We start from the raw sequence: 115,343 nt of genomic DNA on the forward strand, positions 1-115,343 counted from the left end.
GTGAACACGAATGAGTCAACGTCACGAGGCATGAAAATCTCCGATTTTCAAACAAAGGATGTCATAAATATTACGGACGGCAAACGTCTTGGCCAGATCAGTGACTTGGAACTGGATCTTAAGCAGGGGCGAATTGAAGCCATCGTTGTTCCAGGATACAGCCGTTTTATGGGGTTGTTTGGAGGAGGGACAGATCTGATTATACCTTGGAGAAATATTGTGAAGATTGGCTCGGATGTCATTTTGGTTAAAATGGATGAGGTGAAAGAACAAGCTTATGATGAGCGTGAACGGGAAGCAAGGTTATATGATGAGCAGCAACAGGGCCGCGCGGAGCGTACCGAACGATTGGAACGGCTGGATCGGAGTCAACGAAGAACGATATAAAGGAGACAGAATGCATCCGCATTTGGTAAACTGGAAGTTGTGAGGTGATGAAGAATGGAACCCTTTGTATTGAACAGAGATGTCTTGAAGGATATAGAAGAGAAAACGTATCATGGTGATCAAGATCCGCTGTTCTTATATATTGAATCTTGGAAACACCTGTATGAAAAGTTAAAAGTTGGATTTACAACCAGACATGGCGGCGTTGGTCAAGAACCTTACGCTACGCTTAATTGTGCATATCACGTTGGGGATAATGCCGAGGCAGTGCTGCGTAATCGCCGTCTCGTGACGGAGAAGCTTGCTTTCCCGCCGGAAGCATGGACTTGTGGAGAACAGGTGCATGGTAAAGCGGTAGCTGTCATTACAGCTGACGACAAAGGCAGAGGACTGCTGGATCGTCAATCCGCATTGCAGGATACAGACGGGCTGGTGACCAACGTGCCTGGTGTACTACTGACTTCGTTTTATGCTGACTGCGTTCCCTTATATTTCTATGATCCGGTGAATCAGGCTGTAGGTCTTGCTCATGCAGGATGGAAAGGGACTGTGGCGGGAATCGCCGTCTCTATGGTGGAAACGATGGAAAGGGAGTATGGAAGCCGGAGAGAGGACATTCGGGCGGCTATTGGCCCCTCCATTGGCGATTGCTGTTATGAAGTGGATGAGGCTGTTATGAAGCATGTTCGGGTTTGGCTGGATGAACCCCGGGGTAATGATGAATACAATCCTTCTGCTTCCAAGCGCATATATACACCTGCTGCGAACGGAAAAACGATGTTAAACTTGAAAGAATGTAATCGACACATTATGATGAAAGCAGGAATATTGCCGGATCATATCGAATGTACAACATGGTGTACAAGTTGTCATCCCGAACTATTTTTCTCCTATCGTAAGGAAAATGGGGTAACGGGAAGAATGGCAAGTTGGATTGGGCTGGAAGAGAGGTGATCCTCTGTGTCATTGGAGGAACGTATACAACAAGTAAATCAGAAGATTGAAGATGCGTGTAAGCGCAGTAACCGCCCTGTTGAGGATGTGAATGTGATTGCGGTCACGAAATATGTCTCATTACAAACGACGGGTGCTGTGCTGGATCATGGTCTTGAGCATATTGGAGAAAATCGCTGGCAGGATGCACAGGCGAAATGGGAAGCCTTCGGACAGAAGGGCACGTGGCACTTTATTGGTCATTTGCAGACAAACAAGGTGAAAGACGTCATTGGCAAGTTTGCGTGCATCCATTCACTGGATCGTTTGTCACTTGCGAAAGAGCTGGATAAAAAAGCCGCTTCACTTGGAATTCAGGTGAACACGTTTATGCAGGTGAACATTTCAGGCGAAGAGAGCAAGTATGGTCTGCAGCCTGAACAGGCAAGTTCTTTTCTGAAGGATATTCAATCGTTCAACAACCTTAAGGTCATTGGTCTGATGACAATGGCGCCTCATGAGGAAGATCCAGAGTTGACGCGTCCTGTATTTCGAGGTTTGCGTGAGCTGAGAGATGATTTGAATGGACAAGCATTGACAGCAGAGCCTATTACCGAGTTGTCCATGGGCATGTCCAACGATTTCGAAGTGGCCATTGAAGAAGGAGCAACCTGGGTGCGGCTTGGATCAATTCTCGTAGGAAAAGAGGAGGGAACACGATGGGCGTAATGAATAAATTTATGAATTTCCTGGGACTTCAGGAAGAGGAAGAGATTGTAGAGCGGGAGCGCCTTGCTGCACAGGAAGAACACGAGCCCGAACAGCAGGAAAATGAAACCTCTGCACTTGATAAACGTAGAAACCAAAGGGGTAATAATGTGGTTAGCATTCATTCCCAGAAAAATGTAAAAGTTGTCCTTTATGAGCCTCGTTCTTATGACGAAGCACAGGAGATTGCCGACCATCTGCGGTCGCATCGTACCGTTGTTGTGAATCTGCAACGAATCCGTCAGGATCAGGCTTTACGTGTGATCGATTTTCTGAGCGGCACGGTATATGCATTAGGCGGCGGTATATCTAAAATTGGCGGCAACATTTTTCTCTGTACGCCAGATACGGTTGAAATTCAGGGAACCATTACGGAGATACTGGCTGACAGCGAGCAAGATTATAACAGAATGAGGTGAGCCTTTTTTGTATCAGATGATTGAAGGTATATTGGGTACGCTATACCAGATTTATTTTTACATGGTTATTGTCTACATATTGATGTCATGGCTTCCCAATGCACGGGAGAGCTTCATCGGTGAATTGTTAGGCAAATTTGTAGAGCCTTACTTAAGTCCTTTCCGCCGGTTTATTCCGCCTCTGTTCGGTGTGCTGGATATTTCCCCGATTGTCGCGTTGCTCGTTCTTCGACTGGCGCTTGTCGGGTTACTCTCTATCGTTCAGTATTTGACATTTTAGGTTAGGGTGACATAGATGAGTGGTAATATGTACGAACATTTTAGCCATGATGAGCGGGACTTTGTAGATAAAGCTACCGATTGGGTTGAACGGGCGAGCAAGGTTCATGATACGAAGCTCACCGACTTTCTTGATCCAAGACAGGTGTTTATTCTGCAATCGTTGGTCAATCGCAGCCAAGACGTTCAGGTTCGTTTTGATGGCGGATATGAAGCCGCTGAACGCAAGCGTGCATTGATTGCGCCTGATTATCGGTATCTGGATGAAGAAGATATGGGGATGCAGGTCCTTAGCATTACGTCTGACGATCAGAAAATCTCGGAACTGGAGCACGGGGACTATATGGGTTCCCTGCTCGGTCTCGGGATGAAACGAGGCAAGATTGGAGATATTCAAGTGCTGGAGCATGGCTGCCATACTGTAGTGGCAGCAGAGACCGGCGCTTTTTTATCGCTTCAATTGAATCAGGTGCACCGATTACACGTATTCACTGAACTACTGCCATTGAATCAGATGAAATGGTCTGCGACGAAATTGGACACTATAGATATTACCGTTGCTTCGATGCGACTGGATGGCATCTGTGCAGATGTGCACAGATTAAGCCGAAGTAAAGTACTGATTCCAATTAAAGCAGGACGCTGTAAAGTGAATTGGAAAGTGGTGGAAGACCCCTCCAAGCCGCTTAAGGCAGGAGATGTGGTATCCATTCAAGGATTTGGTCGTTTTAAGGTACTTGAACAGGATGGGATGACCAAAAAGGGACGTTGCCGGGTAAAGATCGGTAAATTTGCTTGATGTTATTGCAGGATAATCCGAATTCTTGTCGAAATGTTAAACGTAAAGGTAAAAAAATATCCGGTGTTTCCGATATACATTAAAGTACAAGATGCGGATCTCTGCAGATCGTGAGAGCAGGTTCTGCACTCCGTATAGAGTTGCCAATTCAGGTTTCTTTCGTACGGCCCCTTGGGTGGAACCCATATGCTGCAAACCTTCTCTAGTGTGAGAAGGAATTTTTACAGGAGGTGGACAGCATGCCATTAACGCCGCTGGACATACATAACAAGGAATTCTCTCGACGCTTGCGTGGGTATGACGAGGATGAAGTCAATGAATTCCTGGATCAAGTCATCAAAGATTACGAAGGCGTCATTCGCGAGAACAAGGAGCTGAGCAATCAGTTGCTGTCCGTTCAGGAGAAGCTGGATCATTTTGCTACCATTGAAGAGACACTGAGCAAAACGATCATTATTGCGCAGGAAGCTGCTGACGATGTGAAGAATAACGCGAAGAAGGAAGCGCAGTTAATCGTGAAGGAAGCAGAGAAAAACGCAGACCGCATCGTTAACGAAGCGCTTGGCAAGTCCCGTAAGATTGCTTTGGAAGTGGAAGAATTGAAGAAGCAGGCATCCATCTATCGCGCGCGTTTCCGCACGCTGGTTGAAGCTCAGCTTGAACTGTTGACACAGGATGGCTGGGAAGCGCTGGAGAGCCGTGAGCAGGAAGTGCGTGACCGTGAGCGGGAGATGAAAGAAATTTATTAGTCTGCCGCCTGGTTGACTTTTGCGGGCAAAGAAGCTATAACTATATTCATATTGAATAGTGATTCCATGACGGGCTCAGTACGTTATGATCTCATCCCTCAGAGAGTTGGTGTCTGGTGCAAACCAACGGATGAGTTATAGCCGAATATCTCCCCGGAGAAGTGACGCTGAAGCGGTGAATGCATTGCCGTGTGTAAGCTGAACCGTAAACCGTACGTTATAACGGTACCCTGCGTCAGTTTAGCGGGGCTTAAGCGCTGTTGATGACAGAGCATACTCAGGGTGACCTGAATGTGGTTTGTGATGAACAGAATTAGGGTGGTAACGCGAGCAGAACCTCGTCCCTTTCCAGGGACGAGGTTTTTTTTGTGTCCCAAAACGGTGAGCGGAATCTATGAGCTGCGATAGTGTATGTTTTACATTCGATTCATCTTAACAAAAGAAAGGAAGTTGAACAGCATGCAACGAGTGGATGTCAAAGAAAAAGCACGTGAAAGAGAACTACGTGTATTAAATAAATGGAAAACGGAGAATACGTTCAAACGCTCCATTGAGAACCGGGAAGGCAAGCCAAACTTCGTCTTTTATGAAGGCCCGCCTACAGCGAACGGTAAACCACATATCGGTCACGTGCTTGGCCGTGTAATTAAAGACTTTGTTGGACGCTACAACACGATGAAGGGTTACCGCGTTGTGCGTAAAGCGGGATGGGATACACACGGCTTACCGGTAGAGCTTGGAGTACAGAAGAAATTGGGTATCTCCCACAAGTGGGAGATCGAAGATTACGGCGTGGAGAAGTTTATTAACGAATGTAAGGCCAGTGTATTTGAATACGAGCAGCAATGGCGTGATTTGACCGAAGGCATCGGATACTGGACGGATATGGATAACCCATATATCACACTGGATAACAACTACATCGAAAGTGTATGGAATATCCTGGCGACGATTCATGAGAAAGGTCTCTTGTATCGTGGTCACCGCGTAAGCCCATACTGTCCTTCTTGTCAGACAACATTAAGTTCTCATGAAGTTGCACAAGGCTATAAGGACGTTAAAGATCTGAGTGCGACAGCAAAATTCAAGCTGGATGACAGCGGCGAATTCGTGCTGGCCTGGACGACGACCCCTTGGACATTGCCTTCTCACGTTGCACTTGCTGTAAACCCGGCAATGGACTACTCTCGTGTACGTCAAAATGATGAAGTGTACATCATGGCGACGAACTTGGTGGAGAAAGTTATGAAAGACGGCAAAGGCGAGTATGAGATCATCGGTTCACTGAAAGGTGCAGACCTCGTCGGTAAAACGTACAGCCCGCCATTTAACTACGTACAGGCTGAGAAAACAAACATCGTGCTTGGTGCAGGGTTTGTAACGGATGCAAGCGGTACGGGTATCGTTCATTTGGCTCCTGCACATGGTGAAGATGACTACCGTGTATGTCGCGAGAATGGCATCAGTTTTGTAAACATGGTTGATCTGGAAGGTAAGTTTGTGGCAGAAGTGACTGATTTTGCAGGCCGCTTTGTAAAAGATTGCGACATTGATATCGTAAGATATTTGTCCGAGAATGGCCGTTTGTTCAGCAAAGAGAAATACGAGCACAGTTATCCGTTCTGCTGGCGTTGTGATACTCCACTTCTGTATTACGCAATGGACAGCTGGTTTATCCAGACAACAGCGATCAAGGATCAGCTTATTGCCAACAACAGTGAAGTGGAATGGTATCCGGGTCATGTGCGTGAAGGTCGCTTCGGTAAATTCCTCGAAGATCTCGTGGACTGGAACATCAGCCGTGACCGTTACTGGGGAACACCGCTAAACATCTGGGTGTGTGAAGAGACAGGCGAACAGTTTGCTCCTCATAGCATCGCTGAGTTACGTGCGCGTGCCGTAGGCGATGTGCCTGAAAATCTGGAGTTGCATAAACCGTATGTGGATGAAGTAAAGGTGCTCAGCTCTTGTGGGAAATATGAAATGAAGCGGACGCCAGAAGTCATTGATGTATGGTTCGACAGCGGCTCCATGCCGTTTGCGCAACAGCATTATCCTTTCGAAAATAAAGAAGTATTTGAGCAGCAATATCCGGCGGATATGATCTGTGAAGGGATTGACCAAACGCGTGGCTGGTTCTACAGCCTGCTCGCCGTATCTACACTTTTGACAGGCAAAGCGCCTTATAAAGCTGTTATGGCAACAGGACACGTACTGGACGAAAATGGACAAAAGATGTCCAAATCTAAAGGCAATGTTATCGATCCATGGGAAGTCATTGAGGAGTACGGTACCGATGCATTCCGCTGGGCGTTGTTGTCTGACAGTGCACCGTGGAACAGCAAACGTTTTTCTAAAGGCATCGTAGGAGAAGCGAAATCCAAAATGGTGGATACGCTGGTGAATACTCATGCATTCCTGACGCTGTACGCAACCATCGATGGATTCGATCCACAGGAACATCCATTCCAGGTGTCTGCTCACAAACTGGATCGCTGGATTCTGTCCAGATTGAACAGCCTGATCCTTGTGGTAGAAAAAGCATTGTCTGTGAACGACTACCTGAATTCTTCCAAGGCGATCGAAGCCTTTGTAGATGAGCTCAGTAACTGGTATATCCGCCGTTCCCGAGATCGCTTCTGGGGAAGTGGTTTGACAGAGGATAAACTGGATGCGTATCGTACCCTTACCGAAGTGCTCGTGACTACAGCGAAGCTGGTTGCGCCATTCACTCCAATGCTGGCTGAGGATATTTACCTCAACCTGACAACTGGCGAAAGTGTGCATATGGATGACTATCCTGTAGCGAATGAAGCATTAATCGATGCGGCTCTGGAGCAAGATATGGAAACAGCTCGTCGTGTGGTTGAGCTTGCGCGTAACGTTCGTAACGAGACAGGTATCAAAACGCGTCAGCCATTGTCCGAGTTGATTGTCTCCCTTGACAAAGGCTTCGATCTGGCAAGTTATGAAGAGATCATCAAGGAAGAGATCAACGTCAAAGGAATCCGTACAGAGCACAACGATGCCGATTTTGTTGATTTTACACTCAAGCTGAACCTTAAGGTTGCAGGTAAAAAATACGGCAAAAACGTAGGTTTCCTGCAAAACCTGTTCAAAGGCATGACGGCGGATGAGACCCGTAAAGTGGTAGCAGAAGGTGCATTCAACGTCGTTTCTCCGGAAGGAGAGGAACTGCAGGTGACGGATGAGGAGTTGCTCGTTGAGAAACAAGCTAAATCGGGCTTTGCTTCCGCATCCGGTTATGGTTTGACGGTAGCCCTCAACACAGAAATCACAACGGCGCTGGAGCAAGAAGGCTGGGTTCGTGAAGTGGTCCGGGCGGTACAGGATACCCGCAAACGTCTGGATCTGCCAATTGAGAAAAGAGTGCGCCTGACGCTGGATGTGGATGCCGATCTTCAAGCAGCAATTGAAGCATTTGACGATGTTCTGCGTGAAAATGTACTGGTGACTGACGTGACATTTGGTAAAGCGGATGGCATGGAGCAAGTGGAAGCCGGAGGCAAAGGCATCGGAATCTATATTCAAGCGTAATGAACAAGAATAAATAAGGTTAAAATAAATGAGCCACAGCTAAGGAAGCAAATCCTGAAGCTGGGCTCATTTGTTTTTGTTTGTTTTTCCATAGATCAGGCAATGATTAAATTGTGCAGTTTTTTAGGGAAATTCATGCAAGGATTGGAGCGAAACATGAACAAACAGGATAAGTCAGCTGAGTCCAGTTCAACCGCAACAGCGGAAATGGCAAAGATGGATACACCGCATGATAAAATTGAAGAATTACATACGTTAACCAATCGGCTTGCCAATGAGCTGGAACGTTCACGTATTGCACAATATACTGAATTGCTGAATCGACCGTGGAAGCTAATTGGGCTAAATCTATTGTCCGGCGCAGCCAGAGGTGTAGGGATAGCCATCGGATTTACTTTTTTCGCGGCTACCATTATCTATGTGTTACAGGTTCTCGGTGCGTTAAATTTACCCATCGTCGGAGATTATATTGCTGATATTGTACGAATCGTACAAAGACAGCTTGATATGAATACGTACTGAAAAATAAAGGCCTTTAGATTACTCACCTGTACACTCAATACGTGTCATCATCCTCTGAGTCTGGTTCAAGTAATCCTAAGCCCTCACCATTCTCAAGATACTGTCGGTACTGACGATTACGTACAATAGAAACATCGTGGCCATAAATATCCGTTGCGACAAAGCTTTCGTAAGCCTCAACAAAGCCGTCCAGCTCTTCCGTAGCTTCAATAGCCATCACATCGTAGCTGTCGATATCACCGTTTTCCGCCATTGCCGGGGAATTCGAGCTGCCCCAACTCTCTACGATCTGCCAGGCGTCTTCGCCGTCAAAACCATTCTGATCATCCCGCTCGTCCAGACTGGTACGTCCAAATGATGGGGCGAGGAACTCTTCCTCCACAGGCCGATTTTCGGAAACAACGGTTTCCGGTTGATGCTTTTTGCAGTACTTTGTGTATGGGACGGCCTCCATACGCTCGTATGGGATCGGTTGCTGGCAGACAGCGCATGTACCGTAATGACCTTCTTCGATCAAATGCAGGGCGGAATCAATACGTTCGAGTTGAAATTCATCATGCTCCAGTAAGGAGATATCTTTTTCTCGTTCATATACCTCTGTGGCAAGATCACCAGGATGATTATCAATCGGTGACAGTTCACCAGTCTGCAGTTTTAAAGAATCACCCAAGCCATAATGCTGGTTCTCTGATAGCCGGTGTTCGATATCCTGTTTGTCAGACAAGAGCTGGGAACGCAAAGATTGCATTTGTTCGGCTGTGAAATGTGACATGGCTTTCCCCTTTCTATTCCACTTGGAATCCGGTTGTTTGTCTCCATTCTAGGATGTACCTTTTGAAGCAGGATTACAGTAGGCAAATGTTATCGTTTTTTCCAAGCCCCTCAAGGCCGATACTGCTTCGCACGTTTGCCACGTCATGGACGATCTCTGAATAGCTGTGCTACAATAAATAAGTCTGGCGAATGCTTGGTATCGCTGGAAAAGACAAGAACGGAGTGACAACAAACGTGGTGTATTATATCCTTGCTTTTATCGTATTTTTAGTGGATCAGGGAACAAAGTACCTGATTGCTACCCGGATGGAGCTTAGAGAAGAAATTCCGGTCATTGGCAATTTTTTTGTCATCACTTCCCATCGAAATTCAGGTGCGGCGTTTGGTATTCTACAGGATCAACGCTGGTTCTTTATTGTGGTGACCATCATTGTGGTTGTCGCCTTGATTTGGTATTTGCAAAAAGTAAAAGATACTCCGCACAAGTTGTTGCCCGTAGCGCTTAGCCTTGTGCTTGGAGGAGCAATTGGTAACTTCCTTGACCGTGCGTTGACGGGGGAAGTTGTAGACTTTGTGCAGCTTAATTTTGGGAGTTACACGTTCCCGATCTTTAACATTGCTGACTCGGCCATCTGTATCGGGGTAGCGTTGATTATTGTGGAGACATTATTGGAAGGACGTCGTGAAAAAGCGGCCGCGAAGATTGAAGGGAATGAGCATCATGAGTAATTCGAATGAGGAACAACGTAATAACGATGAGCAATTTAACGGTGAGGAACGTATGGAATGGATCGTTGCCGCTGAACATAAGAAGGAACGTGTGGATAAATACATTACAGATGCTTTAGATAATGTGTCTCGCTCGCAAGTTCAGCTATGGATTGCAGATGGGGCAGTTACGGTTAATGGTTCTCTAGTGAAGGCCAACGCGAAGCTGTCAGAAGGGGATCGGATCGTATTACAGATTCCAGAACCTGCTGCGGTGGAGATCATTGCAGAAGATATCCCGCTTGAAGTGGTTTATGAAGACAGTGATCTGATTGTCATTAACAAACAGCGAGGACTGGTCGTACACCCTGCACCGGGACATACATCAGGTACACTTGTGAACGCTCTAATGTATCATTGCAAGGATCTTTCTGGTATTAACGGAGAACTGCGTCCAGGGATTGTACATCGGATTGACAAGGATACGTCAGGCTTGATTATGGCGGCCAAAAACGATCGTGCGCATGCTTCACTAGCTGCCCAGTTGAAGGAACACAGTGTGAACAGACGTTATATCGCACTCGTTCATGGGCATCTCGGTCATGATCAAGGGACCATCGATGCACCGATCGGACGGGACACGAATGATCGTAAAATGTACACAGTCACCGAACGCAACAGCAAACATGCGGTGACTCATTTTACAGTGACGGAGCGCATCAACGATTACACCTTGCTCGAGTTGAAGCTCGAGACAGGACGTACTCATCAGATCCGGGTGCATATGAAATTTATTGGTCATCCCCTTGTCGGTGATCCAACATATGGGCGGAACAAGGGTATCAAAATGAATGGACAGGCTCTGCACGCGGCAACACTTGGTTTTGTGCATCCTTCTACAGGAGAATACATGGAATTTAGTGCACCGATTCCGCAGGATATGGAGGATGTACTCGCTTCGCTGAGAAGCCGCTGACCTTTGAAGAAAGTACAAATGTTCGGATATTTTGTCCATGGTGTTGAATGCTCAAATGCTTCATATTAAAACATGAGAAATTTGCGTCAAAATGAGGAGATGAACACATTATGAGTATCGATAAATATCAGGAAACGTATATCCAAACTAATTTTGCTGACCGTATCGGCGGCTCCAACTATGGTAAAGACACGAACATCTATAAATTCGAGAAAATCAAACGTGCGAAAGCTTCTGCCAAAAAAGACTTTCCCGATGTCGAACTGATTGACCTTGGGGTTGGTGAACCGGACGAAATGGCGGATGCGGGCATCGTTGCTGCACTTGCTGCAGAAGCGGCTAAACCAGAGAACCGCGGGTACGCCGATAATGGTATTCCTGAATTTAAGACAGCGGCAGCTGCCTACCTAAAAAACGTATTTAACGTTGATGGAATTGATGCGGATACAGAGATCGTACACTCCATCGGTTCGAAACCGGCTTTGGCGATGTTACCTTCTTGCTTCATTAATCCAGGTGATGTAACGATCATGACTGTGCCTGGTTATCCAGTAATGGGCACACACACGAAATATTTAGGTGGAGAAGTATTCAACGTTCAATTGACCAAAGAGAACAACTTCTTGCCTGACCTGACAGCGATTCCCGAAGATATTGCTAAACGTGCAAAATTGCTTTATCTGAACTATCCAAATAACCCGACTGGTGCAAGTGCAACAGTGGAGTTTTTCACAGAGGTAGTCGAATGGGCAAAAAAATACAATGTTGTTGTTGTGCATGATGCTCCATATGCAGCATTGACGTATGATGGCAAAAAGCCTTTCAGCTTCCTTTCTGTACCGGGTGCCAAGGATGTCGGTGTGGAACTGCACTCCCTCTCCAAATCGTACAACATGACAGGATGGAGAATTGGCTTCGTAGCCGGTAATCCTCTCGTTGTCAAAGCATTCAGTGATGTGAAGGACAACAACGATTCCGGTCAATTCATCGCGATTCAGAAAGCAGCAGCTTACGGATTGAATCATCCTGAAATTACGGAGAAAATTGCAGAGAAGTATTCCCGTCGTCACGATATGTTGGTTGCAGCACTCAACGAGCTGGGCTTCCAGGCGGAGAAACCAAAAGGTTCTTTCTTCCTTTATGTTGAAGCACCAAAAGGTGTTGTCGGTGGACGTCGCTTCGAGTCAGGAGAAGACTTCTCCCAATTCCTGATTCGTGAGAAGCTGATTTCATCCGTTCCTTGGGATGATGCCGGTAACTTTGTTCGTTTCTCCGTTACGTTTATTGCGAGTGGCGAAGAAGAAGAGAAACGTGTTATTGCTGAAATTAAACGTCGTCTGAGTGATGTAGAGTTTGAATTTTAAAATTAAACATGCGTTAATATGGACTATAATGGGTATAAAGAGACCGGTAACGGTCTCTTTTTTATGTCAAAATGTATCCTTTATCCTCTTTACAAAAATAACCAAGCAACTTATTATTAAGTCTTTACGTTATTTGTATAGACTAATTCGTTAGAATTGTTGAAGGGAGTTATTGCTATTGTTTTCATCACGGCAAGATACCGCGTCTTCTGCTGTAGGCAATGCTGGAACCATTTCTGGTTTGTTTAAATTACTAAGGCCTAAGCAGTGGACTAAAAATTTGCTGTTATTTGCAGCATTGTTATTTTCATTTGAGGAAATCCGAACGGAGACGATTGTTTCAACAGGGATTGGCTTTCTGTTGTTTAGCCTTGTTGCAGGTTGTGTGTATATACTGAACGACTATGTCGATCGGGAACGGGATAGGCAACATCCGACCAAGCAGTTCCGTCCAATCGCTTCCGGGCAGGTCAATCCTACACATGCAATATTATTCGGAATGGCTCTCCTTGTTTTTTCCCTGGGAGCAGCTTTCGTGATGAATCCGTTATTCGGTATTTTGTGCATTGTGTATTTCTTGCTGAACGTATCTTATTCTTTTGTGCTGAAACATCTTGTTATTCTGGATATGATGACCATTGCGGCGGGCTTTGTGCTTCGTGCAATTGCCGGTGGTGTATTGATCCATGTCCCGTTCACCCCTTGGTTTCTGATTTGTACGATGTTGTTATCGCTGTTCCTTGCGATTGGTAAACGAAGAAACGAGCTTACGTTGCTGGAAGGAAACACAGGATCACATCGGAAAGTGCTGGATAACTACTCCATTACGTTGCTGGATCAATTCAATACGATTGTGACGACTGCAACGATCATTAGTTATTCTCTCTTCACCTTTACGTCGGATCGAACCATTCATCTGATGTGGACGATTCCGTTGGTAATCTATGGCATGTTCCGCTATTTGTATCTGATCCATATGAAAAATCAAGGCGGCTCACCAGACCGTGTTTTATTTGAGGACAAGCCTATTTTGATCACAGTCATCTTGTACGTGGTTAGTGTCATTACGATCTTTGCCATTTTCGAATGATAATAGAGAGATTTAATACAGAGGGGGATCAGGGTGAAACGAACGAAGGTTGCGATCTTTGATATTGATAAAACGATTATACGCAGTGATTCCATGTTCCAATTTGTATTTTACGGTATGCGCCGTTATCCTTGGCAGGTATGGCGTTTGCCTGTCATCGCATTTCATACCCTCCTATTCAAAGCGGGCTTTATGACGGTTGAACGGGTTAAGCATTCCTATTTTCAAGAAATCAAACGTATGTCTGAAAAAGACCTGGAGCATTTTTTCGATACCCACCTGCGAACTTCGATATTTACGGAGGCTAGTGTCGAGATGCAACATCGGAAAGAAGCTGGATATCATGTCTTGCTCGTAACGGCTTCTCCGCATGCGTATATGAAGTATTTCAAAACCTTCCCTTGGGTCGATCATGTGATCGGAACCGAACTTGTTCGGCATGAGAATGGTTATACCTGCACCATTGAAGGTGCCAATTGTAAGGGAGAAGAAAAGGTACGCCGGATTCAAGCTTATTTGGCTGAGAAAAACATGGAAATTGATTATGAGCAATCCTGCTCGTATTCCGATTCTTTATCGGATCTTCCCGTCATGCAGCTTGTGCGTCAGCGATATTTTGTAAATAAACGTGTGCCTGAGATGGAGGCGTTAACGTGGGGGAAATAAGTTCACGTCACACCGGCAAATGGTTGATGCTGGTTTCTGCATTCCTGACGGCGACCGGGCAGCTGTTCTGGAAGTGGGGATTGACGGAGTGGATCTACATGGGTGTGGGTTTTCTATGTTACGGTATGGGAGCCATTTTGATGATTAAGGCATTCGCGCGCGAAAAGCTTTCGGTGGCCTATCCGCTCATGTGTGCCAGTTATGTTTTTGCCCTAATCTACGGATATTTCTTGCTTGGTGAAGAAATTACGGTACAAAAGCTCGCGGCTGTTGTGCTCCTGGGAATCGGGGTGACATTAACCAGTGTGGATCGATAGTTGGATGATTGCTGTGTTAATCGTGATGACCCTATGCGGCGCAATGGGCGGAGCCGGGTTGAAATATTACGCAACGAGTCGTAAACGACTGCATGTGCTGATCGGACTTGGTTTTTATGGAATGGGTGCACTGCTTAACATAGTGTTACTGAAGTTTCTCCCATTAACTGTGGTGTTGCCTGCGAACGCTTTAACCTATGTCTGGACGCTTATTATTGCAAGGTGGGCTTTTAAGGAGACGGTAGGGCCAATGCGGTGGATCGGCGTTGTCTGTATAATGGGCGGACTATGCCTGCTTGTACTCTAGACCGAATTTTATATTTCTAATCTTTATCATTAAATATTGGATGTGAACGCATGAAATTTTTAGATTACATATTTTATGACCGTAGAGTGACTTGGACTGCTTTTGTTTTGTTCGCTGGTTTTGCTCTTTTTTATGGTTTGATGAATGGTTCTTATATTATGTATATCAGTCAAAATGCAGAGATGCTGGGAAAATACTCACCGTTTAATACAACCGTATTTCCACTTAACCTGTTTAATTTTGACCCTTCGATGTACTACGGAGATAACAGTTCTTCCGTTATTCATCCGTTAATATCTTATTTGGCGGTTACGCTCGGAGCTATTTCCAAGCTGCTGGGGGGCAATTGGTTTTTTCTGATTTTACAATCCCTTGTGAATGCAGGTTCAGTTGTTCTGGTCTTTGTGTTTCTAAGCCAAAATGAAACGAAATCCTCACATACACCGTTGTTGTTCGCGTTGCTGTTTGGGTTCAGCTCGTATTTGATGTTTACAGCCTTTATCCCGGACTCGTATCCGTATGTGCAGTTTGTTATTCTTCTGTCCGTTCTATACTTGCAGTATTCGCGTGTACAGAAGGAAGTCCGTTATGTACCAAATGCGTTACTTGCAACGATTAACTTTGGATTAACTTCGACCAACATCGTGCCGTTTGCCGGGGCTGTTTTCTTTAATATGCAGGTATGGCGCAGCAAGGCGGGTTGGAAAAAATATATCGGCATCATGTCACTTGCCGTGCTGATGATTGTGGTGTTAACAGCGATTCAGTATGTTGCATTTGGCGGCCGAAGCTGGATAAGCAACTGGTTGTTAGGTATTCAAAATGGGGGCACGAGTTACGCGACACCTTTCCAGTGGGCTGCACATTATAAAGCGTTAGTATTACTGACAATCAATCCCATGTTATCTCCCCAAGTGCACTTGCTTGATCCGGGTATGGTTGCATTTGTCACAGACCTTTCCCGCTCTAATCCGCTTTATGTTCAGATGACAGGTATATTTCTTTTGCTCCTTGCGCTAGCGGGTTTCATTCGTGCTATACGCGAGCGCAGTGTGTGGACGTTAATGCCGTACATTATATTTGCTTTCCTGCTTCATCTCGTTGTTGGTTTTGGGTTAGCTGTATTTCAATATGACATGTACCTGTATGCCGGACATTATTTGTTTGCTTTTTATCTGCTTGGTGGTATGTTTATCAGCAGTCTGCGCTCCGGGTTTGGTAAAAAAGTACTGCTTGGACTTCTCGTAGCATCCCTGCTCGTCACGGCGGGCAACAACATCTATCGTCATTTCGAAACCCTGTCGACGATTAAACAATCTTATGAACAGCTGGAAAAGCCACGTTCTGCACAGCGATGAGTAGTAAATACGGAAGTAAAGTGGAAATGAAAAATTGACATCGAACTTGATAAATCAAGTTTAGTAACACAAAAAGGCTTCTTGAACTCACGTTCAAGAGGCCTTTTTTAGCGAAGCCCAGGTACTGTTTTATAAACGAATCAAGCAATGATTTTCGTCTTTTTCGCATTTTCAGCAGAGCGTTTCGTCAAGTTACTTAAAGGTCGTTTTAACAAGAGAGCAAGAATCAGACTAAGCGCAATGAACAGGCACAACCACAGGATGTCCTTTATGGCTGTTGACCATAAAATACCACCAACAGCTTCACGTAGCAGACTGATAGCATAGGTGAACGGCATGAATGGATTTAACGCCTGAAAAAAAGGCGAAGTCATGCTGATCGGGAAAGTACCACCCGAACTGGAGAACTGAAACACCATGAAGATGATGGCGATGCCTTTGCCAATATTGCCGAATACAGATAAAAGGGTATATGTGATCGTCACAAACACCGCACTCACCAGCATGGCGAATAAAATAAACAACCATTTATCTGCGACATACGTTCCTAGAATCCAAATGTCTCCTGCTGTAACACATATCGCCTGCAATAAACCAACGGTTAAGAAAGTCGCTAGACGACCGAGGTACAGTTGATATCCGCGGTATGTCCCCTCCGGGTTTTCTGCTTCCGCACGCAGTAGGGATATTAGCAATGTTGAACCTACCCATAGTGATAATACGGCATAGAACGGTGACATGGCTGAACCGTAATTCGGAATGGGGTATAGGTGTTGCTCCTTAATCTGTACTGGACTCGCAAGGAATGCACTTTCCTCTTCGATATCCCCCCGTAGCAATTTGGCAAGCTCGGCAAACTGATTATTGCCTTCGACTTCTCTTAATTTCTCGGCAGCTTTGCGGATGGCACTTTCCAGCTCTGGCAAGTCCTCGCGAACAAGAGTAGCTACGCGATGGACGCCTTGTTGCACATCGGGCAGTTGTTGCTGCACAAAGCTGGATGCTTTGCCAATTTGCTTCTCAGCCTGGGGCAGATCATTACGAATAAAATCTGCAGCTGTATTTAATTTATCCTCCAGCTTGGGCAGATCACGCTGAATAAGAGAGGATACCGTGCTCAAAGCACGAATAAAGGATTCACTCTTCGTGCCAAGGGTTTGTGAAATCTCGTGTACTTTGGCCTGAATATCGGGTAGATCACCCTGGATTGTTTCCAGCTCCGTTTGACCAAATCGAATGCCCTCCTTCGCTGCAGCGAGAATTGCTGCAATGTCGGGAAGACGCTCCTTTGCTGCTTGCAGCGTATTTGCTGACGTAGATAGAACTGACTTTAGCAGATCGGTTGCGTCCGTGAGTGCCGGAACAATCTGAGTGTCAAAGGTGCTTAGGAGGCGATCGATCCCCGTGCTAATGTTCCGATTCATTTCATTTAATCGGGCAACAACTTCTGCTGGCGGAATCGTGTTTTCCCGTAAGGCTGTACTAATGATTCCGGCCAGTTTTATTTGTTGCTGAAGTTGTTCGGATATCGTTTGCAATTGCTGTATCCTTGCTGCCAGTGGATGAGAGGGCAGTATAGCATCAATTTTGGCGAACAGGTCGGACATACTGTCCACGATTTTTACCGCAGTGCCTAGACGAGAAGTAAAACGGTCGATGTCATCAGCGCTCGGTAACTTACTCCAATCGGTTCCTTTCAATTGTTCGAACATATCGCCAGCTGCGTTTGTTATTTGCTGCACTAACAGCAGATTTTGGCGAATCGTTGGCGTGATCGACTGGAAGGCTTCCTGACTGGCACCTGCAAATTGATTCAATCCATTAGCAAACTGCACTGCGTTATCCGAAATTTCGGACACTTTATAAAGATCCTGTTCAGCAGCAGATACGATAGCAAGAGCTTGATTCGTCTTATTCAGGGCAGTTTGAATCACTCCAGAAACTTGTCCAAAGTTGGCATCAACCTCTTGAATGCGGGCGACGGCTTGCTCTATTTCTGGTATTCGATCTTGCAAGGCTACCACCTCTGAAGCAGCGGCTTTGATCTGAGGCCAATACTGCTGTACTTTCAGTACATAGCCAGCAGCTTCATTGATTTCAGGCAGTCGTTTCTCCAATTCCACAATTTTTTGTGCCTGCTTCACAATCTCCGGCATGGCCCGGTCAACTTCGAGCACTTTCTGACCTGCTGTCTGGATTTCAGGCAGATTTTTCTCCAGCATAAAGATGCCACTTTCCATTTTGCGTAGCGTGGGCAACTGTGCATTAATCTCTACGCCAGCCTCCTTCAGCTTGGTAAGCACGGCTTCACTGACGGCTTCGGTAAAATTCTCATTAATCTGCGTTGTAATGGCGGATACGCCCGAACCGGTTATTTTGGGAGCGATGGCATTGACCTTTTCATTGACTGTGTATATGACTTCAGGCCGATCCAGTTTTCCATCCACAATGCCTGTAATCCGTGATGAAAAATCAGCAGGAATGAGTAGGCTGGCATAATACTCACCGGTCTGGACACCGCGGCTAGCTTCGGCTTGATTCACAAATGTCCATCCCAGCTTGTGGTTATGGCTTAAACTATTCATTAACTCATCGCCAATATTAATGGTAGTACCCGTAACCGTGGCACCCTTGTCTTCACTAGTGACGGCGATTTTGATGCCTTGTGTATTACTGTACGGGTCCCAAACGGATTTGACATTCACCCAGTCGTATACACCTGGCAGTAATATGATTGCGATGATCAGAAATATACCTGTGGGTACTTTAAAAATATGTAGCCAGTCTGTCTTGTAAATATGCCATATGTGACGCATGGTGTCCTCCTTCAAAATAATGAAGAGAGCTATAACAGTGGAGGGAAAGGCTCACCTTCCTTACGTTGTTTACTCCCTAAGCTATATGTATATCGGAAAAAAGGCGGGTTTAATAAATGACCATGTGTATAAACTTTCCCCAATTGAAAGGAGACTGATTCACAGTCTTCATAGATTCAGGAGAAGAATTTGAAAATAGGGGACAGATGGTGTTATTTGGATCAGAAAGAGGTTGTAATTGTCTATGGATAAATATGCAGGTTTGTTGTATAATTATAAACGACGAATGACATGTGATGTGACATGGATGTTTTTTCGCCTAAATGCTGATTCTAATAAGACGAAGCAGAGGATTTGCACCTGCGATGGTGAGGTGTTGACAGAGGGTTGTCTTTCTGTCATAATTCATGAAGACAAACGGGCATATTGAGACAGAACTCTGTGAGGTTCCTCATATGCACGACATGAATAGCACCTTTAAATCAGTCCCGTGAGACTGGCAAGGTAACGTGAACGATTCATCTTTTATTTGCTGCGGCAGATATAATGATGCATCCCGAGAGTAAACTTTCTTCAGCGACGTCTGAAGTTCGGAGACTCCTTGCCAATAAACACGGCAAGGAGTCTTTTTTGTTCTCCTCGTCACGGGGCCATGGTTTCGAAGGAAAATCCTGAGGAGGCTGAACGCATGAGCACAGAGACACATGTCATTATGGATGAAACGGCGATTCGCCGCGCATTGACAAGGATTGCCCATGAAATACTGGAGAAGAACAAAGGCATCGACGATTGCGTGCTGGTTGGAATCCGCACCCGCGGAGTATATCTGGCAGAACGAATCGCCGCCAAGATTGAGGAGATTGAAGGCGCCAAAGTTCCCTGGGGAGAACTTGATGTAACCCTCTATCGTGATGACCGGCTGGATGATCACCAGACGAATCGCAAGGAACTGTTGATTATGACACCTGAATCACTTTCTATTCATAACAAAAAAGTGATTTTGTTCGATGATGTGCTGTACACCGGACGAACAATACGAGCTGCGATGGATGCGCTGATGGACTGCGGAAGACCGCAGAACATACAGCTGGCAGTACTTGCAGACCGTGGACACCGGGAACTACCGATCAGACCTGATTTTATTGGCAAAAACGTGCCGACATCCAAATCAGAAGAGATCGAGGTTGCACTCATGGAGACAGACGGACAGGATGAGGTCAAAATCATACAGAACCGAGGGGAGCAGGCATGATGATTACACAGACAGCGTTGAAAGACCGGAGCTTGCTTGGATTGAAAGACATTAGCCGTGACGAGATCGAGTCGATTCTGAACCGTGCAGCCCACTGGGAAGCACAGAAGGAAAAACTCGTTCCGATCCTGGAGTCTCGCTTTGTAGCGAACATGTTCTTCGAGAACAGTACCCGTACCCGATTTTCATTTGAAATGGCAGAGAAGCGGCTGGGAGCTCAAGTGTTGAACTTCTCAGCAGCTGCATCAAGTGTAGAAAAGGGAGAGTCGATCTACGACACGGTTCGAACACTTGAATCTATGGGGATCGATGCAGGGGTCATTCGCTTGAAACCGGCTGGTGTCTTGCAACAACTGGCTCAGAAGGTAAGTGTACCGCTAGTGAATGCGGGAGATGGCAATAATGAGCATCCGACCCAGGCGCTCCTTGATCTCTATACGATGCGGAAGGCATTTGGTGAGCTGAAAGGTTTACGTGTCTCGATCATCGGAGATATCATGCATAGCCGGGTAGCACGCTCTAACTTGTGGGCACTGCAAAAGTTTGGTGCAGATGTACGATTCTGCGCACCACAAACGATGCAGGCGCCGGAGCTTGCGGAACACGCACCTTATGTAGGTCTTGAAGAAGCGCTGGATGCTGATGTAGTCATGATGCTCAGGGTTCAACTGGAACGTCATCAACATGGCCTGATCACTTCAGCTGAGGATTATCGCGAACACTACGGATTGACGGAAGAACGGGCGTCACGCCTCAAGCCAAGTACGATTATTATGCACCCTGCTCCTGTGAACCGTAACGTTGAAGTCGATGATGCGGTTGTAGAGAGTGAAGCATCACGGATTTTCCCACAGATGGCAAACGGAGTTCCGATCCGCATGGCGGTTATGGAACGTGCGATGAAGCTGTAACAGGGCCTAGCATAGAGTCATAGGCTGGCGAGACGATGTTCTTGCACACCAACGAAGAGAGTAGACGATAAAACATTCATCTAGCGGATCTACCCTGCTGGACAGAACCGAAGCGGAGGGCAATTATGGTACAGGTGATAAAAAACGCAAACGTCTTGAATCAACAAGGGGAACTTGAACGGAAAACGATTCTTATAGAAGAAGGTAAAATTAAAGCGATCGCTGGCCCGGAAGATGAAATCGTACGGAACGCCGAGAAGTCAGCAGAGCAGGTAACGGACGCATCAGGCAAGCTGGTGATCCCTGGATTAATCGATATGCACGTGCATCTACGCGAGCCTGGATTCGAACATAAAGAGACGATCGAAACAGGAGCTCGCTCCGCTGCGCAAGGCGGTTTTACAACCATTGCCTGCATGCCGAATACAAGACCGGTAACCGATACACCTGAGGTTGTAGAACTGGTACTGAACAAAGCAAAGGAAGCAGATCTGGTTAAAGTGCTGCCCTATGCGGCGATTACCAAAAACGAACTAGGCCGCGAATTGACTGACTTTGCCGCATTAAAAGCGGCAGGTGCGATTGGCTTCACGGACGACGGCGTAGGTGTACAAAACGCGCAAATGATGAAGGATGCTATGAGCCTCGCAGCCAGCATGGATATGCCCGTGATTGCCCATTGCGAGGATGATTCGCTAGTGGTTGGCGGATATGTCACGGAAGGTGAGTTTTCCAAGCGTCATGGTATCAAAGGGATTCCGAATGAATCTGAAGCGATTCATGTAGGCCGCGACATTCTGCTTGCAGAAGCAACAGGGGTACATTACCATGTATGCCACGTTAGCACAGAACAATCGGTTCGTCTGATTCGTCTGGCGAAATCGATCGGTATCAAAGTGACTGCTGAGGTATGTCCGCACCACCTTGTTCTATCCGATGAAGATATCCCAGGCATGGACGCCAATTGGAAAATGAACCCGCCGCTGCGCTCACCACGTGATGTGCAGGCTTGTATCGAAGGATTGCTGGATGGAACGCTTGATATGATCGTGACTGACCATGCACCGCACAGTGAAGATGAGAAGGCAAAAGGCATGGAGCTCGCTCCATTCGGCATCGTTGGATTCGAAACAGCCTTTCCACTGCTCTATACCAAGTTTGTTGAAACGGGATTGTGGACCTTAGACTTCCTGGTCAAACGCATGACGGCTGATCCGGCTCGCGTATTCAGACTGGATACCGGCAAGCTGGAAACAGGAGCCCCTGCCGATCTGACGATGATCGATCTGAATCAGGAAAAGGCTGTTGACCCGGCAACATTTGCAACAAAAGGCAGAAACACACCGTTCACAGGCTGGAAGCTAAAAGGCTGGCCGGTACAAACATGGGTGAATGGCAAAAGCGTATGGAATAACACGTTAGAGCAATAAAACAGCAACATGCTGACGTAACACATCGTTAAAAGGATACAATGGCACTCATAACAAATTTTAATGAAACATCAGCTTAGGGTTTACCATCTTTTTTAGAACAAACTCAAGGCAAGTCATGCCGAGAGCCCAACATACAAAACAAACACAGTTAAATGTACTTTTTTGAACTTTGAGCACCACCTTAGCTGCGAAGTGGACAGAAAGGACCCGAAGAAGCGAAGCGCTCGCCTTTATCACCGGATTACACCATTTAAAAAATGGAACCAAAGTAATCCGGGGATAACAGCGATCGCAGGGTTTTCTGTCCACGAAGTCTCACGCTAAAGTAACTCCACGTTCAACCCAAGGCCATTTAACTTTGATAAACACAGAGGGAGTGAAATGGGATGCAGGGACAGGCAAGATTATTGTTGGAAGACGGCACGCTGTTCACCGGGAAAGCATTTGGTGCGGAAGGTGAAACGACAGGAGAGGTCGTTTTTAATACGGGAATTACAGGCTATCAAGAGGTACTTTCAGATCCTTCATACTGTGGCCAGATCGTAACGATGACGTATCCATTGATTGGTAACTACGGGATTACGCGGGATGACTTTGAGTCGATTCGTCCATACGTACACGGTTTCGTAGTACGACGCCATGAGCCGACGCCGAGCAACTGGCGTGCAGAATACAGCGTGGATAATCTGCTGAAAGAATACGGCATCGTAGGGATCAGCGAGATTGATACACGGATGTTGACTCGCCGGATTCGTCACCACGGTACAATGAAGGGAATTCTCACAACAGGATCGAAACCTGTCGAAGAACTGCTGGAGATGATGGGGGACACTACGATTGAGCAATTGCGTAATCAGGTGCCTATGACGTCCACAGAGCATGTGTACAACAGCCCGGGAACAGCAGAACGAATCGTCCTAGTTGACTACGGTGCAAAAACAGGGATTTTGCGTGAACTCAGCAAACGTAACTGTGACGTTGTTGTCGTACCTCATGACGTAACGGCTGATGAGATTCGCAGACTGAACCCGGATGGCATTCAGTTGTCCAACGGACCTGGGGACCCGAAAGACGTACCTCATGCCGTGAACATGATCAGCGAGTTGCTTGGTGAATATCCGATCTTCGGAATCTGCCTGGGTCACCAGTTGTTCGCCCTGGCAGCAGGCGCAGACACGGAAAAACTCAAGTTTGGACACCGCGGAGGCAATCACCCGGTCAAAGAACTGGAGAGCGGGCGTTGCTTCATCACATCCCAAAACCACGGTTACACGGTAAACGAAGAGTCTGTGAAAAGCACAGATCTTGAAGTTACACATATCAACAATAATGACAAGACCATCGAAGGTCTGAAACATAAAACATATCCTGCCTTCTCCGTACAATATCACCCGGAAGCAGCGCCAGGACCTTATGATAACAGCTACCTGTTTGACCGTTTCATCGAGATGATTCGTGAGTACAAGATCACTAACCCGCAAAAGCCGCGTCAAGCCGTATTGGCAGCCGCAGTGAAAGGAGCGCAATAACATGCCGATTAACAAAGATCTCAAGAAAATCCTGGTGATTGGTTCCGGTCCAATCGTCATCGGTCAAGCAGCCGAGTTCGACTATGCCGGTACGCAAGCTTGTCAGGCACTGAAAGAAGAAGGCGTGGAAGTTGTACTCATTAACAGCAACCCTGCGACAATCATGACGGACACCAATATGGCTGATAAAGTCTACATTGAGCCAATTACGCTTGATTTTGTAACACAAATCATTCGTCAGGAACGTCCAGACGGTTTGTTGCCAACACTGGGCGGCCAAACAGGTCTGAACATGGCTGTAGAACTCGCACGTGCGGGAGTGCTTGAGCGCGAAAATGTGAAATTGCTCGGAACACAACTGACTTCCATCGAAAAAGCGGAAGACCGCGATCTGTTCCGTGATCTGATGCGTGAGTTGGAACAGCCTGTACCGGAAAGTGTCATCGTTACAACACTGGAAGAATCCCTGCAATTCGCGGGCGAGATTGGTTATCCAATTATCGTGCGTCCTGCCTACACACTCGGCGGAACAGGCGGCGGAATCTGTGCAAACGAAGAAGAGTTGCGCGAAACCGTAGCTGCTGGAATTCGTTACAGCCCGATTGGTCAATGTCTGGTAGAGAAAAGCATCGCCGGCATGAAAGAAGTCGAGTACGAGGTTATGCGTGACAAAAACGATAACTGTATCGTAGTCTGCAACATGGAAAACTTTGACCCGGTGGGCGTTCATACAGGTGACAGTATCGTTGTGGCACCGAGCCAAACGCTCTCTGACCGGGAGTACCAAATGTTGCGTTCCGCTTCCCTGAAAATCATTCGTGCCCTGAACATCGAGGGAGGTTGTAACGTACAGTTCGCACTTGATCCACACAGCTTCCAATACTATGTTATCGAGGTTAACCCTCGTGTGAGCCGTTCATCGGCGCTGGCTTCCAAAGCAACAGGTTATCCAATTGCGAAAATGGCTGCCAAAATCGCGATGGGTTATACGCTGGATGAGATCGTTAACCCGGTCACAGGCCAAACCTATGCTTGTTTTGAGCCGACACTTGACTATATCGTAAGCAAAATTCCACGCTGGCCGTTCGACAAGTTTACATCTGCAAACCGCAAACTGGGTACACAGATGAAAGCAACAGGCGAAGTGATGGCGATTGGACGTACGTTTGAAGAGTCCATTCACAAAGCGGTTCGTTCTTTGGAGATCGGGGTACACCGCCTTTATCTGAAAGGCGCAGAAACACTGGATGAAGCGACCTTGGACGAACGTCTGATGAAAGCAGACGATGAGCGTATGTTCCTGATCGCGGAAGCATTCCGCAGAGGGTATACGCTGCAGCAACTGCAGGATTTGACCAAGATCGACTGGTGGTTCCTGGATAAAATCGAAGGGCTTATTAAGTTCGAAGACCGCGTTCGCGCAGAATCCGAATTGACTTCCGAGACGCTCTATCAAGCGAAACGCCTTGGCTTTACGGACCGGGCTATCGCTGAACTGCGTGCTGAAGGTCAACCTGGAGGTACATTGACGACCGAAGCAGAAGTCAGAGCACGTCGTGAAGAGGAGAACCTTCGTCCAGTTTACAAGATGGTAGATACCTGTGCGGCCGAGTTCGAAGCGACAACACCTTATTATTACTCGACGTATGAGACAGAAAATGAAGTACTGCCTTCGGATAAGAAAAAAGTGGTTGTACTTGGTTCGGGCCCAATTCGGATCGGTCAAGGCATTGAGTTCGACTACTCCACAGTACATGCGGTATGGGCGTTGCAGAAAGCCGGATATGAAGCGGTTATTATTAATAACAATCCCGAGACGGTTTCCACAGACTTCAACACATCTGACCGCTTGTATTTCGAGCCGCTGTTCTTCGAGGATGTCATGAACGTTATTGAACAAGAACAACCCGTAGGTGTTATCGTGCAGTTCGGTGGTCAAACGGCAATCAACTTGGCAGCACCGCTACGCAATGCAGGAGTAACGATCCTCGGAACGGATCTGGAAAGTATTGATGAAGCAGAGGATCGCAAGAAGTTCGAGCAGCTGCTCTCCCGTCTGGAGATTGCACAGCCAAAAGGTAAAACGGTCACTTCCGTAGATGATGCTGTGGAAACAGCTCAATCCCTGGGATATCCTGTACTCGTTCGTCCTTCGTATGTCCTGGGCGGTCGAGCGATGGAGATTGTATACTCCGATGCAGAACTCTTGACTTACATGGAGCAAGCGGTAAAAATCAATCCGGAGCATCCGGTTCTGATCGACCGTTATATGCTGGGTAAAGAGGTTGAAGTGGATGCCATCTGTGACGGTGAAACCGTACTGGTTCCAGGCATCATGGAGCATATCGAACGCGCAGGGGTACACTCCGGTGACTCGATCGCGGTATATCCACCACAGCACCTGTCGGCAGATCTGAAAGAAAAAATTGTCGAGATTACGATCAAAATCGCCAAGGAACTGAAAACGATCGGACTGGTGAACATCCAGTTTGTTATCCACGACGGTCAGGTATACGTTATTGAGGTCAACCCGCGTTCATCCCGTACCGTACCTTTCCTGAGCAAAGTAACCAACATTCCAATGGCGAACCTGGCAACACAAGCGATCTTGGGTGTGAAACTGAAAGACCTGGGTTATGTGGATGGTCTGTGGCCTGAAACGGATCACGTATCGGTAAAAGTACCGGTGTTCTCATTTGCGAAGCTACGCCGTGTTGAACCAACACTCGGACCTGAGATGAAATCAACAGGCGAGGTTATGGGACGTGACCCGAACTATGCGAAAGCCTTGTTCAAAGGTCTGATCGGTGCGGGAATGAAAATTCCAGCTACTGGGGCCATTGTGGTTACTGTCGCAGACAAAGACAAGGACGAAGCAGTACCTTTGCTCGAAGGTTTCTACAGACTGGGCTACAAAATCATGGCAACTGGCGGAACGGCAGCTGCGCTTCAAGCGGCTAACATTCCGGTAACCGTTGTGAACAAATTGAGCGAAGGCTCACCTAACATTCTTGATATGATCCGCAGCGGTGAAGCGAACTTTGTGTTCAATACCCTGACTAAGGGTAAGACGCCACAACGTGACGGATTCCGTATCCGCCGTGAAGCGGTTGAGAATGGTGTGGTATGTATGACTTCCCTGGATACCATTCGTGCGCTGCTGATCATGCTGCAAACGATCAACTTCTCCTCGGAGGCTATGCCAGCCTTTGTATAATGAATAGTCACTTGATGAAGGACATCAGTCAGCCCGCGGGCTGGCGGGATGTCCTTTATATCGGGCAAAAACGGAAAAAATGAGCACGCGGAAGGGGCGCTGGGATATGAATCACCCGAATTTCAATGAAATGGCTGGACGTCTGATGGTTGCACTCGATTATCCGGGGGCAGATGAGGCACAGAAACTGGTACAGGCACTTGAGGGCATTCCTTGTTATCTCAAGGTCGGCATGCAGCTTTTCTATGCAACGGGTCCGGACTTCATTCGGGAGTTAAAAGCGAGAGGGTACTCCGTGTTTCTTGACGTGAAAATGCATGATATTCCGAACACCGTGCGTGGTGGGGCTGAGAGCATCACACGTCTTGGGGTGGATATGTTTAATGTACATGCGGCGGGCGGCACCAGCATGATGCGTGCAGCACGTGAAGGCGCGGAAGCAGCGCTTGCTGCTGATCCTTCCCTGACAAGACCTGAGATTATCGCCGTGACACAATTGACCAGCACAAGTCTAGAGACGATGAATAACGAGATCGGCATCCCTGGGAGTGTAGAGCAAGCGGTAGTTCGTTATGCCGGATTGGCGCAGGAGGCCGGGCTGGATGGTGTGGTGGCTTCTCCGCTTGAAGTGCCAGCGATCCGGGCAGCATGCGGCAGTGATTTTCGTACGGTAACCCCCGGCATTCGTCCAGCAGGCAGTGGCCTCGGTGACCAGACACGTGTCCTGACACCAGGTGAGGCCATTAGCAGAGGCAGTCATTACATCGTTGTGGGTAGACCCATTACCGGTGCACCAAACCCGCGTGAAGCGGCAGAGATTATTTTGAAGGAGATGTTGAACGTATGATCGAACTTAGCCAAATTCCAAACCATATTGCTTCCCAGTTGCTAAAAATCAAAGCGGTGGCACTGCGTCCACAGCAGCCATTCACATGGACATCCGGCATCAAATCACCAATCTATTGTGATAATCGGCTGACGATGTCTTATCCTGAGATCCGTAACGATATTGCCGAAGCATTTGCCGCGATCATTCGTGACCAGTATCCAGATGCTGAAGTGATTGCAGGTACAGCAACCGCGGGTATTCCACACGCCGCATGGGTAGCTCAGAAGCTGAATCTGCCTATGGCCTATATTCGAGATAAAGCGAAAGGCCACGGCAAGGAAAATCTGATTGAAGGTTTAATCAGCGAAGGACAAAAAGTAGTTGTGATTGAGGATTTGATTTCAACCGGAGGAAGTTCGATTAAAGCGGCAGAAGCTGTACGTGCGGCAGGGGCGACACCACTCGCAGTTCTTGCCATTTTCAGCTATCAGCTGGATAAAGGTGTGAAAGCGTTCGAGGAAGCCGGCATACCGCTGCAAACGCTGTCCAATTATACAGCGCTGATGGATGTTGCGTTGGCTCAAGGAACCATTCAAGAGAGTGATTTTGCACTGCTTCAATCGTGGCGTGAAGATCCTTCTTCATTTGGTAAATAATATCATTCCATCAACAATAGACTGTTGCTCAGCAAACGGTATCAAAATTGTAATGATTCCCGTAATGACGGCAAAACAATCGAATAATCAAGAGGCATCCCGTAACTCGGGGTGCTTTTTTGTTATGTTCATCAAAATATTAACTTTTTCACACTGACGTTGTAAAAAGCTTGTAACTTTTAGTAGAGAGCAGTCGTTTATAATTCAGTGTAGCATGGAACAGATTTCTAGATTTAGGGCGCATGAAGGAAATGCGCGGCATAACAAGAGAGGATGAGCGTGATTGCTGGCATGAAAAAGTTATTTTCAAAGAAAAGAACTGCCAAGAGCCAATCGAGTGAAGAACGCGAACAGGAACAACCTGTGCTGGAGAAAAGGGCTGCATCGGAAGAATCTTCGTACATAACGGAGCCCGAGTCTCTAAGCACGGAAGCGCTCACGTCAGATGAGATTTCTGCTATGGAGGAGTCTGCAACGGCTATAGCCATAGAGGAGACACCGCAGAAGACCAAAGCGAGGCCGAGAAAGGAACTGTTGCCTCCGTATGATGGACCCGTGTTGGAGGTACGCAACGTTCATCGCAGCTTTCAGACAGGCAGTCGTATCATTCATGTGCTCAAAGGCATTGATATGGAAGTAAATCCGCAACAGCTTGTTATGCTGAAAGGACGGTCTGGCTCAGGTAAGACAACATTGCTGAACATGCTTGGCGGACTTGACCAGCCTTCGAGTGGAGAGATTCTATTCTCCGGACAACCTCTTCAGGATTGGGGAGATCAACGGCGAACCGCTTTGCGGCGCAGAGAGATTGGATTTATTTTTCAAGCGTATGCACTTATGCCTTTATTATCTGCTTGGGAAAATGTAGAGCTTTCGCTCCGGATGGCGGATGTGCCGCGGTCCGAATGGAAGGACAGAGTAGGTCACTGTCTGGACTTGGTTGGACTGAGCAAACGCGTGAAGCACCGGCCTTTTGAGATGTCCGGGGGGGAGCAGCAGCGGGTGGCCATCGCTAAAGCGATTGCACACAGGCCTCGGTTGCTGCTTGCGGATGAACCGACGGCGGAGCTGGATTCCAAAATGGGCGCACAGGTTATGGCTGTGTTCCGCAATATCATTGAAGTAGAACAAGTAACGATATGTATGACTACACACGATCCTACAATTTTGGAGGTTGCGGACCATGTTTATGAAATGGCGGACGGCAGATTTCTCACGTAAAGGTGCCGTTCCGAAGAGGGGGAAACGTACAGCGCTTATTGTACTTGGTGCAATACTCGCTGCAACGATGTCAGGCTGTTCATTGCTGCCATCTGAATCGGAGGAAGAGGTGCTTCCACCAATAACACCGCCAACGATCTCCAAAAAACCGGAATATGAAGTTCGTACGGAGACGCTGGAGAAAAAGGTGAGCGGCAGTGGCAAGTTGATGAGTCAGCGTGAAGAAAAAGTATATTTTACGCTGGATGGTATGCACATTCAGGAATTGAATGTAAAAACCGGAGATAAAGTGAAGAAAGGACAGGTTCTCGCTGTCCTCGACGTAACAAGTGTGGAGAAGGAGATTCGCGGCAAGCGGCTTCAGATTCGCAAATCGGAAGTACAGATGAAGGAAACGCTGCGCAAGAAGGATGAGATGGACCCGGTGGAGTTTGAAGAAGCGACTATTGCTTTTGAAGAACTTCGTCAGGAGCTTGCTGATCTGGAAGAAAAGCTGGGACAATCCACGTTGACAGCTCCATTTGGCGGCACCATTATTGCGGTTCAAGTGGAAAAGGGCGCAGCGGTGAAAGCGTATGATCCGATTGCGACTATTGCGGATACGTCCAACCTGGTTGTGGCGGCCACATTTGCCAAGGAGGATCTGGAGAAATTCACGTCTGGCATGAAGGCTGAGGTTGACATCAACGGTGCTGGCAAAGTAGCCGGTAAGATCAAAGCAATGCCTACGGCTAATGCTTCAAGTAACAATAGTGGCAATGGATCAGGTCAGGGTGAAGGCGGTTCACCTCCGGCGAAGGAAACGCTGGATCAATATGTCCTTGTTACCTTGGCGAAAATGCCAAAAAACGTAGAACGCGGTACACCTTTAACGGTTTCAATCGTAACTCAGCGCACCGAGAACGCAATTGTCATTCCTGTATCTGCTCTGCGCTCCATCGGTTCCAGAACCTATGTACAGGTGATCGAGAATGATGGAAGCAAGCGTGAAGTGGATGTTGAGGTTGGACAGCAGACATCAACTGATGTCGAGATTCTGAAAGGTCTGACGGTTGGTCAGAAAGTTGTGGGACGCTAATGGGGCTGCCATTGCTTCGGCTGCTGTTCCGCAAAATGTGGAACACACGCTGGATGACCTTCAGCACACTAATCGGTTTGATTGTGGCGGTAGCGTTCACCGTCAGTATTCCAATGTATGCCGATGGTGCGTTGAAACGGGTTGTCGCGCAGACGCTGCAGGATAACAGTGAAGGTTTACCAGCAGGATCGCTGTTGATGAGTTATCAGGCACCCGGTGGTGCAAAGACCGATACCAGAGGACTGGATGAGGTGGATCGCTACATTCGTGAGGACGTTCCTCGCGACATTGGATTTCCATTTCATACGTATGTGAATTCGAGATCCATTCGCAGTACAGAAGTCAATCCTGAAGATCCGACCAAAGTGGATGCAAGCCGCGTGCGGAGTATGACACTGGGTACGATGAGTGGGCTGGATGATCAGGTGAATTACTCGGCGGGTGTCAAACCCGGCAATCAGGTCAAAGACGACATTATCGAAGCTGTGATGCTGGAAGAAGGCATGTACCGGAATGATTTGCATGTGGGTGATATTTTGGAATACCCGATTTACAGTGGTCTGAATATCACGTTGCGTGTAAAAATTACAGGTTCCTTCAAGGCCGACAATCCGAACAGTCCGTATTGGGTTCAAGGCTTTGACGGTATGATGAATGGACTTTATGTGAATGAATCGGTTTTTAACGACGTATTACTCAAAGAAAAGGGTATTCCACTACAGAATTCACGCTGGTACTATGCATTCGATCTGAAAGAGGTTCAAACCAGCCAGTTATCTGGCCTCAGCTCTGTATTGGAACGGCTGGATATTGATCTCTATCAGCGGCTGAAAGATACCAAGGTTGATATTACCTTCGGTGATCTGCTCAAGCAATTCCGTAGCCAGAGTTTGCAACTGCAGACGATGTTGTTTACGCTCGCTGCGCCAATGATTGCGATGGTCTTTTATTTTATCGCGATGAATGCCAGACAATCCCTGCAAAAGCAGGAAAGCGACATTGCTGTGCTTCGCAGCCGTGGAGCCTCGGCTCGTCAGATCTTTTCGCTCTATCTTCTTGAAGGTATTTTCTTGGGCGCGATTGCACTTGTTGTTGGACCGTTTTTGGGATGGTTCATGGCGAAGAGTATCGGCTCGGCAAGTGGATTCTTATCCTTTGTAGATCGAAAATCCATTCCGATTGGAGTCTCCAAAGAAGCGATTCTGCTTGGCATGGCAGCGGTACTTGTTGCCATTATTGCATCTTTGATTCCAGCAATTACGTATGCACGGGCAACGATTGTATCGGCCAAAAGGCGTCAGGCACGTACCGATCGTGCCCCGCTGTGGCAACGCTGGTTCCTTGATGTGGGACTGCTCGGTCTAGCGGGATACGGATACTATCTGTTTTATGAACGTCAGATGCTGACGTTCCAGACGGGGATGACGACGGATCAGTTACAGGTGCAACCGTTTCTGTTTTTTGTGCCTGCACTGGCGATCTTTGCGCTAGGACTGTTTTTCCTGCGTTTGTTCCCATGGATTTTGAAACTGATACAGTTGATCGGACGCAAGCTGCTGCCAGTCCCGCTGTATCTGACGTTGACACAGTTATCCCGTTCGTCTTCATCCTATTATCCGCTTATGATTCTATTGGTGCTGACGCTCGGCCTTGGCGTATATAACTCGGCTGCAGCGCGAACCATTGATTTGAATTCAACCGAACGCACGTTATACCGTTATGGCTCAGATGTTATTATGCAAACGGTATGGGAAGGAACCCCCGAGGTGAAGCCAGGAGGTTCTGGACAGGGCGGCGGATCAGGCGGCGGTCAGCAAGGTGGAGGCGGCGGTGCCGGTGGTGGCGCTGGTGGAGGAAATGGCGGAGGCGGAGCTCCTGGCGGAGGAGGTGGCGGCGGGTCATCGCAGCCAACCAAAATCATATACTCCGAGCCACCATTTGAAGTGTTCCGCCAATTAAGCGGTGTGGAGCATGCAGCACGGGTACTGCAAACGAAGGGCAACATTATTGTCTCGGGTAAATCCGGGGGACAAGGGATGCTTGTGGGCATTGACAATGTGGACTTTGCCAAGGTGGCCTGGTTCCGTAACGATTTATTCCCAGCACATCCATACAAATATCTTGATTTGCTTGGCAAATATGAAGGGGCTGTGCTGATTTCTTCGAAATTTGCTGACAAGTTCAAGCTCAAAACGGGAGACATGGTCTCCATGGGGATACAGGGTCAAGCGATAGAATTTGTTGTTTTTGGCATTATTCCATACTGGCCTTCACAATACCCGGATCAGATGCCATTCTTCGTGGCCAATCTGGATTATATCTACGATCAGGTCCCACTAATCCCCTATGAGGTATGGTTAAAAATGAAACCGGATGCCAAGGTGGCTCCATTAATGGAGAAACTTGCGGCAGAAGGCATCGAGCTATCCTCTGTCCGTGATGTGCGAACCGAACTGGTCACTCAGGGAAAACATCCATCCAGAGGCGGGGTATTCGGCATTCTGAGTTTGGGATTCCTTGTATCGGTGATCATCTCGTTAATCGGTTACGTGCTGTACTGGTTCTTTAACCTTTCGGGACGTGTAGTACAGTTTGGTGTCCTGCGGGCTATGGGCCTATCCAGAGCACAGCTTAGCGGTATGTTATTGCTGGAGCAGGTATTTACGGCGGGGCTTTCGATCCTGCTGGGGATTAGTATTGGTCAGGTTTCAAGCAGGCTCTTCCTGCCGTTCTTGCAAACAACGGATAATGTGTCTGCGCAGGTTCCACCATTCCGCATCGTCTTTGAACAGCAGGATATGCTGCAACTGTACGGCGTAACCGTAGTGATGCTGATTATCGGAGCATCGATGTTACTCTGGCAGATTCGCAGGCTGAGAGTACACCAGGCGGTCAAAATGGGAGAGGAGAGGTAAACGTGATCCAATGCGAAGGACTTGTCAAAATTTTTAAATCCAGCGATGTGGAAGTCGTTGCCCTTCAAGGTCTCAATCTGACCGTCAATCAAGGTGAAATGATGGCGATCATCGGCAACAGTGGTAGTGGTAAATCAACATTGCTTAACATCCTTGGCGGTCTGGATCGCCCTACCGCTGGCACGGCGGTGGTTGGGGATTGGGACCTGCTTAAAATGACGGATGCTCAACTAGTGGAATACAAACGTCACACCGTCGGATTCATCTGGCAAAATAACGGTCGCAATTTGCTGCCTTATCTCACCGCGCTGGAAAATGTGGAAACACCGATGATTCTGGGTGGCAAACGTGATCGTAAATACGCCATGCAGCTACTCGAATGGGTCGGTCTGAAGGATCGGATGCATAACAAACTGCATCAGTTGTCAGGCGGGGAGCAGCAGCGTGTAGCGATTGCGATCTCCTTGTCCAATCGGCCGAAGATTTTGCTGGCAGATGAGCCTACAGGTTCCGTCGATTCCGAGACGTGTGATACGATCATGAACATTTTTCGCAAAATGAATAAGGAACTGGGTGTCACCATTGTCATTGTTACCCATGACTTGACGCTTGCTGGTAAAGTTGATCGGATCGTTGCGATTCGAGATGGTCTGACGAGCACTGAATTTGTGAAACGCAATCCAAATCTGGATGATGATCAGGGGCTGTCTGAAGCTGGTGCTCCCGACGTTCATGAAGCTTTTGTCATTATTGATCGTGCAGGGCGGCTTCAGGTACCGAAAGAGTATCTGGAAGCCTTATCCATTGATAGTCGCGCTACATTGGAATTCGACGGTGAACGTATTGTCATTACACCGCCAAGATAATTTAAGAGGGGGAAATGGGAGATGAAAAACAGGTTGTGGGGAAAACGTGTGCTGGCCATTGTGGCAACAGCGACACTGGCATTGCCACTTATCGCAGGATGTACAGCAAGTGAGAATACGGATAATGAACAGCGCGTGCTGCGCGTAGCGACACTCTGGGGAGGACAGGATGACAGCTACTTCCGTCAGCAATTTACGGATGCTTTTGAGCTTACACACAAAAATGTCACGGTCGAAATCGTGCCTGCGGTTGATCAGGGCAGCATGTATGGCTTTGGAAATTCGGAACAACCAAACGAAATGCCAGATACTATGGAGAGCTTGAAGAAAATTATGACTGGAGATAATCCGGTGGATGTCGTTGTAGCGGATACGACTACGATTAAGTCGCTAATCCAGGAGAACATGGTTAAGCAGCTTGATCCGTTAATGCAGGAAGACAAATTTGACACCAGCGATATCGTTCCTAGTGTACTTGAGGGAATTAAAGATCTGGGTGATCAGAACATTTACGCACTGACACCAACATTCTCTTCTTCTGCTTTGTTCTATAACAAAGGGATGTTTGAAAAAGCGGGTGTTGAACCGCCAACGGACAACATGACGTGGGACGATATCTTTAATCTGGCGACTCGCCTTACTAAAGGTGAAGGTAAAGACCATGTCTTCGGGATGGCGTTCACTACCTATAGCGGAGGCTCTCCGTATTACTCGATGCAGCAGTACTATAATTCGCTGCAGTTGAAAGTTTTTGACGATAAAGCAGAGAAAATGACCGTAGATTCTCCGCAATGGGAGAAAGTGTGGAGTACTGTTAGCAAGCTGGCGATTGACAAAGTCATCCCGAAAGGTGACGAACCACAGAATCAGCAAACAGAAGGACGTTACGATCCTGTTCAGGGTGATTTGTTCCTTAGCGGCAAAACAGCAATGGCGATCGGGGATTACAATTACATCAACCAATTAATTGATGCGAATAAAAATGCAGATAAAATGAAAGATTTTACAAAAATAGATTGGGACGTAGTAACCCCTCCCGTTCATCCAGAGGCTCCTGAGATCGGGGGGAACATCTATCTGAGCAGCTTGATGGCGATCAACAGCTCCGCTCAGAACCCGGATGATGCCTGGGAGCTGATCAAGTATATGAATAGCGAGGATTGGGCGAAGATCAAGGCACGCAGCAGCTATGAATTGGTATCCCGGAAAAGCTTTATTAAACCAAAAGACGGTCTTGATTACAATATCCAGGCTTTCTATACGTTGAAGCCGGTACCGCCAACCAATACGAATCTTGATAAACTGTATCAGAAGATGCCTGGATTGTGGCAGGTAAGCGACAAAGGTATGGAATATTTTAATCAAGTGTTAGAAAATAAAAAGACTCCGAAAGAAGCACTGGGTGAATGGGCAGCCAAAGGGAACGAGATGCTTGCGAAGTTGAAAAAAGACCCTAAAGCAACGTTCCAATAAGTTATGCTTTTCACGGTATCAAACATTTCGGCAGATCAGTTAGTCAGTTAACACCAGTAACATCCAATTAATCATGATCTTTACGATGAATATGGCCGCTGGAGATTTTATGATCTCTGGCGGCTATTTTTGCGAATTTGGGGTATTCTACAATTAACAGCAGTATATGACCCCTTTGGAAAGGAAGAACAGGATGAAATGGGTATATTTCAGCAAGCTGTATACAACGAAATTTCAAGCAGGCTGCCTGGCAAAAAGACTGGAGCAGGATGGCTGGATTTACGGACACAATGAGCCTGAAGAGGTTGAAGTATATCGTTCACGTAAAGGTCGGTATGGTGTACGATTTATTCCCTGAGATTACCCCTTGACTTGTAGTGGAGTAATAGTGTATATTAATTAAGCCGCTGTTTATTAATTTTAACGACGCGGGGTGGAGCAGCCCGGTAGCTCGTCGGGCTCATAACCCGAAGGCCGCAGGTTCAAATCCTGCCCCCGCAATATAGCTTTACTCGATGGTTTACAGCGACCATCTGCACTGTTATATATTATTTTGTCTAGGGCCCTTAGCTCAGTTGGTTAGAGCGGTCGGCTCATAACCGATTGGTCACAGGTTCGAGTCCTGTAGGGCCCATACTTCAAAACCCTTGCAAATGCAAGGGTTTTTTTCTGTTTTCATATGGAGATTCATAGTTTATAGCGGAACTTGGTATTGTATGGTTAGATGGACGGAGTCCACTAGTAGCAATTATCTTTCTAGTCATACAACTTTTTTTTGCCAAGGGTGTGTATGTCCATGCCACATAACGATTCTCACATATACTATCGTATTCCCACACCTAGGAGGTAGATTTCATGAGTCAATTTATTGATGCAAGAACGTCGCAGAATGCAAGTTTGGCGAACTCTATTGCGATACCAATCCTTGTAATTAACACGCCACAACTATTTGGTCAAATTGGTCTTGTTGCAGAAAATATTGGTGCTAACCCGCGTGTCCAGATGAAAGGAACCGTTACGGTACAACTTCCTCTTGCGCTTGTAGGGGTTACAATTACTATTGTCAGAGGCACGCTTTCAACAGACCCCGTTATATACTCTGCGACTTCGACATTTAGCTTGAGTGTGCTTGCACCGCAGGTGATCACCTTCTCTGCGGATGATTTTAACCCGCCAATCACCCCACAATTAACGTACACAGCATTTATTAGTTCTAACTTGCTTGGTACTATTCGTGTAGGCCCTGAGAATTTTGACGGTGCTCTGTACTCTGACTAATAGTTTGCTGGATGATAAAAATAAAGAAGCTAGTCAAGCTGTTTTTTTGATGTGAATTTTATGGATATTCATTGTATTGACGTTGTGCCTGTTTCTACGCGAAGCAGGCTTTTTTTATAGAAAGGGTAGAAATGAATGACGTTCTGTATTCGGGGGAAAATGAACAGAGTATAGAAAGTAGAATAAGAAGGATATGATATAATTGTTTTTTCATAGAATCAGATGACTTGGTCCTAATAAATAGATAGAAAGCGAGTTTGATACAAGTGATGATGAAGAAAGAAGGCCAGTATGTCCGGTTTAGTGAAGCGCCGGTTTGGGATTGGCAGAGAGCTTATTATGAACAGATGGGACTCGAAGCTTGGGAGAACCGCCAAGTGCCACAATATATTACGAGCAATCCCTTCATTGCAACCGCGTATGCGGAGATGATCTTTGGCTTTTTACAGGATCTGGCGATCAAAGGTGAACAGCATGAGATGGTAACCATTGTTGAACTTGGTGCAGGAGTAGGCAGATTGGCCCATCAGGTGTTGAACAAACTGTGTGCGTTGAATGAAATTGCGGGTACGGAGCTACCGCCTTTCCGTTATGTAATGACGGATCTGGCAATGGAGAATGTAATGGGGTGGAAAGAGCATCCGTCGATGCAAGCATACATAGAGCAGGGGATACTGGATTTTGCACGTTTCGATGCGATGCATGACACAGAGTTGAATCTAGTTATGTCCCAAAAAACGTTAAGGCAAGGGGATTTGAAGCAACCACTGCTTCTCATTGCCAATTATTTCTTTGATAGTATTCCGCAGGACTTGATTTACATTGGGGAAGGGAAAGTGTTTGAGTGTGATCTACTTGTTGAACTTCCACAGCATGTAGCGGAACAGAAACCTGCCGATATTTTGGAAAATATGACATTGCAATATAACTATCGTCCCGCACCCGAGTATATGGAAGAGACCTACCCATACTCCGAATTGATCTCGCTGTACCGAGCCGAGCTGGAAGATTCGCATATTCTGCTTCCCTCCACAGGACTAGGCTGTCTGGAGCGATTAAGCAAGCTTTCCCGGTCAGGTTATGTGTTAATTACGGCGGATAAAGGGGATCATCGGCTGGAGTATTGGAAATATGCGGAGCCGCCTGAATTTGCGTTTCATGGCAGTTTTTCGTTGTCGGCCAATTATCATGCGATAAAGGTTGTACTGGAACAGCAAGGTGCCTCCACGTATTTTACGGCACATCATTATAAGGATCTGAACGTTGGCATGATTTTAATGTTGGATGAGCCAATCCGTTATGTGAATACAAGGCTGGCCTATCATCGCTTTGTAGAGCGATTTGGTCCAGACGATTTCTTTAGTTTAAAAGAATGGGCAGACCTGAAGGTGGAGCAGATGGATCTGAGACAGCTTCTGGCTTTCTGGCGTTTGGGGAACTACGATGCCGAGTTTCTGCTGGTTGCATCCGCTCAATTCCATAATCTTTTGCCTGATGCAAGCGACGAGGAAATGCTCGATCTGCAAGCTGGAATCCGGATGATGTGGTCGTCATACTATGCCATGGAACATCAAGCTCAGGCGGCCTTTCTATCGGGCCAGCTATTATTAGAGATGTTCATGTACGAAGAGGCCAAAATGTTCCTGGAGAAATCACTGACTGCTGACCCGAATACGCAGCAAGCTGCAGTATTGTATGATCTCGCTGTGTGTTGTTATGAGTTAGAACTGGAACAGGAAGCCCGTATTTACGCTCTCCGTGTACTTGAAATAGATCCTGACCATGAAGAGGCTAAGGCACTTCTGGACGGTTTGGAGTGATTTCCGGTTCACAAACAACCTGCTATATTGGTGAAATCCGTTAAAATGAAACACTTTTCTATTTTTTGCGTATTACTAAAAGGAATTAATTTGAATTTTAAGTAATGATTAGAGGGAGGAGGGGGAGCGATGAAAAAAGGTCTAACTATTTTGTTATTTCCGTTTTTATGGCTTGTAGGGGCTCTTAGCATTCTCAGTGGAAATAGCAACAGCATGAGTGATCTGATCTCACTTAAAAAAGATATGGAGCGGGATTCCAGTTATGATGGGCAAGCCATGTTTAACCAGATTGAAGGCATTAAAAGCTAGTTACATAAGATGATAAGGACCATAGGGCAAGTCATACCTGAACCAATGGGGATTTGGCTTTTGTTCTAGAGTCAACGCACTGGCCCCGCAGGAAATCTCGTTATAATTGACAATAATGCACTCCCAAGGATTGGGCCATGAGACTTGGACATTCGCCCGGTCACTTGAGGGAAATATGCATATGTTATGGCATACCTTGAAATTCAAAGGAGGCCAATCAAATGAGTTATGTTGGATACGGTTGTGGCAATGTTGGTGGATTTGGCGGAGCGTGGACTTCGACTAGCGCAATCCTCGTTCTCTTCATTTTGCTTGTCATCATCACAAAATCGTTCTGGCTGTAAGATAACGGTCAGGCGCGCATGCACCAGCTCCACCAAGACTTTGGTGGGGCTTTGCTCTTGTTATACAGCCCAATATGACATGAATGACATTTGACAACTGAAAACAATGTGCTTAAAATCACATAAAGAGACTACTAACAGAGATTGAAGGGATTGCAATGCCGTTTATACGATTTAAAGGATTCACGGGTTCTAAATTAGAGGAAGTTGTGCCTCAAATTACCGAACAAATGGCCTTAATTACTCATATTCCGCAGGAACGAATGAAAGCAGAACGTCATGATGTACAAGCCTTAACACCATCCCCGGCGTCCATAGAGATTTTGATGTTTCAGCGTGATCAGGAGATACATGATCGAATTGCATCGTCCATGCAGTCTATTTTAGAGAAGGCTGAATTGCCGGATGTGCATATTTTTTTCAATATATTATCCCCCCATTTGTATTATAAGAAAGGCAAGCCGCTAACAGATTACCGATTGGATTAGACGGCGGTTAAGATGTGGGAAGTTCAGGATACAGTTCGGAAAAAGAAAAACGAAAAAGCTGCTTGGAGAGAAGCAGCCTAGTAGCCCCTAAGACGAGCAATTTTGACTATGCGCGTCTTTTTTTATTTATGCAAGGGTCGTCTGGTATTCAGACTTATTGAAGTACTAGAGAGTCTATGAGTTAATTGATGAACGGTCACGATCAGAGCGAGTGTAGCTAGTGAAAGGGCCGCAGCCCCCCAAAGTACCTGTGCTCGCCCTAAATATAGGATCGCGATTATCGTCATGACGAGTCCAATGCCAGCTACCGTATAATTTGAAAATGAGAGCAGGCTGCTCGCTTTAGCGATATCTTCGCCTTCCACCAGTCGTGGCTGCAGTTTCTCTAGAACCAGTGCTTCCCAGCGGATGACTACCGAAAGAATTACAGCACCGATAAACATAGGCGTACTATGTAATTTCAGGTGGGGCAAAGAGGATGCAATCCCGATGAGCAACAATGCTTTCGACAAAGGAATACCGATCAGGAGTTTCGTAAATGTACAGCGTTTCATCACCATAGGGAATGTGTATTTTGCTGCTACATGGGCTAGCAGGTAGACAAACAGGAGCAGCATTGCATATCCAATCCATTCCGTTTGTCTGTATATCAGGCAGGTCAAGGTTGTGATTGAGATCACTTGTATAAGTGAGAGCAGTGTTCTGGCAGCCCAGAATGGATAAAATGCGATGTTCATACCAATGTGTCCTTTCTGCAACGATACATCTATATCATATATCTTACGGCGCACGCTGCAGTAACACCACAAACAAAGTTATCATATTCCCGTCAGTGCGATACAAAAGACCAGCTACGCAGGGAGGCAACGGGTCTTTATACAAGTGTATTGTTGTATTATGCCATAGCAAGAGTAAAAGCAGTAAGCAGCATAAACAGACTAGACATTCGCACCATAGTCATGTAAGATTTGCTGGGTTCCGTCTCACCTTGTACAATCCAGCCATAACGAAGATACCAGCCAAACTTGGGGAAACATAGATTGATGATACACAACACCATAAATATAAAAAAGAGAGTTTTCATCGTCGATCTTCCTTCCTCGTCAACCATTAACGGCCCCGCCTTTAAGGTCTGCGCCTGGAAAAAATGTAGACAATCAGCATACGGACGATGATGAATAAACTTTATCTGTGTATTTCTGAGAATAGGCAGGTAATTGTGAATGGATAAAGATTGATATGATTAAGAACTATTACCCAAGAACTACATTGTTTGAATAACTGTGGTACAATAAAATAGATTGTTTAATATCAACACATACCATCTGGAGTTAAGGATGTGAGATGGAGGAGACACAGGCATGAGTTTATATAATCAACTTCCCATGCAATGGGAATTTATTATCTCGAAATTAAAATCCTCCGTTACGGTAGTTGACGCTACCTCGCCTGAGCTTCCGCTCATGTATGTTAACGACCATTTTACCTGATTAACCGGCTATGCGTACGAAGAGTCGATCGGACGGAATTGCCGATTTCTACAGGGGACAGATACAGATCCCGAAACCGTTTCACGTATTCGGGAGGCAATAAGTAAACAACAATCCATTAAGGTTGACATTTTAAACTATACCAAAAGTGGTCAGAAATTCTGGAATGAGCTGAATATCGATCCCATTTTCAATGAATCCGGTGAATGTATTTATTTTGTCGGTATTCAATATGACATCTCTGAACGGAAATATGCGGAGCAGCAGCTGAAGACGGCAGCGTCTATGACTGAGAAAACAAGCAGAGGGCAGCTGGAATTCATCGGCAAGTTGAATCATGAGCTTCGTACACCGTTAAACGGCATCATGGGCATGATCGAGCTTGCGGGAATGGGCACTGTTACCGAAGAGCAAAAAGAATATCTGGATCTGGCACGTCAATCCGGAGAGGCGCTTCTGAACATCGTAAACAACAGTCTGGATATGGCAAAAATTGGCAGAGGCAAAATGGGAGTGGAGCATATTGAATTCCAGCCATTGAAGCTGATTCAGCAAATTGTGAAGACGCATGAGCTGGCAGCCATGAATAAACAAATTCGATTCGTTTGCCATGCTGATTTGAACATTCCTGACGTGCTGTGGGGCGACCCATTGAGGCTACGGCAGGTGCTGGATAATTTGCTGAGCAATGCCATTAAGTTTACAGAACAAGGAGAAGTGCAGCTTCTCGTGGACGTAAGGGAACAATCACATGAGGAGACGATGTTGACTTTCTCTGTACGGGATACGGGCATCGGAATTCCGTCTCATCAGATCGGCCAATTGTTTGATGCTTTTACGCAATCCGATATCTCCCATGCAAGAAGGTTCGGCGGAAGTGGACTTGGATTAACCATCTGCAAAGATCTGTTGGAATTAATGAACGGCAGTATTAATGTAGATAGTGCTGAAGGAAAAGGAACAGAGTTTCAAGTGACCGTGCCTTTTGGAAGTGCGCAGAGTGTTTATAACACAGGATAAGATATGCAGGGAGCGGCCGGATGAATCCGGCTGTTTTTTTATGTTGAATATTGTTGTGGAATGGATTGTTTTACGAACTGGCGTTCTGTTATAATGCTAGGGATGTTAGTGTTATATGGGGGAGGCGCATCATGAGTAAGAGACGCAGCAGAAGAAGCAATAGAGGAAGCCGGGGGTTCAAAAGTAAAATACTGACGTTAGTGGGCATGGTCGTGATTGCTGTGTACGCCTTGGCAGGAGGAGAGTGGCCGCTGGACATCCCGTCTCCGTTCAAAACAACCGACAAGAGTGTAGATCATACGATCACTTTTCCGGCAGAGCGGTATCCCGAAACAGCAAACCATATCCGAAAGGCCATCCAAGCGGGACATTCCGATGTCTGTACGATCGACCGTAAAGGTGCTGAGGGGAACAGGGAACTGTCACTGAAAGGTGTACCGGTCAAAAAAGGCAAGGATCGGGATGAGTGGCCTATGGCAATGTGTGCAGAAGGCGGTAAGGGTGCGGATATCCAGTATATTACGCCAAAGGATAACCGCGGTGCAGGCTCATGGGTAGGCAATCAACTAAGTACATATCCGGATGGTACGCGTGTTAAATTTGTTGTGAAGTAGTCCAGTACACCAGTACATGTTGCAGCAATGGAAGGATTCAGAGTGTTTTTCGACTAGGAGAAATATAAAAAATGGCATCATAAGAAAAACCAGACGTTGGAGGCGTCTGGTCTTTAAATATAAGTTGGCTGTAGTAGAACATTTAAATTTCTCGTCTACAGTTTATCTTTATCTATTAGCTCGTGTTTAAGTTCTCTTGTAATGAGAGCAACTGAAATGAATATGCTTGCGGACAACTATCTAAACGAGTTGCATCGTGCCCAGATGGTGAGAGCGAAGGGTTAACAGGCGAGTGACATGTTCGACTTCATCAAACGGAATCCACACATTTCCCTGTACAGTTCGTAAGGAGAGAATAGAGCTGTCTGCTGAGCGCTCTGGGAAACCAGTTACGGTCTGCCCGCTTGTATTCCGAACCATAATCTGTTGATTGCGCCGAATGGCAATTTCTACCTCTTTTTTCATAAGTCATTGCTCCTGATTTATAAGATGTTCATCGTTATGTCGATAATTTCAATGGTTAATTTGTCTTCTTTATCTAGTCTATCAGAACTAGGCATAGATTTCCAGTAGAGAAATGATCAAACTGTTCTGGGTGAATTGACTTAGCGAGTGGAAATACGTTACTGAACATAAGCTACAGGGTTATATAAGGTATGAGGAAGAGGAGGGGAACTGATGACGAAACTGTTTGTAGGGCTTGCTCGTTCGGAGCACGAAGCGATTATTATGTTGAATGCCGTAAAGAAGGAAGGTATTGAGAATCAATATTTGGGGGCGGTAGCCAAAGAGCAGCTAAATTTGGAGATGATCAGCGAGAAGACAGGGTTGCCCAAACCGCTAAAGGGTGCTGGAACAGATGGCGCGTTTGGAGCGCTGAAAGGCATATTAGCCGGGCTGGGAAAACGAATGGATCAGACCGCCTCCATCGGGAAAGCGGTGCGAAGATTAGCTGGCAATGAGATCGGAAGTGAGACGGATGATCTGGTCTTAACGCTGACTGAAGCAGGCATTCCGGAAGAAGATGCATGTCATTATGAAGACTGGCTACTGCAAGGTCATATTTTAGTTTTTGTAGAGTGCAGTGAGGAGCAGGTTGGTCGTGTGAAGCCTATTTTGCTTTTTTAGTTTAATTTAAGGCTGATTTTAGGTTCCTTTAATGTTGGGGAGGTATTCTTATCTCACACCTCCCTTAATATAGATGGTTTATCGGAAGTCCGGGACCGCAACTCGGACTTTCTAGGCACTGTGAGCTGGCGCTTGCAGTGCCTGTTTCATTTTTTTTAGGAAAAAAGGTTGCATTATTAATTTATTCATGGTAAGATATTTCTTGTCGCCAAGAAAATATTACATACGCCGGGGTGGCGGAATTGGCAGACGCACAGGACTTAAAATCCTGCGGTAGGTGACTACCGTACCGGTTCGATCCCGGTCCTCGGCATCCTTAGAATAAGGGTTTCAGCTCGTTAGAGCTGGAACCCTTATTTTTTTGTGTGGGTTCGGTAGCATCGAATCCACTTTTTGTGTAAAGTGGATGTATACGTTGAACTCACTATAATGATTGAACTGTTTTTATTGTATAAGGTCAGATTGCCAAATATTACGTAATATTACTCACCTTGCTTATCGATGGAGAGACTCCACACGTAAAAAATAATCTTACAATGTTATTCACTATGGAAGTTGTTTCATGTTCTGGGTCTGTTTTTTAACATCGTTTATATACTTCTATTCCACAACTGAAATATTCATGCCCATATAAAGAAGACTTATTATTGCATTCAGCTTCATTTTTTTTGGATTCATAGAGATTCAAAGAATTACATAGAAAAAATAGTATAGACCACTAAGCTTGACCATGCAAAAAGATGATTGCAGCTTCAGTTACTATGCCCATTGAAAGAATATTGCACAATCGTAATAATAGAGGGGGAAATTAATATTGACTATTTTTTTGTACAAAATAGATCGTGTGAGAGGCTTTTTTAGAGCATATAGCACGATTCAAGAGTATTCAAAACGGCGATGGCCAGTAAATGTTGGTGATACTATACTGTTTGCTTATGGAAGTGGTGATGAACTTCAATTTCTCGGAACATCTAATATTATAGATTGCAAGGTGGAAGTGCAAGAACAACAAACGATAAACGAAGAAACTGAGCGTTTATATCTAACCAAATTACAGCTAGATAAATTTGACTCACTCCCAGAAGATAGAACATTAGGAGCTTTTATGTTTAGTCTTGTCCGCGTATCAAACTTTAGCAAGCCTTTCTTGAACTTTCGTCATTTAGGACGAATCGAAGAGGAAGATTTAAAGACTTTAATTACTGGTACAGTAAATGTCAGAAGATCGTTGTATTTTGGGTTGCTTCGGCATATACCTTCTAATTGGAGGGCTTATCTAGAATATAGCTCAATGGCTGAGAAATCAGCTAAAGAACAGGGCATAAAGAATGATATTTTTCCAACAGATGAACTACTAGGTTTTTTAAACAAACTAGTATTTCAGCCACTAGAGATTGGTTCGGAAACGGAGCCAGTATTTAGGGAATCTTTGGCACGTATGGGACTAGAGAATACTCGTGTGGAAGCGAGAATGCCAGATTATAATAATGAAATGGATTTGGAAAGAGAAAGTCGGGGGGATAAATGGAGTATATCCGAACTAATTAGTCAAGCGCCAGATTTACTTCAAGAAATTAAACCTAACTGGAATATGATAAATGAGATGTTACAAAACGATACCGAGGAAAATAGTAATAATCGAAGAGGTGAAAATAAAAAATGGCGTCCCCACAAATGGTGAAAAACATTCAAAAGCTCTCAAAAGATTTAAGCAGAGTAATTAATTTATTGCCTCGTGAAGATCTATACACATCAGTTGCTAATCCAAACTACGCAGCAGATTATTTGTTTGAAATGAAGGTACTGTTTAGTCTCCTCGACCATATGACAAAGGGGGGATGGTCCGGGTCTGTAGAAAATCGACAAGGTCAAGGGAACATTGTCTTACCAAGGAAGCCGGGACTAAAACGTAACTTTAGCTATTTTATTCTTGAGAATAAGGTGACTAAAGAAAAGTGGCAGGTTGTTCATGGGACAAAAATAAAGGATCCGTTTGGTGAATTACGAGCACCTGATATCAGTTTGCAAGTTGGCAATGCAGGTGTTAATCCGACATATAGGGATATCAAAGCCATTTGGGATGCAAAGCTACGTGGGAAGGAAGATTCATTAACCAACAAAAGGATTAGTGATTCTGAGTATCAGAGTTTCGCTTGGCTAAGAGAGAATCTGCGTGTTCCTCGTCCCAATAGCGCGGATGATCCTTTAGCGGGATGGCCTCAAGCATTTGAGGTATCCGCTCTTATTACGAATGGTGATGGCCCTACTGAAAACGATCAAGTTTTGCTTAACAATGGAGTTAGTATAACACGCCATTTTCAGAATGCTACTACCCCGACACATCCTCGGAGGCAGCTACATAAGCCCCTCAGACCTAAAAAGATAGTTAGACTGGGAGGCATTAGTAAAATCAAGGTTTAATGTAGTCTGCAGTAAAATAAAAATGAGTTCCTAGGCGTTTACATAAAAAGAGTAGCAGTAAAAAGCTTTAATCAAGTCTGTCTGCAATTCTTTTCTTAACTTGACTACGTATCCAAATTCCAAAACATTAAGTGTACAGTAGACAAAAAAATTGTTTTAGTCTTCGAGTTTAAAGGGCTTATACTGGATCATTCCTTGATTTTAATTAGGCACTGATGAGCTCTTTCAAGACTCAGAATCTTGCAGTTGGTGATCACGCCCACCTTAGGGTTCGATTTCGAACCTTGTCTTCTATAACAAGAGACTTCTTGGATAGCTCGAGAAGTCTCTTGTTGCTTTCATATAATTATATTGTTTAGGGCCTCTATTTTTGTCAGGATATCCTTAACAATTTGCCTTAGTGCTGTGAGTTAATCGAATTTAAATACATACTGCAATTATGTGAGGAGAAAGGACAATCTTCCTTTAGGGAGATTCCTAAGATGATATAACCATATGTGAAAATTGCGTTTCATCTACTTTAAGATTCCAATCTTGGTGAAATGAGTAATGATACCCCTTATCGCTTAGGTATAAACATTTCCCTATTAGAAAAATATAACTCTAAGGATTGGCGGGGGATATCCTCTATCTGAAAATATTATGGTTAAGTAATTATTTCCTTGGTTTATTTTGTATTTCTCCCCTTAAATAATATATAAAATTTTCTTGTGGAAAGATGGGAAATTATTTGTTGAGTATCTGATTTCTTTAATTTTTTTTCATTATACTTCTGATTCTTTCCCCCGCCTCGCAATTCATAAACATAACCCCCTTATAATACATATCAGAAAGTGGATTCGGCTGTCTTTTTATGAAGAGAGGTCACAATGGTGTATACTATCGATAGGCATATATTACCTTTCCCTTGCTGACGGATGAAGTTCCTATAAGATACATTACACGACCATCGGAGTGCCAGTGTAATTTTCACATTTGAACGAATGTCCAGTCATCAACCAACACAACAATCCAATGGACGGAGGACTCAAAGTTTATGTTGAAACAGCTTAAGCCATATAAGGTATTACAGGAGCGTAGAATTGAAGAACTGAAATCCGATGCGTACCTGCTGGAACATCAAAAATCGGGTGCTCATATCGTACTGTTGTCCAATAGTGATGATAACAAGGTGTTCAACATCGGTTTTCGCACACCTCCCGAAGATGATACAGGGGTAGCTCATATCCTGGAACACTCCGTGCTCTGCGGCTCGAAAAAGTTCCCGGCTAAAGATTCCTTTGTGGAGCTGCTCAAAGGTTCACTCAATACTTTCCTCAACGCGATGACGTATCCTGATAAAACCGTCTACCCCGTTGCGAGTCGCAACGATCATGACTTCCATAACTTGATGGATGTGTATCTGGATGCGGTATTAAATACGAATATTTATAAGAATGAAAAAATATTTTTGCAGGAAGGTTGGAATTACAACCTGACTTCTGCGGATGACGAACTGACATACAACGGCGTGGTGTATAACGAGATGAAGGGTGCCTTTTCTTCGCCCGAACGGTTGGTTCGACGTGAGGTGCTGAATTCTCTTTTCCCGGAGACGACGTATTCTTGTGAGTCTGGAGGCTTCCCGGAGGCGATTCTGGATCTGACTTATGAAGGACTGCTTGATTTCCACAAACGTTACTATCATCCGTCTAACAGTTACATCTATCTGTACGGGGATATGGATATGGAAGAGAAACTGCAATGGCTCGATGAACATTACCTGAGCAACTATGATCGGATCGTGATTGACTCCGAGATTAAATTGCAACCTGCTTTCCCGAAACGGGTAGATACGGTGAAATCGTACGCCGCGGGCAGCACAGAATCCGAAGTAGACAACAGCTTTCTGACCTATAACGCGGTGATTGGCACAAGTCTGGACAAGGAACTGAACATTGCTTTTCAAATTTTGTTATATGCACTGCTCAATGCGCCTGGAGCTGTTCTCAAGCAAGCCTTGCTGGATAAAGGCATCGCGAAGGATGTCTACGGCTCTTATGATGATAGCTTGTATCAGCCTGTGTTCACGGTGGGACTGAAGAAGAGCAACTTGTCCAGCAAGGACGATTTCCTCGGGACGATCAAGGAAGTGCTGGAGCGTGTTGTGAAAGAAGGCTTCGACCCGAAAGCATTGCTTGCCGGCATCAATTCTTATGAGTTTAACCACCGGGAAGCGGACTTTGGCCGCATGCCGAAAGGATTGATCTACGGACTCTCTTCCCTCCAAAGCTGGCTGTATGATAAGGAAGCGCCTTTCACGTATTTTGAGGCGAATGATGTATTTGCAGAACTTCGGTCCAAAATGAAAGATGGTTATTTCGAACAGCTGATTGAGAAGTATTTATTACAAAATACACACACATCATTTGTTGCGCTCACACCGGACAAAGGCTTGAACGCACGCAAGGAAGAGGCGCTGAAGGAGCGGCTGAAGTCGGTGCAGGCTGGACTTAGTCCAGAAGAGGTGCAGGATATGATTAAGCGCACCGAAGCGCTTGCCGAGTACCAGAATACCCCTTCCACCAAGGAACAGCAGCAAGTCATCCCGACGTTGTCCATTGAGGATATTGATACGAAGGCGTCTAAACTGTACCAAACGCTGAACAATGTGGATGGAACAACGATTTTGCATCACAACTTGTATACGAATGGCATCGGGTATCTGAGACTGTTGTTTGATATCAAGGAAGTACCGCGCCGTTTGTTGCCTTATGTGGGATTGCTCAAAAATGTACTTGGTTACGTGGACACACAAAATTATTTGTTTAACGAGTTATCGAATGAAATTCATATCCATTCTGGCGGAATCAACAGCGGGGTTGGTTCCTATGCGAATGCACACCAGCATGATGATTTCAAAGCAACATATGAGTTTAACGCAAAAGTGCTTTACGACAAACTGGGATTTGCTTTTGATATGATCAAGGAGATCGTGTTTACGTCCCGTTTTGACAACACAAAGCGACTTTTCGAGATTATTTCTCAGGTCAAAGGTAATTTGCAACGCAATCTGATCAACAGTGGTCATTCCGCAGGGATCGCTAGATCGTCCTCGAAACATTCGGCCGTTGCTGATTTCCGGGAGGCGGTTAGCGGGATAGCTTATTACCAGTGGCTTGAGGATTTACAGGCGAACTTTGATGCGAAAAAAGAAGAGCTGTCCTCCAGCCTGCAAGAGCTGATGGGTTACATTTTCAGACCGGAGAACTTGCTTGTCAGCTACACGGCAGACGATAAAGGATACGAAGGTCTGGAAGAGCAGGTGTCCGCTCTGAAAGCCAAGCTGTTCACACATGAAGTGGCGAAGGAAGCTTTTACGTTTACGCCTGCGACACATAACGAAGGTTTCCGTTCTCCATCCGAAGTTCAGTATGTGGTGCAAACCGGGAATTATATTGACAAAGGGTACACCTATACGGGCTCATTGCGTGTACTACAAGGTATCTTGTCACTGGATTATCTGTGGAACAATATCCGTGCCAAAGGTGGCGCTTACGGCTGTATGTCCGGGTTCAGACGGAATGGAGACAGTTATTTGGCTTCCTACCGTGACCCGAATCTGGATAAAACCTACAAAGTATACGAGGAGATTCCGCAGTATCTGAACGATTTCCGTGCCGACGAACGGGAGATGACTCGTTATATCATAGGTGCGATTCAGGATCTGGATGCGCCAAGAACGCCTTACAGTGAAGGTGCATTCTCGCTCGAATGTTATCTGTCTAATGTGACGGAAGCTGATCTGCAGCAGGAGCGCGATGAGGTGCTTGGTACGAAAGAGAGCGATATTATCGGGTTTGCCGGATTTGTCTCTGCCATTCTGGAGCAACAGCATCGATGCGTTATTGGAAATGAGCACAAGATTGAGGAACAGAAGCAACAGTTTGATGAAACGTTGGATCTGATTAAACATTAAGGAGCGGTAACCCAGGTTGCGGCTGTGAAAAGAAAGATTCAATAAACATCTGTAGAAAAAAAGAAGAGACACTTGCATGGGCTGGTAAGTAAAACAGCTTGGCAAGTGTCTTTTTTATCTTATTCGGGTCTCTGTTTAAGTTACCGCAAGCATGTTGTAAATTTTAAGCGTGCGCAAATCCTCTTTGGATATTTTCAACTCGTTGTAAAGCTCTGGCGTTTCCGGCAGTGGTGTGCGGGAGAAAAGCATTTTCAGCGCAATGGGCATAAACGGTCTGAATGAAACTCCCGCCATGAGTCCCCATTTTTTCTCCGATTCCTGGAATGATGCCAAAATATTAATATACAAATTCTCCAGTGGGGTAGCCTGATTTTTCAAAATGAGTGTAGTCAGCGTATCGTAATGCTCGGTGTGACCCCAGTACATATTTTCACATTCCTGATAATTGTCAAAATCCTTCACATTCATATACATCACCGTACGATAGCGGTTGGCGTCCGATTGAGCCATCATGTCAATCACGCAACGAATGAGACTATTGTTCCTGCCGTCGTAGAAGTACGAATAGAAGCGGGTGGAGTTTTTGAAAAAGCTGGACTGAACCGTGTTCATCAGCGGAGAAGCGTGCCTCGGTTCTTTGTAAAGCAACTGCTCCACCTGAATGTTCAGCGCATCTGCAATCTGGTGTAGTGTAACGAGATCCAGCGTAATATCACCGCTCTCATATTTGGAAAGAGTACCTTTACTCTTGAAAATCTGGTCTGCCAGTTGTTGTACGGTGAGCCCGCGCCATTTGCGGAAGTTTCTTATTTTTTTGCCCACTTCCTGGTTGATGTTGTTCATTGGGGTGCTCCTTATCCAGTTGAATGATTATAAGTGTTTCCTGAGAATAGACAAATAAGCTGAAAGTCTTTCTTAAAAGCCAAAGCCTATCAGAAATATATCACTTTTTCAGTAAAAAACCTATTCTAAGGAAACATGAACAGTGATTTGTTTCTTCTGAGTAGATTCTGTTGCATTTGATGCAACTCCGGCGGCATGGAACAATAGGGTCAGAGGCAATGTACCGATGATGCTAAAACGAGAAGACAGAGGAGCTAATCCCCATGACCAAGATGACCAAGATAAACACATCCTATAATTTTGATGAGATCATTGACCGTACCGGAACCAACGCCATGAATACAGATGGTTTCCGTCAATATATTTTTAACGCAACGAGTGAGATGGAATTTCCTTTCGAGGATGAAGAGTTCATCCGCATGTGGATTGCCGATATGGAGTTTGCCACACCTCCCGAGATTTTGGATGCCGTGAGAGAACGCCTGGATCGCCGCATTATGGGGTACTCTCAAGTTTTTGACCCGGCTTATTACGAGGCGGTTGCGAGCTGGATGGAACGATATTATGACTGGTCTTTCCCGAAGGAGCATCTGGAGACATCTGGTGGTATTATTCCTGCGCTGTATGAACTGGTGGAGTATATCTGCAAGCCGGACGAAAAGGTACTGATCCTGACGCCGTCCTATGGATTTTTCAAATCGGCAGCAGACCATAACCGGCTTGATCTGGTGTGTTCGGACATGTTAAATGAACAGGGGCACTATACGATTGATTTTGACGATTTTGAAGCAAAAGCCAGAGACGAGAAAGTTCGGGTATGCATTTTCTGTAATCCGCATAATCCATCTGGACGCATCTGGAGCGCGGAGGAACTGAAGCGAGTAGGCGAAATCTGTTTGAATAATGAGATATGGATCATATCAGATGAAATTCATTGTGACCTTCTTCGTACGGGAAAAACACATACTCCACTCGCCAAACTGTTTCCGGATACCGACCGAATTATAACTTGTATGTCTCCCAGCAAAACGTTTAATATGGCGGGTCTGATGTTCTCCAACGTCATCATTCCGAATAAGGCATTAAGGGAAATCTGGCAGGCACGTCATTACGGCTTCAAAAATCCGCTAAGTATTGCGGCAACCCAAGCAGCTTATGAACATGGCGATGAATGGCTGAAACAGTTAAAGCTTTACCTGGATGATAATTTTGCGTATGTTGATGATTTTTTAAACACACATCTGCCGCTTGCTGTTTTCCACGTTCCTGACGCCACATACCTTGCCTGGATTGATATTGCGCCATATGCACCGAAGAATGTCAGCCTGCCTCTGTTCTTTGCGGAGCAAGCAGGCGTATTGTTGGAGGATGGGGGAATGTTTGTGGCAAACGGCGAAGGCTGCATTCGGTTAAATCTGGCTTGTCCTCGTTCTGTCCTGAAGGAAGGCTTGAGTAGGATTAGTCGGGTGCTGGTGGACCAAAAGATGGAACAAAAACAGGCGAAAGAGTTGCCCGTACACGTATAGCTTCGCCAGGTTTTACGATGAATTGTCCGTATGAAGTGTAATCTTATGCATCTGACCATTGAATCTGCGTTGTATCAGAATCATACTGGAATGCATCAAAAACACATTCAAGCTGACTTATACGGAAACACGGGTATATACAGATGAATATGAAAGGGGCGGAGCAGGGCGTAATCTGTTTCGTCCCTTTTTGAGTGTTTCTTTTGTTTATCTGAACGGTTTCCTTTCTCTTCGTCGCACACTTCTGGTCTGTCGACTACGGTTATGTTAAAATGATGGATAGTCTATGAGTCGCTGGATATGTGACTCTTGCAGGGAAGAGCCCTTCCAAACGGGCTGTACGGATATGTATTCATCAGGGGAAAGGAGCCTAAATATTATGTTTGGAAATGATTGGGACGAGGTGTTACAGCAGGAGACGGAAGCGGAGTATTTCAACAACATTCGTTATGCGCTCGCTGCCGAATATAAAACACAGACCGTCTACCCGCCCAAGGAAGATTTGTTCTCTGCCTTGAAGCTGACCCCGTATCATCGGGTGAAAGCCGTTATAATTGGTCAAGATCCTTATCACGGGGCGGGCCAGGCGCATGGATTAAGTTTCTCGGTCAGACCCGGGGTGCGCGTACCGCCTTCACTGAAAAATATATATAAGGAACTTCAGGCCGATCTGGGTGTGCCTGTTCCAAAGCATGGTTCACTTATTCATTGGGCAGAGCAAGGTGTGCTGCTGCTAAATGCAGTTCTGACGGTTCGGGAGAGTCAGCCGAATTCTCATCAGGCCTTGGGCTGGCAGACGTTCACGGATGCCGTCATTCGTGAGCTGAATGAACGCGATGAGCCTATGGTGTTCATGCTATGGGGAAGTCACGCTCAGAAGAAGGGTGCTTTTATTAATAGAGACAAACATCTGGTGCTGGAATCAACACATCCGAGCCCTTTAGCTGCACATCGCGGATTTCTTGGCAGTCGGCCTTTTTCCAAAGCCAATGAATTTCTCGTCTCCAAAGGTATTAAACCGATCGATTGGACAATACCTGAAAACTAGATAGATTGGAGGCGAGCACATTGCGACATTGGATTGGACGAAAAGTAGCAGTATACCGGGCAACAGGAATTCGCGAGCCTCTGAAGGGAACGCTGGTAGAGTGGGATGAAGAAACGGAATGTGTTCGAATCGGACCGAAACGGATAAAAGTATCGTTTGACAATATAGCAATGATCAAACCTCTTCCGGACGAAAGCCTGCCTCTGAAGAAAGCACGTTCTGAAGTGCACAAGATCGGATATGTGATGAAAAAAGCAGTCCAGTTTGAAAACGCGATTTATTTCAAGTCAAAGATTATGATTTGGCGGCGTGCCAAAATTGTAGCGTTATCGACCACGATTGTAAGACATGACGAAGATCAGGTCGAGCTTGAAGACGGCCGTCTGCTTCGCAAGGACAAGCACATGTTTGTGGTACGTTCGCGGCGTGGCATACGATAGTCTGGTTCAAATTTAATATGGTTTTCATACTGCGATCATACAGCATTAATGTTTCGACCTTATAGTAGGTAGTAACAACCCCTTCTAAATTAATGTGTATGGATTTGGGAACCCGGCCGGCTGCAAACGGCCGGGTATTTTTTTCTCTTTTTTAGCGGGAGGCGTATGAAAGCAACATGAAGCAACAAAGGAATAAATGATTTTTAAACTTCGTATAACGTTGTGCATGTGTTCTGTTAACGTGCTGTAACATAGCAATGACATTTGTGCTGTATACTAAAGAGATAGATCTCAAAAAGGAGTGAAACCACTTGAAACGGATATGTGTTTTTGCAGGGTCTAACCCGGGAAGTCATCCCGATTATATTAAACACGCTACCCTTTTGGGGGAACAGATTGCAAGCAGCGGATATGCTCTGGTCTATGGCGGCTCTTGTATGGGTTTGATGGGGGCAGTCGCGGATGCGGCTCTGGCGGCAGGCGGAGAAGTGATCGGTGTTATGCCAACAGGTTTATTCCGGGGTGAGGTGGTTCACGGCGGGCTTACTCAACTGATTGAAGTGGGAACGATGCATGAACGGAAGGCAACGATGGCACAGTTATCCGATGGATTTATCGCACTTCCGGGCGGTATGGGCACGTTCGAAGAATTGTTCGAGGTACTGTGCTGGGCACAGATCGGCATTCATCGCAAACCTGTTGGCCTCTTGAATGTGAACGGTTATTATGAACCACTTATGAAAATGGTGGAGCACAGTGTGCATGAGGGCTTCTCCAATACATCACATCTCAGTTTGTGGAGTCTTGAGTCTGATCCGGCTGAACTGCTTGCTCAGATGGCCGCCTACATCCCCAAGGAATTAACACAGAAATGGTCTGAACTCAGCGGAAAGTAATGGCCAAAGAAATTGAAAGTCGTAACCTGCTGCTTCAAGAGAAAAACTTCCTCATCTGCCCAAGCAAATAATGCTTGCGGACATAGTCTATAGTGTACTTTGATGAAGAGGGGAGTGTCACTCATGAGCGATCTCAAAGGAGCAGGTTACGGCTACTGTGGAGGTTTCGGTGGTGGTGTATGGACATCAACAGGCGCAATCCTGGTGTTGTTTATCCTGCTGGTTATCATCTCCCGCACGTTCGTACTGTAATTCAGACCATTCTATAACAGATGCATGCTGACTCACGGCATCATTTGAAGAAAATGGCCTTTCCAAAGAGATGCCGGCGGCTGTCGGTGTCTCAGGGGAACGGTTTTTTTAATTTTACCTAAAAAAAGACCTCCATCCCATAACAATGAGATAGAGCTATCTATTGGAAACTATACGACGATTTCCGTAGTATCGCTGGGCAGAAGAAGTGTTTTCCAGGCAATGTATAGTCCAATAGCGGAAGCAATCAGTGCAAGGATAGCCGCAACAAAGGCCAGTTTATCCAGTCTATTTTGTTTGGGTTCGATAACACTGGACTGATTACTTGTTCTGTCAGGTAAAGAGAGTCCTCGAACAGAAGCCCGCGGAATCGTTTGTCGTGATCCGGGAGGTCTTTGCGTGCTGATTTTCGATCCGGGTTCTGATCTATTCTTCGCTGAATGATGCGATGAGCACTTTTGGGCAGAGCAAGATCTGGAAGAGATCGAGTGCTTCCTTGTTCGTGATTTCAACGGTTTCAAAGGGCAACCTCCTTACAGCGGAGTGCAGTTGTCTACGACTGATATTATATTATGTTGGTTTTTAGATTGAGTTCGCAAAAATGAGTGAATCCCCAGCCCTTTAAATGTTAGACCCGTGCTGAATGAACAAGCCAGCATACAATTAAACGCTCTCTTAATACGTGTCTGACAAATGGTGTATATAGTGAAAGTTCATAGAATCCACTTTGAATGCAGGAGGGTCTGGATGGAACAACACTTGAAATTATTGCCCACCGAGGTGCATCTGCGGTATGGCCGGTTGGTGTTAATTCATGATGAAACTTTACAACAGACGGCGGGAAGCGAGGGCTGGGTTAAGGATTGCACCTTTGATACATTGCGGACTCTTGATGCTGGCTCCTGGTTCCACTCGGATTTTGCCGGAGAGGCTATTCCTTCACTTGAAATGTTGTTTAACCTAGTACAGGGCAAGAGAATCCTGCTTAATGTAGAGTTGAAAAATGGCATCGTGCCATACAAGGGGATGGAAGAGAAGGTCATCCAGGTCATTCGGGAATGGAACATGGAGCAACAGGTTGTCCTGTCCAGCTTCAATCATGCCTCTCTTGTTAAGTGTAAGCGCATTGCACCGGACATTCGTACTGCGCTTTTATACATGGAGAAGTTGTAACGTCCTTATGATTATGCGGCTAAACTGGAGGCCACGGGTCTTCATCCCTACAAGCTGGCTGTGGCTAAAGAGGAAGTAGCGGATGCTCTTGCACAAGGTATAGTCACCTATCCCTTTACCGTGAATGATCCCGTCGATATGGAGTTGATGATTAATATGGGAGTACAAGGCATTATTACCGATCTTCCAGATGTACTCGCTTCATTGATGACCGTTCGGACTCGCTCAGCGAATACTGGAATTCATTAGGATATGTAAGGCTATCGTATGAAAAGTTATCGTATGAGTGCCACACAGGAGCGATAAAGCTCTGTGTGGCCTTTTTTATGCATATTCATGCGGGAATATTCATATCTGCAAGAAAGTTGTCCTTTTTGTCCATTGCCAGACTGGAAGGATTCCCTTACAATAATCTATGGGAATGAGAATCAATATCAATAGAAGCGGTATTTTTGGAGAGGTGATTGTTATGTACATAAGGTTAATAAGCTTCACTCATAACACAGGTGGACAAGTATGAACTTGAACAGTTCTTCCACGCATTCAAATGAGGATTCGCCTACAGCAAAAATCCATACACGCCCATGGGCAGCCACTCTCATTCTCACAGGCGGTATTTTGTTGCTTGCTCTCGGCATGGCATTATCCATTTCATTTGGCGCTGCGGATATTCAACTCGGCGTGGTCTGGCAGGCGGTCTTTAACTTTAACCCTGACTTGACGCCTCATCAGATCATATGGGAGATTCGGTTACCGCGTATTCTGGGCGGAGCAATGGTTGGTGCTTGCTTCGCTGTGGCCGGTGCGATTATGCAAGGTATGACCCGGAACCCGCTTGCTGATTCGGGATTGCTTGGCCTGAACGCTGGCGCCGGATTTGCACTGGCGATCTGTTTTGCCTTTTTCCCCGGTTTGCCGTACATGTACATTATTATGTATTCCTTCTTAGGAGCAGGACTTGGCGTGTTGCTTGTGTATGGTTTCGGTGCGGCATCCCGATCAGGTCTGACGCCGCTGCGTCTCGTGCTGGCCGGGGCCGCGGTATCGGCTATGCTGTCTGCACTGAGTGAGGGGATCGCGCTCTACTTCAGAATCGGACAAGACTTGGCGTTCTGGACTGCCGGAGGAGTGGCCGGAACGAAGTGGTCTCAGCTTGAAGTGATGTTTCCTTGGGTGCTCGCTGCACTGATCGTTGGCATGATCATCTCGCGTTCAATTACGCTTCTCAGTCTTGGCGAGGAGATCGCGGTTGGATTGGGACAGCGTACCGGTCTGATCAAGCTTGTCGGTCTGATTGTAGTACTTATTCTGGCGGGTACTGCTGTATCTGTCGTGGGTGCAGTCGGATTTGTCGGTCTGATCATCCCCCACCTTACGCGGAAGCTGGTTGGGGTCGATTATCGCTGGATTATTCCTTGTTCTGCCGTGATGGGCAGCCTGTTGCTCGTATTTTCGGATCTGGCAGCACGTATGATTAACCCGCCTTACGAAACGCCGATTGGCGCATTGGTAGCCCTCATCGGGGTACCGTTCTTCCTGTATCTGGCGCGAAAAGAAAGGAGGACGCTGTAAGATGGGTTCCTCAACTATAGTTGGCGCAGAGCGCAAAAAGAAAACGAAAGGTATCGTTGTTCTTGTTGTGCTTGGTCTTTTGATTATTGCAGCTTTTATTATCAGTATGAATACCGGGTTTACCAAGCTTTCGCCACTGGAGGTTTTACGGACGTTGTTTGGCAGCGGTACACCGAAACAGGAGCTGATCCTGTTTGAATTCCGGTTGCCGCGTATCGTCATTGCCGTACTGATCGGAGCGGGTCTGGCGTTGTCCGGCTGTATTCTGCAAGGGGTATCGCGCAATGCGCTTGCTGATCCGGGAATTCTAGGTATTAATGCTGGAGCGGGGCTTATGGTGATGCTGTTTGTTTCCTTTTTCCCAACGACGACAGCAGCTCCGATCTTTCTGCTTCCAATTCTTGCTCTGATTGGAGCGAGCTTTGCAGCATTTCTAATCTATATCCTTTCCTACAAAAAAGGGGAGGGCATCTTGCCAACCCGTATGTTGCTCACGGGAATCGGGATCGCAGCCGGTATCAGTTCAGCTATGATCGTGTTAACGCTGCGGCTTAGTCCCGAAAAATATCAATTTGTGGCCACTTGGCTCGCAGGCAGCATTTGGGGTTCCAATTGGAAGTTTGTTTGGGCACTATTGCCATTTATCTTGGTATTTGTACCGCTTGTACTGGCGAAGGCACGTGTGCTGAACGTATTGAATCTTGGTGATCAGACAGCAAGTGGTCTCGGTGCTCCTGTAGAGCGTGAACGGATGATTTTGCTTGCTGCTGCAGCTGTTTTGGCGGGAGCCTGTGTTTCTGTAAGTGGCGGTATCGGTTTTGTTGGTTTGATCGGGCCTCATCTGGCGCGCCGTCTGGTTGGGCCAAAACATCAGTTTTTGCTGCCTGCTTCTGCACTGGTTGGGTCATTGCTCGTTCTGGTGGCTGATACGCTGGGACGTGTCATTTTGCAACCTTCGGAGATCCCAGCCGGGATTCTAGTAGCTATTCTGGGTGCACCATACTTCCTGTATCTTTTAAGCAGGACAAAATAGAAGGTAATCATCATCATATTGACGGAGGATTGCCGTAAGGGGGACTAGGTTCATGCTTCGTCGTTTTTTTGCCTATTATAGGCCGTACAAAAAGCTGTTCATTCTGGACTTTAGCTGTGCAATTCTGGTCGCATTGCTGGAGCTGGCTTTTCCGCTAGCTGTGAACCGGGTTGTGGATGATCTGTTACCAGGTGGACGCTGGGACTGGATTTTATGGGCGTGCCTTGCATTGCTGGGTATTTACCTGCTGAATTCATTCTTGAATTACGTAGTTACTTATTGGGGACATAAGCTAGGGATTAATATCGAAACGGATATGCGTAAAAATCTGTTCAACCATGTGCAGAAGTTATCCTTCCGATATTTTGACAATACGAAGACCGGACATCTCGTATCCCGTATGACAAATGATCTGATGGATATCGGTGAGATTGCCCACCATGGTCCCGAGGACGTATTTATTGCCGTGATGACGCTTGTGGGTGCATTTAGCATCATGATGAGCATTAACGGGAATCTGGCGATTCTGACATTTATCATTGTGCCGCTTATTATCTATCTATCTTTGTATTTCGGGAACAAAATGTCCAAAGCCTTCAGCCGAATGTTCGGGGATATTGCCGATTTTAACGCGCGTGTAGAAAACAATATTACGGGTATTCGCGTGGTTCAGGCTTTTGCCAATGAAGAGTATGAAAAAGCGCAATTCGCGGTAAACAACGGTCGTTTCCGTCAAACCAAGCTGGTCGCGTACAAAATTATGGCTTGGAACTCTTCGATCAGTTACGTGCTGATGAAGCTGGTATCGTTGTTTGTACTCGTATGCGGAACGTGGTTTGTGATTAACGGCAGCATGACCTATGGTGAGTTTATTGCCTTTATTATGTTGTCCAATGTATTCCTGACACCCATTCAGAAGATCAATTCGGTTATTGAGACTTATCCTAAAGGCATTGCAGGTTTCAAACGTTATACGGACCTGCTTGATATGGAGCCGGATGTCCAGGACCGCCCTAATGCTGTTCCGGTATCCCATCTACGTGGAGACATTCGTTACGAGCGAGTGACTTTCGGTTATTCGGATCAGGAGCCAGTCATTCAGGGTATCGATCTCAGTGTTCGTGCCGGTGAAACCGTAGCTCTGGTCGGTCCGTCGGGGGCGGGGAAAACAACGCTCTGCAGTCTGCTGCCACGATTCTATGATGTGCTGGAAGGGCGCATCACGATTGATGGTCAGGATATTCAGCACATGACACTGGATTCCTTGCGCAGCCAGATCGGGATCGTGCAGCAGGATGTGTTCCTCTTCGATGGTACGATTCGGGAAAATATTGCGTACGGCAAGCTGGATGCATCGGAAGAAGAAATCTGGATGGCGGCTCGTCGGGCCCAGATGGAATCTTTGATTCTATCCATGCCGGAAGGGCTGGATACACTGATTGGCGAACGCGGCGTGAAGCTGTCTGGGGGACAGAAGCAACGGTTATCCATTGCTCGCATGTTCCTGAAAAATCCTCCGATTCTAATTCTGGATGAAGCGACGTCTGCACTCGACACCGAGACGGAAGCTGCAATCCAGCAATCCCTTGCGGAGCTGTCCGAAGGTCGCACCACACTGGTCATTGCCCACAGGCTGGCGACGATCAAAAACGCAGACCGCATCGTGGTCGTGGCCGAGCAAGGCATCACGGAGCAGGGACGTCATGAGGAACTGCTTGCTTCGGGCGGCATCTACAGCCGTCTGCATTACGCGCAGTTTGGTGCATAGGCAGAGTTGCAAAACGTTTGGGAATACGTAGTACACGGGAGTATATAAGTTAACCATCGCCATGACTTGGAAGGAGTCGGGGCGGTGGTTTTTTTTATTTTGGAGGGAGGGAAAAGTACGATCATATGGCACCAAAATGGGTAATGATGGGCAAAGCTATGGTTGGAGTGTATGATAGGTTCAACAGGTACATGATTAGGGACCTTCATGCATATCATCTGGAGAAAATGGAGCGTGGGGAGGCAATTGACATGTCAGATCTGACTAAAATACTACTTACCTGTCTCGGTTTTCTTTTAATTTTATCGTTGTTATTACTGGGGATTCGTAAACTGATGGGGAATGGCAAAGGTTACGTCCCTCGTATCTTGGTTGGCTGGTTTATTGGACTTTTTATCATCGGCGCCGTACCTCTTACGTTTGCATTGTATACCTACATCACCGATGAACGTTTGGATGCCAACATCGGGTTAGGGCTTGCTATGCTGTTTGCCTGGGCATACTGTGCGCTACTGTTTTGTGGTGTGTTAGGCGTGTGGGGAAGGTATTGGTGGCGTGGGAAAAGGAAGTGATGGATAGATTATTATTTTGGCTAGAATAGGTATTTTAAGATGAAATAGGATAGAAGAGACTATTCGGCGCAGGATACTGGGTGGTCTTGTTTGTGTACGAATTTTTTAAAAAAGTGCTTAGAGATGAAAGTTTAAGAACTCTATGTATCGAGAATGAGAGGAGGATAAAAAATAACTAGTTATAGTTTCTATTTTCATATAATATTTCTTGATTTAATATGGATGTATATATTAAAAAAAATACATATTACAATTCAGTAGTGAATCGCATAATATTTCTGATTTTATATCTGCATACTGGGAATTTATCGACAAAAAAAGACGAAATAAAACAAAAAAAGCCTATATCTAATTTGCATAGAATCGCTGATAATGAGATAGCTATTTGCATTAATCAATAAAAATAAAAAGAGAGGAGTTGAATAGTTTTATTGGTATTGAGATGAGACAGACTATAAAGAGAACGCTCAGATTCATCTGAAAAGGGAACAAGAGAATTTCAATGAAATTTTCAGTCCAACACATGAGCGGCAGGATAATGATACCGCTCTAATTATTAATAAATATGTAAGTTGGATAGATTGCCCATTACCTCTCAGGTCTGTTCACTTATTACTAGCAACATGTTATGAATCTGTTGTTTGATACCAATCTAGCACTAATCAATGTTACGAATTAAATGAATTATGTAGTCATCCTAAACATTATGAGGAGTTGGATTCAAGTGAAGAAACGAAGAAAACGATTAACAAAAATTTTATTGATTGCATTCATTTTTTGCTTGTTTGAACCTTTTCTTGCAATACCCATGATAAATAAGGTGAGTTATGCAGCTGTTTCTACATATGGTTCGATTGTGATTGAAGGCACGGATACAGTTGTAGAAAGCGATGGTACGACTATTCGTATGGTTAATGACTCGGGAGGTAAGGGGTATATTGATTACACGAAAAATTACCAACCGTACTTCTACATGTTAACGGACAACTCAACGTCAGGTACAAAGCCAATTCGATTAATATCAGTAGACAAAATTTCTGATAAACAATTTGTAATAAACTATACACGAAAAGATGGGGCTTCCGCGTCAAGAACAGTATCATTCGACTATGCGCACGGGTACAAAGGTAAGTTTTTTACATATTCAAGCACTTATGGCGAGATAATTGATACAGATGGGACGATCTATAAATGTGGAATATCTGCTCAATATAGCGATGTGTCTTTGTATAAAAACGGAGAAATAGTAAAAAAAATGAAAATCCTCACTGATAAAGAGTCGAATTGGTTATCCCAGCTTGAACAGCGAGATTTTTATATCAAAGGGAATCAGTTTATGTTGGATATATATTATGAAGGTGAAAATGAATCACATTATAACAGATCCGCGTCTATTGGTGCATACACAGCACCAGTGTATACGAATCCACTTGTTATTATGCTTTCGCAGACCCCCGATACAGCGACGAATGGAAAAGTAGTAGTTAATGTATCGACAAATGATAATAGTGGAACAGTCATCTCTGCCAAATTTGCCATTGGCAATCAAACTGTTAGTTATTTTGACAGTGCAGGTACTACTGTAACTGGAAATTCGTTTTTGGTTGAAACAAACAATACTTACACTGTCTATGCTGAAGACAACATTGGCAACAAAAATATTCAAACAATTACGATTAGCAATATTGACGTAACTCCCCCAGCGAATGCTACGTTTTCAACACTCCCTGATAAATCAATGAGTAGTAGTCTTCGCGTAATTATAAATTATCCTGACGACGCTAGGATACGTGAATATTCATTAGATTACGTGACGTGGAAGGAGTACAACTCCAACACATTTATTGTTATACCCGCTAACGGTAATGTATATGCTCGTTCCAAAGACGCGGCTGGTAATGCTTCTAATGTGACGAGTTATAAAGTGAATAATATTGTACTAATGCATTATGATTCTGCTGGAAGAATAGATTATGTCCAACTTCCATCAGGACAGATATATATATATACCTATGATCACAATGGAAATCTCTTAAAGATCCAACGTCAGTAATTAATAAAGTGTAGCATGTGTTTGAACCTAAAGATTGAATGAACATATTATAACAACGGTAATATAACAATACAGTCTAAGTTTATAAAAAGCATATTAGTTCTAAAATTTATAACAGATTAACACACACCATCTGAATGGGGAGAACATGTTGAAGCACTGTATATCGAAGAAATTCATCTCTATCCTGCTAATTTTGTCCGTGACATTAGGTCTTTTTGGCAACTGGATACCGGCGACTACATACGCGGAGGAAGAACAGAGTCAGACTACGGATCTGGTTCAAGTGATGATCAGCGAATTCGGTACGACGGAAGGTTTTATTCAAGGTTACCTGGATCAGGGATATAACTTGAATCAAATTCTCTCAGCCTTTTTCAAAATGAGAGATAGTCAAATGGGATTTGAAGAAGCATTGAATACCCTTTATCCGAAAGAAATTAATGAATCTCAAAGCGTAACCAGTGATGTCTATACGGAAGGTTCTCTTAACAACCAATTGTCGATTGTCAGTGTTGAGGCTGACCAGTCCAGTATCATGCAACGATATGATACGTTTGCTGTAACCGAAGAGGTTTATGGAGGCACCGATCCTGCTCAACCGAAGACGGAAGATGAGGAAGTCGACAAAGAGAAATCTGAAGCGGTCGATCAGCCTGTAACAGATCCAGAGAGTAGTGCTCCTGAAACAGGTCAGCCTGCTGGGGAGGAACCAGCCCAAGAGAAGGGCCAACAGCCAGAATCAACGACAGCCCCGGAATCCGTTACGGAAAATCAAGAGAATAACACTACACCAGCAGATGAAGCGACCCATAGGACAGCTTCAGATGTTATCCAGCCTTTGGCTGCGTCAACCAGTGTGCCTGATCCGGGTAAACATATTTCCGAGAAAGCACCGGTATTTAACAAGAATTCATTTAACGAGGCGCCTTATTCCGTAGGTGAAAATGGAGAAGCCATCTCCAATTTGAGTGGTTCCTTAATCCTGGAGCATGTGGATGCAACGCTGCCAGGACGTGGTGGTATGGGTTTCTCCTTACAGCGGCAGTATAACTCATCCGAAGCGCAGTTCTATGATAAGGAAGTAGGCTTTAACACATACGAGTATCCTGTCTACAAGTATTTTGTGACGTATAGTGCCATTCGCAAAAAGAAAATCCCGAAATACAATGTGAAATATAGCGAAAACATGTGGTATCAGATGGACAACGATGGCGATGGTGTGATCGATCTCGAAACCGAAATTCAGGAAAGAAAAACGAAACTTCTAGGTACGTATGCTACCGAGGCGGAGGCCAAACAAGCGGCCAAGCAGCCCATCGTATACCCCGTACCCGCGGAGTCACGTACAGAACAAACAACAAGATATTCAACAAATGTCGACAGTTTTGCTTCAAGTGTGAGTTACAACAATGGTGTTTTTAGCGGAACACTCAATAAACAGGGGAGCCCTTCTGTGGTTTCGGGAGAGTATAAACCTGCTCGAACGATTACGGCCCCTACTCAAACCTGCGTGAATTCCATTCCTGGTAAATATGATGCCAAAGGGAACTGGGTACAAACCGGGTCAGAGAGCCCATGTCCGCAAACCAAAACAGCTACGGTTCAAGGCCAGACCATTACGCTGACGCGGTCATCTGTAACCAATACGAAAGCTTGTCCATCACCGAATAAATCGGTGGCCAATTTTGTATGTACCAAGTCATGGGAAGCGAAATATGACGGTTCTGTATCCATACCATCGTCAGACACACGCAATTACTCCCAACTTTATTCAGGTACAGTTATCAAACCCGCGACCACGTCAGGCAGAAGGTTCGATTCTTGGGTGCTTCTGGGTGGCGGAGGCAAGCAACGTAAAGCCTACAATGTGAATGAGCTCCCGTGGGTAGAAACCGAGATTACGGAGGGAGCAGCAGAATCAACTACGCAGGCTACAGATGGTACAGACTACTGGTCAGATGCGAGCAGTATCAAGACAGAGATTAATAATCATGCCAATGTACAGTTCCAGAACGGAATCAATGATGGCTACAACTATTATATTGCTTCTCAGCCTAATGCCGAGATTCGGGCATATCAAGTGGGCAATAACACAGATGTCACCTACTATAACAAAACGATTCCCGCCGCTGCGGACAAACGAGCACCACTGGGTAAGGGGTGGTCTTGGAAACTGCCTTACACCGAAACGGAGAATAACAAAACGTTTATGGTGCTGGCCGATGGCGGTCGCTACGAAATTGCAGGGAATACGCTAAAAGGGTACGACTGGGAAGGCATCACAGTTAGTCCGGATACGACGGTTACTGTAAATGGAGAAACGTCTTCACTGGTGATGACTTCGGCGGATGGATTAATCAAGCAATATTTTTCTGCGAATGGACGTCTGCTTCAGATCTCTGACGGACAGAAAAATACGGTTCAATTTTTCTATGAAAACAATTCGGCGTATAACAGCAAACTGTTAACCCAAGTGAAGGATTCTATAGGCAATACCATTCGTATCAGTTATACATCTTCAGCTGTAACGATCGTGCAGGGGAACCGTACAGTCACATATAACAAACAGACAAAAAATGGTATGGAACTACTCGATTCGGTCATTGATCCGCTAGGAAGAAAAACGACGTATTCTTACAAACTGGCGGATGCCAAGTTTAACTTGCCTGGCTTTAGCCCGGAACGTGCAGCACTTAACCCCTATGCGCTACTGACATCAGTCCAGCATAATACGGGTGCCAAAACGTTCTATGATTATGAAAACGGGCCGGTTAAGCGTTATCTTGGTGAAGAGTCCTTCAATGATGCCTACCGTGTCTTGTCTCGTAAAGATCAGATTACGTATGAAAATGGAGCAACAGAAGACTTCAACCGTCAGACGTATAGCTATACGTCCGATCTGGGAGCTACATTCTCACAGGATACAACATTTGCTGTCTCGGTAAGTAATGGATTAACCAATACGCAATACAACTACCGCAAAGATTTTATTACCAATGACACACCAGCCCAGTTTTATCTGGATCGGACCCTGGTTAGTGCAGAGGGAAAAACCCAGACAACAACCAATACCTACGGTAAAACGGTCAAAGGACGTAGTTATGCTGCATCAACACCGACGGTAACGACGGTAACCGATAACCAGGCCAAGGATGTTTTAACGACCACCGTACAGGTGGATGATTACGGCAATATTACGTCGGTAACGGATGCAACGGGACGCACCACGACCAGTACGTATGATGACACTAGACACTGGTTAACAAGTGTCACCGACATGGTGGATGCGACAAACAAGAAATATACAGTTCTTTCACGGGATAACCTCGGTAACATTAAGCAAATTGTGAACCGGAAAGACAGTGCCGGCGGTGAATTGTTGACACAGGCAGATTACACCTATGATGCCTATGGTAACCTGTTAAACCAGCGGATTTCGGACAGCAAACAAGAACGAAATGCCACACTTGAATATGATGGTCGTTATCAAAATGCGTTTCCAACGCGTCTGAGCATGATGGTGACCGATGTGAATGGTCAAACAACACTGGTCAGCACATCGTCTGATTATGACATGACCACCGGTGACTTGATCTCTTCTACAGATGCAGAGCAGCGTACTACCAAGTATCGCATGGATGCGATAGGGCGTACCATTGAGGTAACGCAAACGGATGGAACAAAGCTCCGTGCGGATTACGATGATATCAACAATACGATCAAAGTGACGGACGAGTCGGGTCAGCAACGGATACAGAAATGGAGTTCACTGGGTCAGGCCATCGAGAATGGTTATTTCTCAGGAAACGGCTATGTAGTCTCTCAACGTACCGGATATGATCCGTATAGCCGGGCTGCCTGGACAGACGATGCCCTGGGCAACCGTACTCGTAATACGTACGATAACTGGAACCGTGTGGTGATGACCACCGGAGCTGATGGTACATCCATATCCATGAAATACGATGATGTAGCTCGTACAGCAACAAGTACGGATGCTGAAGGCTATATGCAGATTGCAACCTATGATAAGTGGGGCAAAGGCATCAAAACGGAAGAGAAAACGCAGCTGGATCAGGTCCTCCGAGTATTGGAGAAAAACAAATACGATAACATCAGCGGTCAAACGCTGGAGCAAACCGATGGTAATGGCAATGTGACTGCATTCAGTTATGATGTCGTGGGCCAGCTCCGCCAAGTGACCAGCGCCAATGGAGAACAGACACAATATAGCTACGACTTGGCAGCTAATCTAATTAAGACAATTGATCCAGCAGGTAACGTGAAAGAAAATACGTATGATCAGCTGAATCGCCGCCTTCAGACAAAAGACAAGTCAGGTAATATCACGAAAAGTTACTATACACCTGGTGGTAACTTGACAAAATATGTGGATCGTAATGGAAATACATTCACATATGACTATGATCTGCGTGGTAACTTGCTCCGTAAAGTGAGCTCGGACGAAACGATTAGTTTCGCTGTCGATGCCGTCGGTAAACGTATGAGCATGACAGACCGTACGGGTACGACAGGGTATCAATATGACCCAGCAACGGAACAATTGACACGACTAACCTATCCCGATGGGCTGACGACTGAGTTCACTTATGATCTCAATGGTAACCGTACGGAGATCAAAGGGCCATTTGGCAATACAGTTTACAACACGTATGACGCAATGAATCGAATGACCTCGGTGGGAACGGTGAAGAATGCACCGGATGCGCAATACACATATTATCTGAATGGACTATTTAAATCAACTCAATCACTGAATGGTGTAAATGAACGCAAAACGTATAACGGTCTGGATCTGGTGGGGCTTGAGCAAGTGCGAGACCAAGCTACACTAGGCCTGTACAACTACAGTTATGATAACAACAAAAACATAACAAAGCGTGTGCAGCAGGGGATTGAGGACGGCTTTACGTATGACCAACTGGACCGGATAGCAACGTCGAGTGGTAATAACGAAAAGTATACGTACGATAAACAAGGCAATCGCCTAACGATGCAGTCGGACAAAGAAGTTAACGTAGTTAACAGCGAATATCAATACGATAACCGTGATCGATTGACTCAAGTCACTACAGATACGGCAAAAGTGGGATACCAGTACAACGGTGATAACCTGCTTGTCGAGCGTACAGAGAATGGTGTCACTACGCGTTACTATTATGATGATGGCGCTCAGATTATTGCCGAAGCTGAAGTGCGCAACGGTACGCCAGAACTCAAAGCGAACTATATACGTGGTGCTAAGCTGGAAGCGATCGCCTATGCAGACGGTAGTAAAGCATATGTTCAGAGTAATGGACACGGAGATATTACCGAGCTGCGGGATGTCAATGGCGTATTACTGAACAAGTATCAGTATGACATGTGGGGCAATCTGGAGTCCAAGGAGGAGAAGGTCCATAATCCGTTCCTGTACTCTGGTGAGTTATGGGATGATGCAACACAATTGCAGTATTTACGGGCGAGATGGTATGATCCAAACACAGGAAGGTTTATTAACGAGGATACGTTTGAGGGTGAACTGGACGATCCACTGAGTTTGAATCTGTATGCGTATGTGAAGAATAATCCGCTGAAATATATCGATCCAAGCGGGCATTGGAACGAAAAATACGGTTGGAATTATACCATTAATGAAATGAAAAATAAATGGTCTGTTGCTAGTACAAAGTCGGAAAGGGACTACTGGTCAAATCAAGCAGAAGGTATTAGAAATCAAGCTAGAGCAGCTGGGTATTCCAATTCAGATATAATGCAATCAAGTGACAAAATGATTCCAATGGATCAAATTTTAAAACAAGCCCACATGAAGTTTCCAGTACTCAGTTTTATTCAAGGGTTTACTAAAGATTTGGCGAATTATGTAGAGAATCATCCAGGTGAAGGGGTAGCAGTATCATCTGGAATGGGGATATTTAAGGCTGGGAAATTTACCAAACTAGAGCAGGGACTGAATTTTACAGTTACTACAACTGCTCGAATGGAAACTGCCGCAAGATTTGTACCAGTCCAAACATTAGCGTCTGCTATAAAATATGGTAAAGAAATGAGTGATCCGAAAGGATCTACTGCTAAGATGTTTTACACTATAATGTATAAAAATAATCAAGCTTACAATCTGGAAGTTTTATATGATAAAGCATCAAATACAGTGTATCATTTTGTTTATACAAGAGATCCGATGCAAAGAGCCGGACTTCCAGGAATACCTAAAAAATGAGGTGAGCTTCTAATGCCAACAGAAAAAGGTCCAAAAGAAAGACTATACTGGTTAATGAGGTTATTGCTGGATAATGAAATTGAAGCTTCTAACTTTTGTGATGAATTCTATGCTACGTATGAACATGATCTAAATGAACCCTTAACATCTGAAGAAAAATCATATTTTATGTTGATTTCAAAAGAAGGATCTAGATTCTCTGAATTTACCGATGACTTGATAAATTATCCGAATGTGTACGTTACTGAACACGAAATAAGAAAATTAGTAATGGAGGCTTTAGAAGTATTACAAAATTGAATGTTCAGAAAATAACTACAAATTAAAGTTTTATTGAACTTAGCCCCAGAAAATAATCTGGGGCTATTTTTATGTGCAAAGGGTTTATTTCGCCCGTACTAGCTAACTTGTATCTCAATGAGTTAGACTGGGAAGTTGGAGGAACAAGGTAGTCGATTTGAGCCCTATGCCAATGATTTTCTGTTGCGCTCCTCAATCTCCGTGAGGACGGGAATCAGCTGGTTGGCATGGTGAATTCGGGCATTGTCCAAGATCATCACCATTTTGCCTGTGAGGAACTCGTCTACAACTTTTTTCAAGAAACGTAGAAATGTTTCTGCTGTTTACTGCTCATCTTCCCGCCACACAAACTTGCCTGCTTAGTAGTCCAAGGTTGCCAGTAGTTTGACTCCTCGATGCTTACCTGTGAATGGAATTATACGTTGCTTGCCGTGGAGAAACCACGTTTTCTGAATCACTATGTAGTCACAAATCATGGATTCATCTTCAAAAAGGACGTGCTGAATTTCATCCTTGAACACTCGTTTTTAAGTCGGGAAACGTTGACTCTGTATAAATTCGTTGTTTTTCTTCGCTCTCTGCTGCTAAGGTATACGTTGATTTGTGTAACTTAGTCCCTGGCAATGCATCATTTTGAAAATACCACGAAGCGTATATGTGACTCCAATAAATATCTTTTTTTCAGCAGGTTATCTATCATATCACGCGTGTTGAATAACCAATAAAAGGTAGAAAAAGAACCGCAACCTCGGTAAAAAGTTTGTCCCCCTACAAACTTTGAAACGGCAGGTTATTTACATTGACTTTTTGTCCTGACAATAATATATTATTGTCAGGACAAAAAGGAGGTGGAGCAATGTCCTCCAAAAAGATGGGGCGTCCTAAATCTGATAACCCGAAGAGCAAAACGATTGAGATCCGTGTCGATGAGGAAATTCTGAGCAAGCTTGATGTTGCGGCTGAGAAGCTGAATACGAACCGATCTGCTATCGTTCGCAAAGGGATTGAGAAGATTTACGACGAGCTCCAAAAATAAAAAAGAAGCAGCGCTTGTCCCACGAAGAACACGCTACTTCTATTCAGCAATCACTACGAATTAGCAACTGCATAAATATCCTACCATGTGCAGAACGCTCATTCAAGTGAGGTATGAGTTAATTTATAGGAGGGTACACATGAATTCGATATTGGAAGCACTTTATAACGGACGACTTCGCCCGGATGAGATGATGATGCCGATACATCCTGAATACCAAGCGTTAGGGCGGCAGATTGCAACTCTGACAGAGCAGTGGAAGAAGCGTTTAAGCGAGCATGAATTTCTTGAGCTTGAACAGTTATTTGACTTATGTGGTAGATGTGAGGGGATGCATACGGAAGCTGCTTTTGTACAAGGTTTTCGTCTAGGTGCAAACATGCTGATTGAAGTCATGAGTCATCGTGAGGAATCGGTGTTGGAGTTTAACTAGGCTTACCTATGTGAGCGGAGATCAGGTTTACTTTTACAGCTAAATTTTTGGGAAACCCGAGACACAACATACTCATTTTGAATCATAAATTGAACATAAAATTGTTTATAACAAAGCCCTCAAACCTTCTCTGTGTTCAAGCAGTTGGGGTGAGGGCTTTAATTATACTTAGAGCTAACAGCATTTAGAATTTACAATTTATCTAGGAAAACAACATTCTAAACACTCAGCCGAACACTTGCCTTCTTAATCCGCAATATTCCCCGCCATTTTGAGACGACGAGCAATCTCCTTGAAGTCCTCGTGTGAGATGCCTGGCGCGAACTCTTCTTCCACCGCCGGAGCTTCCGGAATAGGAAAGCCTTGAGGGATGCCCTGAATGACTTCCAGAGGTTGTCCATCTTCGGGATGCGTGCCTTTCCAGATCTGGTCGATGGCATTGAAGTCTTTATCGCTGTAAGTGTACAGCTTGGTGTGAACGCCTTTTTCTTCGTATTTGCGAGCCTCGTTGAAGGCTTTGTTATCCAGAGAAGGGATCGGGATCAATTTGGTCACATTGACACCTGTCGCAATTTCAATGGCTTTAGCATAAGCCACCACGTGCACACCGCCGCGCACGAGCAGGAAACCGACAACTTCGCGGGCGGCAGGATGATCGGTCATTTCGTATACTTTCATCTTGTGCGTACGTGCCCCACATTCGAGGAAGAAATTATGCAACAAATCCTCGACCAGATTGCCACTGTTGAAGACATTGGCGCCTGTCCACGGATTGCCCATCGAATCAAAAGGCATCGCGCCTTGTGCGCCTGCCAGGAAATGATACGACAGTCTTGCATCCTTGACGGAACCCAGCGGTGTCTGATCAGGTTCTTTATATTCGGTTGATCCTCGGAGACAATGGTTAATCCCATGGGATACCAGCTCAACGTGTCCTAATTCTTCGGCCGTAATACTCATGACGAGGTCGTAGAATGGTTTTAGTTTTTCTTTGGAGCGAAAATTAAAGGATTGGTAGAGGTAGTTGTTCAGGGTAGACATTTCTCCAAATTTACCACCAAGCAATTCCTGTATGGCTGCTGCTGCATTGGGATCAGGCTTTTCGACGTTGGGAATTTCAATCAAAATTTCATCCAGACGTTTGAACATGCAGATATAACCTCCTCGAATATGGTGTGAAAATGGACTTGGGCGGACGTTGGATTCAGCTTGGTCAGTCAAGGCCCATTACACGGTCTATGGATTTTTTAAACAGATAAACTATGAAATGGGTCTAAAGGGGCATGTACTATCTGCTACGAATGTTTGAAGAACGTGGGGAATGGTTCACCGTTTGGTATTTCCATTTTCACAAATATTATGTACAATCATACAAGTTGTTCTATGTGTTACGCTGATCTTTGGTCATGGATTCGAAGTAGAAAGGAAGGAATACAGACATATGAAATCTAGATCGTTCCATATCATATCTTTAATGATGAGTTTAATCATAATGTTAACTTACATAAACAGTGCACATGTGTCGGCAAGCGGTGTGGGTAATGATGTTCAGGTGGATGAACAGACAAGGCAAATACTTATGGAGAAGTATGGTTTAGAGCCTACAGAAGAGTCCCGGGCACAGCAGCATTTTCTTTCCGGGGATTGGGGGATGAGCTTTAGTAATACTTCCGGGGTTGATCCGTTGGTTAAACTGATGCCGGTTGTTCCATTTTGGCTGTTGCCAGCGGTCTGGATTTTTCGAATCTGGGTGTAAAATGTAATCCGAACGGGCACGATATCAGCAAACACATTCTCCCAAGGAGTGAAATGCATGAGAGTGCTTATGATATCGATATTAACACTTGTTCTAGGTTTTGCAGGCATCCCAACGACCGTTTCGGCAGCAAGCAGCAACATTCCGGATTATGCGAAGTGGGGCATCATCGCCGTGAAGGAAACCCAAACGAAGTACAATGTCGACATCCTGGATTACAAACATATCGGCCGCTCGTCACTTAGCGCGAATCAGTCCAGAGAGCAGTTCAAGCTGTGGGTTCGTGCCAAAGACGGCAAGCAATTTGCTGTCTATGTTAATGTGGATTTTAATCCGAATACGCAACAGTTAAAAACAGTTCAATTTTCTGAATCAGACCGACACTAGCCGATGGGGTACCAGATTCTTATTCTCATTGTGCTTAGAGTAAATGGCCAGTCACCTTCAATATTCGATCTTCACCTGAAGAACCAGACTTCCGTCTTGCCCGGAGTATGTCTGGTTTTTTATTTTTTTGAAATTCCTTTTATTGTTATTGAATAAAGAACTTATGTTCGCATATAATAATGAATACAAACAAATGTTCTTATTGGAGGGATGATCATGCTAGGGAAGTATGTTGGCCAGATGGTGGAGCTTGTGTACATGGATCGTGCGGGACAGATTACGCAGCGGCAGATTCGAATCAACAGCATGCGAGGCGGAGTAATCCGGGCATCTGATGGCATGGAAGGGGTACCCCGGACTTTTCTGGAGCAAAATATTCTGGCATGGCGCCCTGTAACGGATCGGAATCGGAAGGGAGAATTGAAGTATGCTGAACGACTTTGAACGTAAAATTCTGCGCATTATTGTCAACTATGCAGGTCAGCAACGTCGAATTCCACGTATGGATGAACTGGAAACCAAGACAGGGCGCAACCCGGCACACATTCGGGAGTCACTACAGGCGCTTGAACAGAAAGGATATATCTCCTGGCCCCAACCATCTACGCTGGAAAGTATACAGATTTTGCAGGCCTGGGAGCAGGAAGCTAAGCCTGTGCGAAAAGCACAGCCTGCTGGCAATGCAGTAAAATATTTTACGGATTACTGATCCGTTGAGGGGCGAATAGTACGCCTAGGTGTAACAGACTTCTGCAGAAGTTACAGCAAAAACGCCAATCCGTAAGGATTGGCGCTGTATGGTGAATACATTTATCAGAAATTCGGAAGCTGGTCAAGGTTGTTGGTCGGGTCGCCGTCGGCATCGCCGCGAATATACATTTCTCCATCCTTGCCTTTGAATACATTCACACCAGCGATTGTTCCAGCCTTCACTTCGTTCAGAGCTTGCTGATAATCCAGAATACGGCCTGTCGATGTCTGGAAGGCGGTCAAGTCACCGTCACCATTCTTTTGTACTGCTGTGAACGTTTCGCGTGTTGTCTGATCCATCATGTCACACTCTCCTTCTATGACCAAATGGGAATAGGTTTACCCTGTTAGCCTGTCCGAATTGGAGAGAAGTATGCATTCTTTACAACATTCCACATTTCGAGAATAGCTGTGTAATGTATGTAGTGCCTGTGTTGTTGAGTTGTTCTGCTGGCCTACAAGCTTTTTCTCATACGGACATGTAGGATATCGGCATCGTAAAAAGGTTCTTCCGAAATCACTTCATAACCGAGTTTATCGTAAAATTTCTGCGCCTGACACTGGGCATCCAGGAGTGAATAGGTTAATCCAAGCTCACGAGCAAGCTCCTCCATCGCTAACAGGAGCACACGTCCATACCCAAACGAACGGTAGGACTCCAGTACAGCAATTCGCTGCATTTTGGCCGTATCTTTGCTGTAATAGATGAGACGCCCTGTGGCAACAGCCTGACCATCGGTATGAAGCAATACATGATGCACATCAGGACTGATAACATCGTATTGATCTATTTCGAGTTCTTCGGGCACTTGTTGCTCAATGACAAAAACCTGACGGCGAATCCCTAGAGCCTGTTTCAATTCTTCTTCTGTCGTGACATAACTAATTTCTGCTGCCAAATTCGATTCCTTCTTTCTGCTCCATGCGCACAAGTTCAGACTGCATTATACAAAAAAATGCTTTTCCTGTATAGTTAAGTTTGGTACATATTGGGACTTTGGAGGAGGAGGAGAGTCATGGGAATGGCGGCTATTATGACCATTACATTGCTTATGTCGGCGGGCATGATCGCTTTGTTATATTATGTGACCAAGAAGGCATACTCACGCAAATGGGATGAAGAAGAGTGAGAATATACTTCTGATAGGTACGGTCAGGGACATGGTTGATCGGAGATTGAACTGACATTAAATATATGGATACCAGTGGATCAATGTTTCTGATAAAGGCTCTAGATCTGTCTCTGCCATTTAAGGCAATAACTCACTGTTTCCCTGAGGGGAGTATACCTCTTGATTTACGGATTTGGAGTAGACGTCCATCCAGACAGGCAGCGATTCATTTTGTTGATTCGGTTGGTGCAAGTGCTGAAATTGTACTGTATGCTCGTCCCGTTCCAGCCTGCAACCAGTCAAGGTACAGGCGAGAATGAGCAAAACAGCAACATGAGTAGCAGTGAGCTTCCAGTATTTATTAAGTTGTTTATTGTTATGGTGTGGATTAAGCAATTGGTCAGTATTTTTATTCATCATCACTATACATTCTCCTATTGCAGAATATTGTAAGCTTTCCATTATTGTGCTCCAATATGGATGATTTAAAACCAATTTAATGATTGACAATGAACACGTTTACTTGGTATGATACTGTTACTTCATTGGATTTTGATTTATATATGAGTCGGCAAATTGAATCAAAAATTGTAACTATATATAATCTAGTTAATGAAGGGCGATAGCTCAGCGGGAGAGCATTATCTTGACAGGGTAAGGGTCGTGGGTTCGATCCCCACTCGTCCTATACATAAAACAATATTTTACAGCCGAGACAGCCTTTAAACGGCTGTTTTTTGCTTTATCTTAATTGAAATGAAAAACTATTATCTAGAAAGATAACTGAATATGGTACGAACCAGAAGACTACCTACAAAAATATGGGGTGGTCTTTAATATATTTTATTGATTTAATGCTATAGTCGAAGTACTAGTTAATTATAAAGCAGTTATAGAGAGTTCTGAATATATAACAGAAAAAAGATATGGTGGTGAATTAATTGAAGCAAATTAAACGGGTTGCAACCCTATATCGTGTATCTACAAAAGGACAGTTGGATGGAAATGATATACCAATGCAGCAGCGAGCTTGTAGAAGAATGATTGAAAGGCAGGAGGGGTGGAAGTTAGTAAAAGAATATTCTGAAAGAGGAGTCTCAGGGTTCAAAGTATCTGCTTCCAACCGAGATGTAATTAAACAGGCTAAAGATGACGCTGAAAATGGATTATTCGATCTACTGCTAGTATTCATGTTTGATAGATTAGGTAGAAAAGATGATGAGACACCATTTGTACTTGAGTGGTTTGTAAACAGAGGAATTGAAATGTGGTCTGTAATAGAAGGGCAACAAAAAATTGAAGTAAATGCAGATAAGGTGATTAACTATCTTAGATTCTGGCAGTCGAGCGGAGAAAGTAGAAGAACTTCTAATCGCGTGAACGAAAAGCATATGCAAATGGTGGAAGATGGCATATTTAGAGGTGGCGGTATACCATATGGGTATAGAAGTGTTGATTCCGGCAAATTTAATAAAAAGGGCAAGGTCTTGCTTAAATTAGTAATACACGAAGAAGAGTCTTTGGTTGTGCAAAGGATGTTCCGACTAGTTCTAGACGAAGGATACGGACAACTAAGGATAGCTAAATTGTTGAACGAAGAGAATATTCCCACAAGAAAGGCTAAACAGTGGGGTGCGGCTACTGTGAATGTCATACTTAAAAACCCTATCTATAAAGGAATAATGAGATATAGGAAAGGATCGGGAGACGCCGTATTCTCTGAACCTATTCCTGAATTAATGATAATATCCGAAGAAGAGTGGAATTCAGCTCAAGATATTAGAGAAAAAAAGAATCCCAAAAGTAAGCAAAACAATGATAGTTCTGTGCCGATGAGCACAAAAGGAAGTTTACTTCTAACTGGAATAGCGAGATGCGGGTGTTGTAACTCAAGGCTAACTTCAACAACATTTGTGAATAAATATAAGGCTGCTAATGGAGAAATACTTAGATACAATCAAAATAAAAGCTATCGGTGCACCGGAAAATTACAAGGGAAAATCGATTGTAGTGGTCAAGCTACTTTCTCGTCTAAGATGGTTGAGAGACAAGTAATGAAGCAAGTAAATAGTCACTTAAATCAACTCGAAACAATAGATTTTAGCTCGGAAATGGATTTAATCAAAAACAAAATATCAAATGAGGAAGAGAAAAAAATTAAGAAGCTGCAGTGTATACTTGAAGAACATTATAATGAGCTATCCATTCTTAACGCTGAAGTCCCCAAATCAATTATGGGCAAAAGCGCCTTCAAACCAAAGATGCTTAATGATCTTATCGAGAAGAAGGAATTGGAGATTACTCAAACTACCAATGAAATGAATGAAACTGAAAGAATACTATCCTCTAAAAAGATTGAATTGTCTGAACTGGAAACATTAATGGAGTATATTCCGGTTTGGCAAGATGTTTTTGATGAAGCGTCAACGGAAAAGAAGAAAATGATGTTAAGTACGATGATTGATGTTGTTTACGTCAGCAAAGAGAAAATTTTAGTAGAGATCAAGGGTAGAATTAAAGAATTCTTGGGACATTCATCGAGTGAAAGTAAATATTCAGGGAGTTGACACAGGGGGGAGTGCACTACTGATTATAGTGAGAAGTCTTGCATAGCAGGACTTCTTTTTTTATTTTTAAACAAAATTTAAACCAAACCTAAATTCAACGTAAGATTGATCTCTTATTGTTGTAGTTAAGAACATACAACAGAAGGAGAGAGAAAATGCACGCTTCCAAAACCCAATCTACTAACAAAAACGTGATGAAAAAGGCCATATTAAGCACACTGGTACTGGCGCTCACAACATCTGGGGTCACCCACACCACTTATGCCACCCCTTTGAAGGGAGAGAGCTTGGCTACGAGTGCTGAGACAACACAGAACACGTTCCAGATGCAACATGCTTTTCGCATGCGCTCACAACAAGCCGTGTCTCAAGATCAATCCCCGATTCAGTACCAGATCAAAGCACGTCTGGACGAAAAAGATATGACAATACAGGGCAGCCAGACAGTGACCTACCTGAATACGAGCAAAGATACCCTCCAAGAGTTGGTCATGCATACCTATGCAGATGCTAATCGATCCAAAGCAACACAAACGATTATGTATACAGGCCAGAATGAGCAAATAGCCAAAGAACACCCGGAAAAGAAAGCGTCCGATTTCTTGGGCGGAACGGATATTGTGAAAGTGACGCAACAAGGGGAGAAGCTTCTTTTCGATAACAACAATCAGGCATTACGTGTACAATTGAAGGCACCTTTGCAACCGGGTCAATCTATTACCTTCGAAGTGGATTATCGGCTCGACATTCCTTATGGCATGCAAAGAATATCGTACTACAAGGATCAGATCAACGGAGCACACTGGTTTCCGGTAATGTCTGTTTATGACGAGACTACGCATCAGTGGAATAAGACACCGTACAGCACTTCATTCGAGAGTGATTTCTATACCTCGTCTGATTTCGATGTTGAGTTCAATGTGCCTGAGTCATATCAGGTGGTCATGCCGGGAGATATCACTTCCAAAGTCAGTGCAGAACAAGGACGAAAAGTCGTTACAGCGCGCGCCGCGAACACGAGAGAATTTGTTTTTTTCGCTGGCCCCAATCTAAAGGTAGAACGTGAGACGCGTAATGGTCTAACTGTAGAATATTTTTATTCTGGTGATGACCCTGTCAAAAAAGCTGCAGTGAACAAATACATTGATTATGCATTTAAAGTTATCGCATTTTACAGTGAGAAATATGGTGAATATCCGTATCCCGAATTTCGTGTCATCGAGACTTATGTGGATGGCTTTGGCGTGGAATATTCAAGATTAATACAGATGCCGGAGCGTGCTGCGGAGTTATCACCTGAAGATGATACCACGTTTGTGCATGAGATTGCACATCAGTGGTTCCATGCTTTAATTGGGAACAATTCAGAAACGGAATCATTTCTGGATGAAGGTTTTGCCGACTTTTCCACGGTGTATTTTTTAGAAAAGCAGGGCAACAAGCTGGGAGGCTTCAGATCAATTCAGCTTGATCCGTCACCTATTGATCTACCTATTGCTTCAACGAATGAACAAGCAGGAGAAATGGCCGATTATGTATTTTACCAAAAGGGTCGTCAGGCGATCTACCAATTATACCGCTCTGTTGGTGAACAGAAATTTGATGCGTTTATGAAGGAATACTTTCATCGCTTTGTCTACCAAAACGCTACAATCGATGGATTACTTGGTACCATTGAGGATGTGCTTGGTAAAGAACAGCGGCAGGACATGGAAAAAGCTTTAAAGAAGCCAGGATTTGAGCTTAAGCAGGAATATCAAATGTCGGAGAAGGAACTTGCGGCATATATGCATGATGCCTATCAACCGCAGTATGAAGCAGTGGTGAAAAACATTCCAAATCTGCCTTACGAAGTGATGATTCGTTTAATGGAAAAGTCCTTCCGAGGGGAGCCATTAACCATTGTACTTGGAGATCAGGTGAGCAAAGCAGCAGCGAAACAACAGGAACAAGCGATCAGCCAGTTAACTCAGATTCTTGATGTATTTGGCATGAAGTACGATGTAGTTCGGGATCGAAAACAGTTGAAACAGAAGCTGAAACGTGAGATTGGCGGCAGTAACCTCATTCTTGTTGGTAATGCGAAGTCGAATGGCATTGTGCAATCTTTGAAAAAAAACATAATTGTCCGAGCAAACGGTATCGGTTTGGCTTGGAAAGAGGCCATGAAAACAGCAGGACAATCCGGAGCATATGTCATTAAACATCCATATAATCAAAATCGTCTCATGATTCATTACTATTGGAATGGCGACCATCTTAGTGCCAATGCCTCAGAGTCCTTTATGGAGAAGATTCTGGAATCTCTAACGCTCTCTAATGATCTTTACCAATTCTATGAGCTGGATGGCAACGGTAAATTGAAAGCTAGCAAAAAAGTTGAATGATACATTTTACAATAAATATAGAAGCATAAAAATAGAAATGTTTATGAAGAGTCGCCTATAAGTCGGCTCTTTTTTGTTTGGAAAGAAGCAGGAAAGTGAAGATACTTTTGAAGATGGAAGTCAAGATGGACATCAGGTGCCTCTCAATCAGGATTGATTCGATTTGTTCAGTTCCATTTAAGGTTTTTCTTTTAAACTTCTCTGTAGCAGGAATTTAAAAGAGAACTAAGGTGGGAAATGGCATGATAAACAACCAATGGCGAAATGTTATGGCAACTACAGTGATTGCTTCCATGTTATTAGCGGCTTGTAGCAATGAGAGTGGAAGTCTGCAAACAACAACGACTACAACTACGGTGAACCAATCCACAGAAGATCAGACAAAAACGGTGGATTATGCACAAAACTTTAGTAAAACGGAAGTGATGTCTTTCTCCATTGATGTGGATGAGGATGCCTGGCAGGAAATGCTGGACACGGCGACAGGAGAAAACTATATCAAGGCAAATGTAAAGATAAACGGGACAACGATCGTAAATGTAGGCATCCGAGCCAAAGGAAACTCGAGTTTGAGACAAGTGGCAGGGGACGATACAACGGATCGGTATAGTTTCAAAATCAAGTTTGACGAATACGTTAAAGGTCAGACCTGGAATGGTCTTGATAAAATGGTCGTGAATAATATGATTTCCGACGCCAGTTATATGAAAGAATATCTTAGCTATGACATCATGAGTTATATCGGAGTTGATGCGCCGCTGTTTGCTTTTGCGAATATTAACGTCAACGGAAAGGCATGGGGCTTATATTTGGCTGTTGAAGACATAGACAGCGGATATCTGGAACGTGCGAAGAATGGCGAAGGAGAAATCTACAAACCCAATAACGATGGCAATATGGGTGCGGGCGGAATGGGGAATCCCTTAGGAAATCCTCCAGAAGAAGGCGATGCTGTAGGCATGGGAGACCGGCAGCCCCCTGAAGGCATGGAACCGCCAAGTGATGCTGTAACCAGCGTGGGCGATACAGATTCACAGCCCGCAAGAGGTCGTGGAGAGGGAGGTCGCGGACCAGGTGGAGGTGGTGGTATGAACGGAGGAACCAATGGTGTGTCCTTGGTGTATACGGATGATAAAGTGTCCAGCTATTCTGCCATTTTTGATCATGCCAAGACAAAAACGACGGAGGAAGATGAGCAACGTGTGATTGAAGCACTCAAAAACTTAAATGTCGGAACCAATCTTGAGCAATATGTGGATGTGGATGCTGTGCTCAAATATTTTGCAGCTCATAATGTGGTGGTGAACATGGATAGTTACACGTCCAATATGGGGCATAACTATTATTTATATGAGAATAACGGCAAAATCAGTATGCTGCCATGGGACTACAATATGGCTTTTGGTGGATTTCAGGCAGGTTCTGCATCCGATGTGGTCAATCTTGCCATTGATACCCCATTATCAGGCGTAACGATGGAAGAGCGGCCGATTCTAAGCAAGTTGCTGGAAGTACCTGAGTACAAGGAGAAGTACCATGACTACTTGCAAGAGATCGTGGACGGTTATTTTGCAAACGGAAAATTTGAGCAGACGGTGCAGACGTTAGATAATCTGATTACGGATTACGTTAGAAATGATGCGACTGCGTTTGTGACATATGATAAGTATAAAGAAGCTGTTGCTGAATTGACTAAATTGGGCACATTGCGTGCCGAGAGTATTCAAGGACAGCTTGCTGGAACGATTCCTTCCACTACGGAAGGGCAAAAAGCAAGTACGGATACACTGATTGATGCTTCTTCGGTCGATCTAACCAAATTAGGAGATAGCCTCAAAGGAAACGGCATGAAGGGTGGATTCCGAGGCCAAGGTTTCGACCGCAATGCGGGAAATCAACAGAAGACCCAACAAACGGAGGAAACTGAAACATCCAAATAGAATTCAGTTGCCGGACCGTGCTCCGTTGCTAAATATTTGAGCATGAACGCATGCATGCTTTTGCCTAAGATCAATATATAGAGAGTTACCTTACAAGGTGGCTCTTTTTTATTTCATTTATTTTAAAAAACTATTTACAAAGGTAATTAAATTGTGTACAATCAATTTGTAAACAAGTTAAAAGAAGACATGTTCAAAACATATAACAAACTTAAATCGGAAGAGGAGAATTTTAATATGAAAACTCTATATGAAACGACAGTTATTAATACAGGTGGACGCCAAGGGATCGTACAATCCCCGGATAACGTATTCATGATGGACGTAGCTACACCCCCTGAACTTGGAGGTCAAGTAACAACAGCGACTAACCCGGAGCAACTGTTTGCAGCAGGATACAGTGCATGTTTTAACTCTGCGTTGGAATTTCAATTGAAAAAACACAATGTAACGATTGAGCGCAGTACAGTGTCTGCAACTGTTGCCCTGGTAGCGGACCCGGCAGATGGTGGTGTAAAGCTGGATGTGGAGCTTGAAGTGAAAATTCTCGGTCTGGATGAAGAAACGGCACAAAAATTTGTAAAACTTGCACATGAATACTGCCCTTATTCCAAAGCGATCAAAGGTAATGTTAACGTTAAAGTGGAGCAGGCGTAAGCAAATAGGATTCGTAACGTTCCTTTCAGAATAAAATAAATGCAATAGACAAAGACCTCCGAGGAATCGGAGGTTTTTTGACATATACTTGCTTCGCGCCTGAAACTTTAGCTTTGATAGAATGGAGGTGAGAACAATATCATTTGATAAATGTAATAATGTTGAAACTTTGGTATGGATATCGCCGTAAATATTCATAAAAGTGCAAGCTTATCGAACTGAAGCAATTTTATAAATGAATTGAGATCACCAAAGGAGAGGTGCATGATATGGATTTTAGAGATTTTAACAAGCCGCCAGACTTATCCGAATCACACACACATCAGCAGCGACATGAGGAGAAATCACAGCAACTCATATCTGGTGGAGGAAGAAGTATATGGTGGGAGATCAGCAACTGGCTGATTCTCGGTGGTATTTTGTTCGTTATCTTTTTAGTATTCAAATACGTTTTCTAAGGTAGGCACACAATTGGGCGATTCCCCATATGATGCAGTATTCAGTCAGCATTATGGGAAATGGGGAATCCGGGATGGCAAAGGCAAAAGGAAAGAAAGCGCCCGCGTTAAAAAGTGACAAGATGCGTGTATCTATGAAGCTGGTCACATCCGATGTATGTGAACGTTGCAAGACACCTTGCTTACGAGGGACGGAATATGCTGCACGATTGAGAGAAGGCGGGGCGGTTGGCAAAGGGGTTCCCTGTATCCTCACTCGCCACGTATCTTCATGACACTTCGTCTAATGACGTATATATAATAAACGACACAGTAGGTTATCCTGAAAACAGGATAGCCTTTTTTTGTGTTTACCAGAGCGTGGTAAATATTTTGGATAAAAAATGAAAAATGATGAAAAACAGCGCAACTTTGTGGAGCCGTTCGCAGTATAAATCTACAAACAAGCTAACAGCAAGGGAGGGTATATTGACGGGATGAAATGGAAAAGAGTGCTGCTATGTGTCATGGTATTCTCCTTGCTGGGCGGGTCTTTATTATTTGCGGACTCTGTGAACGAGAAAATTCGTGTGTTCATTAACGGCAAGGAAGCGTCTGACGGTGGTTATTTGATTGATGGAACGACTTATGTACCTGTTAGAGAGGCTGGAGGCATTACTCGGTGGGACAATAATAACAAGCGAGTAACGGTGATTAAGCCGAACGTACATATTTTTCTCTTCAAGGGAGACACTGTGTTTGGGAACGTCAACGTGGGCAAATTGAAATTTAATGTGTTCTCACAGGTCGATAGTCTCACAACAGACGTGGCTGCCGTGAAAGTCACCATAACGGATCCGAGCGGCCAGGTAAAGGATATTCAGGCACAGGATCTGACGACACAGAAGGATAACTTCTGGTTCCGTACGTATGATTTCACTTATGATTTTAGTCGTGCTGGCAAGTACCAGGTCGGTTTTCATATTAAAGAAAATGCAAACAGTAACTATGTTCTGGTGGCCGAAAAAATCATTACGGCCTTGAATGATTAAAGGCGAATAAACGTTGCCCTTCTAAATTGACCTGGCTCTGTGAACATGTTACGATATGCAAGGTTACACATTTTCTATTGATGAAGCGAGGTATTACAATGAGCGATCACAAACACGAGCATGGAGATAACTGCGGTTGCGGTCACGACCATGATCACGATCATGAACACGAAGAGATCCTTCTCACATTGACTGATGAGAACGGTCAAGACGTGGAGATGGTTTTGGTAGAAACGTTTGACGTGCAAGATCACGTTTATGCACTTCTGCTGGAACGCAACAATCCTGAAGCTGACGGCATCATCCTGCGTATGGAAGAAGAAGACGAGGAAATGGTGCTCTACAATATTGAAGACGAAGCAGAGTGGAACCGTGTTGAAGCGGCATACAACGAACTGGTTGCTTCCCAAGAATAGTCATTCTTTTGGAATATGACACAAGGACTCCTTGAATTTCAGGGGGTCTTTTGTTGTTGGTTTGGATTGTCAGGTTGGTACGGAGAGTCACAAAAAATGAAAATCAAAAAGGACCAGGTGATAGACCCGGTCCTTCACTTTTCGTGCCATTCTAGAAAATAGCGTCAGCTTCCACGATGACTTTGACATTAGTTACACTACGGTCTTCGGGTCCTTTAACGGGCAGTCCGACCTCAACATGATCAATGATATAATCGATATTTTCTTGTGTAATTACCTCGCCCGGAAGCAGGATTGGAATCCCTGGCGGGTACACATAGATGAACTCCGAGATAATGCGTCCTGCGGACTCCTTGAAAGGAATGACCTCGGTATCTCCATAAAAGGCATCACGCGGTGTCAGCATCAGCTGAGGGATGTCTGGCACTTTGACAACCAGTTCATGCGCAGGATTGACTTGATAATACGTACGAGACAAATCCTGTAGCGCGCTCAGCAAGATATTCACGCTGTCATCTGTATCACCTGGCGTGATGAGGCACAGAATATTGTACATGTCGCTAAGCTCAACTTCGATATTATAATGCTCACGCAGCCAGTTCTCGGTCTCGTAGCCTGTAATGCCGAGATGGCGCACATGAATCGTGACTTTCGTTGGATCATAATTGAAAGTGGCTTCTGTGCCTAACAGTTCTTTTCCGAAACAGTACAAGCCATCAATGTCATTGATCGTACGCCTTGCAAACTCCGCAAGGTCAATGGCCTTTTGTGCAATCTCATGACCATGGAGCGCCAGATTACGTCTGGAAGTGTCCAGTGATGCAAGCAATACGTATGACGTGGATGTGGATGTCAGCAGGCTCAAGATGGTCTGTACACGTTGTGGGTTGACGAACCCGTTCTTGGTGTTCAGATTCAGCACCGAGCTCTGTGTCATCGAACCACCAAGCTTGTGCACACTTGTTGCAGCCATATCGGCTCCAGCGGCCATTGCAGACAGCGGCAGATCCTCATGGAAATGAATGAGTACCCCGTGTGCTTCATCTACCAGAACGGGCACTTGATAGCTGTGAGCCAGCTCTACGATGGACTTCAGGTCTGTACATACACCGTAATAGGTTGGGTTAATGACCAACAAAGCTTTGGCATCCGGGTGCCGCTCAAGCGCACGGCGAATGGATTGGATGGTCACACCGTGATCAATGCCAAGGTTAACATCCTGTGCAGGAGAAACGAATACGGGTTTGGCTCCTGAGAAAATAATGGCAGAGAGGACGGATTTGTGTACGTTGCGGGGCACGATGATTTTGTCCCCAGGTCCGCATACCGATAGAATCATCGTCATAATCGCACTGCTTGTACCCTGTACACTAAAATAGGTATAATCGGCTCCAAAGGCATCTGCGGCAAGCATCTGTGCTTCCCGAATGACAGCTGTCGGTTGATGCAGGTCATCCAGTGGTGCGATGTTGATTAAATCTATGGAGAAGGCGTTATCGCCAATAAATTCACGGAATTCGGTATCCGCTCCCAATCCTTTTTTATGTCCCGGAATGTGAAACTGTACGGGATTGAGTGCCGCGTGATTTTTCAAAGCGGTAAACAGCGGCGTACGGTGGTGATTCATCAGTGCTGTCACAACCCTTCCTAAGTAAAATGGTAAACAAAGATGAGTATAGCAAAATAAGCACTGAATGCAAGCGGTATGAACGACAAATTTTTGAATTGGTGAGATTTGCTTGTCATGTCCCCGGTTACACTATGTGTAGAGGACCGGTAAATGAACCTTGAAAGGGGAAAAAGAATGCAAACCGACATCAAACCAGCCAAGATACTGAGATCGCCTTTTTTTATCGCGATGTGGCTGACACTTTTTCTGGTGGAAATAATCAAGGGGGCGCTGCTGGTCGCTGTTCTCCCCGTATACATGGATAATATTCTGGGGTTGTCTGCTGGTGTTATTGGCGTAGCATTTGCTCTTCAGTATCTGGGAGATAATCTGTTCAGAGCCCCTTCAGGCTGGGCAGCAGAACGAATCGGCTTCCGCGCCACGATGGTAACGGCTCTGATCTGTACTTTGATTGCCGTTATCATGATTCTTTTTCTCAAAAGTGCCGTCGGGCTGTCTATGGCTTGTCTCATTCTCGGAATCGGTACGTCGCCCTTGTGGCCCTGCGCAATGACGGGAGTAACTGCGATGTCAGGCCCGCAGAACAAAAATGGAACAGCGATGGGGGCTCTGGAAATGGCGGCTTTGGGAGGCACGGGGCTCGGGCCTGTCGGTATGAACTGGCTGCTGGAGCGGACCAATCATGATTACCGTACAATCTTCCTCGTTCTCATGGGATGTGCAATTCTGGTCATCCTGGTCGCTATGATTCTTCCGGGCCGCGTTGTGGCCCAGGGGGGACAAGCAGCAGAAGCGGGAGATGCTGGAGAAGACCGAATGTCCACAAATCAGAAATATCCAGCCAAGCCGAATCTTCTTACCCCGTTTATTCGGTTGCAACAGAGCGTAAAGCGTACATTACACCGGGTGCGCAGCACGCTCAATGTCAATCCGCTTGTCTATCCTGCGCTGTTTATGCAGTCATTTGTGATTGGTCTGCTTAGCCCTGTCATTACGCTGTATACACGAACAGATCTAAATATCTCACCCAATCTGTACAGTCTGCTGCTCATTGCAGGAGGGGGGATTACCGTCATCGCACTGCTTCCTGTTGGGAAAATGGTGGACAAATTCGGTACGAAGCCGTTCCTGAATGTTGGGTTTTTGATGGCGGCAGCAAGTTTGTTTGTTTTCTCGACAGTGACAGCCATTCCTGTTGTTTTTGGCATTGTAATGCTTGTGGGCGTAAGTTATGCGATGATTCTTCCGGCTTGGAATGCATTTGTTGCCACACTGATTCCAGAAGGGGAACGGGGGGCGATTTGGGGGTTTTTCCTTACTTTGCAAGGTTCGGGTATGGTTTTTGGTCCTATTGTGTCGGGGTTGTTGTGGGATCACATCAGTCATCCGGCCCCGTTTATCGCGAGCGCTCTTGTGATGGCAGGACTTTTCGTCGTTCACTTTGTCTTGGCACGTAAGCCTTACCGTACCGCACCTGCTGGATAGATGAAGGATAGTAAAATAGGAGATCCATAAACCCTGATCAGGGTTTATGGATCTTCTTTTTTTGATGTGTTGTGATGCCTGGCAGTCGTCAATTAGTGCAAATGAAGTGAGATATCTCAGCTGCACAACACAATGATCATGATTTCGACACTTGTACGATTGGAGCAGAAGAGCTTCGAATTTTTTCTGTGCCCCTAGAAAGTCAACTGCATTTTCTTCCTTTTGCGTCCGTTATACGATGAATTTCCGGGGGCTTGCCCCTGTGCATCTGCGGAAAGCTTCAATTCGGATTCGTATTCCGTGAAAAATAGTCAAATAACCAAGTACCCTTACATAAAATGAAGTATAAAATAGGGTAAGCCGATGTAACACAAGCGCTTGAAACATGAGGGCCGGAGCAAATCCGGTACAGATGGAGGGAGTGCCGTGAACAAGAGTTATGAAGTTGAATATTGCAATCTGGAGCTGCGGTTCAACCGTCGGCATATCCAAAATCTAATCAAAGACCTAATTCGTGAGGGGTATTCACTATATTGGAGCGAGGACGAATCCTTCTTTATCCTGTCAGTCCGCACCGGACGTAAGCTGGTAAAGCTCCGTTTTCAACAAACACGCAGTGGGAATTATAAAATGACAGGAGATTATCTGATCAAGGACGCCAAGCTCGCAGAGTGGTTGGAGAAGCTGATTGGCGATACACGCGGCCATGCTGTGGTGAAACGCTTCAAGGATCAGCAGATGACAGTAGAAAATATTTTATTTGGTGAAGTGATTCGTCTGGTCGAAGTATCGGGATTCAAGCAACGCGTCATTTTTCAAAAAGAACCTGCGCCTACGGCGGAAGAGATGGAAGAAATGTTCCTCTCGCGCGAAGGCGAAGAACGGCTGATGCTGCTGCGTATGGAGATCGATGATGAACTGGAGCGTCTGTATGATGCTGTGCAGATCGATAATAAAGAGAAGGCCAACGCCTGCCGTGAAGCGCTGCAGCGATTATCCGGGCATCTGCTGATGCTGGAAGGATGAGGAAAAGCGTATTGAAGCATCACTCTTATAGAAGAGGGCTGTTCCCAAAGGTTACTAATGACTAGGGGCAGCCCTTTGATATGTAGAGGGAGCGTTATTTTTGGATTCTCAATCTCTGGACTTGCACTGTTCCGCTCGTCTAAGGACGCTGAGGATCAATAATTGAATAGTCCGAACTCTCCACATGGGTATCGAACTCCTCAATCCCTTGTTCCAGAATTAAATCCGCTTCTTTAGCAGTAATCGGAATGACCCACAACAGAGGGATTGTCTCCTGGCCAATGTGAATAAGTTCGAGAGATTCGTTTTCTCCTCGCAATTCGTCAATTAACAAGGCAGTTGCATTCCATTCTGTGGGTGCTAGCGGACTTGATTTCATCACGCGCGGGATATCCGAATTTGGAGCATTTTCGATATGATGCGTAATGATATCGGCCAAGTAGGTGTTGATACGTGCTACGCTTACACCGCCTAAATCGGAAGGCAACGCAAGCATCCACTCTGCGGAGACTCGTTCCCCTGTAGGGCGGGGAGCTTGAGACAAACCTACAGTGACAAACCGGGATATCTCAGACTGCAACGTTGCAGGGAAATAGTATATCTCCACATGAATGCTTCGCTCTGTTTTGGAAAGTACGATTCTGCTCTCGGGCATACCCCATTCATTCATATACATCCCCAAAAGATAAGTTCTTCGGATATCTAGTGAAAACCGTTCTTCTTTTGAAAGTTGCTCATAGCTCATTCGCAAGCTCCTCCAATCTGATGATGATTCATTACTCTTACTATAATAACGTATTTTATGAAAATACGATGAACACCTGAGCAGATTACAGCTTTTTCTCGCTGTCTAGCTGGGGTGCGGGGTTCACTTTCATACATAAAACCGTTAAAATGGGTGTATTGTTGAGATTTTTTTCAATAAAATTAATTGGAGTAAAGGATGGAGGACCAGATGACAAAACAACAAATCGGCGTAATCGGCCTGGCAGTCATGGGTAAAAATTTGGCCTTTAATATTGAAAGCAGAGGATTTTCAGTATCGGTATTTAACCGTTCCCCAGAGAAGACACATGACCTGTTGAAAGAAGCCGAAGGCAGAAACCTGACAGGCACATTCTCCATTGAAGAATTCGTAGCCTCCCTGGAATCTCCGCGCAAAATTCTGATCATGGTACAAGCAGGTAAAGCTACAGATGCGACCATTGAGCAGTTGCTTCCTCACTTGGATGAGGGCGATATCATCATCGACGGCGGGAATGCATATTTCCCTGATACGGTTCGCCGCAGCAAAGAACTGGAGGACAAAGGCATTCGCTTTATCGGTACAGGCGTATCTGGCGGTGAAGAAGGTGCACTGAAGGGACCTTCCATTATGCCAGGCGGACAGGAAAGTGCTTATAAACTGGTGGAACCGATCCTGACGGCGATTTCGGCAAAAGTCGGTGACGACCCATGTTGTACATATATCGGACCAGACGGTGCCGGACACTATGTGAAAATGGTACATAACGGCATTGAGTATGGTGACATGCAATTGATCGGTGAAGCCTATCACCTGCTGAAATCGGTACTGAATGTATCGGTAGAGGAATTGCATGAAATTTTCACAGAGTGGAATCAAGGTGAACTTGACAGCTATCTGATTGAAATCACGGCAGACATCTTCTCCAAATACGATCCGGAAACGGGCAAACCAATGGTTGACGTGATTCTGGATGCCGCTGGACAAAAAGGCACAGGCAAATGGACAAGCCAAAGCGCGCTGGATCTCGGCGTACCGTTGTCCATGATTACGGAATCTGTATTCTCCCGTTTCTTGTCGGCGATGAAAGACGAGCGTATCGCTGCAAGCAAAATCCTGAACGGACCTAAGGCAGAAGCGTTCTCCGGTGACAAAAAAGCATTCATCGAGAGCGTGCGCAAAGCGCTGTTCGCAAGTAAAATCGTATCCTACGCCCAAGGCTTCGCGCAGATGCGTGCCGCATCCGACGAATATGGCTGGGATCTGAAATACGGCAACATCGCGATGATCTTCCGCGGCGGTTGCATTATCCGTTCACAGTTCCTGCAAAACATTAAGGAAGCATACGACAAAGATGCAGCCCTGAAAAACCTGCTCCTTGATCCATACTTCCAAAACATCGTCGAATCCTACCAGGATGCATGGCGTGAAGTGGTTGCCGCTGCGGTGAAACAAGGTATTCCGGTACCAGGCTTCTCCAGTGCGTTGTCCTACTACGACAGCTACCGTACAGAGCGTTTGCCAGCAAACTTATTGCAAGCACAACGTGACTACTTCGGCGCACACACGTTCAAACGTGTCGACAAAGAAGGAAGCTTCCACCACAACTGGATGGAGTAATCTTCAAATCATACAATGTAAAGAGGGACTTGGAGGATCGGATTATACCGATCACCATCAGGTCCCTCTTTTTTCATAAATGGAGAGAATCTAAGAGCCTGATGAGGAACGTTAATGAATGACGATCATTGGGCGAGGAAGAACAGTACGTACGATTGTGGCTCGAAAGGAAGCTTGATACGGACCATGGCCTTCCCCCGTTCGCAGGCCTGTGTTATGATAGGAAAAAAGTGCTCACGAAATGCTTGAATTAAAGGAGTGTACACCTTGAGCAAGTCTAAAAATATTATTCTCATTGGCATGATGGGAACGGGGAAATCAACTGTTGCTAATATGCTTTCTCATGAGCTGGGATACCGATTAATCGATGTAGATGCCGCGGTTGAACAGGAGGAAGGCTGTACCATTCCGGAATTGTTTTTGAGCAAGGGAGAAGCGTACTTTCGTGACGTAGAGAACCGGGTGCTGTGCACGGTACTTGAGAACAATGGACAGGTCATTGCAACTGGAGGCGGGGTTGTGCTTCGTCCGGACAACTGTGAATCGATGTCAGCGAATGGCTGGGTTGTTGCCCTAACAGCAGATCCTGAGGTCATTGTGGAACGTGTGAGCGGGTGTGATAACCGTCCACTGCTTGCAGGAAATGCCGAGGAACGCATTCGAACGATTATGGAAGAGCGCAAAGATGCATATCGTTTTGCGGATTACACGGTGGATACTACTGCGTTGTCTGCGGCCGAAGTGACTCATTTAATTTTAGCGCATTACCGCGTCTAAGCTTGTTATCATCGAAGTTGAGGGAGAATATAAGTTGAACTAAAGATTTTACACAGTTCACTCCGACGACAGAATAACCTGGAGAGTAGCGGTTATCCCCAGATTTTTTGGATTCCCTTTTCTAAAAGGCTAAAATCCGGTGATAAGCCTATTGAGGGTAGGAATTAAAAGCGTATTAAAAACGGGCCAGAGGGCCCGTTGCTTGGAAAGAAACGAAGTGTAGGGGCAATCTATTAAAAAATGGATTGCAAACTGCCTATTCGTTCTTGCCTATTCGTCTTCCTGTTGCCACTCCAGCATACCGCCGACCATATTGGTACAGCCGTCGTATCCAAGTTGTTGCAGGTATTCACAAGCTCGTTCACTGCGATAACCGCTGCGACAGATGATCACGATCTCACCGGACTTATCAATCTCCGACAAGCGATCTGGAATCTGTCCCAGTGGAATATGTTTGGCACCAGCGATCATGCCTTGCGCGACTTCTTCGTCCTCGCGGACGTCTATCATCTGCAGCTTCTCTCCCGCTTGTAGACGGCGGCGCAGCTCGGATGGTTGAATTTCTGCGATTTGTGTCATATTCAGGTCCTCTTTTCTATATGGACTTAACGCCTTTAATGATACCTAAGCGAACCAGGCGATGTCAATTTGGCCTTACGGAGACTCACTACACTAAAACAATCGATGAAGGAGAATATCATCCATGGACGTTATTGTTAACCCTACCCCTAATCTGAACGGGGAAATCGGAGCCTTGTCCTCCAAAAACTATACCACCCGTTACCTGCTGGCCGCTGCGCTGGCAGAAGGAACAAGTACGATTCATTTTCCGGCACATAGTGAGGACAGCGATGCGATGCGCAGATGTATTCGTGATCTGGGCGCTGTGCTGGAAGAGGACGACAGCAAAATCGTTATCCAAGGCTTTGGAAGCCGTCCCCGTGATGTACGTGAATTAAACGTAGGGAACGCCGGGGCTGTACTTCGTTTCCTGATGGGGGTTACCGCGCTGTGCCCTGAAGTTACATTTGTGAACACATACCCCGATTCACTGGGTAAACGGCCGCATGATGATTTGATTGATGCACTTGGTCAAATGGGGGTTCAGGTGGAGCATCAGCAAGGGCGTCTGCCGATTACAATTAAAGGCGGTCATGCCAAAGGCGGACATATTCGTGTATCTGGCTCTGTAAGCTCCCAATACTTGAGCGCATTGCTGTTTGTGACCCCATTGCTTGCAGAAGACAGCACGATTGAGGTTCTGAATGATTTGAAATCAAAAGTGGTCATCGGTCAGACGCTGGAGGTTCTTGCACAAGCAGGGATCATCATCCATGCAAGCGATGATTACATGTCATTCCGTGTACCTGGCGGACAGGCTTACAAGCCTACAACGTACACTGTTCAAGGAGATTACCCTGGCTCGGCTGCCGTACTTGCTGCCGCAGCAGTTACACAGTCTGATGTGAAAATTCTCAGGCTGATGGAGCAGAGCAAGCAAGGGGAGCGTGCCATTGTTGATGTGTTGCGTATGATGGAAGTGCCGCTCACTCATGAGAATGATGTGGTTCATGTTCAAGGAAATGGCCGATTAAAGGCAATTGAATTCGACGGAGATGCGGCTACGGACGCTGTATTGGCTATGGTAGCGGCAGCCGTATTTGCGGAAGGCACGTCACGGTTTTATAATGTAGAGAACCTGCGTTACAAGGAATGTGACCGAATTACGGATTATTTAAATGAACTGCGCAAGGCCGGAGCGAACGTTGAAGAGCGTCAGGCTGAGATTATCGTACACGGGCGTCCGGAAGGTGTAGAGGGCGGCGTAGAGATTAATGCTCACTATGATCACCGTGTCATTATGGCGCTTACCGTCGTGGGTCTGCGTGCCAAACAGCCTATCCGTATTCGGGATGCGCACCATGTAGCCAAGTCATATCCGCAATATTTTGATCATTTGCAGGCGCTTGGCGCCTCGGTTCAGTGGGTAAAAGAGTAAATTAACACGTTAAGCAGAAAAGGATGGTGCTTGAACATGGAATTTAACAACCCTACTCGAGAAGAAATTGGACACATTTTGCGCAATGCAGGCAACATCGCTGTTGTCGGCTTATCGGACAAATCAGATCGTACCTCGTATATGGTCGCGGAAGCGATGCAGAGCAGAGGATACCGCATTATCCCTGTTAATCCGCAAGCACAGGGAGAGATTCTTGGCGAGAAGGTGTATGCCACACTCGCAGATATCCCCGAGCCGGTGGATATTGTTAATGTTTTTCGGCGTGAGGAGTTCTGCGCAGAAGTCGCTCGTGATGCTGCTGCGATCAAGGCCAATGTATTATGGCTTCAACTCGGCATTCATAACGATGAGGCTGTCCAGATTGCGGCTGAGAACGGCATGACCGCAGTCACCAATCGTTGTATCAAGGTAGAAGATTCCATCGTTCTGCGCGGCGCTGGCCGCGGCTAAGAGGCCGTGTTGTCCTCATGAACTCGTTCATGGCATCGCATATTCAACTTAGGATTTTAATGAATATCCCGTGATTATTCAAAATCACGGGATATTTTATGTTCAGCGTAGTAAAATGAGATTGAAAATATAAGGAGGATGAAATATAGATGAAACGGTTTAAAAAGGCAGTTATTCTGCTACTTGTTGCCGTATGTGTAGCAATTTTACGACTAGAGGCTCCCGTTTACGCAGCGAATGAAGCGATTCATGCAACGGATGTGTGGACAAGTCAATCACTTTTCGTCGCACCTGCCAAGAAGCCGGAAGTGAAATGGGGATTGGACTTTAAAGATTATGTAAGACACTTGGTTGTGGATTCCAAAGGAACACTTTACGTGATCTCACATTACTCTGGTCATCCGTTATTGACTGCCGTCACCCCAAAAGGCGAAGTGAAGTGGGCTAAACGAATGGAACATATTAATAGCATATCAGACATGTATTTATACAAAGACAGTTCTCTTGTGATTCTTGGTGATGATATTCCCGAACGAGGCAGGGGGTCAGAGAATTTTGGAACGGCGAGCATATCAAACTATACATTAGACGGAGAACAGATTTGGGAGAAAAGGTACAAGGATTACACAGCTAATTATAATGTGGATGTCAGCAAGGATGGAGTTATTATTTTTACGGCTTCTTATGTACAAGTTATACATAACAATAAACCTATAAGTCAGGGACAAGATTTTAAAGAAGAGAAGAGATTGCTCGGCGTTAATATGGACGGCAGTGAGAAGTTTAACAGTCTTCTTGGCACAGAGATCAATTCAAGTCCTTTCTTCGTTGTATCTGACCCAGTCTTTGTTAAAGATCGAATTTTTTTGACACTGTCCTCCTTAAGCAGTATTAAAGAGAAAGGCAGAGTGAAATCAGGTGAATTGATTCAATACAGCCTAGCGGGTAAAAAAATATCAGGTACCCGGTATACTGGGGAGAATCTGCAGAGTCCGATTTATGATAATCATCAGATTTATGTGGTCGGAAACGATGATCTTCATATTTTTGATGCCCAGGGCAAGCTGAAGAAAACCGTCAAGGGAGGTTTCCAAAGTACAAGTAACTCACTTGCTCCTTCAATCAGCAAGCAAGGTGACGTCGTATTTGGAACAAATATCTATCATGCTCTGAGCAAGAAAGTAACCACGTTTAATAAAGAGAATCAAACCTATTTTACCAGTGAACCCATTATTGATCGTAACGGCAATCTAATCTATCATTACAAAAACTATGCTAAAAATATAAACTATTTAGTTTCCATGAACCTTGCTACAGCCAAAGTGAACTGGAAAATGATCATCAATCATGATTTACAAGATCAATGGCTTGTTTCAAGGGATGGGACTATTTATGTTACTGGAACGAAACTGCTGGCTATCCGATAAGAATGTTCTAATTTATGTGCATCGCAGAAGGGGATATTACTCCCCTTTTTACTTTGACAAAATGCTGTGTAAAGCTTACCATCTAGGATAGAAAGGAGAGGTCGCCATGAATTGGCTCGGATCCTTGCAGCAGCTCGGAAGAGCGGTTATGCTGCCTACAATGGTCCTGCCCGCTGCTGCCATTTTGCTCAGTGTGGGCAGTCTGCCCTGGAATTCCTGGGGAATGGGAATTGTTGGTGAAGTGTCTACCGTGGCCGGACACGGTATTTTTTATTTTTTGCCGTATTTGTTCGCTGTCGGTGTGGCTCTGGGACTCTCCAACCAGGCCGGTCAAGCTGGACTTGCAGCGCTGGCTGGTATCGTCATCTATGATCAGGTCACCCGAAATTTCGGGGATGGCACAGTGCAGCCTGCATCTTTAATTGGAATTATACTCGGTGCATTAGCCGGTGGAATGCATAATCGGTTCAAAAGCATCAAACTGCCCGAAATCTTGCAATTTTTCGGCGGATCAAGGTTTGTTTTGCTTATCGTCGGACTCTGTTCGGCTCTTTTTTCCTGCTTTATGTTATGGCTTGCTCCGGTTCTGCAGCATGGTCTGAATTCCATTGCCACATGGGAATACAGTCTTGGCGGTTTCGGATTGTTCATCTATGGTGTGTTATACAGGGTGCTGGTTGCTTTTGGGCTTCACCATCTGCTGAATAACGTATTCTGGTTCCAACTGGGAACCTTTGAAACGCCGAGTGGCAATATTGTACAAGGGGATTTACCACGATTCTTTGCTGGCGATCCGTCAGCTGGATTTTTCATGGCGGGCCTTTTCCCGATTATGATGTTTGCTATCCCTGCGATTGCATTTGCCATTATTCAGGAGGCCAGGGAAGATCTGAAACCCAAAATCCGAAAAACGTTTCTGACTTCTGCATTGGTCTGTTTTTTAACAGGGGTGTCCGAGCAGATCGAGTTTGCTTTTCTTTTTGCGGCGCCGTACCTGTTTATCGTACATGCGGTGATGTCCGGGGTGGCCATGTGGCTTAGTTACTGGCTGGATATAAGGCATGGTTTCTCTTACTCGGCTGGCGTTATTGATTACATACTCAATTTTCATCTGTCTGAGAATGCTTGGAAGCTCATTCCGATTGGCATACTATATGGGCTGGTTTATTATTTCCTGTTCCGCTGGGCCATACGTACCTTCAAAATCCCAACACCGGGGCGGGAAGAGGGTTCTATGCTGGAAGATTGGGTTGGTAATATTCCTTATCAAGCCCCGTTGATTCTGGAAGCACTGGGCGGGAAAAGCAACATTGTGCAGGTTGAGGCGTGTATCACACGCCTGCGTCTGACGGTTCACGACGATCGGTTGATCGATACGGGGGCGATGAAAAATCTAGGGTCAGCCGGACTGATCAAGCTAGGCGGCGGAAACGTACAGGTTGTATTTGGCACCTATTCCGAATTGATTCGGGAAGAGATTGCGAAGTTGCTGGAACGGGATTTGCAACAAGTACTTTTCGCTGCACCAGTGCAGGGGAAAATGCTCCCGATTGAGGAAGTTCCAGATCAGATTTTTGCAGCCAAGCTCGTTGGAGATGGGGTTGCTTTTGTACCGGAGCGAGGAGAACTGGTGTCGCCTGTCTTTGGAACGATCATGCATTTGTATCCAACGATGCATGCCCTAGGCATTTCAACACGAGAGGGACTAGAGGTTCTGCTTCATATCGGGATCGATACCTCACAGCTGAAAGGGCATTTCGAAGCATTTGTGCAAGAAGGGGATACGGTTGAGCCTGGACAACTGCTGATCAAATTTGATTTGGCCGTATTACGTGAACAGGCGGCCTCACTCACGACTCCGATGGTTATTACGAACCCGGATCGTGTAAAATCATGGAGTTTTGCTCCATTCAAGCAAGTGAAGAAAGGTCAGGCATCCGTCATGTCCGTGGTGCTCTATGACAGGAACGTTGGAGGGGTAGAATGAAGATACAAGGCATCAATGGAGCTGCAGGCATCGCCATCGGCAAAGCATTTGTCCTGCCCAGCTGGGAATGGGATCTACCCGACCAGAAGATGGATTCGGTGGATCTTGCCCAGGAATTCGAACGGCTGTACGAGGGGATACGGACATCGAAGGATGAGATTGAATATATCAAAAATGAATTTAAAGAAGTTGTAGGACCTGAGGAATCCAGCATCTTTGATGCGCATCTAGCCATTCTGGAAGATCCGGTGTTCATGAATGAAATACGCGGCATTATTGAACGTCAGTATAAGGCGGCAGAGGTGGCGGTAAAAGAGGCGATAGACCACTTTGTCACCATGTTTGACCTTCTGGAAGATGAATATATGAAGGAGCGGGCGATCGACATTAAGGATGTTGGCAACCGCCTGCTTAAACATCTGCTGGGTGCACCTGAGATTACGCTGCCTTCAGATACCCAACCTTACATCCTCGTTGCTAAAGAGCTGTCACCGTCTCAGTTGGCGCATCTAAATCCAAGCTATGTTTTGGGCATTGTTACGCTGATTGGAGGTAAGACGTCTCACTCGGCCATTATGGCACGTGCACTCGGGATTCCTCTCGTTTCCGGACTGGAAGCGAGTCTTGGCATGCCGGTCGAGACAGGGGACATGCTTGTCGTAGACGGCGATAATGGGTTGGTATTTACAGACCCGGATCGCAAAACCATTGAACGATACACGATGCTTCGCAACAAGGAAATACAGAAAAAAGAACAGTTGCAGGTGCTGGCCACTGTAGATGCGGTGACCAAGGATGGAGCAGTATTAAAGCTTGCTTCCAATATCAGTTCTGTGAAGGAGCTTGATCTGGCATTAAAACACGGTGCAAAGGGTGTGGGTTTGTTCCGAACTGAATTCCTGTATATGGATCGTGCGACCTTCCCTGGGGAGCAGGAACAGTATGAGGTGTACCGGCTTGTTGCGGAGAAAACAGCAGGTCAGCCCGTTGTCATACGCACACTCGACATTGGGGGCGACAAAGAGCTTGATTATTTTGAATTACCCGAAGAGGATAATCCGTTTCTAGGGTATCGAGCGATTCGCATCAGTCTGGATCGCAAGGATCTGTTCAAAACGCAGCTAACGGCGATTCTTCGTGCAAGCGCAGCAGGCAATGTGAAAATTATGTATCCTATGATCTCATCGGTCGAGGAGTTGCAACAAGCTAACGAGATCCTTCGGGAAGCGATGGCTGATCTGGATGAACGGGGCTTGGCCTACGATGCAAACATTCAGGTAGGTATCATGATTGAAGTCCCTGCTGCCGTGATGATTGCAGATCTGCTTGCGGAAGAAGCAGACTTCTTCAGTATCGGAACGAATGATCTGGTACAGTATGTGCTAGCAGTGGATCGAATGAATGAACACATTGCTCATATGTATCATCCGTATCATCCAGCTGTGCTGCGTATGCTGCGAGCGACCGTTGACGCAGCACATACGGCAGGGATTGACGTTAGTGTGTGTGGTGAGATGGCAGGGGACGAGCGGTCTATTCCGTTGTGGCTGGAGCTGGGGATTCGTCATCTCAGCATGTCTCCGCAATCCTTGCTGCGCGTGAAGCATAGAGTTTTGAATACAACGGCTGCTGCTGCGAAGGAGGAGGCACGCAAGTGTTTCACCCTCAAAATGAGCAGTGAAATTGAACAGCGTTTGCAGATATTTAATGATTCGAGCGGCAGTCCTGATGACCAAAGCGGATCAAACGCATCTTAGGGGAAACTGCACATTAGCAGACGATTAATACCTTTAAATCAATATATTCACTTTTGTACCACTTTTTCCAAAAGATATCAAAAAAACCGCCGTGCATAGGGTTGCTCAGCGGTTTTTTCTTTGGTTTTTCGATCGCTCGCTGTTATTTGGCGGCTTTTGCAGCAAGTGCATCACAGAATGCTTTTCCATAAGGAGGGAGATCTGGTGGACGACGAGCGGAGATGATATGTCCATCCGCGACAACGGCCTCATCTTTCCATATCGCACCTGCATTCTCCATGTCATCCCGAATACCTGGCGTTGAGGTTACGGTGACTCCGTTCAAAATTTTGGCGGAGATGAGCACCCAGCCTGCATGGCAGATTTGCCCAATTGGCTTGCAGTCTGCATGCATCTCTTTTACAAGTTGCAGCACTTTGGGGTAGCGTCGTAATTTATCTGGAGCCCAGCCGCCTGGAACCAGAATTCCATCATAATCGGAGGAGTTCAGCTCATCGAAACTGTATTCAGCGGTAGCAGGAACACCGTATTTACCGATATATGTTTTGCCTTTTTTCTCGCCAGCCAGATGCACTTCGGCACCCTCTTCACGGACGCGGTATACCGGATACCATAGCTCCAGATCCTCAAATTCTTCATCAACCAGTGCGATGACTTTTTGACCTGATAATCTCATACGTCAACTCTCCTTCTATACTGAATGGCAGATCGTGTCTTATATTGTACCAGATTCGCTGTTTGGCTTCCTAATTGAAGCATGGCTTAAGTACAAGTCTTCATCTGGATAGAACGATTTTCAATCCCCCTGCCTTCATTCGACAGCCTTCATCTGGTGACAGTGGTAATTTGTGCAACCTTTAGATTACAGCAGGATTTAGGCGGAAATAGGTCGAATGGTACATACATAGAGAGTAGAGAACGAATGAGGTGATGGTTGTGCGCAAGTCGTGCAGATGTGGACATGTAATGGAATTGGAATTAAGAACGGTCGTATACGCCAAAAAGGTAGAAATTCGAAATGTACCTGTTTTTGCATGTACCGACTGTGTATCATACGAGGTGTTGCAGCCGGTGAAACCGGACTTGACAGAATGTATTAGCAGACTCGGTGAACAGCCCGTGAAGCAGGATGTGTCTTTTGGGGAACAGAATGAATTGGCTGACCTGCTTCACGAACAGCTCCTAGCCTGGCCGGAGGCATCGGATCAAGAGATGGAATATCGGATGAAAGAAGCGGTAGAGGCGCGAATCAATCTATTGTTAGATATTATGAGCTATGCACATAAAGCGGAAGACAAGGCGTGGATTGAAGATACGGAGCGCAGACTTGCACAATTGTCCGGTTTTGTATGGCAGGCGCATTTCTCAAATGCCGTCTAGTTTTGACGTGTAAAATGCTTGTTTTCATGAAAATTGGATTTTTTGCTCACTTTTTGTTAAGATATCGAAGAGTGAAAACGCTCAACATGGCGGTATTGCTGATTAAGGGGGATGTATAACGAATGGCTGACATGACTAAAATGACAAGTATTGAACAGCTAAACTCCGCTGTGCAGGCGACGGAGGATCAACCCTTGCTACTGTTCAAGCATAGTACCCGCTGTCCAATCAGCGCACATGCTTATCAGGAGATGAATGATTATTTGCAAAACTCTCCGAATGAAAGCGTGAAATATGGCATTATCTACGTGGTGGAAGATCGCCCGGTTTCTAACGAAGCAGCCGAGAGACTAGGTGTTAAGCACGAATCTCCCCAAGTAATTCTGATCAAAAAAGGAAATCCGGTATGGCATACTTCCCATTCAGAGATTACTAGTAGGGTGCTTGCTAACGCTTTAAGTGAGTCCTAGAGCCTATTTTAATTGATTAATGCAATAATTTGTCGTAATATAAACCTTAATGAAAATGGAATGAAAATTTACTGGTAATGGAGCGAAGTACTGTGACGGTAACCATTTATGATGTGGCACGTGAAGCTGGAGTGTCCATGGCAACGGTATCACGGGTAGTCAACAATAACCCTAATGTCAAACCGCAGACGCGGAAAAAAGTATACGAAGCAATTGAACGACTCGGATATCGTCCGAATGCGGTAGCCCGTGGTCTGGCGAGTAAAAAGACAACGACAGTTGGAGTCGTTATTCCGGACATTTCGAACTCCACCTTTGCGGAGATTGCCCGCGGAATCGAAGATATTGCGAATATGTACCACTACAATATCATTTTGTGTAATGCGGACAAAAAGAAAGAAAAAGAAATTCGTGTTATCAACACGCTGCTGGAGAAACAAGTGGATGGACTGCTTTTCATGGGCGGTACGGTAACCGATGAACACATTCAAGCGTTCCAGTCTGCAGCAGTTCCAATCGTATTGTGCGCAACAAGTGATGAGAAAGGTACATTCCCTTCTGTTGATATTGATCATGAAGCAGCGGCGTTTGATGCAGTCAACACACTGATTCGCCACGGTCACAAAGAGATCGCGATGATCAGTGGAACGTTACAGGATCCGGCTAACGGTTTTGCACGTTTCCAAGGGTACAAGAAGGCACTGGAAGCCGCAGGCATTGAATATCAAGAGGATCTGGTACGCATCGGTAACTATCGTTATGAATCCGGTGTAGAAGCGATGAAATATTTCCTTGGACTCAAGAAAAAGCCGACTGCGATCTTTGCTGCAACAGATGAAATGGCGATTGGTGCAATTCATAGCATTCAGGACGATGGCCTGAAAGTACCGGATGACTTCTCCATCATTAGTGTGGATAACATTCGTATGGCTTCCATGGTGCGTCCACAGTTAACAACTGTTGCTCAGCCCATGTATGATCTGGGCGCGGTAGCGATGCGTTTGCTAACCAAACTGATGAAGAAAGAAAATGTGGAGAATCCAAGAGTGATTTTGCCGCATGAAACCATTCTTCGTCTGTCGGTAAGTCACGCAGGTTAATTGATTAAGTAAGTAAAAGGGAGATTGAATTCTCTCTACATAGATTTTGATTGTACAGGAGCTCCGGAAACGGAGCTTTTGTGCTTAATACGGCTTGCATAATGATCTGATCTCACATCGAGAACTGGAAACAGGGAGGATACAACAATGCGTGAAACGATAGGAATTATAGGTGCTATGGATGAGGAAGTAGAGCTTCTGCTTCAGGGCATGAAACAGCATGAAACAGTCAAGCAGACGGGGATTACGTATGTTGCTGGTGAGTGGCTTGGCAAGCAGATTGTGGTATGCAAATCAGGCGTAGGGAAAGTAAATGCGGCGGTAACTACGCAGATTCTGATTGATCGCTTTCAGGTGAATCGGATCATTTTTACAGGTGTGGCAGGAGCGGTTCATCCTGAATTGAACATTGGCGACATGGTCATTTCTTCGGTATGTGTACAGCACGACATGGACGTAACGCCGCTAGGATTCGAACGCGGAGTGATCCCGTATCAGGAGACATCCGCTTTTCCGGCGGAGCCTGCATTAATTTCGCTTGCTGAAGAAGCGTGCAAGGCGCAGGGCGCTCATTACCGGATTGGCAAAGTGTTATCAGGTGATCAGTTTATTGCCAGCAAAGAGACCGTAAATATGCTCTACACAGAGATGGACGGAGCTTGTGCAGAGATGGAAGGGGCGGCGGTGGCTCAAGTATGTTACATGAACCGTGTACCTTTTGTCGTGCTGCGTAGCATGTCTGACAAGGCAGACGGTTCTGCACATGTGAATTTTGCCGAGTTTACGGTGCAGTCTTCCCAGCGTTCCCATCGTATTGTTGAGCACATGCTTGAACATATGTGATTCGAAACACGTAACTAACCCATAAATGAATAAATATTAAACCGCCTTACAGATCTGTTTCCAATCAATGATCTGCAAGGCGGTTCTTTTATGTATTCAATTCGCGATTCGCATCTTTTCCTTTAATACATAAACCGATGACGGAAGCGGACACGGTCAAACTGTTCCTCCGAGGTCATCGGTACTTGACTGCCGATTCGTACCATAAGGCAATTCGCAGGATGGGAGCAGATTTCAGGATCATCTGTTGCGTACCAGGTCATGTCAATGTTTTGCATGAGCCGCTCCATCATTTTGCGATAATCCCATACCGATAGTCCGCTGCCTTTCAAGTCCCAGTGCCAGTAATACTCTGTTGTGAAAATAATATAGTTCTCCATATACGTATCTTGCATCGCAGTAAGGAGCATTTCACGGCCAACACCCAGAGAGCGATATTCGTCTGCGACTTCGATGGCTCCGAGCTCAATCAAGTCTGTCATGTTGCCCTCGGACCAGCGTTCACATTCATCTGCGTAGTGAAAAGTAACGTATCCGATGATGATATCATTTTCATAGGCAATGATAATTCGCCCTTCCGGTAAGGCAGCAATCTCGGCAATGGCTTCTTGTTGCTCTGCCGGGCGCCGAAAGGCATCCAGATCGGAGTGAAACGTCAATTCCATAATCTGCTCTGCGGGCACAGGCCCCTCAACCGTAATTCGGTGGCCGGACTTGAAAATGGAACGTATATGATGTTTCTTGATATGCTCCATGGTTCATACCCCTCTCTCCCCCTACTTATAGCAAAAAACCAAAAAAATGAAAAGCCGTAGACGATGTTTGATCCAATTTGCTATAATTGCGTTGACAAAAAATGTTCACAATTCAACACCGTTTGAGTGCATCGGTTGGGTCAGGCAAGTACAAGATGAGAAGTTCTCTCTACTAATGTAAGCGCTAACTGGAAGTTCAGTCAACATGAAGGCAATACGAATGAACCCTGATGGGAATCGAAATGTCGAGTTGAAGGAGGCTGGCAAGCATGAGTCAAGCACATAATGAGATGCTGCAAACGGTGGTGTCTGAATCGAATCTGGGCGATTATACGGAAGCAAGAAGCCGGTTCGATTGGGAAACGGTAGAAAGGCACTTTACGTGGCACGCCAGCGGCAAAGTGAATATGGCACATGAGGCGATTGATCGCCATGTCCTGGAAGGCAGAGGCGGGAAGACGGCATTGCTCTACAGCGATGCTTCTCGTGAGGAAGCGTACACCTTCGCAGATCTGAGCGAGCAGTCGAGTCGTTTTGGTAATGTGTTGCGTAAATATGGCGTAGCTAAAGGAGATCGTGTATTTATTTTTATGCCACGAAGTCCTGAGCTGTATTTCAGTCTGCTGGGTATTTTAAAAGTGGGAGCTATAGCTGGTCCTTTATTTGAGGCTTTTATGGAAACGGCAGTGAAGGATCGGTTGGAGGACAGTGGTGCTGTTGCGCTTGTGACCACTCCTGAGCTTCTGGGACGGATCAAACGTTCCGAATTGCCAGAGCTGAAACATATTTTTGTTGTCGGCGGTGGCCCACAGTCTGAGGAAGGACTGATTGATTTTGATGCAGAGATGTCTGCGGCTTCGGATGATATGGAGGTAGAATGGCTGACGCGTGAGGATGGACTGTTGATTCATTACACCTCTGGCTCAACAGGGAAACCGAAGGGTGTGTACCACGTCCAGAATGCGATGATTCAGCATTATTATACAGGTAAGGTTGTACTTGACCTGCGAGAAAATGACGTATACTGGTGTACTGCCGATCCAGGTTGGGTAACAGGCACGTCGTATGGCATTTTCGCTCCTTGGCTTAATGGGGTAACGAATGTGATTCGTGGGGGGCGTTTTAGTCCGCAGGACTGGTATAGCACAATTGAGAAAAACAAGGTAAGTGTATGGTACAGTGCCCCTACGGCATTCCGTATGCTTATGGGCGCAGGGGACGAGACGATTGCCCAGCATGATTTGAGCAGCTTGCGTCATGTCATGTCGGTAGGGGAACCGCTGAATCCGGAGGTCGTACGTTGGGGCTGGAAGGCGTACGGTCAACGAATTCATGATACGTGGTGGATGACCGAGACGGGAGCACAGTTAATCTGTAACTACCCGGGTATGCCGATTAAACCGGGTTCCATGGGACGTCCGCTACCGGGTATTGAGGCAGCGATTATCGATGATCGTGGACAAGAGTTGCCGCCATACAGCATGGGGAACCTGGCGATACGTACACCTTGGCCGTCGATGATGGCAAAAATCTGGAATAATCCAGCGAAGTATGAGGAATATTTCAGACTTACAGGCTGGTATGTATCCGGGGATTCGGCGTACATGGACGAAGACGGATACTTCTGGTTCCAGGGACGCATCGATGATGTCATCAACTCCTCTGGAGAGCGCATTGGACCGTTTGAAGTGGAAAGTAAACTGGTAGAGCACCCAGCGGTTGCTGAGGCTGGCGTGATTGGTAAACCGGATGTGACACGTGGAGAGATCATCAAAGCGTTTGTGGCGCTTCGTGAAGGGTATGAGGCGACGCCGGAGCTGAAGGAAGAGATCTATCGCTTTGTAAAAGAGGGCCTGTCCGCTCACGCAGCACCGCGTGAGATCGAGTTCAAAGAAAGACTGCCGAAAACTCGTTCAGGTAAGATTATGCGCCGTGTGTTGAAGGCGTGGGAACTTGATCTGCCAACAGGTGACTTATCCACCATTGAGGACTGAGCATCATGTAGGGTTGAAAATGGAAAGCTTGCAACGCTTAGTTGAGAGCTAGAAAGCCTGGTTCATGCATCTACAATGCAGGGCGTGAACCAGGCTTTTTTTGTGCCTAATTTTTCGAATAGGTCGCCATTCGTTTTGGCGACCGGATATGAACATAAACAAAGCCGCATGTCAGTGTATTCACACTGACATGCGGCTTCTTCATTCATTTTATGAGATCTGTTAGTCAACAGGATTAAGGCTGATAGTGTATCGCTTCCGAGGATGCAGACTCTCCGACACTGTTGCTGGCGGATACTTTGAACCAGCCCCCCGTTGATGACGGTACACCATATACCATACTAGTACCTGAAGTGGTGCCAATCTTGGTGAAGGGTTCCGAACCCGTCTCGCTATAGAAAACAGCGTAGCTTTGTACGCCGTCCGCTTCCGAGTTCGGTGCCCACTGAATGCGAAGCCCTTGTGAGAGCGCAGAGACGCTCACTTGGCCTGGTGTGCTTGGAGCTGCTGTAGGTGCTGTAGGTGCATTGTCCGTTGCTGTCTCTCCAGGCGTTACAACTGTACCTGGCACATTAATAGGCTCTTTGACCTCTGGTTCAGGCGCACCAGCGCCTGCACTGCTCACAATCGCACTTGGCGCAGATTCCTTGCCAGCAACGTCTACGGCAGTAACATAGAATGCGAAGTTGCCACCAGCTGTTGCGTAAGCTGAGAACGATCTGGACTCACCTGTCAGTACAACCTGACCTTGATTCTGGAATCCGGCACCACCGACTGAACGATAGAGACGATATCCAACAACATCGCTTTCAGGTGTAGCATTGAATGTGACGGATGCTCGTTCTCCCGAGATGGAGATGCGAACATTGCCAGGTGCATCTGGTGCTTTGCCGTTATCCGTGCGTGGATCAACCTCAGTTGGCAGATCAGCACCGGCATCCTCAGGCAGATAGTATGCAAGCGACTCATGACGACTCATCCGTTTAAATGCATTTTGCAATTCTTTGATGAGATCCGAGATTGGTTTCTTACGTTTGACAACGGTCTTTTCCTTCAACATATCCGCAGGTGTTTGATCACGTGGAATGTAATTTACACCGTTGTAGGTAATATACTTCGCTTTAGCGACAGCATCATCACGTTCCTTGGGAATAAATTTGCTATTGAAAATGTCAGTAACAAATTTATCAGTCAGGGATGTGGGTAGCTTGCCACTGTATGCTGAAACTGTTCTGGTTTCAATACCAGAAGGTTTCTTGAATGAATTAGTAACAAACAGATCCTTCTGTGTTTCGATGACTTCATTCATGATTTTGGCCCAAAGCTGCTGAGCACGTTTGCGTTGAGATTTGTTTTCGAGTGTATTGATCGGTTGTTTGTAACCAACCCACACACCGAGCGTAACATCGGGTGTATATCCTTCAAACCAGACATCGGCGTAGTTTTGGGTTGAACCTGTTTTACCTACAATCGGCACACTTGATCTGTACTTGTAGTTTTCCCGTACTTTATCGGCTGTACCTTCTGTTATAACGGTACGTAACATGTCCGTCATAAGATAGGCCGTTTGCTCCGAGAATGCCTGTACAGGCTCGCTGTCGTGTTTGTATACGATATTGCCTTTGGAATCCACAATTTTGCTGATCATATAGGAATCGTTGTAGATCCCTTTGTTAGCAATTGCACCGTAGGCGCTTGTCAGTTCCTCCACAGTTACACCGTATTGAAGTCCGCCGAGAACACCGGTCTGGGCCTGATAATCCTGCTTCTGGATCGTCGTAATGCCAAGCTTTTTCGCAAAAGTCCAGGCTTTATCGATGCCAACTTCCTCATTAAAAAGCTTCAGAGCCGGTATGTTCAATGAGTAATTCAATGCTCTACGAGCGGTTACCAAACCTTGATAACGGTTGTTCGCATTCTTCGCGATATGGTAGCCGCTAGGGCCGTCTTTCAGAATAATTGGCGCATCATCGATGATGGAGGCCGGTTGAATAAGACCTTCCTCCAGAGCTGGCAGATAAGCCGCAATAGGTTTCATCGTGGAACCTGGCTGACGAACCATTTGAGTCGCATAGTTCATCTGTTCATCCTGGAAGCTTCGGCCTTCAATCATGCCAAGGATTGCTCCTGTTTTATGATTGATCAGCATTGCTGCTGTCTGTTCTTTTCCTTTGACGGGATCATCAGCAGAGAAATTGCTGTTATCTTCGGCAATCGTACGCATTGTTTTGTAGATGCTTTTGTTAATTGTTGTATAGATGCGATATCCGCCTGTGCGAAGCTGCGATTGAGCTTCTTCCAGCAGGGCGCTGTTTTCTTTTTGCGATGCCTGAGCATCTGTACTTTTGCCTGTAGCCTCTGCTTTGTCCGCATTTAGTTGCTTCATGATGATCTGTGCTGCTTGACGTTCCGTTTCCATCATAAGGTATGGATAAGTGTTATAGGCTTTAACGGTTTTCGGAGCAAGCGAGCTTTTGATATCAAAGGCAAGTGCATTGTTGTATTCCGGTTGCGTGATTTTACCAAGTTCCAGCATGCGACGCAGCACCAGTTTCTGACGATTGATGGCGCGATCAAATTTATCCTCTACAAAATCGCCCTTACCATTAAAGGCAGAGTAGGAAGAGGGCGACTGGGGTAATCCAACCAGATAAGCGGCCTGAGCTGTGTTTATTTTTTCGAGATCATTGATATTGAACAATCCCTTAGCCGCTGCTTTGATTCCATAAACGTTGTATCCGCTGGAACCATTGCCGAAAGGAACCTTGTTCAGGTAGGCGGTCATAATCTCGTCTTTGGTCAGAAAACGCTCCAGTCGAAGGGAAAGCAAAATTTCCTTTACTTTACGATCTTCCGTACGGTCCAAATTCAAAAATACACGTCTAGCTAATTGCTGTGTAAGCGTACTGCCACCCGTCTGTACTGATTCTTTCAGCACTTTTTGTTTCACGGCACGCAGTGTTCCGCTCATGTCTACACCTTTATGTTCGTAAAAATGATTGTCTTCAATCGAAATCACGGCATCAATAACCTTTTTGGGGATCTGGTCAAAGGTGACCGGACGTCTGTCTTCTTCTGTGCGAAGTTGACCAATCGGACTGCCGTCAGAAAAGTAAGCAAAGCCTGTGATGGAGTTTTCGCTGACTTTTTGTTCAATCAGGGCCCTTGACCGGACAGGTTCGTCCTTAACGATCGAACTGACGTAACCCATTAAAGCACCGCCAACGAATAGTACGCCCATAAATCCAAGGACAACCATCCACATAACGAAGCTACCTAGTCTGCGTGCAAAGCTACGCTTGCGTACAGGCGGATCTTCAGGCTTTTTCTTAGTAACATCAACCATTCAGTGTCTTCCTCCTTTTAACAGCACTAATTATAGCATAAAAAGACCCGTTTGCATGCCTGAGAAATACAAGTAATGGTCGAAATTTGCCAAACTGGAATGGATTATGATATATAGCATGTGATATCGGACGACATTTCATGAGTTGCAAAAGTAAGGAAAAAGGCTGGAACTGCATGTAAGCAGGCCAGCCTTGAGGTCTATATAGGAAAAGTATTTGAAAAAAAATTATATCCTTATTCTCATTAGGTTCTGAAACGCTGGATAAGTTCCAACAGTTCTTGTGTGAGGTGTGCCAGAGAAGCGGATGCAGCAGTGATTTCTTCCATAGAAGCAAGCTGCTTCTCAGAAGCTGAGGCAACCTCGCTGGCGTGCGCTGCTGTTTCAAGACCAATCGTCTTAAGCTGCTCAAGCGATGAATCGACCTGCTGCGATTCACCTGACATCTGTTTGGCAATGGTGGAGACTTGTGCAATTTGTTGATTCACGTCGGCGATCTGTAATGAGATGGATGTGAACAGATCGCCACTCTCGTTCATCACCTCGGCAATGTGATTCACCTCGGCGCTTCCCTTTTCCATATTTTCAACGATATCCTGAACTTCTTGTTGAACCGATTGGATCAACGCGGCAATGTCAGCAGCCGATTGTCTGGATTGCTCAGCCAAATTGCGAATCTCTGTAGCTACAACGCCAAAGCCACGTCCGTGTTCCCCCGCTCGCGAAGCTTCAATTGAAGCATTGAGGGCGAGAAGATTGGTTTGGCGGCTTACTTCAGCAATCATACCCGTTATATGACCAATCTCTTCCGAGCGCTTTTTAAATTGTTCCAGTGCGGTCATGGAAGATTGGACAGATGTATTTGCACGCTCCACCATATGGATAGCTGCCTGCATCTTGTCTGTTCCGTATGAAGTTCGTTCCGTCACTGATTTTGATGCGTTGCTTACTTCGGAAGCAGCTTCCGCTATTCTTCCAATGCCCGTGGATATTTCGTTCATCGAACGGGAGGAATGAAGTAACTCCTGAACCTGCTTCTCCGCCTTGTTTGCTACTTCCATTCCGGTAAGTGCCATCTGTTCGGCGGCTTTGCTTGTATCCTCTGCCCCGGCGGTTAATTGTTGCGAAGTTGAACCGACAGATAAGGCATGTTCAGATATAACAGAGATTGTATGGCGCAATGTATTCATCATTTCATTCATGTGAAGGGCCATGACTCCGAATTCATCCTTCGATTTAACAGGCAACTTTTGTGTCAGATCGCCATGGGCGAGTTGTCCTGCGACAACATTTACACGGTTCAATTGTTTTACAATGGATACGATGGTGTATGCGACCACGCTTGCCAGTAGAAGTACCGCCAATATAGCGATGAGTACAGACCATTTTAAGCTATCGTAAAAAGGCTGAAGTATCACATTTTTGGGTAATGCGGATACCAGATGCCAGCTAGAATCGGAGCCTTGAAGCTTGGCGGGTTCGGCAATAAATAATTCTGGTTTGCCATCGTCAACCGTAGTGTAGAACCCTGTATCATTCGACTGGATGCGCTGAATAAGGGTTTGGGTACTGGCAGAGAGCTCGGCATTCTCTTTGGTCAGTTCCGGTCTTGAACCGTGCGCAGCAATGTGCCCGTCACTTGTGACTAGCATGGCATAACCTTGATCGGGATTCAGTGATGCAATATTTTGCTGGAAACCCTCAATCGTAAAATCAGCTCCAACGATGCCAAGGAAGGCATTGTTTTCGTCAAGCAAAGGCAGAACGATGGACACGAGCAAGGTCTCTTTACCAGCAACTTTGTATGTGGTTGGCTCGGACCAATAAATGCTTTTGGTCGCCTTCGGCTGTTGATAGTATTTACTGGTTTCACTGTTTCCTTCATAAGTAGTGAGCGGTTCAAAATGCAATGCGCTTCCATCTCGGATAACGTAAGGGATAAACCGGCCTGTTTCATCATCATACTTATCCTTATTCACATGTTCGGCATCCTTGCCGTCAAAGGCATTGGGCTCCCATCCGGTATAAAATCCAAAAACCTTCTCGTCCTTCTTCAAGTATTCTTCCAAAAGCCTTACGATATCTTGACGGCTCAGCGTCCCATTTCTTGAAGCGTCCAGCAGGGTGGTACTCAAGCTGTCGAGCGTATTTTTTACCTGGTTGATGTCAGTCATGAATTCGCTTGTAGCTGCATTTGCTGAGCGTTCCGCTACAGCTTCACCATATTGCAGGCTTTTATCATATATGGCTTTGGTGTTAAAGGCGATTAATGCGCCGATCGAGCAGAGGAGTACTAATCCGAGCAGTAATCCTAGCTTTACGGCGAGCTTGGTATTTCGAAAAAATGACATGTGTAGCCCCCCTAAGTTGTCTTTCTACTGATGCGTGTCTCTTTATGTTGGTGATTTCTCTCCAAAAAAAAGGAAGATAAATATATTATCGTTATGTAGAGGCTAGTAATGAAGATGGTCTGAGGGAGGAATAAAAAAAACAACAAAAAAACAACTGCCGAGAAAATCTCGAACAGTTGTTTTTTTGTTGTGATCCAACGATTAACGGTTGTAGAACTCGACGATTTGTTTTTCATCGATGTCTTGGGACAATTCAGCACGCTCAGGCAAGCGGATGAATTTACCTTCTACAGCTGCTTCGTTGTACTCAACGTATGCTGGAAGATGATTGCGGTTTTCCAAAGCTTCCTTAACGGAAGCCAGACCGCGACTTCTTTCACGCAAGCCGATTACATCGCCAGTGCTTACTTGGTAAGAAGCGATATCGACTTTTTTACCGTTTACTGTTACGTGACCGTGTGCTACCAATTGACGCGCTCCAGCGCGGGAGTTAGCAAAGCCAAGACGGTAAACGAGGTTGTCAAGGCGGCACTCAAGCAAGAACATGAAGTTCTCACCGGCAATACCTTGCATTTTTTGCGCTTTGGAGAACAATGTGCGGAATTGTTTTTCGCCCAAACCGTACATGTGGCGCAATTTTTGTTTTTCTTGCAACTGCATACCGTAGTTGCTCATTTTTCTGCGTTGGTTAGCTCCGTGCTGACCTGGAGGGAAAGGACGTTTCAATTCTTTGCCTGTTCCGCTCAGGGAAATGCCGAGGCGACGGCTCAATTTAAATTTAGGACCAGTGTAACGTGCCATGTTTAAAGTAGCTCCTTTTTAGTTAAAGTTCATATAGGGCTCTGTTTGCGCTCCAATTTGTTGATGCGGGCTTGGCCTCGCATAGAACGATCAGGAAGTTCAGCCGCTGTCCTGAAAGCAACAAAAAGAATGAGGGTGACACAACCGGTAACGCCCAAATTTAAAGACCGTTTTAGTAGTCTTCATCAACAATTTATTCTACATCCTGAAAGGAGCAAAGTCAAGTGATACATAAAGTCAGAAAAACGTCTAAATTTGTCGATAGGTCATTAGGCCCAAAAAAATGGGACGATTTTCTGAAATATGAGTGCAAAAAAGCTTCAAACAGAGTAAAATAGATGGTATCTTAACTTTAAACAATCTTATGTATCAAGGTTTCCGTTAATATTTTGCAGATTTGCGATAATTGATGCAGATTAATGCATCCTTGGGGATGCAAAAACGGTGCAAAGGAGCGCCTGACATGTTGGAACATCTAAGAAGTTTACCTGCCAGTCTGAAATCGCGAAGTGCGGGCGATTCCACATCGTTTACTGTGCTTCCATCTCATGATGACCATGCGTTGTGGATGCAAAAAATGGATATCACACCTTTTGACTTCTCATATTTAAGCAGTTTGTTAGGACAAGCCTTCAACGATTGGACAAACCAGAAAGATTCTGTGTCAGGTGGGCCATTTGCTGTATACAGTGTTTGGAATACAGAAGGAGAGTGCATAGAAGAGGACTCCGGCCAGATTACGGATTCGGATATCAATGTACGTTCGATGGTTTTGGAGTGTAATGAAAAGGAACAGACTTTATCTAGACGCGGAATAAGTAAGCATGGGGAGTATCTGCTGATTGCTGAGCCCCTGTTTTCAAGAATCAATAAAGATATGTTTGCTGTGTTTGTTGCTCTGGTCTTTGAATCCCACCGATCCGAAACGTCAGAAGCTGTAGTTCGATCTGAGGCATTGCATTACCGCACCTGCTTTTACCGAAGATTTGAATACATATTTATGACGGACTTGCTGCATACACATGAACAAACAGCTCGGGAGGAACACCGAAGATCCATTCTTTTTCAGATCGTACAGCGTATGCATGACAAAATGGATGTTGTGACGATATTGGACGAAGTATTTGTCAGCATGGACTATCTCTATCCTTCTACACACATTATGCTCTATATGTCTCAGGACCAGAGAAGCTTTAATCCTCGGATTAAACCGCTCCTTATTCAGGAACGTGGAGAAGATATCTGTGTTCGCTCATTTATGGAGGGCAGATTGATTGTCTCCCGGTCTGACGAGTTGGACAGACGAATCATTGAGGTGGGGTTGCCACTCAAGGGCAAGCAGGGGATATACGGTGTGTTTCATATCGAAATGAATGAGGAATTGATGGAAGAGTCGGATCTTCAACTGATTGCCATGATGGCAGATACAGCAGGGACAGCCTTCGAAAATGCCAAACTTCATGAGCAATCCCATATGTTGATTCAGGAACTACGTGTAATCAACGATCTGACACAGCGCCTGAATAAAAGCCTGCAATTGATGGAAATTTATCAGTTTTCCGATCAAGAGTTTAAAAACATCTTTCAGGCCGATTTTTGCTGCATTTTGCAATTAAATGAGAGTACGAACAGGTTTGAGGTAATGGCGTCCAATGTAAAAGAGATTCGTCAAAGAACGTATCCTATGGA

102 protein-coding genes, 4 tRNA genes, 2 pseudogenes and 1 other annotated feature (2 of these 109 cut by a window edge) are annotated in these 115,343 nt (G+C 45.4%); of the genes and pseudogenes, 89 read left to right on the plus strand and 19 right to left on the minus strand.

The features are described from left to right. The 9 genes from ABIE27_RS02855 to ABIE27_RS02895 form a co-directional block, all read left to right on the plus strand. Window positions 1-387, plus strand: partial view of a YlmC/YmxH family sporulation protein gene (locus ABIE27_RS02855; RefSeq protein ID WP_240036612.1) — the 3' portion only. 6 nt of this gene lie to the left of the window's left edge; only the last 387 of its 393 coding nucleotides appear in the window; its start codon lies beyond the left edge, outside the window; the stop codon is at window positions 385-387. A gap of 54 nt (window positions 388-441) precedes the next feature. Then, on the plus strand, window positions 442-1,341 hold the full coding sequence (gene pgeF, locus ABIE27_RS02860; protein WP_429349873.1) for a peptidoglycan editing factor PgeF: 900 nt from the start codon (window positions 442-444) through the stop codon (window positions 1,339-1,341). Between the two features lie 6 nt (window positions 1,342-1,347). Next, on the plus strand, window positions 1,348-2,049 hold the full coding sequence (locus tag ABIE27_RS02865) for a YggS family pyridoxal phosphate-dependent enzyme (RefSeq protein ID WP_429349874.1): 702 nt from the start codon (window positions 1,348-1,350) through the stop codon (window positions 2,047-2,049). After that, complete coding sequence (locus ABIE27_RS02870; protein WP_090923746.1) at window positions 2,040-2,507, plus strand: cell division protein SepF; 468 nt, start codon at window positions 2,040-2,042, stop codon at window positions 2,505-2,507. Before ABIE27_RS02865 ends, ABIE27_RS02870 begins: the two co-directional genes overlap by 10 nt. Before the next feature lie 16 nt (window positions 2,508-2,523). Beyond that, window positions 2,524-2,787, plus strand: coding sequence for a YggT family protein (locus ABIE27_RS02875; RefSeq protein ID WP_090923796.1), 264 nt, complete (start codon window positions 2,524-2,526; stop codon window positions 2,785-2,787). A gap of 15 nt (window positions 2,788-2,802) precedes the next feature. Then, on the plus strand, window positions 2,803-3,585 hold the full coding sequence (locus ABIE27_RS02880; protein WP_123062518.1) for an RNA-binding protein: 783 nt from the start codon (window positions 2,803-2,805) through the stop codon (window positions 3,583-3,585). Window positions 3,586-3,824: 239 nt separating this feature from the next. Beyond that, entirely contained in the window at window positions 3,825-4,334 is a 510-nt protein-coding gene (locus ABIE27_RS02885) for a DivIVA domain-containing protein (protein WP_090923744.1), read from the plus strand. Window positions 4,335-4,391: 57 nt separating this feature from the next. Then, window positions 4,392-4,683 (plus strand) — a binding site (T-box leader). A gap of 110 nt (window positions 4,684-4,793) precedes the next feature. Beyond that, window positions 4,794-7,892, plus strand: a complete 3,099-nt coding sequence (gene ileS, locus ABIE27_RS02890) for an isoleucine--tRNA ligase (RefSeq protein ID WP_429349875.1) — start codon at window positions 4,794-4,796, stop codon at window positions 7,890-7,892. 216 nt (window positions 7,893-8,108) lie between these two features. Further along, complete coding sequence (locus tag ABIE27_RS02895; RefSeq protein ID WP_240036644.1) at window positions 8,109-8,414, plus strand: DUF5665 domain-containing protein; 306 nt, start codon at window positions 8,109-8,111, stop codon at window positions 8,412-8,414. A gap of 34 nt (window positions 8,415-8,448) precedes the next feature. Here the strand turns inward: ABIE27_RS02895 and ABIE27_RS02900 are convergent, their stop codons facing one another. Next, complete coding sequence (locus tag ABIE27_RS02900) at window positions 8,449-9,186, minus strand: TraR/DksA C4-type zinc finger protein (RefSeq protein ID WP_123062515.1); 738 nt, start codon at window positions 9,184-9,186, stop codon at window positions 8,449-8,451. A gap of 236 nt (window positions 9,187-9,422) precedes the next feature. On the opposite strand from ABIE27_RS02900, the gene lspA reads away from it, so the two are divergent. The 8 genes from lspA to ABIE27_RS02940 all read left to right on the plus strand — a co-directional run bounded on the left by lspA (window position 9,423) and on the right by ABIE27_RS02940 (window position 15,974). After that, window positions 9,423-9,917 (plus strand): signal peptidase II, encoded by a 495-nt coding sequence (gene lspA / locus ABIE27_RS02905; RefSeq protein WP_090923795.1) that lies wholly within the window; start codon window positions 9,423-9,425, stop codon window positions 9,915-9,917. Between the two features lie 52 nt (window positions 9,918-9,969). Further along, window positions 9,970-10,872 (plus strand): RluA family pseudouridine synthase, encoded by a 903-nt coding sequence (locus ABIE27_RS02910; RefSeq protein ID WP_240036643.1) that lies wholly within the window; start codon window positions 9,970-9,972, stop codon window positions 10,870-10,872. 110 nt (window positions 10,873-10,982) lie between these two features. Further along, on the plus strand, window positions 10,983-12,236 hold the full coding sequence (locus ABIE27_RS02915) for an LL-diaminopimelate aminotransferase (RefSeq protein WP_123062513.1): 1,254 nt from the start codon (window positions 10,983-10,985) through the stop codon (window positions 12,234-12,236). A 178-nt stretch (window positions 12,237-12,414) separates the two neighbouring features. After that, window positions 12,415-13,326 carry a decaprenyl-phosphate phosphoribosyltransferase gene (locus ABIE27_RS02920; protein ID WP_429349876.1) on the plus strand — a complete coding sequence of 304 codons (912 nt, stop codon included), beginning with the start codon at window positions 12,415-12,417 and terminating at the stop codon, window positions 13,324-13,326. Between the two features lie 33 nt (window positions 13,327-13,359). After that, window positions 13,360-13,992: an HAD family hydrolase gene (locus ABIE27_RS02925; protein WP_123062511.1), complete on the plus strand. Its 633-nt coding sequence runs from the start codon at window positions 13,360-13,362 to the stop codon at window positions 13,990-13,992. 26 nt (window positions 13,993-14,018) lie between these two features. Then, complete coding sequence (locus ABIE27_RS02930; protein ID WP_123062854.1) at window positions 14,019-14,309, plus strand: EamA family transporter; 291 nt, start codon at window positions 14,019-14,021, stop codon at window positions 14,307-14,309. Window positions 14,310-14,313: 4 nt separating this feature from the next. Next, on the plus strand, window positions 14,314-14,616 hold the full coding sequence (locus ABIE27_RS02935; RefSeq protein ID WP_123062855.1) for an EamA family transporter: 303 nt from the start codon (window positions 14,314-14,316) through the stop codon (window positions 14,614-14,616). A 50-nt stretch (window positions 14,617-14,666) separates the two neighbouring features. Beyond that, on the plus strand, window positions 14,667-15,974 hold the full coding sequence (locus tag ABIE27_RS02940; protein WP_429349877.1) for a DUF6080 domain-containing protein: 1,308 nt from the start codon (window positions 14,667-14,669) through the stop codon (window positions 15,972-15,974). A 140-nt stretch (window positions 15,975-16,114) separates the two neighbouring features. Here ABIE27_RS02940 and ABIE27_RS02945 read toward each other — a convergent pair whose 3' ends face one another. Then, a complete protein-coding gene (locus ABIE27_RS02945) occupies window positions 16,115-18,790 on the minus strand; it encodes a YhgE/Pip family protein (RefSeq protein ID WP_429349878.1) in 2,676 nt (891 codons plus the stop codon). A gap of 688 nt (window positions 18,791-19,478) precedes the next feature. Between ABIE27_RS02945 and pyrR the strand changes: the two genes are divergently transcribed. The 20 genes from pyrR (at window position 19,479) to ABIE27_RS03045 (ending at window position 40,409) form a co-directional block, all read left to right on the plus strand. Continuing rightward, window positions 19,479-20,042, plus strand: a complete 564-nt coding sequence (gene pyrR, locus ABIE27_RS02950; protein ID WP_123062508.1) for a bifunctional pyr operon transcriptional regulator/uracil phosphoribosyltransferase PyrR — start codon at window positions 19,479-19,481, stop codon at window positions 20,040-20,042. Next, window positions 20,042-20,953: an aspartate carbamoyltransferase catalytic subunit gene (locus ABIE27_RS02955; protein WP_429349879.1), complete on the plus strand. Its 912-nt coding sequence runs from the start codon at window positions 20,042-20,044 to the stop codon at window positions 20,951-20,953. Before pyrR ends, ABIE27_RS02955 begins: the two co-directional genes overlap by 1 nt. A 125-nt stretch (window positions 20,954-21,078) precedes the next feature. Then, window positions 21,079-22,383, plus strand: coding sequence for a dihydroorotase (locus tag ABIE27_RS02960; RefSeq protein ID WP_123062506.1), 1,305 nt, complete (start codon window positions 21,079-21,081; stop codon window positions 22,381-22,383). 389 nt (window positions 22,384-22,772) lie between these two features. Next, window positions 22,773-23,915, plus strand: coding sequence for a glutamine-hydrolyzing carbamoyl-phosphate synthase small subunit (gene carA / locus ABIE27_RS02965; protein ID WP_429349880.1), 1,143 nt, complete (start codon window positions 22,773-22,775; stop codon window positions 23,913-23,915). Window position 23,916: 1 nt separating this feature from the next. Next, window positions 23,917-27,132 carry a carbamoyl-phosphate synthase large subunit gene (gene carB / locus ABIE27_RS02970; RefSeq protein ID WP_429349881.1) on the plus strand — a complete coding sequence of 1,072 codons (3,216 nt, stop codon included), beginning with the start codon at window positions 23,917-23,919 and terminating at the stop codon, window positions 27,130-27,132. Window positions 27,133-27,238: 106 nt separating this feature from the next. Further along, window positions 27,239-27,979 carry an orotidine-5'-phosphate decarboxylase gene (gene pyrF / locus ABIE27_RS02975; RefSeq protein WP_429349882.1) on the plus strand — a complete coding sequence of 247 codons (741 nt, stop codon included), beginning with the start codon at window positions 27,239-27,241 and terminating at the stop codon, window positions 27,977-27,979. Next, window positions 27,976-28,617, plus strand: coding sequence for an orotate phosphoribosyltransferase (pyrE, locus tag ABIE27_RS02980; protein WP_123062502.1), 642 nt, complete (start codon window positions 27,976-27,978; stop codon window positions 28,615-28,617). The genes pyrF and pyrE overlap by 4 nt, the downstream gene beginning before the upstream one ends. 273 nt (window positions 28,618-28,890) lie before the next feature. Next, on the plus strand, window positions 28,891-29,838 hold the full coding sequence (locus ABIE27_RS02985) for an ABC transporter ATP-binding protein (protein WP_240036610.1): 948 nt from the start codon (window positions 28,891-28,893) through the stop codon (window positions 29,836-29,838). Continuing rightward, window positions 29,801-30,916 (plus strand): efflux RND transporter periplasmic adaptor subunit, encoded by a 1,116-nt coding sequence (locus ABIE27_RS02990; protein ID WP_123062501.1) that lies wholly within the window; start codon window positions 29,801-29,803, stop codon window positions 30,914-30,916. The genes ABIE27_RS02985 and ABIE27_RS02990 overlap by 38 nt, the downstream gene beginning before the upstream one ends. Next, window positions 30,916-33,831, plus strand: a complete 2,916-nt coding sequence (locus ABIE27_RS02995) for an ABC transporter permease (RefSeq protein WP_123062500.1) — start codon at window positions 30,916-30,918, stop codon at window positions 33,829-33,831. Before ABIE27_RS02990 ends, ABIE27_RS02995 begins: the two co-directional genes overlap by 1 nt. A gap of 2 nt (window positions 33,832-33,833) precedes the next feature. After that, a complete protein-coding gene (locus tag ABIE27_RS03000; RefSeq protein WP_090923725.1) occupies window positions 33,834-34,697 on the plus strand; it encodes an ABC transporter ATP-binding protein in 864 nt (287 codons plus the stop codon). Between the two features lie 21 nt (window positions 34,698-34,718). Then, window positions 34,719-36,170, plus strand: a complete 1,452-nt coding sequence (locus ABIE27_RS03005; protein WP_123062499.1) for an ABC transporter substrate-binding protein — start codon at window positions 34,719-34,721, stop codon at window positions 36,168-36,170. 193 nt (window positions 36,171-36,363) lie between these two features. After that, window positions 36,364-36,528, plus strand: coding sequence for a hypothetical protein (locus ABIE27_RS03010; RefSeq protein WP_186331731.1), 165 nt, complete (start codon window positions 36,364-36,366; stop codon window positions 36,526-36,528). 69 nt (window positions 36,529-36,597) lie between these two features. After that, a tRNA-Met gene (locus tag ABIE27_RS03015) sits at window positions 36,598-36,671 on the plus strand. A gap of 59 nt (window positions 36,672-36,730) precedes the next feature. After that, a tRNA-Ile gene (locus ABIE27_RS03020) sits at window positions 36,731-36,804 on the plus strand. Between the two features lie 221 nt (window positions 36,805-37,025). Then, window positions 37,026-37,448: a hypothetical protein gene (locus tag ABIE27_RS03025; protein WP_123062498.1), complete on the plus strand. Its 423-nt coding sequence runs from the start codon at window positions 37,026-37,028 to the stop codon at window positions 37,446-37,448. A gap of 269 nt (window positions 37,449-37,717) precedes the next feature. Next, on the plus strand, window positions 37,718-39,268 hold the full coding sequence (locus ABIE27_RS03030; RefSeq protein ID WP_240036609.1) for a tetratricopeptide repeat protein: 1,551 nt from the start codon (window positions 37,718-37,720) through the stop codon (window positions 39,266-39,268). Window positions 39,269-39,397: 129 nt separating this feature from the next. Further along, window positions 39,398-39,577, plus strand: a complete 180-nt coding sequence (locus tag ABIE27_RS03035) for a hypothetical protein (protein ID WP_123062497.1) — start codon at window positions 39,398-39,400, stop codon at window positions 39,575-39,577. 221 nt (window positions 39,578-39,798) lie between these two features. Then, the gene (locus ABIE27_RS03040; protein ID WP_123062496.1) at window positions 39,799-39,921 is read left to right on the plus strand and encodes a sporulation protein YjcZ; all 123 of its coding nucleotides are present in this window, start codon (window positions 39,799-39,801) and stop codon (window positions 39,919-39,921) included. Between the two features lie 158 nt (window positions 39,922-40,079). Then, window positions 40,080-40,409 carry a DUF1904 family protein gene (locus tag ABIE27_RS03045; RefSeq protein ID WP_123062495.1) on the plus strand — a complete coding sequence of 110 codons (330 nt, stop codon included), beginning with the start codon at window positions 40,080-40,082 and terminating at the stop codon, window positions 40,407-40,409. 122 nt (window positions 40,410-40,531) lie between these two features. Here the strand turns inward: ABIE27_RS03045 and ABIE27_RS03050 are convergent, their stop codons facing one another. Both ABIE27_RS03050 and ABIE27_RS03055 read right to left on the minus strand, forming a co-directional pair. Next, complete coding sequence (locus ABIE27_RS03050) at window positions 40,532-41,146, minus strand: hypothetical protein (RefSeq protein WP_151458033.1); 615 nt, start codon at window positions 41,144-41,146, stop codon at window positions 40,532-40,534. Window positions 41,147-41,304: 158 nt separating this feature from the next. Continuing rightward, a complete protein-coding gene (locus tag ABIE27_RS03055; RefSeq protein WP_123062851.1) occupies window positions 41,305-41,493 on the minus strand; it encodes a DUF6199 family natural product biosynthesis protein in 189 nt (62 codons plus the stop codon). A gap of 277 nt (window positions 41,494-41,770) precedes the next feature. On the opposite strand from ABIE27_RS03055, the gene ABIE27_RS03060 reads away from it, so the two are divergent. The 4 genes and pseudogenes from ABIE27_RS03060 (at window position 41,771) to ABIE27_RS03075 (ending at window position 43,533) form a co-directional block, all read left to right on the plus strand. Further along, window positions 41,771-41,899, plus strand: coding sequence for a hypothetical protein (locus tag ABIE27_RS03060; protein WP_429349883.1), 129 nt, complete (start codon window positions 41,771-41,773; stop codon window positions 41,897-41,899). A gap of 12 nt (window positions 41,900-41,911) precedes the next feature. Beyond that, window positions 41,912-42,157, plus strand: a pseudogene (locus ABIE27_RS03065) (PAS domain-containing protein); the annotation flags it as partial. 27 nt (window positions 42,158-42,184) lie between these two features. Beyond that, a complete protein-coding gene (locus ABIE27_RS03070; protein ID WP_429349884.1) occupies window positions 42,185-42,919 on the plus strand; it encodes a sensor histidine kinase in 735 nt (244 codons plus the stop codon). A gap of 131 nt (window positions 42,920-43,050) precedes the next feature. Next, window positions 43,051-43,533, plus strand: coding sequence for a NucA/NucB deoxyribonuclease domain-containing protein (locus tag ABIE27_RS03075; RefSeq protein ID WP_240036608.1), 483 nt, complete (start codon window positions 43,051-43,053; stop codon window positions 43,531-43,533). 240 nt (window positions 43,534-43,773) lie between these two features. On the opposite strand, the gene ABIE27_RS03080 is transcribed toward ABIE27_RS03075, so the two are convergent. Further along, entirely contained in the window at window positions 43,774-43,998 is a 225-nt protein-coding gene (locus tag ABIE27_RS03080) for a hypothetical protein (protein ID WP_123062492.1), read from the minus strand. Window positions 43,999-44,211: 213 nt separating this feature from the next. On the opposite strand from ABIE27_RS03080, the gene ABIE27_RS03085 reads away from it, so the two are divergent. From ABIE27_RS03085 to ABIE27_RS03105, 5 genes are all read left to right on the plus strand, one after another. Next, window positions 44,212-44,661 carry a general stress protein gene (locus ABIE27_RS03085; RefSeq protein ID WP_123062491.1) on the plus strand — a complete coding sequence of 150 codons (450 nt, stop codon included), beginning with the start codon at window positions 44,212-44,214 and terminating at the stop codon, window positions 44,659-44,661. A gap of 227 nt (window positions 44,662-44,888) precedes the next feature. Beyond that, window positions 44,889-44,974 (plus strand) — tRNA-Leu (locus ABIE27_RS03090). A gap of 501 nt (window positions 44,975-45,475) precedes the next feature. Further along, complete coding sequence (locus ABIE27_RS03095) at window positions 45,476-46,342, plus strand: hypothetical protein (RefSeq protein ID WP_123062490.1); 867 nt, start codon at window positions 45,476-45,478, stop codon at window positions 46,340-46,342. Beyond that, the gene (locus tag ABIE27_RS03100) at window positions 46,336-47,082 is read left to right on the plus strand and encodes a hypothetical protein (protein WP_151458032.1); all 747 of its coding nucleotides are present in this window, start codon (window positions 46,336-46,338) and stop codon (window positions 47,080-47,082) included. The genes ABIE27_RS03095 and ABIE27_RS03100 overlap by 7 nt, the downstream gene beginning before the upstream one ends. Before the next feature lie 1,036 nt (window positions 47,083-48,118). Beyond that, window positions 48,119-51,040: an insulinase family protein gene (locus ABIE27_RS03105; protein WP_123062488.1), complete on the plus strand. Its 2,922-nt coding sequence runs from the start codon at window positions 48,119-48,121 to the stop codon at window positions 51,038-51,040. A gap of 135 nt (window positions 51,041-51,175) precedes the next feature. Here ABIE27_RS03105 and ABIE27_RS03110 read toward each other — a convergent pair whose 3' ends face one another. After that, on the minus strand, window positions 51,176-51,883 hold the full coding sequence (locus tag ABIE27_RS03110) for a helix-turn-helix domain-containing protein (RefSeq protein WP_123062487.1): 708 nt from the start codon (window positions 51,881-51,883) through the stop codon (window positions 51,176-51,178). 263 nt (window positions 51,884-52,146) lie between these two features. Here ABIE27_RS03110 and ABIE27_RS03115 point away from each other — a divergent pair, with 263 nt between their 5' ends. The 5 genes from ABIE27_RS03115 to ABIE27_RS03135 all read left to right on the plus strand — a co-directional run bounded on the left by ABIE27_RS03115 (window position 52,147) and on the right by ABIE27_RS03135 (window position 56,045). Beyond that, complete coding sequence (locus ABIE27_RS03115; RefSeq protein WP_429349885.1) at window positions 52,147-53,409, plus strand: MalY/PatB family protein; 1,263 nt, start codon at window positions 52,147-52,149, stop codon at window positions 53,407-53,409. Window positions 53,410-53,755: 346 nt separating this feature from the next. After that, on the plus strand, window positions 53,756-54,457 hold the full coding sequence (gene ung, locus ABIE27_RS03120) for a uracil-DNA glycosylase (RefSeq protein WP_275670021.1): 702 nt from the start codon (window positions 53,756-53,758) through the stop codon (window positions 54,455-54,457). A gap of 20 nt (window positions 54,458-54,477) precedes the next feature. Next, window positions 54,478-54,897 carry a hypothetical protein gene (locus tag ABIE27_RS03125; RefSeq protein WP_123062485.1) on the plus strand — a complete coding sequence of 140 codons (420 nt, stop codon included), beginning with the start codon at window positions 54,478-54,480 and terminating at the stop codon, window positions 54,895-54,897. 311 nt (window positions 54,898-55,208) lie between these two features. Then, window positions 55,209-55,793 (plus strand): TIGR00730 family Rossman fold protein, encoded by a 585-nt coding sequence (locus ABIE27_RS03130; protein ID WP_123062484.1) that lies wholly within the window; start codon window positions 55,209-55,211, stop codon window positions 55,791-55,793. A gap of 123 nt (window positions 55,794-55,916) precedes the next feature. Beyond that, on the plus strand, window positions 55,917-56,045 hold the full coding sequence (locus ABIE27_RS03135) for a hypothetical protein (RefSeq protein ID WP_260510917.1): 129 nt from the start codon (window positions 55,917-55,919) through the stop codon (window positions 56,043-56,045). Between the two features lie 170 nt (window positions 56,046-56,215). Here the strand turns inward: ABIE27_RS03135 and ABIE27_RS03140 are convergent, their stop codons facing one another. Further along, complete coding sequence (locus ABIE27_RS03140; protein ID WP_123062483.1) at window positions 56,216-56,566, minus strand: hypothetical protein; 351 nt, start codon at window positions 56,564-56,566, stop codon at window positions 56,216-56,218. A gap of 226 nt (window positions 56,567-56,792) precedes the next feature. Here ABIE27_RS03140 and ABIE27_RS03145 point away from each other — a divergent pair. The 8 genes and pseudogenes from ABIE27_RS03145 (at window position 56,793) to ABIE27_RS03180 (ending at window position 70,760) form a co-directional block, all read left to right on the plus strand. Next, window positions 56,793-57,467, plus strand: a pseudogene (locus ABIE27_RS03145) (glycerophosphodiester phosphodiesterase family protein). Window positions 57,468-57,734: 267 nt separating this feature from the next. Next, window positions 57,735-58,790 carry a FecCD family ABC transporter permease gene (locus ABIE27_RS03150; RefSeq protein ID WP_123062480.1) on the plus strand — a complete coding sequence of 352 codons (1,056 nt, stop codon included), beginning with the start codon at window positions 57,735-57,737 and terminating at the stop codon, window positions 58,788-58,790. A gap of 1 nt (window position 58,791) precedes the next feature. Then, entirely contained in the window at window positions 58,792-59,823 is a 1,032-nt protein-coding gene (locus ABIE27_RS03155; protein ID WP_123062479.1) for a FecCD family ABC transporter permease, read from the plus strand. A gap of 52 nt (window positions 59,824-59,875) precedes the next feature. Continuing rightward, on the plus strand, window positions 59,876-61,591 hold the full coding sequence (locus ABIE27_RS03160) for an ABC transporter ATP-binding protein (protein ID WP_429349886.1): 1,716 nt from the start codon (window positions 59,876-59,878) through the stop codon (window positions 61,589-61,591). 125 nt (window positions 61,592-61,716) lie between these two features. Beyond that, on the plus strand, window positions 61,717-62,163 hold the full coding sequence (locus ABIE27_RS03165) for a hypothetical protein (protein WP_429349887.1): 447 nt from the start codon (window positions 61,717-61,719) through the stop codon (window positions 62,161-62,163). Between the two features lie 724 nt (window positions 62,164-62,887). Then, entirely contained in the window at window positions 62,888-64,216 is a 1,329-nt protein-coding gene (locus ABIE27_RS03170) for a hypothetical protein (RefSeq protein WP_429349888.1), read from the plus strand. A gap of 202 nt (window positions 64,217-64,418) precedes the next feature. After that, a complete protein-coding gene (locus ABIE27_RS03175; protein ID WP_429349889.1) occupies window positions 64,419-70,460 on the plus strand; it encodes an RHS repeat-associated core domain-containing protein in 6,042 nt (2,013 codons plus the stop codon). A 12-nt stretch (window positions 70,461-70,472) separates the two neighbouring features. After that, window positions 70,473-70,760 (plus strand): magnesium and cobalt transport protein CorA, encoded by a 288-nt coding sequence (locus ABIE27_RS03180; RefSeq protein WP_429349890.1) that lies wholly within the window; start codon window positions 70,473-70,475, stop codon window positions 70,758-70,760. A gap of 164 nt (window positions 70,761-70,924) precedes the next feature. Here the strand turns inward: ABIE27_RS03180 and ABIE27_RS03185 are convergent, their stop codons facing one another. Further along, window positions 70,925-71,059 (minus strand): hypothetical protein, encoded by a 135-nt coding sequence (locus ABIE27_RS03185; protein ID WP_429349891.1) that lies wholly within the window; start codon window positions 71,057-71,059, stop codon window positions 70,925-70,927. Window positions 71,060-71,616: 557 nt separating this feature from the next. On the opposite strand from ABIE27_RS03185, the gene ABIE27_RS03190 reads away from it, so the two are divergent. After that, window positions 71,617-71,796 carry a ribbon-helix-helix protein, CopG family gene (locus tag ABIE27_RS03190; protein ID WP_145331959.1) on the plus strand — a complete coding sequence of 60 codons (180 nt, stop codon included), beginning with the start codon at window positions 71,617-71,619 and terminating at the stop codon, window positions 71,794-71,796. A gap of 139 nt (window positions 71,797-71,935) precedes the next feature. Further along, window positions 71,936-72,229: a DUF6809 family protein gene (locus ABIE27_RS03195; RefSeq protein WP_429349892.1), complete on the plus strand. Its 294-nt coding sequence runs from the start codon at window positions 71,936-71,938 to the stop codon at window positions 72,227-72,229. Between the two features lie 246 nt (window positions 72,230-72,475). Here ABIE27_RS03195 and ABIE27_RS03200 read toward each other — a convergent pair whose 3' ends face one another. Then, window positions 72,476-73,378 (minus strand): manganese catalase family protein, encoded by a 903-nt coding sequence (locus ABIE27_RS03200; RefSeq protein ID WP_123062476.1) that lies wholly within the window; start codon window positions 73,376-73,378, stop codon window positions 72,476-72,478. A 343-nt stretch (window positions 73,379-73,721) separates the two neighbouring features. On the opposite strand from ABIE27_RS03200, the gene ABIE27_RS03205 reads away from it, so the two are divergent. The 4 genes from ABIE27_RS03205 to ABIE27_RS03220 all read left to right on the plus strand — a co-directional run bounded on the left by ABIE27_RS03205 (window position 73,722) and on the right by ABIE27_RS03220 (window position 75,081). After that, window positions 73,722-73,985, plus strand: coding sequence for a hypothetical protein (locus tag ABIE27_RS03205; protein ID WP_123062475.1), 264 nt, complete (start codon window positions 73,722-73,724; stop codon window positions 73,983-73,985). A 57-nt stretch (window positions 73,986-74,042) separates the two neighbouring features. Next, a complete protein-coding gene (locus ABIE27_RS03210) occupies window positions 74,043-74,372 on the plus strand; it encodes a DUF3889 domain-containing protein (protein ID WP_123062474.1) in 330 nt (109 codons plus the stop codon). Between the two features lie 216 nt (window positions 74,373-74,588). Next, the gene (locus ABIE27_RS03215; RefSeq protein ID WP_090923691.1) at window positions 74,589-74,816 is read left to right on the plus strand and encodes a hypothetical protein; all 228 of its coding nucleotides are present in this window, start codon (window positions 74,589-74,591) and stop codon (window positions 74,814-74,816) included. Continuing rightward, a complete protein-coding gene (locus tag ABIE27_RS03220) occupies window positions 74,800-75,081 on the plus strand; it encodes a hypothetical protein (protein ID WP_429349893.1) in 282 nt (93 codons plus the stop codon). The genes ABIE27_RS03215 and ABIE27_RS03220 overlap by 17 nt, the downstream gene beginning before the upstream one ends. Window positions 75,082-75,185: 104 nt before the next feature. On the opposite strand, the gene ABIE27_RS03225 is transcribed toward ABIE27_RS03220, so the two are convergent. Together ABIE27_RS03225 and ABIE27_RS03230 are read right to left on the minus strand one after the other, a co-directional pair. Continuing rightward, on the minus strand, window positions 75,186-75,422 hold the full coding sequence (locus tag ABIE27_RS03225) for a DUF3892 domain-containing protein (RefSeq protein WP_090923789.1): 237 nt from the start codon (window positions 75,420-75,422) through the stop codon (window positions 75,186-75,188). A gap of 155 nt (window positions 75,423-75,577) precedes the next feature. Then, window positions 75,578-76,021: a GNAT family N-acetyltransferase gene (locus tag ABIE27_RS03230; protein ID WP_145404023.1), complete on the minus strand. Its 444-nt coding sequence runs from the start codon at window positions 76,019-76,021 to the stop codon at window positions 75,578-75,580. A gap of 393 nt (window positions 76,022-76,414) precedes the next feature. On the opposite strand from ABIE27_RS03230, the gene ABIE27_RS03235 reads away from it, so the two are divergent. The 9 genes from ABIE27_RS03235 (at window position 76,415) to ABIE27_RS03275 (ending at window position 85,690) form a co-directional block, all read left to right on the plus strand. After that, the gene (locus tag ABIE27_RS03235) at window positions 76,415-76,687 is read left to right on the plus strand and encodes a hypothetical protein (RefSeq protein ID WP_429349894.1); all 273 of its coding nucleotides are present in this window, start codon (window positions 76,415-76,417) and stop codon (window positions 76,685-76,687) included. Window positions 76,688-76,850: 163 nt separating this feature from the next. Next, a tRNA-Val gene (locus ABIE27_RS03240) sits at window positions 76,851-76,922 on the plus strand. Between the two features lie 253 nt (window positions 76,923-77,175). Then, window positions 77,176-78,801: a recombinase family protein gene (locus ABIE27_RS03245; RefSeq protein WP_429349895.1), complete on the plus strand. Its 1,626-nt coding sequence runs from the start codon at window positions 77,176-77,178 to the stop codon at window positions 78,799-78,801. A 155-nt stretch (window positions 78,802-78,956) separates the two neighbouring features. After that, on the plus strand, window positions 78,957-81,188 hold the full coding sequence (locus tag ABIE27_RS03250) for a M1 family metallopeptidase (RefSeq protein ID WP_429349896.1): 2,232 nt from the start codon (window positions 78,957-78,959) through the stop codon (window positions 81,186-81,188). A gap of 242 nt (window positions 81,189-81,430) precedes the next feature. After that, window positions 81,431-83,128, plus strand: a complete 1,698-nt coding sequence (locus ABIE27_RS03255; protein ID WP_429349897.1) for a CotH kinase family protein — start codon at window positions 81,431-81,433, stop codon at window positions 83,126-83,128. Window positions 83,129-83,365: 237 nt separating this feature from the next. Next, complete coding sequence (locus ABIE27_RS03260) at window positions 83,366-83,785, plus strand: organic hydroperoxide resistance protein (protein WP_090923686.1); 420 nt, start codon at window positions 83,366-83,368, stop codon at window positions 83,783-83,785. 269 nt (window positions 83,786-84,054) lie between these two features. Continuing rightward, window positions 84,055-84,243 carry a hypothetical protein gene (locus ABIE27_RS03265; protein ID WP_123062398.1) on the plus strand — a complete coding sequence of 63 codons (189 nt, stop codon included), beginning with the start codon at window positions 84,055-84,057 and terminating at the stop codon, window positions 84,241-84,243. Between the two features lie 476 nt (window positions 84,244-84,719). Next, the gene (locus ABIE27_RS03270; RefSeq protein WP_123062397.1) at window positions 84,720-85,274 is read left to right on the plus strand and encodes a copper amine oxidase; all 555 of its coding nucleotides are present in this window, start codon (window positions 84,720-84,722) and stop codon (window positions 85,272-85,274) included. A 98-nt stretch (window positions 85,275-85,372) separates the two neighbouring features. Beyond that, complete coding sequence (locus ABIE27_RS03275; protein WP_090923684.1) at window positions 85,373-85,690, plus strand: DUF1292 domain-containing protein; 318 nt, start codon at window positions 85,373-85,375, stop codon at window positions 85,688-85,690. A 151-nt stretch (window positions 85,691-85,841) separates the two neighbouring features. Here the strand turns inward: ABIE27_RS03275 and ABIE27_RS03280 are convergent, their stop codons facing one another. Continuing rightward, window positions 85,842-87,317 (minus strand): aminotransferase class I/II-fold pyridoxal phosphate-dependent enzyme, encoded by a 1,476-nt coding sequence (locus ABIE27_RS03280; RefSeq protein WP_123062838.1) that lies wholly within the window; start codon window positions 87,315-87,317, stop codon window positions 85,842-85,844. A 177-nt stretch (window positions 87,318-87,494) separates the two neighbouring features. On the opposite strand from ABIE27_RS03280, the gene ABIE27_RS03285 reads away from it, so the two are divergent. After that, complete coding sequence (locus ABIE27_RS03285; protein WP_123062396.1) at window positions 87,495-88,805, plus strand: MFS transporter; 1,311 nt, start codon at window positions 87,495-87,497, stop codon at window positions 88,803-88,805. 426 nt (window positions 88,806-89,231) lie between these two features. Further along, window positions 89,232-89,831, plus strand: a complete 600-nt coding sequence (locus ABIE27_RS03290; protein ID WP_123062395.1) for a hypothetical protein — start codon at window positions 89,232-89,234, stop codon at window positions 89,829-89,831. Between the two features lie 139 nt (window positions 89,832-89,970). Here the strand turns inward: ABIE27_RS03290 and ABIE27_RS03295 are convergent, their stop codons facing one another. After that, complete coding sequence (locus ABIE27_RS03295) at window positions 89,971-90,576, minus strand: suppressor of fused domain protein (RefSeq protein WP_429349898.1); 606 nt, start codon at window positions 90,574-90,576, stop codon at window positions 89,971-89,973. Between the two features lie 210 nt (window positions 90,577-90,786). On the opposite strand from ABIE27_RS03295, the gene gndA reads away from it, so the two are divergent. Further along, window positions 90,787-92,196, plus strand: a complete 1,410-nt coding sequence (gndA, locus tag ABIE27_RS03300; protein WP_123062837.1) for an NADP-dependent phosphogluconate dehydrogenase — start codon at window positions 90,787-90,789, stop codon at window positions 92,194-92,196. A gap of 267 nt (window positions 92,197-92,463) precedes the next feature. Beyond that, window positions 92,464-92,973, plus strand: a complete 510-nt coding sequence (locus ABIE27_RS03305) for a shikimate kinase (RefSeq protein WP_240036595.1) — start codon at window positions 92,464-92,466, stop codon at window positions 92,971-92,973. 270 nt (window positions 92,974-93,243) lie between these two features. Here ABIE27_RS03305 and ABIE27_RS03310 read toward each other — a convergent pair whose 3' ends face one another. After that, entirely contained in the window at window positions 93,244-93,552 is a 309-nt protein-coding gene (locus ABIE27_RS03310) for a rhodanese-like domain-containing protein (RefSeq protein WP_123062393.1), read from the minus strand. Between the two features lie 124 nt (window positions 93,553-93,676). Here ABIE27_RS03310 and aroA point away from each other — a divergent pair, with 124 nt between their 5' ends. The 5 genes from aroA to ptsP all read left to right on the plus strand — a co-directional run bounded on the left by aroA (window position 93,677) and on the right by ptsP (window position 100,614). Continuing rightward, complete coding sequence (gene aroA / locus ABIE27_RS03315) at window positions 93,677-94,972, plus strand: 3-phosphoshikimate 1-carboxyvinyltransferase (protein ID WP_123062392.1); 1,296 nt, start codon at window positions 93,677-93,679, stop codon at window positions 94,970-94,972. 36 nt (window positions 94,973-95,008) lie between these two features. Further along, window positions 95,009-95,443: a CoA-binding protein gene (locus tag ABIE27_RS03320; RefSeq protein WP_123062391.1), complete on the plus strand. Its 435-nt coding sequence runs from the start codon at window positions 95,009-95,011 to the stop codon at window positions 95,441-95,443. Window positions 95,444-95,592: 149 nt separating this feature from the next. Continuing rightward, window positions 95,593-96,870, plus strand: coding sequence for a hypothetical protein (locus ABIE27_RS03325; RefSeq protein WP_429349899.1), 1,278 nt, complete (start codon window positions 95,593-95,595; stop codon window positions 96,868-96,870). 106 nt (window positions 96,871-96,976) lie between these two features. Continuing rightward, the gene (locus tag ABIE27_RS03330; RefSeq protein WP_123062389.1) at window positions 96,977-98,857 is read left to right on the plus strand and encodes a glucose PTS transporter subunit IIA; all 1,881 of its coding nucleotides are present in this window, start codon (window positions 96,977-96,979) and stop codon (window positions 98,855-98,857) included. Next, window positions 98,854-100,614, plus strand: coding sequence for a phosphoenolpyruvate--protein phosphotransferase (gene ptsP, locus ABIE27_RS03335; RefSeq protein WP_123062388.1), 1,761 nt, complete (start codon window positions 98,854-98,856; stop codon window positions 100,612-100,614). Before ABIE27_RS03330 ends, ptsP begins: the two co-directional genes overlap by 4 nt. 142 nt (window positions 100,615-100,756) lie before the next feature. Here ptsP and ABIE27_RS03340 read toward each other — a convergent pair whose 3' ends face one another. Continuing rightward, complete coding sequence (locus ABIE27_RS03340; RefSeq protein ID WP_123062387.1) at window positions 100,757-101,290, minus strand: type 1 glutamine amidotransferase domain-containing protein; 534 nt, start codon at window positions 101,288-101,290, stop codon at window positions 100,757-100,759. 290 nt (window positions 101,291-101,580) lie between these two features. On the opposite strand from ABIE27_RS03340, the gene ABIE27_RS03345 reads away from it, so the two are divergent. From ABIE27_RS03345 to ABIE27_RS03360, 4 genes are all read left to right on the plus strand, one after another. Further along, window positions 101,581-101,994, plus strand: a complete 414-nt coding sequence (locus ABIE27_RS03345) for a hypothetical protein (protein ID WP_123062386.1) — start codon at window positions 101,581-101,583, stop codon at window positions 101,992-101,994. A 122-nt stretch (window positions 101,995-102,116) separates the two neighbouring features. Next, window positions 102,117-102,464, plus strand: coding sequence for a bacillithiol system redox-active protein YtxJ (gene ytxJ / locus ABIE27_RS03350; protein ID WP_123062385.1), 348 nt, complete (start codon window positions 102,117-102,119; stop codon window positions 102,462-102,464). Between the two features lie 92 nt (window positions 102,465-102,556). After that, window positions 102,557-103,564: a catabolite control protein A gene (gene ccpA / locus ABIE27_RS03355; RefSeq protein WP_090923671.1), complete on the plus strand. Its 1,008-nt coding sequence runs from the start codon at window positions 102,557-102,559 to the stop codon at window positions 103,562-103,564. Between the two features lie 147 nt (window positions 103,565-103,711). Beyond that, window positions 103,712-104,407, plus strand: coding sequence for a 5'-methylthioadenosine/adenosylhomocysteine nucleosidase (locus ABIE27_RS03360; protein WP_123062384.1), 696 nt, complete (start codon window positions 103,712-103,714; stop codon window positions 104,405-104,407). Between the two features lie 122 nt (window positions 104,408-104,529). Here ABIE27_RS03360 and ABIE27_RS03365 read toward each other — a convergent pair whose 3' ends face one another. Further along, on the minus strand, window positions 104,530-105,162 hold the full coding sequence (locus tag ABIE27_RS03365) for a GNAT family N-acetyltransferase (RefSeq protein WP_123062383.1): 633 nt from the start codon (window positions 105,160-105,162) through the stop codon (window positions 104,530-104,532). Window positions 105,163-105,431: 269 nt separating this feature from the next. On the opposite strand from ABIE27_RS03365, the gene acsA reads away from it, so the two are divergent. Next, on the plus strand, window positions 105,432-107,156 hold the full coding sequence (acsA, locus tag ABIE27_RS03370; protein ID WP_123062382.1) for an acetate--CoA ligase: 1,725 nt from the start codon (window positions 105,432-105,434) through the stop codon (window positions 107,154-107,156). A 235-nt stretch (window positions 107,157-107,391) separates the two neighbouring features. Here the strand turns inward: acsA and ABIE27_RS03375 are convergent, their stop codons facing one another. The 3 genes from ABIE27_RS03375 to rpsD form a co-directional block, all read right to left on the minus strand. Beyond that, the gene (locus tag ABIE27_RS03375; RefSeq protein WP_429349900.1) at window positions 107,392-110,502 is read right to left on the minus strand and encodes a transglycosylase domain-containing protein; all 3,111 of its coding nucleotides are present in this window, start codon (window positions 110,500-110,502) and stop codon (window positions 107,392-107,394) included. 245 nt (window positions 110,503-110,747) lie between these two features. Continuing rightward, window positions 110,748-112,853, minus strand: coding sequence for a methyl-accepting chemotaxis protein (locus ABIE27_RS03380; RefSeq protein ID WP_429349901.1), 2,106 nt, complete (start codon window positions 112,851-112,853; stop codon window positions 110,748-110,750). A gap of 201 nt (window positions 112,854-113,054) precedes the next feature. Then, window positions 113,055-113,654: a 30S ribosomal protein S4 gene (gene rpsD / locus ABIE27_RS03385; protein WP_123062379.1), complete on the minus strand. Its 600-nt coding sequence runs from the start codon at window positions 113,652-113,654 to the stop codon at window positions 113,055-113,057. Window positions 113,655-114,117: 463 nt separating this feature from the next. Between rpsD and ABIE27_RS03390 the strand changes: the two genes are divergently transcribed. Then, window positions 114,118-115,343, plus strand: partial view of a GGDEF domain-containing protein gene (locus ABIE27_RS03390; protein WP_429349902.1) — the 5' portion only. The gene runs 766 nt beyond the window's last position; only the first 1,226 of its 1,992 coding nucleotides appear in the window; the start codon lies at window positions 114,118-114,120; the stop codon falls past the right edge of the window.

This window comes from Paenibacillus sp. 4624 (assembly GCF_050435065.1).
Taxonomy (GTDB): Bacteria; Bacillota; Bacilli; order Paenibacillales; family Paenibacillaceae; genus Paenibacillus; species Paenibacillus amylolyticus_D.

Coding starts and splice junctions, on each gene's coding strand:
- ABIE27_RS03215 (WP_090923691.1), top strand. CDS start 74,589: ATGCTAGGGAAGTATGTTGGCCAGATGGTGGAGCTTGTGTACATGGAT.
- ABIE27_RS03250 (WP_429349896.1), top strand. CDS start 78,957: ATGCACGCTTCCAAAACCCAATCTACTAACAAAAACGTGATGAAAAAG.
- ABIE27_RS03325 (WP_429349899.1), top strand. CDS start 95,593: ATGAAACGGTTTAAAAAGGCAGTTATTCTGCTACTTGTTGCCGTATGT.
- ABIE27_RS03110 (WP_123062487.1), bottom strand. CDS start 51,883: ATGAACAACATCAACCAGGAAGTGGGCAAAAAAATAAGAAACTTCCGC.
- ung (WP_275670021.1), top strand. CDS start 53,756: ATGTATTCATCAGGGGAAAGGAGCCTAAATATTATGTTTGGAAATGAT.
- ABIE27_RS03085 (WP_123062491.1), top strand. CDS start 44,212: ATGACGAAACTGTTTGTAGGGCTTGCTCGTTCGGAGCACGAAGCGATT.
- carB (WP_429349881.1), top strand. CDS start 23,917: ATGCCGATTAACAAAGATCTCAAGAAAATCCTGGTGATTGGTTCCGGT.
- ABIE27_RS03210 (WP_123062474.1), top strand. CDS start 74,043: ATGAGAGTGCTTATGATATCGATATTAACACTTGTTCTAGGTTTTGCA.
- ileS (WP_429349875.1), top strand. CDS start 4,794: ATGCAACGAGTGGATGTCAAAGAAAAAGCACGTGAAAGAGAACTACGT.
- ABIE27_RS03010 (WP_186331731.1), top strand. CDS start 36,364: ATGAAATGGGTATATTTCAGCAAGCTGTATACAACGAAATTTCAAGCA.
- ABIE27_RS03260 (WP_090923686.1), top strand. CDS start 83,366: ATGAAAACTCTATATGAAACGACAGTTATTAATACAGGTGGACGCCAA.
- ABIE27_RS02955 (WP_429349879.1), top strand. CDS start 20,042: ATGATTACACAGACAGCGTTGAAAGACCGGAGCTTGCTTGGATTGAAA.
- ABIE27_RS03005 (WP_123062499.1), top strand. CDS start 34,719: ATGAAAAACAGGTTGTGGGGAAAACGTGTGCTGGCCATTGTGGCAACA.
- ABIE27_RS03375 (WP_429349900.1), bottom strand. CDS start 110,502: ATGGTTGATGTTACTAAGAAAAAGCCTGAAGATCCGCCTGTACGCAAG.
- ABIE27_RS03285 (WP_123062396.1), top strand. CDS start 87,495: ATGCAAACCGACATCAAACCAGCCAAGATACTGAGATCGCCTTTTTTT.
- ABIE27_RS03150 (WP_123062480.1), top strand. CDS start 57,735: ATGAACTTGAACAGTTCTTCCACGCATTCAAATGAGGATTCGCCTACA.
- ABIE27_RS02990 (WP_123062501.1), top strand. CDS start 29,801: ATGTTTATGAAATGGCGGACGGCAGATTTCTCACGTAAAGGTGCCGTT.
- ABIE27_RS03105 (WP_123062488.1), top strand. CDS start 48,119: ATGTTGAAACAGCTTAAGCCATATAAGGTATTACAGGAGCGTAGAATT.
- ptsP (WP_123062388.1), top strand. CDS start 98,854: ATGAAGATACAAGGCATCAATGGAGCTGCAGGCATCGCCATCGGCAAA.
- ABIE27_RS03155 (WP_123062479.1), top strand. CDS start 58,792: ATGGGTTCCTCAACTATAGTTGGCGCAGAGCGCAAAAAGAAAACGAAA.
- ABIE27_RS03275 (WP_090923684.1), top strand. CDS start 85,373: ATGAGCGATCACAAACACGAGCATGGAGATAACTGCGGTTGCGGTCAC.
- ABIE27_RS03360 (WP_123062384.1), top strand. CDS start 103,712: ATGCGTGAAACGATAGGAATTATAGGTGCTATGGATGAGGAAGTAGAG.
- ABIE27_RS03045 (WP_123062495.1), top strand. CDS start 40,080: ATGCCGTTTATACGATTTAAAGGATTCACGGGTTCTAAATTAGAGGAA.
- ABIE27_RS03025 (WP_123062498.1), top strand. CDS start 37,026: ATGAGTCAATTTATTGATGCAAGAACGTCGCAGAATGCAAGTTTGGCG.
- ABIE27_RS02875 (WP_090923796.1), top strand. CDS start 2,524: ATGATTGAAGGTATATTGGGTACGCTATACCAGATTTATTTTTACATG.
- ABIE27_RS02870 (WP_090923746.1), top strand. CDS start 2,040: ATGGGCGTAATGAATAAATTTATGAATTTCCTGGGACTTCAGGAAGAG.
- carA (WP_429349880.1), top strand. CDS start 22,773: ATGCAGGGACAGGCAAGATTATTGTTGGAAGACGGCACGCTGTTCACC.
- ABIE27_RS03180 (WP_429349890.1), top strand. CDS start 70,473: ATGCCAACAGAAAAAGGTCCAAAAGAAAGACTATACTGGTTAATGAGG.
- acsA (WP_123062382.1), top strand. CDS start 105,432: ATGAGTCAAGCACATAATGAGATGCTGCAAACGGTGGTGTCTGAATCG.
- ABIE27_RS03075 (WP_240036608.1), top strand. CDS start 43,051: ATGAGTAAGAGACGCAGCAGAAGAAGCAATAGAGGAAGCCGGGGGTTC.
- ABIE27_RS03205 (WP_123062475.1), top strand. CDS start 73,722: ATGTTAACTTACATAAACAGTGCACATGTGTCGGCAAGCGGTGTGGGT.
- ABIE27_RS02910 (WP_240036643.1), top strand. CDS start 9,970: ATGGAATGGATCGTTGCCGCTGAACATAAGAAGGAACGTGTGGATAAA.
- ABIE27_RS02995 (WP_123062500.1), top strand. CDS start 30,916: ATGGGGCTGCCATTGCTTCGGCTGCTGTTCCGCAAAATGTGGAACACA.
- ABIE27_RS03190 (WP_145331959.1), top strand. CDS start 71,617: ATGTCCTCCAAAAAGATGGGGCGTCCTAAATCTGATAACCCGAAGAGC.
- ABIE27_RS03040 (WP_123062496.1), top strand. CDS start 39,799: ATGAGTTATGTTGGATACGGTTGTGGCAATGTTGGTGGATTTGGCGGA.
- ABIE27_RS03080 (WP_123062492.1), bottom strand. CDS start 43,998: ATGAAAAAAGAGGTAGAAATTGCCATTCGGCGCAATCAACAGATTATG.
- ABIE27_RS03100 (WP_151458032.1), top strand. CDS start 46,336: ATGGTGAAAAACATTCAAAAGCTCTCAAAAGATTTAAGCAGAGTAATT.
- ABIE27_RS03135 (WP_260510917.1), top strand. CDS start 55,917: ATGAGCGATCTCAAAGGAGCAGGTTACGGCTACTGTGGAGGTTTCGGT.
- ABIE27_RS02945 (WP_429349878.1), bottom strand. CDS start 18,790: ATGCGTCACATATGGCATATTTACAAGACAGACTGGCTACATATTTTT.
- ABIE27_RS03365 (WP_123062383.1), bottom strand. CDS start 105,162: ATGGAGCATATCAAGAAACATCATATACGTTCCATTTTCAAGTCCGGC.
- ABIE27_RS02935 (WP_123062855.1), top strand. CDS start 14,314: ATGATTGCTGTGTTAATCGTGATGACCCTATGCGGCGCAATGGGCGGA.
- ABIE27_RS03380 (WP_429349901.1), bottom strand. CDS start 112,853: ATGTCATTTTTTCGAAATACCAAGCTCGCCGTAAAGCTAGGATTACTG.
- pyrR (WP_123062508.1), top strand. CDS start 19,479: ATGAGCACAGAGACACATGTCATTATGGATGAAACGGCGATTCGCCGC.
- ABIE27_RS03330 (WP_123062389.1), top strand. CDS start 96,977: ATGAATTGGCTCGGATCCTTGCAGCAGCTCGGAAGAGCGGTTATGCTG.
- gndA (WP_123062837.1), top strand. CDS start 90,787: ATGACAAAACAACAAATCGGCGTAATCGGCCTGGCAGTCATGGGTAAA.
- ABIE27_RS02930 (WP_123062854.1), top strand. CDS start 14,019: ATGCTGGTTTCTGCATTCCTGACGGCGACCGGGCAGCTGTTCTGGAAG.
- ABIE27_RS02960 (WP_123062506.1), top strand. CDS start 21,079: ATGGTACAGGTGATAAAAAACGCAAACGTCTTGAATCAACAAGGGGAA.
- ABIE27_RS02895 (WP_240036644.1), top strand. CDS start 8,109: ATGGATACACCGCATGATAAAATTGAAGAATTACATACGTTAACCAAT.
- ABIE27_RS03220 (WP_429349893.1), top strand. CDS start 74,800: ATGCTGAACGACTTTGAACGTAAAATTCTGCGCATTATTGTCAACTAT.
- ABIE27_RS03055 (WP_123062851.1), bottom strand. CDS start 41,493: ATGAAAACTCTCTTTTTTATATTTATGGTGTTGTGTATCATCAATCTA.
- ytxJ (WP_123062385.1), top strand. CDS start 102,117: ATGGCTGACATGACTAAAATGACAAGTATTGAACAGCTAAACTCCGCT.
- ABIE27_RS03225 (WP_090923789.1), bottom strand. CDS start 75,422: ATGGATCAGACAACACGCGAAACGTTCACAGCAGTACAAAAGAATGGT.
- ABIE27_RS03255 (WP_429349897.1), top strand. CDS start 81,431: ATGATAAACAACCAATGGCGAAATGTTATGGCAACTACAGTGATTGCT.
- ABIE27_RS02985 (WP_240036610.1), top strand. CDS start 28,891: ATGAGCGTGATTGCTGGCATGAAAAAGTTATTTTCAAAGAAAAGAACT.
- ABIE27_RS03295 (WP_429349898.1), bottom strand. CDS start 90,576: ATGAGCTATGAGCAACTTTCAAAAGAAGAACGGTTTTCACTAGATATC.
- ABIE27_RS03115 (WP_429349885.1), top strand. CDS start 52,147: ATGACCAAGATGACCAAGATAAACACATCCTATAATTTTGATGAGATC.
- ABIE27_RS03340 (WP_123062387.1), bottom strand. CDS start 101,290: ATGAGATTATCAGGTCAAAAAGTCATCGCACTGGTTGATGAAGAATTT.
- ABIE27_RS03160 (WP_429349886.1), top strand. CDS start 59,876: ATGCTTCGTCGTTTTTTTGCCTATTATAGGCCGTACAAAAAGCTGTTC.
- pyrE (WP_123062502.1), top strand. CDS start 27,976: ATGATCGAACTTAGCCAAATTCCAAACCATATTGCTTCCCAGTTGCTA.
- ABIE27_RS03035 (WP_123062497.1), top strand. CDS start 39,398: ATGAAAAAAGGTCTAACTATTTTGTTATTTCCGTTTTTATGGCTTGTA.
- ABIE27_RS03265 (WP_123062398.1), top strand. CDS start 84,055: ATGGATTTTAGAGATTTTAACAAGCCGCCAGACTTATCCGAATCACAC.
- pgeF (WP_429349873.1), top strand. CDS start 442: ATGGAACCCTTTGTATTGAACAGAGATGTCTTGAAGGATATAGAAGAG.
- ABIE27_RS03165 (WP_429349887.1), top strand. CDS start 61,717: ATGGCACCAAAATGGGTAATGATGGGCAAAGCTATGGTTGGAGTGTAT.
- ABIE27_RS02915 (WP_123062513.1), top strand. CDS start 10,983: ATGAGTATCGATAAATATCAGGAAACGTATATCCAAACTAATTTTGCT.
- ABIE27_RS03270 (WP_123062397.1), top strand. CDS start 84,720: ATGAAATGGAAAAGAGTGCTGCTATGTGTCATGGTATTCTCCTTGCTG.
- ABIE27_RS03050 (WP_151458033.1), bottom strand. CDS start 41,146: ATGAACATCGCATTTTATCCATTCTGGGCTGCCAGAACACTGCTCTCA.
- ABIE27_RS03345 (WP_123062386.1), top strand. CDS start 101,581: ATGGAATTGGAATTAAGAACGGTCGTATACGCCAAAAAGGTAGAAATT.
- ABIE27_RS03320 (WP_123062391.1), top strand. CDS start 95,009: ATGGAATTTAACAACCCTACTCGAGAAGAAATTGGACACATTTTGCGC.
- ABIE27_RS02880 (WP_123062518.1), top strand. CDS start 2,803: ATGAGTGGTAATATGTACGAACATTTTAGCCATGATGAGCGGGACTTT.
- ABIE27_RS03030 (WP_240036609.1), top strand. CDS start 37,718: ATGATGAAGAAAGAAGGCCAGTATGTCCGGTTTAGTGAAGCGCCGGTT.
- ABIE27_RS03195 (WP_429349892.1), top strand. CDS start 71,936: ATGAATTCGATATTGGAAGCACTTTATAACGGACGACTTCGCCCGGAT.
- ABIE27_RS03200 (WP_123062476.1), bottom strand. CDS start 73,378: ATGTTCAAACGTCTGGATGAAATTTTGATTGAAATTCCCAACGTCGAA.
- rpsD (WP_123062379.1), bottom strand. CDS start 113,654: ATGGCACGTTACACTGGTCCTAAATTTAAATTGAGCCGTCGCCTCGGC.
- ABIE27_RS03060 (WP_429349883.1), top strand. CDS start 41,771: ATGAGTTTATATAATCAACTTCCCATGCAATGGGAATTTATTATCTCG.
- ABIE27_RS03280 (WP_123062838.1), bottom strand. CDS start 87,317: ATGAATCACCACCGTACGCCGCTGTTTACCGCTTTGAAAAATCACGCG.
- aroA (WP_123062392.1), top strand. CDS start 93,677: ATGGACGTTATTGTTAACCCTACCCCTAATCTGAACGGGGAAATCGGA.
- ABIE27_RS02900 (WP_123062515.1), bottom strand. CDS start 9,186: ATGTCACATTTCACAGCCGAACAAATGCAATCTTTGCGTTCCCAGCTC.
- ABIE27_RS03310 (WP_123062393.1), bottom strand. CDS start 93,552: ATGACACAAATCGCAGAAATTCAACCATCCGAGCTGCGCCGCCGTCTA.
- ABIE27_RS03070 (WP_429349884.1), top strand. CDS start 42,185: ATGACTGAGAAAACAAGCAGAGGGCAGCTGGAATTCATCGGCAAGTTG.
- pyrF (WP_429349882.1), top strand. CDS start 27,239: ATGAATCACCCGAATTTCAATGAAATGGCTGGACGTCTGATGGTTGCA.
- ABIE27_RS02940 (WP_429349877.1), top strand. CDS start 14,667: ATGAAATTTTTAGATTACATATTTTATGACCGTAGAGTGACTTGGACT.
- ABIE27_RS02885 (WP_090923744.1), top strand. CDS start 3,825: ATGCCATTAACGCCGCTGGACATACATAACAAGGAATTCTCTCGACGC.